The organism is Klebsiella sp. K4, assembly GCF_014596785.2.
GTDB classification, from domain to species: Bacteria; Pseudomonadota; Gammaproteobacteria; order Enterobacterales; family Enterobacteriaceae; genus Klebsiella; species Klebsiella pneumoniae.
Map to the genome: position 1 here is coordinate 1,140,068 of NZ_CP115021.1, position 112,538 is coordinate 1,252,605.

General features: G+C 53.4%; 119 protein-coding genes, 1 tRNA gene, 3 rRNA genes, 1 other RNA gene, 3 pseudogenes and 1 other annotated feature (2 of these 128 running past the window's edge). Of the genes and pseudogenes, 85 read left to right on the forward strand and 42 right to left on the reverse strand.

The genetic code is table 11. The features are described from left to right. Together IB144_RS05655 and speB are read right to left on the reverse strand one after the other, a co-directional pair. Positions 1-193 carry the 5' end (the start) of a TIM barrel protein gene (locus IB144_RS05655; protein ID WP_021440583.1) on the reverse strand. It extends 671 nt beyond the left edge of the window, so the window shows 193 of its 864 coding nt (coding positions 1-193); its start codon is at positions 191-193; the stop codon falls past the left edge of the window. Between the two features lie 10 nt (positions 194-203). After that, complete coding sequence (gene speB, locus IB144_RS05660; protein WP_004145693.1) at positions 204-1,154, reverse strand: agmatinase; 951 nt, start codon at positions 1,152-1,154, stop codon at positions 204-206. Positions 1,155-1,269: 115 nt separating this feature from the next. Here speB and IB144_RS05665 point away from each other — a divergent pair, with 115 nt between their 5' ends. Next, positions 1,270-2,181, forward strand: a complete 912-nt coding sequence (locus tag IB144_RS05665; RefSeq protein WP_002914199.1) for a LysR family transcriptional regulator — start codon at positions 1,270-1,272, stop codon at positions 2,179-2,181. 413 nt (positions 2,182-2,594) lie between these two features. Then, positions 2,595-3,074 carry an Rrf2 family transcriptional regulator gene (locus IB144_RS05670; protein WP_000888203.1) on the forward strand — a complete coding sequence of 160 codons (480 nt, stop codon included), beginning with the start codon at positions 2,595-2,597 and terminating at the stop codon, positions 3,072-3,074. Positions 3,075-3,143: 69 nt separating this feature from the next. On the opposite strand, the gene IB144_RS05675 is transcribed toward IB144_RS05670, so the two are convergent. After that, on the reverse strand, positions 3,144-6,296 hold the full coding sequence (locus IB144_RS05675) for a multidrug efflux RND transporter permease subunit OqxB19 (protein WP_004149399.1): 3,153 nt from the start codon (positions 6,294-6,296) through the stop codon (positions 3,144-3,146). Positions 6,297-6,319: 23 nt separating this feature from the next. Continuing rightward, the gene (oqxA, locus tag IB144_RS05680; protein WP_002914189.1) at positions 6,320-7,495 is read right to left on the reverse strand and encodes a multidrug efflux RND transporter periplasmic adaptor subunit OqxA; all 1,176 of its coding nucleotides are present in this window, start codon (positions 7,493-7,495) and stop codon (positions 6,320-6,322) included. 333 nt (positions 7,496-7,828) lie between these two features. On the opposite strand from oqxA, the gene IB144_RS05685 reads away from it, so the two are divergent. Continuing rightward, positions 7,829-8,191, forward strand: coding sequence for a helix-turn-helix domain-containing protein (locus IB144_RS05685; RefSeq protein ID WP_002914181.1), 363 nt, complete (start codon positions 7,829-7,831; stop codon positions 8,189-8,191). 10 nt (positions 8,192-8,201) lie between these two features. Here IB144_RS05685 and IB144_RS05690 read toward each other — a convergent pair whose 3' ends face one another. Next, entirely contained in the window at positions 8,202-8,774 is a 573-nt protein-coding gene (locus IB144_RS05690; RefSeq protein WP_004174789.1) for a flavin reductase, read from the reverse strand. 211 nt (positions 8,775-8,985) lie between these two features. Here IB144_RS05690 and IB144_RS05695 point away from each other — a divergent pair, with 211 nt between their 5' ends. Beyond that, positions 8,986-9,870 carry a LysR family transcriptional regulator gene (locus IB144_RS05695; RefSeq protein WP_002914178.1) on the forward strand — a complete coding sequence of 295 codons (885 nt, stop codon included), beginning with the start codon at positions 8,986-8,988 and terminating at the stop codon, positions 9,868-9,870. A 124-nt stretch (positions 9,871-9,994) separates the two neighbouring features. Then, on the forward strand, positions 9,995-10,795 hold the full coding sequence (locus tag IB144_RS05700) for a hypothetical protein (RefSeq protein WP_065888488.1): 801 nt from the start codon (positions 9,995-9,997) through the stop codon (positions 10,793-10,795). A gap of 314 nt (positions 10,796-11,109) precedes the next feature. Here the strand turns inward: IB144_RS05700 and IB144_RS05705 are convergent, their stop codons facing one another. From IB144_RS05705 to IB144_RS05740, 8 genes and pseudogenes are all read right to left on the reverse strand, one after another. After that, on the reverse strand, positions 11,110-11,943 hold the full coding sequence (locus tag IB144_RS05705; protein WP_065888489.1) for a hypothetical protein: 834 nt from the start codon (positions 11,941-11,943) through the stop codon (positions 11,110-11,112). A 39-nt stretch (positions 11,944-11,982) separates the two neighbouring features. Then, a pseudogene (locus IB144_RS05710) lies at positions 11,983-12,147 on the reverse strand (integrase); the annotation flags it as partial. Between the two features lie 74 nt (positions 12,148-12,221). Further along, positions 12,222-13,357 (reverse strand): IS3 family transposase gene (locus tag IB144_RS05715; protein ID WP_202151172.1). Its coding sequence is split into 2 segments (ribosomal slippage): positions 12,222-13,111 and positions 13,111-13,357, totalling 1,137 coding nucleotides; the frame shifts between segments, so codons are not numbered across the junction. A 153-nt stretch (positions 13,358-13,510) separates the two neighbouring features. Continuing rightward, a complete protein-coding gene (locus tag IB144_RS05720) occupies positions 13,511-16,018 on the reverse strand; it encodes an SIR2 family protein (protein WP_063719795.1) in 2,508 nt (835 codons plus the stop codon). 28 nt (positions 16,019-16,046) lie between these two features. Then, positions 16,047-17,240, reverse strand: a complete 1,194-nt coding sequence (locus IB144_RS05725; RefSeq protein ID WP_065888491.1) for an integrase domain-containing protein — start codon at positions 17,238-17,240, stop codon at positions 16,047-16,049. A 372-nt stretch (positions 17,241-17,612) separates the two neighbouring features. Further along, positions 17,613-19,133 carry a hypothetical protein gene (locus IB144_RS05730; RefSeq protein ID WP_000615103.1) on the reverse strand — a complete coding sequence of 507 codons (1,521 nt, stop codon included), beginning with the start codon at positions 19,131-19,133 and terminating at the stop codon, positions 17,613-17,615. A 12-nt stretch (positions 19,134-19,145) separates the two neighbouring features. Beyond that, complete coding sequence (locus IB144_RS05735) at positions 19,146-20,159, reverse strand: site-specific integrase (RefSeq protein ID WP_006666820.1); 1,014 nt, start codon at positions 20,157-20,159, stop codon at positions 19,146-19,148. 1 nt (position 20,160) lies between these two features. After that, positions 20,161-20,793 carry a phage repressor protein CI gene (locus tag IB144_RS05740; RefSeq protein WP_000616876.1) on the reverse strand — a complete coding sequence of 211 codons (633 nt, stop codon included), beginning with the start codon at positions 20,791-20,793 and terminating at the stop codon, positions 20,161-20,163. A gap of 119 nt (positions 20,794-20,912) precedes the next feature. On the opposite strand from IB144_RS05740, the gene IB144_RS05745 reads away from it, so the two are divergent. The 13 genes from IB144_RS05745 to IB144_RS05805 all read left to right on the forward strand — a co-directional run bounded on the left by IB144_RS05745 (position 20,913) and on the right by IB144_RS05805 (position 28,397). Next, positions 20,913-21,161, forward strand: coding sequence for a hypothetical protein (locus tag IB144_RS05745; RefSeq protein WP_000063849.1), 249 nt, complete (start codon positions 20,913-20,915; stop codon positions 21,159-21,161). Between the two features lie 32 nt (positions 21,162-21,193). Then, the gene (locus tag IB144_RS05750) at positions 21,194-21,703 is read left to right on the forward strand and encodes a phage regulatory CII family protein (RefSeq protein WP_006799357.1); all 510 of its coding nucleotides are present in this window, start codon (positions 21,194-21,196) and stop codon (positions 21,701-21,703) included. Between the two features lie 7 nt (positions 21,704-21,710). Next, the gene (locus tag IB144_RS05755) at positions 21,711-21,911 is read left to right on the forward strand and encodes a phage filamentation protein Fil family protein (RefSeq protein ID WP_000956182.1); all 201 of its coding nucleotides are present in this window, start codon (positions 21,711-21,713) and stop codon (positions 21,909-21,911) included. Further along, on the forward strand, positions 21,875-22,216 hold the full coding sequence (locus IB144_RS05760; RefSeq protein WP_000963473.1) for a DUF5347 domain-containing protein: 342 nt from the start codon (positions 21,875-21,877) through the stop codon (positions 22,214-22,216). Before IB144_RS05755 ends, IB144_RS05760 begins: the two co-directional genes overlap by 37 nt. A 67-nt stretch (positions 22,217-22,283) precedes the next feature. After that, positions 22,284-22,517, forward strand: a complete 234-nt coding sequence (locus IB144_RS05765; RefSeq protein WP_040149624.1) for a DUF2732 family protein — start codon at positions 22,284-22,286, stop codon at positions 22,515-22,517. Next, entirely contained in the window at positions 22,517-22,744 is a 228-nt protein-coding gene (locus IB144_RS05770) for a TraR/DksA family transcriptional regulator (RefSeq protein ID WP_000752613.1), read from the forward strand. The genes IB144_RS05765 and IB144_RS05770 overlap by 1 nt, the downstream gene beginning before the upstream one ends. After that, positions 22,741-23,598, forward strand: a complete 858-nt coding sequence (locus tag IB144_RS05775; RefSeq protein ID WP_000104156.1) for a DNA adenine methylase — start codon at positions 22,741-22,743, stop codon at positions 23,596-23,598. Before IB144_RS05770 ends, IB144_RS05775 begins: the two co-directional genes overlap by 4 nt. After that, positions 23,595-26,009, forward strand: a complete 2,415-nt coding sequence (locus IB144_RS05780) for a replication endonuclease (protein ID WP_040149620.1) — start codon at positions 23,595-23,597, stop codon at positions 26,007-26,009. The genes IB144_RS05775 and IB144_RS05780 overlap by 4 nt, the downstream gene beginning before the upstream one ends. A 153-nt stretch (positions 26,010-26,162) precedes the next feature. After that, positions 26,163-26,351, forward strand: a complete 189-nt coding sequence (locus tag IB144_RS05785) for a hypothetical protein (RefSeq protein ID WP_001154434.1) — start codon at positions 26,163-26,165, stop codon at positions 26,349-26,351. A gap of 10 nt (positions 26,352-26,361) precedes the next feature. After that, positions 26,362-26,595 carry a DinI family protein gene (locus tag IB144_RS05790; RefSeq protein WP_032357588.1) on the forward strand — a complete coding sequence of 78 codons (234 nt, stop codon included), beginning with the start codon at positions 26,362-26,364 and terminating at the stop codon, positions 26,593-26,595. 397 nt (positions 26,596-26,992) lie between these two features. Continuing rightward, positions 26,993-27,463, forward strand: coding sequence for a hypothetical protein (locus tag IB144_RS05795; RefSeq protein WP_000020981.1), 471 nt, complete (start codon positions 26,993-26,995; stop codon positions 27,461-27,463). 3 nt (positions 27,464-27,466) lie between these two features. Then, positions 27,467-28,048 carry a hypothetical protein gene (locus IB144_RS05800; protein WP_001369944.1) on the forward strand — a complete coding sequence of 194 codons (582 nt, stop codon included), beginning with the start codon at positions 27,467-27,469 and terminating at the stop codon, positions 28,046-28,048. Further along, positions 28,026-28,397: an ASCH domain-containing protein gene (locus IB144_RS05805; RefSeq protein ID WP_001555843.1), complete on the forward strand. Its 372-nt coding sequence runs from the start codon at positions 28,026-28,028 to the stop codon at positions 28,395-28,397. Before IB144_RS05800 ends, IB144_RS05805 begins: the two co-directional genes overlap by 23 nt. On the opposite strand, the gene IB144_RS05810 is transcribed toward IB144_RS05805, so the two are convergent. Further along, positions 28,392-28,937 carry an ATP-binding protein gene (locus tag IB144_RS05810; protein WP_000904469.1) on the reverse strand — a complete coding sequence of 182 codons (546 nt, stop codon included), beginning with the start codon at positions 28,935-28,937 and terminating at the stop codon, positions 28,392-28,394. The genes IB144_RS05805 and IB144_RS05810 overlap by 6 nt on opposite strands. A gap of 65 nt (positions 28,938-29,002) precedes the next feature. Between IB144_RS05810 and IB144_RS05815 the strand changes: the two genes are divergently transcribed. Further along, positions 29,003-29,380 (forward strand): ASCH domain-containing protein, encoded by a 378-nt coding sequence (locus tag IB144_RS05815; protein WP_072042792.1) that lies wholly within the window; start codon positions 29,003-29,005, stop codon positions 29,378-29,380. 11 nt (positions 29,381-29,391) lie between these two features. Continuing rightward, positions 29,392-30,183: a putative phage abortive infection protein gene (locus IB144_RS05820; protein WP_040149917.1), complete on the forward strand. Its 792-nt coding sequence runs from the start codon at positions 29,392-29,394 to the stop codon at positions 30,181-30,183. Here IB144_RS05820 and IB144_RS05825 read toward each other — a convergent pair. Both IB144_RS05825 and IB144_RS05830 read right to left on the reverse strand, forming a co-directional pair. Next, on the reverse strand, positions 30,180-31,223 hold the full coding sequence (locus IB144_RS05825) for a phage portal protein (protein ID WP_040149918.1): 1,044 nt from the start codon (positions 31,221-31,223) through the stop codon (positions 30,180-30,182). The genes IB144_RS05820 and IB144_RS05825 overlap by 4 nt on opposite strands. Then, positions 31,223-32,989 carry a terminase ATPase subunit family protein gene (locus IB144_RS05830; RefSeq protein ID WP_031591583.1) on the reverse strand — a complete coding sequence of 589 codons (1,767 nt, stop codon included), beginning with the start codon at positions 32,987-32,989 and terminating at the stop codon, positions 31,223-31,225. Before IB144_RS05830 ends, IB144_RS05825 begins: the two co-directional genes overlap by 1 nt. A gap of 142 nt (positions 32,990-33,131) precedes the next feature. Here IB144_RS05830 and IB144_RS05835 point away from each other — a divergent pair, with 142 nt between their 5' ends. The 18 genes and pseudogenes from IB144_RS05835 (at position 33,132) to IB144_RS05920 (ending at position 44,634) form a co-directional block, all read left to right on the forward strand. Then, positions 33,132-33,965 carry a GPO family capsid scaffolding protein gene (locus IB144_RS05835; RefSeq protein ID WP_002895967.1) on the forward strand — a complete coding sequence of 278 codons (834 nt, stop codon included), beginning with the start codon at positions 33,132-33,134 and terminating at the stop codon, positions 33,963-33,965. 16 nt (positions 33,966-33,981) lie between these two features. Then, a pseudogene (locus tag IB144_RS05840) lies at positions 33,982-35,040 on the forward strand (phage major capsid protein, P2 family). Positions 35,041-35,043: 3 nt separating this feature from the next. Next, on the forward strand, positions 35,044-35,694 hold the full coding sequence (locus tag IB144_RS05845; RefSeq protein ID WP_000059191.1) for a terminase endonuclease subunit: 651 nt from the start codon (positions 35,044-35,046) through the stop codon (positions 35,692-35,694). 95 nt (positions 35,695-35,789) lie between these two features. Beyond that, positions 35,790-36,254, forward strand: a complete 465-nt coding sequence (locus IB144_RS05850; RefSeq protein ID WP_002896151.1) for a head completion/stabilization protein — start codon at positions 35,790-35,792, stop codon at positions 36,252-36,254. Next, the gene (locus tag IB144_RS05855) at positions 36,254-36,457 is read left to right on the forward strand and encodes a tail protein X (RefSeq protein ID WP_031591593.1); all 204 of its coding nucleotides are present in this window, start codon (positions 36,254-36,256) and stop codon (positions 36,455-36,457) included. Before IB144_RS05850 ends, IB144_RS05855 begins: the two co-directional genes overlap by 1 nt. Before the next feature lie 3 nt (positions 36,458-36,460). Continuing rightward, complete coding sequence (locus tag IB144_RS05860; RefSeq protein WP_000171568.1) at positions 36,461-36,676, forward strand: HP1 family phage holin; 216 nt, start codon at positions 36,461-36,463, stop codon at positions 36,674-36,676. Next, a complete protein-coding gene (locus IB144_RS05865) occupies positions 36,657-37,172 on the forward strand; it encodes a lysozyme (RefSeq protein WP_031591597.1) in 516 nt (171 codons plus the stop codon). Before IB144_RS05860 ends, IB144_RS05865 begins: the two co-directional genes overlap by 20 nt. Continuing rightward, positions 37,169-37,597: an Rz-like lysis system protein LysB gene (gene lysB / locus IB144_RS05870; RefSeq protein ID WP_031591599.1), complete on the forward strand. Its 429-nt coding sequence runs from the start codon at positions 37,169-37,171 to the stop codon at positions 37,595-37,597. Before IB144_RS05865 ends, lysB begins: the two co-directional genes overlap by 4 nt. After that, on the forward strand, positions 37,482-37,730 hold the full coding sequence (gene lysC, locus IB144_RS05875) for an Rz1-like lysis system protein LysC (RefSeq protein ID WP_223168837.1): 249 nt from the start codon (positions 37,482-37,484) through the stop codon (positions 37,728-37,730). Before lysB ends, lysC begins: the two co-directional genes overlap by 116 nt. Then, positions 37,693-38,124 carry a phage tail protein gene (locus tag IB144_RS05880; RefSeq protein ID WP_001039947.1) on the forward strand — a complete coding sequence of 144 codons (432 nt, stop codon included), beginning with the start codon at positions 37,693-37,695 and terminating at the stop codon, positions 38,122-38,124. Before lysC ends, IB144_RS05880 begins: the two co-directional genes overlap by 38 nt. After that, positions 38,117-38,581, forward strand: a complete 465-nt coding sequence (locus IB144_RS05885) for a phage virion morphogenesis protein (RefSeq protein WP_031591600.1) — start codon at positions 38,117-38,119, stop codon at positions 38,579-38,581. Before IB144_RS05880 ends, IB144_RS05885 begins: the two co-directional genes overlap by 8 nt. Before the next feature lie 87 nt (positions 38,582-38,668). Further along, the gene (locus tag IB144_RS05890) at positions 38,669-40,180 is read left to right on the forward strand and encodes a hypothetical protein (protein ID WP_031591601.1); all 1,512 of its coding nucleotides are present in this window, start codon (positions 38,669-38,671) and stop codon (positions 40,178-40,180) included. 126 nt (positions 40,181-40,306) lie between these two features. Further along, positions 40,307-40,885 (forward strand): phage baseplate assembly protein V, encoded by a 579-nt coding sequence (locus tag IB144_RS05895; RefSeq protein ID WP_031591602.1) that lies wholly within the window; start codon positions 40,307-40,309, stop codon positions 40,883-40,885. After that, the gene (locus IB144_RS05900; protein ID WP_031591604.1) at positions 40,882-41,241 is read left to right on the forward strand and encodes a GPW/gp25 family protein; all 360 of its coding nucleotides are present in this window, start codon (positions 40,882-40,884) and stop codon (positions 41,239-41,241) included. The genes IB144_RS05895 and IB144_RS05900 overlap by 4 nt, the downstream gene beginning before the upstream one ends. Then, positions 41,228-42,136, forward strand: a complete 909-nt coding sequence (locus tag IB144_RS05905; protein ID WP_031591606.1) for a baseplate assembly protein — start codon at positions 41,228-41,230, stop codon at positions 42,134-42,136. The genes IB144_RS05900 and IB144_RS05905 overlap by 14 nt, the downstream gene beginning before the upstream one ends. Further along, a complete protein-coding gene (locus IB144_RS05910; protein WP_001086836.1) occupies positions 42,129-42,734 on the forward strand; it encodes a phage tail protein I in 606 nt (201 codons plus the stop codon). Before IB144_RS05905 ends, IB144_RS05910 begins: the two co-directional genes overlap by 8 nt. Then, the gene (locus IB144_RS05915; protein ID WP_064114837.1) at positions 42,731-44,452 is read left to right on the forward strand and encodes a phage tail protein; all 1,722 of its coding nucleotides are present in this window, start codon (positions 42,731-42,733) and stop codon (positions 44,450-44,452) included. Before IB144_RS05910 ends, IB144_RS05915 begins: the two co-directional genes overlap by 4 nt. Beyond that, positions 44,452-44,634 carry a hypothetical protein gene (locus tag IB144_RS05920; RefSeq protein WP_052454900.1) on the forward strand — a complete coding sequence of 61 codons (183 nt, stop codon included), beginning with the start codon at positions 44,452-44,454 and terminating at the stop codon, positions 44,632-44,634. Before IB144_RS05915 ends, IB144_RS05920 begins: the two co-directional genes overlap by 1 nt. Here IB144_RS05920 and IB144_RS05925 read toward each other — a convergent pair. Together IB144_RS05925 and IB144_RS05930 are read right to left on the reverse strand one after the other, a co-directional pair. Continuing rightward, a pseudogene (locus tag IB144_RS05925) lies at positions 44,615-44,800 on the reverse strand (tail fiber assembly protein); the annotation flags it as partial. The gene IB144_RS05920 and the pseudogene IB144_RS05925 sit on opposite strands and share 20 nt — an antisense overlap. A 60-nt stretch (positions 44,801-44,860) precedes the next feature. After that, the gene (locus IB144_RS05930; RefSeq protein WP_348294586.1) at positions 44,861-45,175 is read right to left on the reverse strand and encodes an IS1 family transposase; all 315 of its coding nucleotides are present in this window, start codon (positions 45,173-45,175) and stop codon (positions 44,861-44,863) included. A 255-nt stretch (positions 45,176-45,430) separates the two neighbouring features. Here IB144_RS05930 and IB144_RS05935 point away from each other — a divergent pair, with 255 nt between their 5' ends. The 11 genes from IB144_RS05935 (at position 45,431) to IB144_RS05985 (ending at position 54,463) form a co-directional block, all read left to right on the forward strand. After that, positions 45,431-45,997, forward strand: a complete 567-nt coding sequence (locus IB144_RS05935; protein WP_016529756.1) for a recombinase family protein — start codon at positions 45,431-45,433, stop codon at positions 45,995-45,997. A 142-nt stretch (positions 45,998-46,139) separates the two neighbouring features. Next, positions 46,140-47,312 carry a phage tail sheath protein gene (locus tag IB144_RS05940; protein WP_031591343.1) on the forward strand — a complete coding sequence of 391 codons (1,173 nt, stop codon included), beginning with the start codon at positions 46,140-46,142 and terminating at the stop codon, positions 47,310-47,312. Positions 47,313-47,321: 9 nt separating this feature from the next. Beyond that, the gene (locus tag IB144_RS05945) at positions 47,322-47,837 is read left to right on the forward strand and encodes a phage major tail tube protein (RefSeq protein ID WP_001504081.1); all 516 of its coding nucleotides are present in this window, start codon (positions 47,322-47,324) and stop codon (positions 47,835-47,837) included. 54 nt (positions 47,838-47,891) lie between these two features. Then, the gene (locus tag IB144_RS05950) at positions 47,892-48,194 is read left to right on the forward strand and encodes a phage tail assembly protein (protein WP_001281009.1); all 303 of its coding nucleotides are present in this window, start codon (positions 47,892-47,894) and stop codon (positions 48,192-48,194) included. Between the two features lie 14 nt (positions 48,195-48,208). Then, on the forward strand, positions 48,209-48,328 hold the full coding sequence (locus IB144_RS05955; RefSeq protein WP_000763311.1) for a GpE family phage tail protein: 120 nt from the start codon (positions 48,209-48,211) through the stop codon (positions 48,326-48,328). After that, complete coding sequence (locus IB144_RS05960; protein ID WP_031591348.1) at positions 48,321-51,398, forward strand: phage tail tape measure protein; 3,078 nt, start codon at positions 48,321-48,323, stop codon at positions 51,396-51,398. The genes IB144_RS05955 and IB144_RS05960 overlap by 8 nt, the downstream gene beginning before the upstream one ends. Continuing rightward, positions 51,395-51,880, forward strand: a complete 486-nt coding sequence (locus IB144_RS05965; RefSeq protein ID WP_016529761.1) for a phage tail protein — start codon at positions 51,395-51,397, stop codon at positions 51,878-51,880. Before IB144_RS05960 ends, IB144_RS05965 begins: the two co-directional genes overlap by 4 nt. Next, complete coding sequence (locus tag IB144_RS05970) at positions 51,877-52,977, forward strand: phage late control D family protein (RefSeq protein ID WP_040149006.1); 1,101 nt, start codon at positions 51,877-51,879, stop codon at positions 52,975-52,977. Before IB144_RS05965 ends, IB144_RS05970 begins: the two co-directional genes overlap by 4 nt. A 90-nt stretch (positions 52,978-53,067) precedes the next feature. Continuing rightward, entirely contained in the window at positions 53,068-53,286 is a 219-nt protein-coding gene (locus tag IB144_RS05975) for an ogr/Delta-like zinc finger family protein (RefSeq protein ID WP_000972389.1), read from the forward strand. 261 nt (positions 53,287-53,547) lie between these two features. After that, positions 53,548-53,721: a hypothetical protein gene (locus IB144_RS05980; RefSeq protein ID WP_000380485.1), complete on the forward strand. Its 174-nt coding sequence runs from the start codon at positions 53,548-53,550 to the stop codon at positions 53,719-53,721. Continuing rightward, positions 53,690-54,463 carry a reverse transcriptase family protein gene (locus tag IB144_RS05985; protein WP_040149007.1) on the forward strand — a complete coding sequence of 258 codons (774 nt, stop codon included), beginning with the start codon at positions 53,690-53,692 and terminating at the stop codon, positions 54,461-54,463. The genes IB144_RS05980 and IB144_RS05985 overlap by 32 nt, the downstream gene beginning before the upstream one ends. A gap of 108 nt (positions 54,464-54,571) precedes the next feature. Here IB144_RS05985 and ssrA read toward each other — a convergent pair. Further along, positions 54,572-54,934: a transfer-messenger RNA gene (gene ssrA, locus IB144_RS05990) on the reverse strand. 144 nt (positions 54,935-55,078) lie between these two features. Beyond that, positions 55,079-55,561 (reverse strand): SsrA-binding protein SmpB, encoded by a 483-nt coding sequence (smpB, locus tag IB144_RS05995; RefSeq protein ID WP_002914164.1) that lies wholly within the window; start codon positions 55,559-55,561, stop codon positions 55,079-55,081. 149 nt (positions 55,562-55,710) lie between these two features. Between smpB and IB144_RS06000 the strand changes: the two genes are divergently transcribed. Then, positions 55,711-56,148 carry a type II toxin-antitoxin system RatA family toxin gene (locus IB144_RS06000; protein ID WP_004174798.1) on the forward strand — a complete coding sequence of 146 codons (438 nt, stop codon included), beginning with the start codon at positions 55,711-55,713 and terminating at the stop codon, positions 56,146-56,148. After that, positions 56,138-56,428, forward strand: coding sequence for an RnfH family protein (locus tag IB144_RS06005; RefSeq protein WP_004145682.1), 291 nt, complete (start codon positions 56,138-56,140; stop codon positions 56,426-56,428). Before IB144_RS06000 ends, IB144_RS06005 begins: the two co-directional genes overlap by 11 nt. Positions 56,429-56,494: 66 nt before the next feature. Here the strand turns inward: IB144_RS06005 and bamE are convergent, their stop codons facing one another. The 3 genes from bamE to nadK form a co-directional block, all read right to left on the reverse strand. Next, positions 56,495-56,836 (reverse strand): outer membrane protein assembly factor BamE, encoded by a 342-nt coding sequence (gene bamE, locus IB144_RS06010; protein ID WP_002914160.1) that lies wholly within the window; start codon positions 56,834-56,836, stop codon positions 56,495-56,497. A gap of 147 nt (positions 56,837-56,983) precedes the next feature. After that, the gene (gene recN / locus IB144_RS06015) at positions 56,984-58,645 is read right to left on the reverse strand and encodes a DNA repair protein RecN (protein ID WP_014907093.1); all 1,662 of its coding nucleotides are present in this window, start codon (positions 58,643-58,645) and stop codon (positions 56,984-56,986) included. An 86-nt stretch (positions 58,646-58,731) separates the two neighbouring features. Then, a complete protein-coding gene (gene nadK, locus IB144_RS06020; protein ID WP_002914158.1) occupies positions 58,732-59,610 on the reverse strand; it encodes an NAD(+) kinase in 879 nt (292 codons plus the stop codon). Between the two features lie 124 nt (positions 59,611-59,734). On the opposite strand from nadK, the gene grpE reads away from it, so the two are divergent. After that, positions 59,735-60,325, forward strand: a complete 591-nt coding sequence (gene grpE / locus IB144_RS06025; protein WP_004174800.1) for a nucleotide exchange factor GrpE — start codon at positions 59,735-59,737, stop codon at positions 60,323-60,325. 120 nt (positions 60,326-60,445) lie between these two features. Here the strand turns inward: grpE and IB144_RS06030 are convergent, their stop codons facing one another. Both IB144_RS06030 and IB144_RS06035 read right to left on the reverse strand, forming a co-directional pair. Then, positions 60,446-61,732, reverse strand: a complete 1,287-nt coding sequence (locus IB144_RS06030; RefSeq protein ID WP_004149392.1) for an HlyC/CorC family transporter — start codon at positions 61,730-61,732, stop codon at positions 60,446-60,448. A gap of 19 nt (positions 61,733-61,751) precedes the next feature. After that, on the reverse strand, positions 61,752-62,543 hold the full coding sequence (locus IB144_RS06035; protein WP_002914153.1) for an inner membrane protein YpjD: 792 nt from the start codon (positions 62,541-62,543) through the stop codon (positions 61,752-61,754). Positions 62,544-62,706: 163 nt separating this feature from the next. On the opposite strand from IB144_RS06035, the gene ffh reads away from it, so the two are divergent. The 7 genes from ffh (at position 62,707) to IB144_RS06070 (ending at position 68,337) form a co-directional block, all read left to right on the forward strand. Next, entirely contained in the window at positions 62,707-64,071 is a 1,365-nt protein-coding gene (gene ffh / locus IB144_RS06040) for a signal recognition particle protein (RefSeq protein ID WP_002914152.1), read from the forward strand. Between the two features lie 259 nt (positions 64,072-64,330). Further along, positions 64,331-64,579: a 30S ribosomal protein S16 gene (rpsP, locus tag IB144_RS06045; RefSeq protein ID WP_002914149.1), complete on the forward strand. Its 249-nt coding sequence runs from the start codon at positions 64,331-64,333 to the stop codon at positions 64,577-64,579. Between the two features lie 18 nt (positions 64,580-64,597). Further along, complete coding sequence (rimM, locus tag IB144_RS06050; protein WP_004150977.1) at positions 64,598-65,146, forward strand: ribosome maturation factor RimM; 549 nt, start codon at positions 64,598-64,600, stop codon at positions 65,144-65,146. 31 nt (positions 65,147-65,177) lie between these two features. Next, on the forward strand, positions 65,178-65,945 hold the full coding sequence (gene trmD, locus IB144_RS06055) for a tRNA (guanosine(37)-N1)-methyltransferase TrmD (protein WP_002914147.1): 768 nt from the start codon (positions 65,178-65,180) through the stop codon (positions 65,943-65,945). Positions 65,946-65,984: 39 nt separating this feature from the next. Continuing rightward, positions 65,985-66,332, forward strand: a complete 348-nt coding sequence (gene rplS, locus IB144_RS06060; RefSeq protein WP_002914145.1) for a 50S ribosomal protein L19 — start codon at positions 65,985-65,987, stop codon at positions 66,330-66,332. 119 nt (positions 66,333-66,451) lie between these two features. Beyond that, entirely contained in the window at positions 66,452-66,910 is a 459-nt protein-coding gene (locus tag IB144_RS06065; RefSeq protein WP_032418474.1) for a DUF2946 domain-containing protein, read from the forward strand. 56 nt (positions 66,911-66,966) lie between these two features. Next, the gene (locus IB144_RS06070; protein ID WP_032418476.1) at positions 66,967-68,337 is read left to right on the forward strand and encodes a PepSY-associated TM helix domain-containing protein; all 1,371 of its coding nucleotides are present in this window, start codon (positions 66,967-66,969) and stop codon (positions 68,335-68,337) included. A gap of 8 nt (positions 68,338-68,345) precedes the next feature. Here the strand turns inward: IB144_RS06070 and IB144_RS06075 are convergent, their stop codons facing one another. Genes IB144_RS06075 through IB144_RS06085 form a run of 3 tightly spaced genes read right to left on the reverse strand, consistent with a single transcriptional unit; the run spans position 68,346 to position 70,567 of the window. After that, complete coding sequence (locus IB144_RS06075; protein WP_004145671.1) at positions 68,346-68,828, reverse strand: OmpA family protein; 483 nt, start codon at positions 68,826-68,828, stop codon at positions 68,346-68,348. A gap of 13 nt (positions 68,829-68,841) precedes the next feature. Further along, positions 68,842-70,065, reverse strand: a complete 1,224-nt coding sequence (gene dgcN, locus IB144_RS06080; protein WP_065888758.1) for a diguanylate cyclase DgcN — start codon at positions 70,063-70,065, stop codon at positions 68,842-68,844. Beyond that, the gene (locus tag IB144_RS06085) at positions 70,058-70,567 is read right to left on the reverse strand and encodes a YfiR family protein (protein ID WP_004174804.1); all 510 of its coding nucleotides are present in this window, start codon (positions 70,565-70,567) and stop codon (positions 70,058-70,060) included. Before IB144_RS06085 ends, dgcN begins: the two co-directional genes overlap by 8 nt. Before the next feature lie 342 nt (positions 70,568-70,909). Between IB144_RS06085 and aroF the strand changes: the two genes are divergently transcribed. From aroF to IB144_RS06100, 3 genes are all read left to right on the forward strand, one after another. Further along, positions 70,910-71,980 (forward strand): 3-deoxy-7-phosphoheptulonate synthase AroF, encoded by a 1,071-nt coding sequence (aroF, locus tag IB144_RS06090; RefSeq protein ID WP_002914114.1) that lies wholly within the window; start codon positions 70,910-70,912, stop codon positions 71,978-71,980. 9 nt (positions 71,981-71,989) lie between these two features. Further along, the gene (gene tyrA, locus IB144_RS06095; protein WP_004212948.1) at positions 71,990-73,111 is read left to right on the forward strand and encodes a bifunctional chorismate mutase/prephenate dehydrogenase; all 1,122 of its coding nucleotides are present in this window, start codon (positions 71,990-71,992) and stop codon (positions 73,109-73,111) included. Between the two features lie 62 nt (positions 73,112-73,173). Further along, the gene (locus IB144_RS06100; protein ID WP_032418478.1) at positions 73,174-74,046 is read left to right on the forward strand and encodes an SMP-30/gluconolactonase/LRE family protein; all 873 of its coding nucleotides are present in this window, start codon (positions 73,174-73,176) and stop codon (positions 74,044-74,046) included. Here the strand turns inward: IB144_RS06100 and pheA are convergent. The 4 genes from pheA to bamD all read right to left on the reverse strand — a co-directional run bounded on the left by pheA (position 74,043) and on the right by bamD (position 76,801). Then, positions 74,043-75,203, reverse strand: a complete 1,161-nt coding sequence (gene pheA, locus IB144_RS06105) for a bifunctional chorismate mutase/prephenate dehydratase (RefSeq protein ID WP_004150975.1) — start codon at positions 75,201-75,203, stop codon at positions 74,043-74,045. The genes IB144_RS06100 and pheA overlap by 4 nt on opposite strands. Before the next feature lie 24 nt (positions 75,204-75,227). Then, positions 75,228-75,352, reverse strand: a sequence feature (Phe leader region). Next, positions 75,304-75,351, reverse strand: coding sequence for a pheA operon leader peptide PheL (gene pheL, locus IB144_RS06110; protein WP_100250063.1), 48 nt, complete (start codon positions 75,349-75,351; stop codon positions 75,304-75,306). Its footprint overlaps the feature before it by 48 nt. A gap of 105 nt (positions 75,353-75,457) precedes the next feature. Beyond that, a complete protein-coding gene (gene raiA, locus IB144_RS06115) occupies positions 75,458-75,793 on the reverse strand; it encodes a ribosome-associated translation inhibitor RaiA (protein WP_002914111.1) in 336 nt (111 codons plus the stop codon). A 270-nt stretch (positions 75,794-76,063) separates the two neighbouring features. Beyond that, complete coding sequence (gene bamD, locus IB144_RS06120; protein ID WP_004145664.1) at positions 76,064-76,801, reverse strand: outer membrane protein assembly factor BamD; 738 nt, start codon at positions 76,799-76,801, stop codon at positions 76,064-76,066. A gap of 131 nt (positions 76,802-76,932) precedes the next feature. On the opposite strand from bamD, the gene rluD reads away from it, so the two are divergent. The 8 genes from rluD (at position 76,933) to IB144_RS06160 (ending at position 88,647) form a co-directional block, all read left to right on the forward strand. Next, positions 76,933-77,913, forward strand: a complete 981-nt coding sequence (gene rluD / locus IB144_RS06125) for a 23S rRNA pseudouridine(1911/1915/1917) synthase RluD (RefSeq protein WP_002914110.1) — start codon at positions 76,933-76,935, stop codon at positions 77,911-77,913. Then, complete coding sequence (yfiH, locus tag IB144_RS06130; protein ID WP_004174806.1) at positions 77,910-78,641, forward strand: purine nucleoside phosphorylase YfiH; 732 nt, start codon at positions 77,910-77,912, stop codon at positions 78,639-78,641. The genes rluD and yfiH overlap by 4 nt, the downstream gene beginning before the upstream one ends. A gap of 129 nt (positions 78,642-78,770) precedes the next feature. Next, positions 78,771-81,344 (forward strand): ATP-dependent chaperone ClpB, encoded by a 2,574-nt coding sequence (gene clpB, locus IB144_RS06135; protein WP_040215337.1) that lies wholly within the window; start codon positions 78,771-78,773, stop codon positions 81,342-81,344. Positions 81,345-81,809: 465 nt separating this feature from the next. After that, a 16S ribosomal RNA gene (locus tag IB144_RS06140) occupies positions 81,810-83,349 on the forward strand. An 85-nt stretch (positions 83,350-83,434) separates the two neighbouring features. Beyond that, positions 83,435-83,510, forward strand: a tRNA-Glu gene (locus tag IB144_RS06145). 182 nt (positions 83,511-83,692) lie between these two features. Next, positions 83,693-86,594 (forward strand): 23S ribosomal RNA (locus tag IB144_RS06150). Between the two features lie 195 nt (positions 86,595-86,789). Beyond that, positions 86,790-86,905: ribosomal RNA gene (gene rrf / locus IB144_RS06155) — 5S ribosomal RNA — on the forward strand. The 16S, 23S and 5S rRNA genes sit together here with 1 tRNA gene alongside, the layout of an rRNA operon. Before the next feature lie 443 nt (positions 86,906-87,348). Continuing rightward, positions 87,349-88,647, forward strand: coding sequence for an MFS transporter (locus tag IB144_RS06160; protein ID WP_023317163.1), 1,299 nt, complete (start codon positions 87,349-87,351; stop codon positions 88,645-88,647). A gap of 3 nt (positions 88,648-88,650) precedes the next feature. Here the strand turns inward: IB144_RS06160 and IB144_RS06165 are convergent, their stop codons facing one another. The 5 genes from IB144_RS06165 to trxC all read right to left on the reverse strand — a co-directional run bounded on the left by IB144_RS06165 (position 88,651) and on the right by trxC (position 94,371). Further along, a complete protein-coding gene (locus IB144_RS06165) occupies positions 88,651-88,974 on the reverse strand; it encodes a YfiM family lipoprotein (RefSeq protein WP_004888435.1) in 324 nt (107 codons plus the stop codon). Positions 88,975-89,015: 41 nt separating this feature from the next. Beyond that, a complete protein-coding gene (pssA, locus tag IB144_RS06170) occupies positions 89,016-90,371 on the reverse strand; it encodes a CDP-diacylglycerol--serine O-phosphatidyltransferase (protein ID WP_004180947.1) in 1,356 nt (451 codons plus the stop codon). A gap of 120 nt (positions 90,372-90,491) precedes the next feature. Beyond that, the gene (pat, locus tag IB144_RS06175) at positions 90,492-93,143 is read right to left on the reverse strand and encodes a protein lysine acetyltransferase (RefSeq protein WP_040215483.1); all 2,652 of its coding nucleotides are present in this window, start codon (positions 93,141-93,143) and stop codon (positions 90,492-90,494) included. Positions 93,144-93,177: 34 nt separating this feature from the next. Continuing rightward, a complete protein-coding gene (gene tapT / locus IB144_RS06180; RefSeq protein WP_004174808.1) occupies positions 93,178-93,876 on the reverse strand; it encodes a tRNA-uridine aminocarboxypropyltransferase in 699 nt (232 codons plus the stop codon). Positions 93,877-93,945: 69 nt separating this feature from the next. Then, entirely contained in the window at positions 93,946-94,371 is a 426-nt protein-coding gene (trxC, locus tag IB144_RS06185; RefSeq protein ID WP_002914091.1) for a thioredoxin TrxC, read from the reverse strand. 203 nt (positions 94,372-94,574) lie between these two features. On the opposite strand from trxC, the gene IB144_RS06190 reads away from it, so the two are divergent. After that, the gene (locus IB144_RS06190) at positions 94,575-95,660 is read left to right on the forward strand and encodes a tRNA/rRNA methyltransferase (RefSeq protein WP_002914089.1); all 1,086 of its coding nucleotides are present in this window, start codon (positions 94,575-94,577) and stop codon (positions 95,658-95,660) included. Positions 95,661-95,718: 58 nt separating this feature from the next. On the opposite strand, the gene ung is transcribed toward IB144_RS06190, so the two are convergent. Further along, the gene (gene ung, locus IB144_RS06195; RefSeq protein ID WP_002914088.1) at positions 95,719-96,408 is read right to left on the reverse strand and encodes a uracil-DNA glycosylase; all 690 of its coding nucleotides are present in this window, start codon (positions 96,406-96,408) and stop codon (positions 95,719-95,721) included. Positions 96,409-96,720: 312 nt separating this feature from the next. Between ung and grcA the strand changes: the two genes are divergently transcribed. Continuing rightward, a complete protein-coding gene (grcA, locus tag IB144_RS06200) occupies positions 96,721-97,104 on the forward strand; it encodes an autonomous glycyl radical cofactor GrcA (RefSeq protein ID WP_002914084.1) in 384 nt (127 codons plus the stop codon). Positions 97,105-97,149: 45 nt separating this feature from the next. Here grcA and srmB read toward each other — a convergent pair whose 3' ends face one another. Continuing rightward, entirely contained in the window at positions 97,150-98,481 is a 1,332-nt protein-coding gene (srmB, locus tag IB144_RS06205; protein WP_002914082.1) for an ATP-dependent RNA helicase SrmB, read from the reverse strand. Between the two features lie 131 nt (positions 98,482-98,612). On the opposite strand from srmB, the gene IB144_RS06210 reads away from it, so the two are divergent. After that, positions 98,613-99,350: a tRNA1(Val) (adenine(37)-N6)-methyltransferase gene (locus tag IB144_RS06210; protein ID WP_002914079.1), complete on the forward strand. Its 738-nt coding sequence runs from the start codon at positions 98,613-98,615 to the stop codon at positions 99,348-99,350. Here the strand turns inward: IB144_RS06210 and nadB are convergent. Continuing rightward, positions 99,335-100,954 (reverse strand): L-aspartate oxidase, encoded by a 1,620-nt coding sequence (gene nadB, locus IB144_RS06215; RefSeq protein ID WP_004144357.1) that lies wholly within the window; start codon positions 100,952-100,954, stop codon positions 99,335-99,337. The two genes, IB144_RS06210 and nadB, sit on opposite strands and share 16 nt — an antisense overlap. 420 nt (positions 100,955-101,374) lie before the next feature. On the opposite strand from nadB, the gene rpoE reads away from it, so the two are divergent. The 11 genes from rpoE (at position 101,375) to acpS (ending at position 110,744) form a co-directional block, all read left to right on the forward strand. Then, on the forward strand, positions 101,375-101,950 hold the full coding sequence (gene rpoE, locus IB144_RS06220; RefSeq protein WP_002914074.1) for an RNA polymerase sigma factor RpoE: 576 nt from the start codon (positions 101,375-101,377) through the stop codon (positions 101,948-101,950). Positions 101,951-101,982: 32 nt separating this feature from the next. Next, entirely contained in the window at positions 101,983-102,633 is a 651-nt protein-coding gene (rseA, locus tag IB144_RS06225; RefSeq protein ID WP_002914072.1) for an anti-sigma-E factor RseA, read from the forward strand. After that, positions 102,633-103,589 (forward strand): sigma-E factor regulatory protein RseB, encoded by a 957-nt coding sequence (gene rseB, locus IB144_RS06230; protein WP_002914070.1) that lies wholly within the window; start codon positions 102,633-102,635, stop codon positions 103,587-103,589. Before rseA ends, rseB begins: the two co-directional genes overlap by 1 nt. Continuing rightward, the gene (gene rseC, locus IB144_RS06235; RefSeq protein WP_004144354.1) at positions 103,586-104,065 is read left to right on the forward strand and encodes a SoxR-reducing system protein RseC; all 480 of its coding nucleotides are present in this window, start codon (positions 103,586-103,588) and stop codon (positions 104,063-104,065) included. The genes rseB and rseC overlap by 4 nt, the downstream gene beginning before the upstream one ends. A 185-nt stretch (positions 104,066-104,250) precedes the next feature. Beyond that, a complete protein-coding gene (gene lepA, locus IB144_RS06240) occupies positions 104,251-106,050 on the forward strand; it encodes a translation elongation factor 4 (RefSeq protein ID WP_002914069.1) in 1,800 nt (599 codons plus the stop codon). Positions 106,051-106,065: 15 nt separating this feature from the next. After that, a complete protein-coding gene (gene lepB, locus IB144_RS06245; RefSeq protein ID WP_002914067.1) occupies positions 106,066-107,040 on the forward strand; it encodes a signal peptidase I in 975 nt (324 codons plus the stop codon). A 249-nt stretch (positions 107,041-107,289) separates the two neighbouring features. Further along, positions 107,290-107,970 (forward strand): ribonuclease III, encoded by a 681-nt coding sequence (gene rnc, locus IB144_RS06250; RefSeq protein WP_002914065.1) that lies wholly within the window; start codon positions 107,290-107,292, stop codon positions 107,968-107,970. Continuing rightward, the gene (gene era, locus IB144_RS06255) at positions 107,967-108,872 is read left to right on the forward strand and encodes a GTPase Era (protein ID WP_002914063.1); all 906 of its coding nucleotides are present in this window, start codon (positions 107,967-107,969) and stop codon (positions 108,870-108,872) included. Before rnc ends, era begins: the two co-directional genes overlap by 4 nt. Positions 108,873-108,883: 11 nt before the next feature. Further along, positions 108,884-109,621, forward strand: coding sequence for a DNA repair protein RecO (gene recO, locus IB144_RS06260; protein WP_002914062.1), 738 nt, complete (start codon positions 108,884-108,886; stop codon positions 109,619-109,621). An 11-nt stretch (positions 109,622-109,632) separates the two neighbouring features. After that, on the forward strand, positions 109,633-110,364 hold the full coding sequence (gene pdxJ / locus IB144_RS06265; RefSeq protein ID WP_004180923.1) for a pyridoxine 5'-phosphate synthase: 732 nt from the start codon (positions 109,633-109,635) through the stop codon (positions 110,362-110,364). Next, complete coding sequence (acpS, locus tag IB144_RS06270; protein ID WP_004144351.1) at positions 110,364-110,744, forward strand: holo-ACP synthase; 381 nt, start codon at positions 110,364-110,366, stop codon at positions 110,742-110,744. Before pdxJ ends, acpS begins: the two co-directional genes overlap by 1 nt. 12 nt (positions 110,745-110,756) lie before the next feature. Here acpS and IB144_RS06275 read toward each other — a convergent pair whose 3' ends face one another. Further along, positions 110,757-111,017 carry a YfhL family 4Fe-4S dicluster ferredoxin gene (locus IB144_RS06275; RefSeq protein WP_004144350.1) on the reverse strand — a complete coding sequence of 87 codons (261 nt, stop codon included), beginning with the start codon at positions 111,015-111,017 and terminating at the stop codon, positions 110,757-110,759. Between the two features lie 56 nt (positions 111,018-111,073). Beyond that, positions 111,074-111,922: a MurR/RpiR family transcriptional regulator gene (locus IB144_RS06280; protein WP_004144349.1), complete on the reverse strand. Its 849-nt coding sequence runs from the start codon at positions 111,920-111,922 to the stop codon at positions 111,074-111,076. 237 nt (positions 111,923-112,159) lie between these two features. Here IB144_RS06280 and yfhb point away from each other — a divergent pair, with 237 nt between their 5' ends. Beyond that, a protein-coding gene (gene yfhb, locus IB144_RS06285) for a phosphatidylglycerophosphatase C (protein WP_004144348.1) crosses the window boundary here: on the forward strand, positions 112,160-112,538 show its 5' portion. Its footprint extends 233 nt past the window's final position; 379 of the gene's 612 nt are visible here — the first part of the coding sequence; the start codon lies at positions 112,160-112,162; the stop codon falls past the right edge of the window.

Below are 112,538 nucleotides of genomic sequence, written 5' to 3' on the forward strand. Positions count from 1 at the left end.
CGCCGCCGCTGAAAAGAATGGCGATATACTCCAGCCCCGACGCCTGCAGGCGGTCGGCGAGCTGCCGCCGCTCGGCCACCGTTAACGGCACGCGGGCTTCGATACCGCAGCAGCCGACACGCTGCAGTTCATCCAGCGTTTGCGGCCAGGGGGTCGTCACTCCCCAGAGGGTGCGAAAGCATTTCAGCTCCATGGCGGCGTCCTCAGGCGTACTTCACGCCGGGCAGGACGCAGAGCATCTCGTACAGCAGGTTGGCCGCCAGCTGGGAGGTATTACCGCTCACGTCGTAGGGGGGCGAGACCTCGACCAGATCGGCGCCAATCAGATTCAGGCCGCGGCAGCCGCGGACGATCTCCAGCGCCTGAATGGAGGTCAGACCGCCAACTTCCGGCGTCCCGGTTCCTGGAGCCCAGATGGGATCGAGGCTATCGATATCAAAGCTGAGATACACCGGCCCGTCGCCCATCTGCTGGCGGACTTCGGCCATCAGCGGCGCCAGCGAGGTATGCCAGCACTGCTCCGCCTGCACCAGGCGAAAGCCCTGGTCAACGCCCCACTGGAAGTCGCCGGCGGCATAGCCCTGGGCGCGCTGGCCAATCTGCACCACCCGTTTGAGGTCGAGCAGTCCCTCCTCTACGGCGCGGCGGAAGGTGGTGCCGTGGGCGATTTTCTCTCCGAACATCTCATCATTGGTGTCGGTATGGGCGTCGACGTGGATGAGGCCCACCGGACCATGTTTTTTGGTCAGCGCCCGCAGGATCGGCAGGGTAATGGTGTGGTCCCCGCCGAGGGTCAGCGGGATCAGCGGATAACTATTCAAACCGGTGTAGTAATCTTCGATAATTTGCACCGATTTGAGCAGGCTGTAGGTATTGATCGGCACATCGCCGATGTCGGCCACCGACAGCGAGTCGAACGGCGCGGCGCCGGTCGCCATATTGTACGGACGGATCATCACCGATTCGGCGCGAATATAGCGTGGTCCGTAGCGCGTGCCCGAGCGCTGCGAGGTGCCGATATCCAGCGGAATGCCGACAAACGCCGCGTCAAGTCCCTGTAAATCTTCAATAAACGGCAGGCGCATCATTGTGGCGCGGCCGGCGAAGCGTGGCATCTCATTGCCACCCTGCGGTTGGTGAAAGAGGTTATCCATGTCTGCTCCTGAATCTGACGGATGAAACGTAACAGGAGAGATAGTGCGCAACCCGCGCTGGACTTTACATCGTCTGGCGTAAATACTCAGTTCATTTATTGGTGAACTAAATACGATGCATCACGACGCCAGCCTCAATATTCGCCAGCTGCAGGTTTTCGAGGCGGTGGCCCGCCTGGAGAGCTACAGCCGGGCCCAGCAGGAACTGGGTATTTCGGTCTCCGCCATCAGCAATGCGATGTCGCAGCTGGAGGGACAGCTCGGCTTCACCCTCTGCCAGCGAGGGCGCGGCGGCTTTTCTCTGACCGAGAAAGGCCAGCAGTTTTTACAGCAGGCGATCCGCGTGCTGAGTGAACTCAATGAGCTGGAGCGGCAGTCGGCGCTGCTCAAAGGGGAGCACAGCGGCACCCTGTGCATCTCGACGCTCGACTCCATCGAGACCGAAACGGCGCTCTCGCTGCCGGTGGTTCTGCGCAGCTTCAGCGACAAATTTCCCCATGTGCATATCAAACTGATTATCCGCACCCCGGCGGAGCAACTGAACGGCGTGCTGAACAACCATATCGACCTGGCCATCGGCAGCTACAACTCGCAGGTGCATAACATCATCAGCGAGCCGCTGTACCGTGAACAGCACTGGCTCTACTGCAGCGATCTGCACCCGATGTTCTTCAGCCGCCAGCTCGATAAAGAGCAGATCAGCCAGTGCCCGCTGGTGACCCGCAGCTACTGGAACACCAGCGATCTCCGCCGTCGGGGCTTCAGCAAAGGGAGCGCCACCGTCGAGACCGTCGACGCCCAGCTGCTGCTGATCCTCTCGGGGAAATATATTGGCTATCTGCCGGAGCATTACGCCTGGCCGTGGATCAAAGAGAACCGCCTGCGGGTGCTGCTGCCCAACGAGTTTGGCTTTCAGTCGCCGTTCTCGGCCATCTGTAAGCGCGGGCGCAGCAATGAACCCTATCTGAAAGCGTTCCGCGATCTGCTGAAGAAAAACACGGTGGCGCGGCCGAAGTGGAATTATTAAGCGGGGTAGGGGCTTCCCTGCGCCGGGGTGGTGATTTTCGCGCTTAGCGCGCTGCCCGGCGGGGGAGTTTTCCCTGTTCAAAAAACGAACGGCAGCCGGTAGCCCGCCCGGGCTGCGGCTGCCAGGCAACTGCCTCCAGGTTATCCACAGGGTTAGGCGCCGCTGGTGTGGACAGGTCGCGGGGCGACAGGGCGCGGCTAGCGGAACAAAGGATGGCGTTTGCGTTAAATAAAACGGTACGAAGGGGAATCTGTGTTTGCCCCGCCTTTGCCCGTGAAATCAGAAAATTTACTTCGCAGGCTAACCGCAGATTGCTTCAAAAAAATTCCCGTATTTGTTATATTGTTGTTCATTGATTATTCACCTCTGCGGTGCCAAAAAGAACAAGATTCACCGCAACCCAGGACACTGCCATGTTAGATTACCGCTTCCCGACAGCTTTGCAGATGGTTCTCAGCGTAGCAATGGCGGAGCAGATGGGTGAACGTTCGACGAGTGCGATTCTGGCCTACGGCCTGGAAGCGAACCCGAGCTTTATCCGTAAACTAATGGTTCCGCTAACTCGTGACGGCATTATCGTCTCCACGCTTGGCCGCAACGGCTCAATTCATCTTGGCCGTCCGGCGGACAAGATCACCCTGCGTGATATCTATCTTTCGGTTATCGAAGATAAAAAACTGTGGGCGTCGCGTCCTGACGTCCCGGCCCGCTGCGTGGTCAGCGCCAACGCCTGCTGGTACTTCAAATCGGTTGCCGATGAAGCAGAGCAGGCTTCGTTAAACGTCCTCGCTCGCCATACCGTGGCCAGCGCGCTGGAGGCGGTCAAAAACGCCGATACCAGCGGCTGCGACCCGGTGCCAGAAATGATCGCCCGCTTTAAAAAAGCGCATTAATCATTTTCTGGTGACGAAAAAAAACCGCCTTCAACTTGTGAAGGCGGTTTTTTTGTTATCTGCTGCAGGCTAGGCGGGCAGATCCTCCTGGACCGGCTTCCTGCGGGTCACCAGTTTCCGCAGCGTCACGTAAAACACCGGCGTCAGGAACAGACCGAAGAGCGTCACGCCCAGCATCCCGGAGAATACCGTGATCCCGGTGACGCCGCGGACTTCCGCCCCCGCGCCGTGGCCGAGGATCAGCGGAATGGTCCCGGCGATAAAGGCGATGGAGGTCATCACGATCGGGCGCAGACGCAGGCGGCACGCCTCCAGCGCGGCTTCCATGATGCCTTTCCCCTGGATCTCCAGCTCGCGGGCAAACTCGACGATCAGAATGGCGTTTTTACAGGCCAGGCCCATCAGGACCACCAGACCCACCTGCACGAAGACGTTGTTATCGCCCCCGGTCAGCCAGACGCCAAACAGCGCGGAGAGCATCGTCATCGGTACGATAAGGATCACCGCCAGCGGCAGGGTCCAGCTTTCATACAGCGCGGCCAGCACGAGGAACGCCAGCAGCACCGCTACCGGGAAGACGATCAGCGCCGTGTTGCCCTGGGTGGCCTGCTGGAAGCTGAGATCCGTCCACTCAATATTCATCCCATTCGGCAGGATCTGCTTCGACAGCTCCTCCAGATGCGTCATCGCCTGCGAAGAAGAGAGGACCCGCGGATCGGCATCGCCAATCAGGTCCGCCGCCGGATAACCGTTGTAGCGGATCACCGGATCCGGCCCGTAGGTGGTACTGATATTCACCATACTGCCGATCGGCACCATTTCGCCCTGATTATTACGGGTGCGCAGATTGGCGATATCTTCCACGCTCTCGCGGTATGGCCCATCGGCCTGGGCCATCACGCGCCAGGTACGCCCGAACTGGTTAAAGTCATTGACATAAGACGAGCCGAGATAGGTCTGCAGCGTACCGAATAGCTCGGTTAGCGATACCCCCTGCGCTTTCGCCTTATCGCGATCGACCTGCACGTCCAGCTGCGGCACGTTAGCCTGGTAAGTCGAGATCGGGAAGTGCATCCCCGGCGTTTGCATAATCGCCCCGGACATCGCATTCACCGCGCTTTGCAGCGCGCCATAGCCCAGCCCTCCGCGATCCTGGATGTACAGGGAGTAGCCGGAACCCTGACCCAGTCCTAAAATCGGCGGCGGCAGGATGGAAAAGCCAAAGCCCTGCTGGATTTGCGCGATTTTAGCGTTGATCTCCGCGTTAATTTCCGCCGCCGTGTGTTTGCGCTGGTCGAACGGTTTCAGGCCAAAAAAGACCGTCCCGGTATTCGGCGTGTTGGTGAACTGCAGCGCGTTAAGCCCCGGGAAAGCGACCGCATAGTCGACCCCTTCGGTATTCATCCCGATCTCGCTCATTTTGCGGATCACCGCGTCGGTGCGCGCCAGCGACGACCCTTCCGGCATCTTCACGCCGCCAATGAGATACAGCTTATCCTGGGTGGGAATAAACCCGCCGGGGACGACTTTAAACATCACCCCAGCGGCGCAGAGCAGCAGCAGATACACCGCAAACACCGCGCCACGGCGTCCGAGGGTTTTGCTCACCAGCCCCTGATAGCCGTTCGAGCTGCGCAGGAAAAAGCGGTTAAACGGACGGAAAATCCAGCCAAACAGACGATCGATCAGCCGGGTAGGGAGGTCTTTCTTCGCGCCGTGAGGCTTTAACAGCAGGGCCGCCAGCGCCGGGGAGAGCGTCAGCGAGTTGATGGCCGAGATCACCGTCGAGATGGCGATGGTCACCGCGAACTGTTTGTAGAACTGGCCGGTGACCCCGGAGAGAAACGCCATCGGCACGAACACCGCACACAGCACCAGCGCAATGGCGATAATCGGCCCGGAGACCTCACGCATCGCCTGATGCGCCGCGGCAAGCGGCGCAAGCCCCTCTTCGATATTACGCTCGACGTTCTCCACCACCACGATGGCGTCGTCCACCACGATACCGATAGCCAGTACCAGCCCGAACAGGCTCAGGGTATTCAGCGAGAAGCCCAGCAGATAGAGAATGCTGAAGGTACCCACCACCGATACCGGCACAGCGATCAACGGGATAATCGACGCGCGCCAGGTCTGCAGGAACAGGATCACTACCAGCACCACCAGCACTACCGCCTCCAGCAGCGTCTGCACCACCGCGCGGATGGAGTCGCGGACGAAAACCGTCGGGTCGTACGGCGCCGCCCATTGCATATCTTCCGGGAAGCGGGTGGCCAGCTCGGCCATTTTGGCGCGTACCGCGTTCGACAGATCGATGGCGTTAGCGCCGGGTGACTGGAAGATACCGATCCCAACCGCATCCTTATTGTTGAGCTGGGAGCGCAGCGCATAGCTGCCGGAACCCATCTCGATGCGCGCCACGTCGCGCAGGCGGACCAGCGAGCCATCCTGCGCCGTTTTCAGAATGATATTGCCAAACTCTTCTTCGGTATGCAGACGGCCCTGGGCGTTAATGGAGATCAGGAAATCGCTCTCCTGCGGCAGCGGCTCGGCGCCAAGCTGTCCGGCAGACACCTGGACGTTTTGCTCCTGCATCGCCGTCACCACATCCGAGGCCGTCAGACCGCGGGCCGCGACCTTATTGGGATCCAGCCAGACGCGCATCGCATATTCACCGGAGCCAAAAATCTGGATCTGGCCGACGCCGGGCAGGCGCGCCAGCTCATCCTTCACTTTCAGCGTGGCGTAGTTGCGCATATACAGCGAGTCGTACTTACCGTTTGGCGAAAACAGATGCACCACCAGGGTCAGCGTCGGAGACTGTTTCTGGGTGGTGATGCCCAGACGGCGTACATCCTCCGGCAGACGCGCTTCGGCCTGCGCGACCCGGTTCTGCACCTGAACCTGCGCCTGATCCGGGTCGGTACCTGGGCGGAAGGTGACGGTGGTGACCAGCACGCCGTCGGAGCCGGCGACCGATTTCATGTACATCATGTTTTCAACGCCGTTGATCGCTTCCTCCAGCGGCGTCGCCACGGTCTCGGCAATCACTTTCGGGTTGGCGCCGGGATACTCCGCGCGCACCTGGACGCTCGGCGGGACGACATCCGGATATTCGCTCACCGGCAGCAGCGGGATAGCGATTAACCCGGTGATAAAAATTAAAATCGACAGCACCGCGGCGAAAATCGGCCTGTCGATAAAAAAGCGGGAAAAGTCCATGTCTTGGATTCTCTGATTAGGGATCAGTTAAGGGTGGCGCTGGAGGTCATGGCAACGGTTTTGGCGTTAACCGGCATACCCGGCATAAACACTTTTTGTAAGCCGTCGACGATGACGCTATCCCCAGGATTCAACCCCTTCTGAACGATGCGTAAACCGTCTGCCAGCCGCCCTGGGGTAATGTCGCGGCGCTGTGCTTTACCATCTTTATCAACGATATAGACGTATTTACGATCCTGATCGGTCAGTACCGCTTTGTCGTCGATCAGCGTGGCTTTGAACTCTGCGCTGCCCGGCAGACGCACGCGGGCAAACAGCCCCGGCGTGAACAGACGCTGCGAGTTATCCAGCAGCGCACGCATGCGGATGGTGCCGGTACTCGGCGTTAACTGATTATCGAGAAAATCCACTTTGCCCTGGTGGGGGTAACCCTCCTCGCCAACCAGGCCAATCTCCACCGGAAGCGCCTGATTATCGCTGGACGCGCCTTGCCCGCGGCGGGCGAGGTTTTGATAGTGGAGGTAGGTTGACTCGTCGACGTCAAAGTAGACGTACACCGTCTTCTGCGAGACCAGGGTGGTGAGCACGCTGGCGGTGTCGCCCGCGGTGACCAGGTTACCGCTGGTGATCAGCGCCCGGCTGGCACGGCCGTCAATAGGGGCGGTCACTTTGGTGAAGTCGAGGTTAAGCTGCGCGGCATCCACCGCCGCCTGCGCGGCGCGAATGTCGGCCTGTGCCTGAACCGCGGCTGACCGGCGCTGCTCCCACTCTTCACGGGAGACGAGGTTGGTATGGACTAATTTATCGGTGCGGTTCGCCTCGCTTTGCGCCAGGCTGGCCTGCGTTTTGGCTCTTGCCAACGCCGCCTGCGCCTGCTCCAGCGCGGCGCGATAGGTTCTGTCATCTATCGTGAACAGCACCTGGCCCTTTTTCACCTCCTGGCCGTCAGTGTAATTCACTTTATCAATGTATCCCGAGACGCGAGGGCGAAGCTGAACGCTCTCCACCGCTTCAATGCGACCGTTAAAACTATCCCACTGACTGATCGACTTCACCAGCACCTTAGCGGCGCTGACCGTCGGGGCGGGAGGCGCAGCATTCTGCGCGACGCTGTCGTCGCAGCCGACGAGCAGAAAGGAGAGCATCATCGCGCCGAGCGCGGTCAGGTGAATGTTTCCCCAGGTTTTTTGCAGGCTCATTATTTTTATTCCGGTAAATGTAGCCGCCGGGCAAGACGCAGCGTGAGAAGCCGCGCCACTTCCTTTGTCCGGGCTGGCTTAAGGCCATTTGTGTCGATCATCGCCACAAAACTGTAACAATTTCGAATACACTATCGCGGCGATTGTAGGAAGGCGCTTAACTAAGTGCAAGAATAATTGTTGCACTTTATGTGCGGTCCAGGGGGGGATAAAAAACCGCGATCCCGGCGTGGTTTTAAATGTAACAATAAAACTTGCATTTTGTGTAAAAACAGGCCACCTTTAAATGCAACTGACAAAGATGCTTTTAACCGGCCGCGAGGGGGTAACATGATGAACACTGGCGCCATCATTCAGGATCTGATCGACTGGATCGACAACCATCTTGATAGCCGTCTGGATATTGACACCGTTGCCCGACGAGCCGGCTATTCGAAGTGGCACCTGCAGCGGATCTTCAAAGAACATACCGGGCAGCCCCTCGGAGAATATATTCGGGCGAAAAAGCTGCAAAAGTCGATCGAACGCTTGGCCCACAGCAACGAGCCGATCCTGAACGTGGCGATTGCCCTCGGCTTTGACTCCCAGCAGTCCTTCAACCGCAGCTTCAAGCGCCAGTACGGCCAGGCGCCCGGCGTCTGGCGCCGGAGTATCAGCCGCTCTGTTGCGCAGACATCTCGTCAGCGATCCGCATGACCGGGGAGGGTCAGTCCTGACCCGGCCCATGATCGAATTTGCTGCCTTTGCCGATGGCATAGAACTGCCCGCCTGCGACATAGTGAACGGTCCGTAGCTCGTCCGGCGCATCATCAAAGATCCAGTGTCCGTTGCGGAATACCCGGTCATCGCTCCAGGCGGCGACGATATCGCCCATAAACAGATTGTGTTGCTGCTGAATGTCCGGGTAGGGCATCACTTTGCACACCAGCCAGCCCGCACAGCCTGCCACAAGAGGAAGATCAAATTCCGGCTGATAAAAGAAGGGGATGGTGTCATTTTTATCCGGCGCGTCGGCATAGCTGCGCCCGCCAGCGTAGAGGACGGTTGCCATCTGGCTGACTACGGGGATCTGCACCACGAAATAGCCGCTCTTTTCCACCAGCTGACGAGTGAAAGCCTGGGTGCCAATATAGGCCACCACTTTTCGCTCGCCTGCCAGCCCAACCCAGGCGGCTGACATGACATTTTCGACGCCATCATATTTTGCGGAAATCATGGTGGTGGACCCGACCTGCAATAAACGATAGGCCTTACTTATTTCGACAGGCTGAACGGACATGGTTTTTCCTTTGCGCATGCTATTTAACGTAATGATTATCTGGATATTTATTGAGGGCATGTTCATTTTCGGGCCCCCTTTCGTAATCCACCGTGCAACGATACGCCAGGCGATTAAGCGTAAAAAGGTGCGTAAATTGTTTTCATTATTCATAATCCACGAATAATCATGCCGTCTGTCGGTAAGCTGCTCGCTACAGGAGAGAAAGAAGGTGGATCGTATTCAGGCTATGCAGATGTTTATGCGCGTCGCGGAGGCAGGAAGCTTCGTGCGTGCCGCGGAAACCCTTTCCCTGCCGGCCTCCACTGTCACCAGTACCATTAAAAACCTTGAAAAATACCTGAAGGTACGGCTGCTGAACCGGACCACAAGGCGGGTGAGCCTTACCCCGGAAGGGATGCAGTATCTGGCGCAGTGCCGGGAAATTCTCGCCCTCATCGAACATAGTGAATCCACCCTGAGCGAGTCTGTCGCGCGGCCTCAGGGGCGCCTGCGGGTTGATATGCCCGCGGGCATCGCGCATTTCATCGTCATGCCCCATCTGCCGGACTTTTACCGGCGCTATCCCGATATCTACCTGATGATCGGCGTCAGCGATCGCCAGGTCGATCTCATTCAGGAAGGCGTCGACTGCGTGATACGAACGGGAGAGCTGAACAACTCCAGCCTGGTGGCCCGCCCTCTGGGCCGCTTTCGCTGGGTCACCTGCGCGTCACCGGACTATCTCAGGGAATATGGTGTGCCGCCGTCACCGGAGGCGCTCTCTCAGCACCGGGCTGTGCATTATTTCTCCGGTCAGGCGAGGCGGGCCGATGAGTTCCGCTTCGTTCGCCATGGCGAGACCTTTTCTGTACCCGTCAGCGGCAACGCCGCGGTGAATGAAACGGGGCTCTATATAAAAATGTGCCTGGCAGGATTTGGGCTGGCGCAGCTGGCGGAGAATATCGTTGCTGACCACCTGCAGGAGGGGAGACTGGTGGAAGTGCTGACGGACTGGCAGCCGCCCCCGGTACCCGTCACATTGCTCTATCCGCACCAGCGCTTTCTCTCTCCCGCCGTGCGGGCGTTTGCTGAGTGGATGAGCGAGGTGGTTTGAGGGGAGGATTGCTTGCATTTAGCGCTTCGCGATGGAGGGTAGGGTTCCAGCAGAAATATCTGGTCTGCTGATGAATCGCTCGATATCCTGTAATGCTTTGTCTTTTTTGTGAACAGGAAAAAGTATGCTTAATACGCTACCCGATTTACACAGAAGTTTTGCAGAGCAACTGAAGCTTAAATTACAGTCTGATTCGCGGATCCACTCCCTTCTCGCCGGCGGCTCGTTTATCCATGGCGGGTTTGATCAATACTCCGATCTGGATTTCGTGGTGGTGATCGACCCTCTCTATTATGACGAAATCATGGCTCAGCGTATGGCGTTCGCCGGAACGCTCGGCCATCTGCTACATGCTTTCACCGGGGAACACGTCGGTGAGCCTCGCCTGCTGATCTGCCTGTTTGGCCCGCAACTTCTGCATGTCGATCTGAAATTTATCACCCTGGACATGCTCACTCAGCGCGTTGAGGAGCCTACCGTGCTATTTACCCGTGATAACGATGCTCTCAAGCGACAGCTGGCAAAATTTAGCGCGCACTGGCCGAACATGACGCCGGAGTGGTTTGAGTCCCGGGCCTGGATCTGGCTGCATTATGCCGTGGTTAAACTGGGCAGGGGGGAACTCTTCGAAGCGCTGGGGATGCTGTCTTTCTTCCGGGAACAAGTGCTGGGACCGATGCTGTTTCGTCGCGCCAATCTACCGCAACGCGGCGTTCGTCGAATAGAAGCCCTCGGCATTGATCCCGATGGCCTGCTGACTTCCACTCTGGCAACACACGATCGTCACTCCGTCGGGATTGCCATTCGAAGGGCTGCTGACGCTTATGTCAACCTGCGGGCTGATGCGCTGCCTGACAATATCGCAGACGATGCGGCGCGTCGGGCGGTCCTTGCCATGCTGGACGCGTATTCTCACAAGGGGTAAATCTATCCCTCCGGCCGCGGACGCGGCCGGAGGGTGAAAGGTGTCGTTGGTGGTCTAATTCTGAGAGGGATGGGTTGCCGGGTAATTGGTAACGCGAAAACAACAGAGCTTTTCGTTGGGCCTATCAATGGGCCTAAAAGGTTCGGATTTCCTGAGTTCTCTTCAGACGTCGTGGGGCAAATTGCAGGCACAAAAAAGCCCGCAGGGCTTGCGCCGTGCGGGCTCTTAGGACTTCATCGGATGACTCTGGTAATCACCGATGGAGAATTTTGGTGGAGCTGGCGGGAGTTGAACCCGCGTCCGAAGTTATTTAACTATTTGTTTTTATTGAAATCATTTTCTTTAATGAATTCCACGTAGCTTTTACGTATCCGTTGAATTACTTGTGCAGTCCTACTGAGCTTTGGCGAAAAAGTTAAGCTGAAACCGGCTTCATAGGTATCGCCTTTAATGCTGGTTCTTGTACATACGAAGCTAGAGGTGAATACTTCCTTTATTTTAACTCCAGTAATATCTTCATAACATAAAATTAGTGTTGGACCAGTTATAGGTAAGAACATACCAATAGATGATTTTGAATATTCTGCAAGATAATGTGCTAGAAGCATAGGTATTAGGTTCGGTAATTTTAAATGTACCTCACTCTTGCTAACTGACCATGGGAGGATATAGTCTATTTCATTGTTTTTCTTAGGGTGATGGAACCATGCCGTTTTACCATTTCCTAGTATGTGTATAAACTCTGCATTGGTTTCATTTGAATATTCAAAAGAGTATTTATTAGAGTTGATGTGTTTTAAGTATTGTTTTGAATGAATATCATTTTCGTTACCAATACCTATTATCTCATTAATTTCAAGGTGTTTTAAATAATCAAAATCCCAAGAGTATACGAAATTTAGAGCTGGCCCTAAACCAATGTTAATAATAAATGGTTTCATCGTAAACTCATCAGAATTACTGGTTAGGTCGATGGAATTTATTATTTTCCTTCTCGCTAGGTTAATTTCAACTCCTTTTACGGTGATTTGGACTTTGTTTGATATCCTCCTTTGGATAATATTCTGCCGTATAGCTAAATAAGCAGCTAAAGCAGACAAAGTACTAGCAACAAGGCCACCTAGTCCTAACCATGTTGGATCAGCCATCTTGATATCCCTTCCTTAACTATAAGAAGGGATTATTTGTCATATTAGATTTTTTTTCAACGAGGTATTGGAGGTGCTATTATCATACTCCTTAAGATAACGACCATAATGCCTGAAAAGCAATTCAGGACCTTTGTGACCCATATGCGATGCTAACCAGAAGAGGTTTGCGCCTCGGCTAATGTGACGAGTAGCAAAGGTGTGAATCGCCGCGGATAATCTAGACACTTCAGAGCCGTTGTGTGGAGTGACCACGCTCCGGTAGAAAGTTTCTGTCCTCACGACGAGGCCTGTTCGAAGGCCTCCGGACTGACGCCACCGAGGTGGCTGTGGCGTCGGTTACGGTTGTAGAACACTTCAATGTAATCGAAAATATCCGCCCGGGCCATGTCCCGGGTTTTATATATCCGCTTCCTGATGCGTTCTTTTTTCAGTGAACTGAAGAACGATTCGGCCACCGCATTATTCCAGCAGTTGCCACGCCGGCTCATGCTCGGTGCCAGGTTATTGGCCCGGCAGAAGCGCTGCCAGTCGTCACTGCCGTAATGACTACCTTGATCGCTATGTACGATGACCTCGCCGTCCGGTTTTCGGCGCCAGACCGCCATCATCAGCGCGTCGAGCGCCAGTTCGCGCGAGAGAGTGGGTTTCATCGACCAGCCGACCACATTACGGGCAAAGAGATCGATAACCACCGCCAGATACAGCCAGCCCTGCCAGGTGCGGATATAAGTAATATCGGTGACCCAGACCTGGTTGGCCCGGACAACGGTGAACTGTCGCTGCACACGATTAGGAGCAACGACTGAAGGCCTGCCAGCGATACGACGTGGCGCTTTATAGCCGCGCACGGCTTTAATCCGGTTCAGTTGCATGATCCGACCCACCCGGTTTTTACCGCAGGTTTCCCCGATTTCGTTCAGATCGCCATGAACCCGCCGGTAACCGTATACGCCTCCGCTCAGGGAATATGAGTCGCGGATAAGCATCAGCAGGCGCTGGTTATCTTTATCACGCGCCGAGACAGGGTTATGCAGCCACGCATAGAACCCGGCCCGGGCGACATTCAGTACCCGACACATCGTCATCACACCCCATACAGTGCGGTGCTCATTGATAAAGCGGTACTTCAGTCGGGCTCCCTTGCAAAGTACCGCGCGGCCTTTTTCAGGATATCCCGTTCTTCTTCGGTGCGTTTTAGCTGCGCCCGGAGTTTCAGGATCTCGCTTTTAGCTTCCAGTAAATCCCGGGCATGCTGCTCGTTGTTATTAGGTTTGATAGCCCGTAGCCACTTGTAGAGGCTGTGTGCTGAAACGCCCAGACGGTCAGATACTTCGGCAACGGAATAACCGCGTTCCGTTATCTGACGGACGGCTTCTTTCTTAAATTCAGGTGTAAATTGTGGTGTGCCCATACGCTCCTCCTATGCTCAAACTATAGGGCAGGATCGTCTACCGGGGCGGGGTCAGTCCATGAAGCTGGCAGGTGTGACGGGGAGGGCGTTGAGTACCAAAAAAGGCTCGATTTCAATAAACTCCCCTTCCCCTAATGGGGAAGGGTATGGGGCTTATTTAAATACTCTTTCGGCTATTTGTACTTCTAAACCTTTGGTTAAGATACCTGTTGTAGCATATTTGAATAACATTTCACTTGTTTCTTCTATGCGAGTATCACCTGAATAGTCATTGTTATACATTTTTTTGATTTTATCATGATAATAAGCCGCGAGCTTTTTAGCTTCAACTTCGCTTAAAAACTTCCTGGCAATGGCTATATGCCCTTCTGAAAGAGCAACTAAAGGATATCCATCGATAACCTTAACTTTACCTCCGTCTAGTCGAGATAAAATTTCCTCAGCCTCTCCAAATAGTCTAAATGCCTCAGTGCTACTCTCGCTCTGTAATGCGATGATTATTTTTAGTTGCGCAAAAGCATGCTCAATTTGAGGTGAGTTAGGATAGGCTTCATTTGCTGTTTTTAATTTCTCATAGGCTTCAGGATACATCCCGAAATCTCGAAGTGCGATGCCATATTGCATCAAGTATAACCCTTCGTTTTCGAGATCCTTTTCAAACTTATTATATAAAGATAACGTTTTTTCCTTATCTCCTTTTAATAATTTTCTTAAGTTCTTGGAGTTTACTAATGATTTGTAAATGGCGGCTTCAGATTTTATAACGTGTTTAACTATTGGGTATTCATAAACTGTAAATGACGTTATGTATGCTTCAAGGATGTTATATATATATTGTGTGTCGAGAAATTGATCGAATATTTTTTCAACATATGCATAATGCCTGGTTTCTACATTTCCATTTTTATAAAATAAGATGCCATCCATTTGTTTAACGAGTTCGCTTACATTTGCATTTAGGTTTAGATGCTGCAGCGCTCTAGTTAGCGTTGTCTCGTGTGCGTTGGTTCTTTGGTAACTTGCAATACCGCTTAATGCAAGCAAGGCTTTATGTGATTCTGTAGGGATGTTCTGAAAATCTCTTCTAATGATCTGATAAAAGCCTTCACCCAATGTTGTCTCCATTAGACCTATAAGCAACTGCTTCCTTGAGTTGGTAACTAATTCCTTAATTCTCTCACTAGGAGTCATTCTCTCTAATCGAGTCCAGTTACCATACTGTCTTATTTTTGTTAGTATTTTCCTTGCATCACTTCTGTTTATTAAAGATATGTCTTTTGTTTTGTATCGTGTGGATTCAAAATATTCCTTAGCTCTATACGACCAAATTTGCTTGCTCTCTGTGCCAACAAAAATACCTTTCATTAGTTTTTGTTCACTAAGTATTTCACCAATAATTTGAGCTGAGTCTGCTATTCTTTCAATAAATACTAGGTATTTTTGGGGGCTTTTCTTCTCTAATTCATTAATTAAATCTTTTAAGTTGGCATTGATATTTTCCACATAATAAACAGGGGTGTTATGCTCAGAAATTTTTAGGGCAATTTGTTTTGCTAAAGTGGTTTTTCCTGAGCCGGCGGAACCAAAAATACAGTAAAGATTGATGTTTGAATACTCTTGATTTTTGAGTAATGAATAAATTTCTTCATAAATAATTCTCGTATTTTCCAGTTCGGCTGGTACTTTGTCAATAATGTCTTTCCATGTTGGCTTAAAGCCTTTAAAGAAGTTTCTTATTGGGTTTCCACTATCTCTTTCATTCATGATTTGAAGGCAAGCGCGATTTATAGGTACGACTTCCTTAAAAATACGCATGTATTTTTCTTCATCATCATCTGCGGAAACATTATATTCAGGCCTGCTTCGTTTTAAGGTTTGTACCGGCGTTAAAGGGGTAGGAAACTCACTTTCAAGCCAGGATACAAAATCTGATAAAGTGGCTGAAATATGTTCTATATTGGATGATTTTAAACTTGCAATATCTATCGGGGAAGCAGAAGGTGTGATTACGTAACTTCTTTGTTCTTCGCTCTGTGTAGCGCCTCTATATCGTTCGATTTGATGGTAGAAAAGAGGTTCGTCTAATTTAGAGCCGATAAATAAAAATTTATAGTTGAAGAAGTCACTGCCTAGCTCTTTATACCATAATGGTGGTTTTGCTGATGCAGCCCCGTACTCTTGTGGTGAAAAAATATACCCTTCGTTAGGTTTTTTTACATCACCATTTAATTTTATATAGTCTAGTTTATGAAATAGCTGATCGGGTGGAGATACTTTTTCGTTACGAGATCTTATGTACAAATGCTGCTTTGAATTTCGATCTAGGGCTTTTTCAAAAGCATCGTCAATATTAAGGGTGTAAATTCTGGCAAAAACAAATTTTGATAGCGTATTATATTCTTTAGATGGGGTGCAATTTCGAAAATAGCTATCTAAAATGGTATGTATTCTCTCTCCTAAAATAGGTCTGCAAGCAGAGTATACTCGAGATAATGTTTCTCCAGAATATGGGAGTTGTGCTTGCTCTGCTAGTATTTTTGCTAGCTCTTCGCCGAGAGGAACTTGTTTACGCGTTTGTGTTAACGAGCCGAACGAGGAACCTGCTCCTAACAGAAGCATAATTCTTCCTTCTGACAAAGCTTGCTTAATATCATTATTCATATATATTCCTTGGGAGATTATTATTCAATTACTTATGTGCTTGTACAAAACTACCCCACCAATCCATAAGTTCTATACGCTTTTTCAAGTAGGTTGAACGATTATATGCTCTTCGGACTTCATTTTTTTCGATATGTGCTAGGGCTGCTTCAATCACATCTGAATATAACCCTGCTTCATTCATTGCGGTACTAGCAATTGAATGTAATCCATGGGCAACTAACTGATTACCAAACCCAATTCTTTTCAGAGCAGCATTTACAGTTTGGCTATTCATAGGTTGCTTTGGTTTATTCCTGCTTGGGAAAACATGTTCCCGATGCGCGCTAATAGGTGTCATCACATCCAGAATTTCTATTGCCTGCGGTGGCAAAGGTACAATGTGCTCACGCTTAGCCTTCATCCGTTCGGCTGGAATAGTCCAGAGCTTTGCATCGAGATCGATCTCTGCCCAACGAGCTCCGGAGGCCTCAGAAGGGCGCACGAGCGTCAGGAGTTGCCATTCAATGAGACAGCGAATCGGAACAGATAAATTTGTCATGACTAAAGAACGCATCAACTTCGGCAGTTCTTCTGGCCGGAGCGTAGGCATGTTTTGTTTTTTAGGCTTCTCAAAGGCCATTCCAATACCTGATGCTGGGTTAGCATCAATCAGACCAGTGTTTATGGCATAAACCATTATCTCGTTAATGCGCTGCACCAGTCGATGTACAGTCTCAAGCGCCCCACGAGCTTTAATTGGCTCTAGCGCTTCAACCAAAGTTCGGGCTTTGATTTGCTGAACGGGGATATTGCCGATGGCAGGGAATACATCTTTCTCCAATGAACGCCAAATGTCTTTTGCGTAATCAGGGGTAACGCTTTTGCTTTTGAGCTGGAACCAGTTAGCGGCGACCGTTGAAAAAATACTATCCAGAGCGATTTGCTGCTGTTCCTCTGCAACTTCGGCCTGAATTTGTGGGTCAATTCCGTTGGCTAACAAGGTAAGGTAATCCGCTCTTAACCCTCGGGCGTCAGCAAGTGAGAGGGCGGGGAAAGCTCCTAGCCCCATCATTGTCCGCTGTTTTGTCGCCGGACGTTGGTAACGGAAACGCCAGAGCTTTTTCCTGCTGGTTTTCACTATCAGGAAAAGGCCATCGCCATCATGCAATGTTAGATCCTTCTCTAACGCTTTAACGCGCAAAACTTGGGTGTTGCTCAGGAGGCGTGTTGTCCGTGCCACTTTGGCCGCTCCTTCATGAATTGGTATACGCTTTTGGGTATACATCCTACCGTATACCTAAACGTATACCAATAATCACCGGATTTTGATGGATGTTCTCGGACAACAACAGACACAAAAAAGCCCGCAGGGCTTGCGCCGTGCGGGCTTTCAGGACTTCATCGGATGACTCTGGTAATCACCGATGGAGAATTTTGGTGGAGCTGGCGGGAGTTGAACCCGCGTCCGAAATTCCTACATACCATTTTTACTATAACAAAAACATGAACTTATGTTTAAAATCAGTGTGTTAGTATTATTTTGTGTTTGTCTGTTTTACGCATTTTTAATGCTCTGCCGCCAAAATGCCGCCACTGGTTTTGCTTGGGAGACTTATTCAGGCTTTAATTTATTGATAATAGAATCTACCATTTTAATGCCTGCCTCATTGACTATGACTGAATTGACTACTCTATCAAAATAGTCTTCTATATGGTGGGAAAATAGGAAAGCAGCACTTGATGGTTTTTTGTTCTTTTCAACTGCAGATTGCAAGACTTCATGAGGCGGAATTTTAAACCTTTTGCATGATGCAATGAGATATTCAAACTCTTCAAATGATAGACAAAAAATATTCTCTGTAGGGATATGATAGTTATGTTTAAACTTGTCATATATCTTATTCATCTCATCTTTAGCATAAGTATTAGCTAGGATACTACCATTGCCTAAGAAAAGGTTTTTATATGTAATGCAAATGATATATGAGTTAGCCCTGAATGGAGCTATTATTCGCTCATTAGAGTATATTTCTCGATTAACTTCGTGAGATTGTTCGATTGCTTTTAATACCGATTTCTTTATTTTTCCTGCAATATCCTCAGGGCGTAATGTTACCATGCCTTTTTGGTGTATCTCAACGCCTTTAGCATCAATGAAAATATTTGCCTCAGTATGTGGAATGAAATAATCAACTACTTTATTATCTTTAGGTAGTCGTTCTTTAAGGTATTTTTCGTTATGAAAATCAATTTCGCTTTCTTTTAGTATTAATTCCAGTGCATTTTCAAATACATTTCCAAAGCTATCCATGAACTTCTCGGCATCAGTTCTTCTTAAAAGATCATATATGAACGTCTGTATGCTTGTTGAAGTCAGTTGTGTGTGTATCTGAAAATACTCTGAACCTTTTTTTATTAATGGTTTTTCAAGAAAAGGTGATGATGAGTAGTATTCAAGCAAAGGTTTATCATAGGTTTTTGATTTGCAAAATGTAGATAGTTCATTGTAATTTATTGATATTGCATCAAGAAATTTCTCAATGGTATTTCTAGGAATGATGTCAAATAATATAGTAAATGTATCTACATTCATTTTTCTCACGGGATGCTCTTCTGTTATGTGAGTTATTAATATGTAAGATAGCTTAAGAAAGTCTTCGATAGATACATTCGTGATAGTAAAAAAACTTGTCTTTATTTTATGGTTTTTTTCAAGTTCTGAAAATAGAAAGACTTGTCTGCTAATTGTGTTTAGAGCGTCAATTTTCTGGTAGATTCCTTGTTGGTATAGATTATTTCTAATGAAGAAATGCATGCCATTCTTCCTCTCAAGACCGATAGGAATAATGTTCAAGGTTTCATAAGTTTTTTGGAAGAGTTTTATTGCTTGATTTTTATCGAGGATTTTGAATTTTTTATTCTTGCCAGTTACTGACGCAGACCACTTTAGACATAAATTAACAATCCAAGGCATGTGTCGTAACATGTGGATATTATCTTCAAATTTTTGTAAGTTATATTGCATACAGAATTCGATAAATAAATCAGGGGAATAACCTTGGATTTCTGAACGAATAGCATCCATTCTTAACTTTGCAACCGCATCAGATTGAATATCTAATTTTTGAATCACAATAGGTCTCCACTACAAATTATAAAGAGGATTTTTAGTCACCGCGTCTTCAAGGTGATCGGGCGAAAAGTGGGCGTAAATCATGGTCATTTTTATATCGGCATGACCCAAAATATCACGCAGTACCAGTATGTTTCCGCCGTTCATCATAAAGTGACTGGCGAATGTATGGCGAAGCACGTGGGTGCATTGGCCCTCCGGTAGGTCAATACCGGCCCGCTTTACTGCCCGCTCAAAGGCTTTTCTGCATGGCGTGAATAACTTTCCTCTGTTTTTGGGGAGTTCATCATACAGATCCTGAGATATCGGCACAGTACGGTTTTTCTTGCCTTTTGTTTTTGTATAAGTAATTCGGTATTTCGATATTTGATGGCCCTGCAGATTTTCGGCTTCACTCCACCGTGCGCCAGTAGCCAGGCATATTTTTGCAATCATTAGTAAGCTAGGGCTTTGAGATTCAGCACATGCCGCCAACAGGCGCTTGATTTCGTCCGTGGAAAGAAAAGCCAGCTCACCTTCGGCAATTTTGAAGGTCGGAAGTCCTGCCAGCGGGTTTGGTGCTGACCAGTGTCCTAGTTTTTTTAATGTACCGAACACAGATGATAGATTGCGCTGTTCAAGGTTTACCGTGCGGGGCTTAACGGGCGACATCAGCGTGCCATCTTCATTTCGCACTTCACCTTTTAGCCGTGCTTCGCGGTATTTCGTAAAGTCACCGGCAGTCAGCTCTGAAGCGATGGGATCGCCCAGACCATTACAGATAATTCCAAGTTTCGCCATGAGTCGCTTGGGGTCTGCGAGTGTTTGACCATACAGGGAATACCACAGCTCAATTAATTCTGATAGGTGTCGCCGATCTTCCTTTTCTCCCAGCCAAGGTTTCTTGTTTACCTCGTCCATGGTGAAATTCTCAAACGCAATGGCTTCGCCTTTCGTCGCAAATTGTTTGCGTACGCGTTTGCCATCTCGCCCGTTTGGGTAGCATTCACATAACCACTTTCCGTTCGGCTGTTTTCTGATGGTCATATCAAAGGCTCTTAATGATTTTCAGTGCGCGGCCTATTACCTCAATGTCATCCAGTTCGCACTCAAACGATGAATCATCCTGATGCACTACTAATCTGTTTCCCGGGAGTCGTGTCAATTTTACAATGCTTTTTATCCCATCGATGTCCACTAACCACGTACCATTTACTGGTGGTGTTTGGTTGCGATCTATTAAATAAGAATCACCAGAAGTAGTCACCAGCAGCAGGTTGCTTGAGTCTGAGGGGAGTATGCTGCTATCAATGATTGCTTTTCCAGCATCGATCAGCAAACCTCCGTTGAGAGTTGCCTTGTCAATTTCAGGAGATACAAGCTCCGAAAGAGGTTTAACTTTGCTAGAGTTCACGGAATTGATATTTTTTTTAGGGTCAATGTTTGAACCTGGATCGCCCTGTCCGGTAGTTAGCCACAGTAAAGAAACTCCTGTTTCCAAAGCGCACTGAATCACCCATTCTGCAGGAAAACTATCTCTTAAGTATCTGTTTGCCATAGTGCTTTTTGATGCGCCCAAGTGATCGCAAAGTTGCTGTCTGGACTTGAAATCATAGGCTGCCATTAGCCTATGGATAGCCTCTCTTCCCCCTGTATTCTCGCCAGCTTTTACTTGTATCATTTTTTAATCCTGTTGACGTATCAAATATTGGATCGTAGTATCTTGGTGTATCAAATATTGAATCAAACAAAACAAGATAAAACGACGTAAACCAAACCTTAATCGAGAGATACTGCACTATGAGCAACGACATTTCAATTCGTGTACCAAAAGTGATGGCGACACCAGCTGAGTTCGCGGAATGGGAAGGCCGCTCTCGCGGTTCGGTATATCAAATGATTCATAATGGTAAACTCGCTAAATTCTTGGAAAGAAAAGAAAAACCGAAAGACAGAGTATGTATACGTTACCTTGAGTACAAAAAGGAACAAGTCAGGAAAAACATGGGCCAATCCAATTTCAACTTTAATGTCATCGTTGGTGACTAAGTTCAATTATGAGAACTTTCTAAGGGGGCAGCATGTTTGATTACAAGATTTCCAAACATCCGCATTTTGATGAAGCCTGTAGAGCTTTTGCACTACGTCACAATATGGCAAAGCTGGCAGAACGTGCAGGAATGAATGTTCAGACACTGCGAAACAAACTCAATCCAGATCAACCGCATCAGCTCACCGCACCAGAAATCTGGTTGCTTACCGATCTGACTGAAGATTCAACGTTGGTAGACGGTTTTCTGGCACAGATTCATTGTCTGCCATGTGTTCCGATTAATGAGGTGGCAAAAGAGAAACTGCCGCATTACGTCATGAGTGCAACTGCAGAGATCGGGCGTGTTGCTGCAGGTGCGGTATCTGGCGATGTAAAAACCAGTGCAGGTCGTCGTGATGCTATCAGCAGCATTAACTCTGTAACACGACTGATGGCGCTGGCGGCTGTTTCATTGCAGGCCCGTTTACAGGCTAATCCTGCGATGGCAAGTGCAGTTGATACTGTAACTGGCCTCGGTGCGTCATTCGGTTTGCTGTGAGGTGCTTATGCTGACGAAAGAACCATCATTTGCATCGCTGCTGGTAAAACAAAGCCCGGCAATGCACTACGGTCACGGCTGGATCATGGGGGAGGATGGTAAACGCTGGCATCCGTGCCGTTCACAAGATGAATTGCTGGCAGAACTATCTACGAAAAAACGGGGGAACAAATGGCTATTGAAGGCGCTGCGGCGACTGTTCCATTAAGCCCCGGTGAACGCCTGAATGGACTTAACCATATTGCGGAGTTAAGGGCGAAAGTATTTGGCCTGAATATTGAGTCAGAGCTTGAGCGGTTTATTAAAGATATGCGTGATCCACGGGATATCAATAACGAACAAAATAAACGGGCACTGGCTGCTATATTCTTTATGGCAAAAATTCCAGCTGAACGTCATAGCATCAGCATTAATGAGCTGACCACTGACGAAAAGCGGGAGTTGATTAAAGCAATGAATCATTTTCGTGCAGTGGTGAGCTTATTTCCCAGACGGCTAACCATGCCGAATTAACCAACTAATGAAATTAATGGCGTAAACCCGCCGGGTATCCCTTTATCTAAATTCAGGAGAATTGATTATGCGTAATATTGAAACCCTCACGACTAAAACCGGACCGGATGGTGCAGGGCTTAATATTTTACTGACAGAGGCTCGTCTGGAAGAACGCCGGGCAAGGGCTGAAGCAATGGCAGCTCGCCTTGATAGCCTGGCGTGTCATATCACATCCCGCCAGCTAAACCACGTCGAAGCAGCAGAACTACTGCGTGTAACTGCTGAAGCAATCCAGAACGAAGCGCAGGAGATCCACTAATGGCTGATGCAATGGATCTTGTACAGCAGCGCGTTGAAGAAGAACGCCAGCGCCATATTCGTGCTGCCCGTGCCAAAACGCCGGGCGTGTCCCGCGTGCTTTGCATTGAGTGTGAAGCGCCAATTCCGCCAGCACGCCGCCGCGCCATTCCAGGTGTGCAGCTTTGCATTACCTGTCAGGAAATCGCAGAGCTGAAAGGCAAACATTACAACGGAGGTGCTGTATGAGCACCATCCTGAAATGGGCGGGAAATAAAACCGCCATTATGTCCGAACTGAAAAAACACCTTCCTGCTGGCCCGCGACTGGTTGAACCTTTCGCGGGTTCCTGTGCTGTGATGATGGAGACGGATTACCCCAGCTATCTGGTTGCGGATATTAATCCTGATTTAATCAACCTCTATAAAAAGGTTGCCGCTGATTGTGAATCGTTTATATCTCGCGCCAGAGTTTTATTTGAGATCGCAAACAGGGAGGTGGCTTATTACAACATAAGGCAGGAGTTTAATTACTCCACTGAAATTACTGATTTCATGAAAGCGGTATATTTCCTGTATCTCAATCGTCACGGTTACCGTGGTTTATGTCGCTATAACAAGAGCGGGCATTTCAACATTCCCTACGGTAATTATAAAAATCCGTATTTCCCTGAAAAAGAAATTCGCGCATTTGCAGAAAAAGCCCAGCGGGCAACGTTTATCTGCGCCAGCTTTGATGAAACGCTGGCGATGTTGAAGGCGGGGGATGTGGTGTATTGCGATCCGCCGTATGACGGCACGTTTTCCGGTTATCACACTGACGGCTTCACTGAAGATGACCAGTATCACCTGGCATCCGTTCTTGAACATCGGTCATCAGAAGGACATCCGGTCATTGTTTCTAACAGTGACACATCCCTGATCCGTTCGCTGTATCGCAATTTTACTCACCACTACATCAAGGCAAAACGCAACATCGGTGTGGCAGCTGGAGAGGGTAAATCAGCAACAGAAATCATTGCTGTTTCCGGGCCGCGCTGCTGGGTGGGATTTGATTATTCGCGTGGCGTGGACAGTTCTGCCGTGTACGGAGTACGTGCATGAGTCATGCCGATATGAACAACTGCTGCGGCTTTAACGAGGCTGCCGCAGCATTCTCATGGAACAGCCCGAAAAAGGCCATTAACCCTTATCTGGACCCGGCGGAAGTTGCGCCGGTTTCTGCGCTTTCAAACCTGATCACTCTGTACGCTGCCGATAACGAGCAGGAACAACTGCGCCGCGAGGCACTGAGTGATCAGGTCTGGGAGCGTTATTTCTTTAATGAATCCCGTGATCCTGTCCAGCGCGAAATGGAGCAGGATAAGCTAATTAGCCGGGCAAAGCTGGCGCATGAGCAGCAGCGTTTTAATCCAGACATGGTCATTCTGGCGGATGTCAACGCCCAGCCTTCCCATATCAGCAAGCCGCTGATGCAACGTATTAAATACTTCAGCAACCTGGGCAGGCCAAAGGCTTATTCCCGCTATTTGCGTGAGACGATTAAGCCATGCCTGGAACGACTGGAGCATGTACGCGACAGCCAGCTATCTGCATCTTTTCGTTTTATGGCAAGCCATGAAGGGCTGGACGGTCTGCTGATCCTGCCTGAAATGAGTCAGGATCAGGTGAAACGCCTGTCCACCCTTGTCGCTGCGCATATGAGCATGTGTCTTGATGCCGCTTGTGGTGATTTGTACGCCTCCGATGATGTTAAGCCGGAAGAAATCCGCAAGACATGGGAAAAGGTGGCAGCAGAAACCCTGCGACTGGATGTCATACCGCCTGCGTTTGAGCAACTCCGCCGGAAAAGAAACCGCCGCAAACCTGTGCCCTATGAACTCATTCCGGGTTCGCTGGCGCGTATGCTGTGCGCCGACTGGTGGTATCGGAAATTATGGAAGATGCGTTGCGAATGGCGGGAAGAGCAGTTGCGTGCTGTCTGTCTGGTCAGCAAAAAAGCATCTCCCTATGTCAGCTATGAAGCCGTGATGCATAAACGTGAGCAGCGCCGTAAGTCGCTGGAGTTTTTCCGTTCTCATGAACTGGTGAACGAAGACGGCGACACGCTGGACATGGAGGATGTGGTAAACGCCAGCAGCAGCAACCCTGCGCATCGCCGCAATGAGATGATGGCCTGTGTTAAAGGCCTGGAGCTTATCGCGGAAATGCGCGGTGACTGCGCCGTTTTCTACACCATCACCTGTCCGTCACGTTTCCATTCCACGCTAAATAACGGCAGGCCCAACCCGACCTGGACAAATGCGACGGTAAGACAAAGCAGTGATTATCTGGTTGGCATGTTTGCTGCATTTCGTAAGGCGATGCACAAAGCCGGATTGCGCTGGTATGGCGTGCGGGTGGCTGAGCCGCATCATGACGGTACAGTTCACTGGCACCTGTTGTGTTTTATGCGCAAAAAAGATCGCCGCGCCATTACTGCTTTGTTGCGTAAGTTTGCCATTCGTGAAGACCGCGAGGAGCTGGGGAATAACACGGGACCACGCTTTAAGTCTGAGTTGATTAACCCGCGCAAAGGAACGCCGACAAGCTACATCGCGAAATATATCAGTAAGAACATTGACGGGCGTGGTCTGGCTGGCGAGATCAGCAAGGAAACGGGTAAATCCCTGCGTGATAACGCTGAATACGTGAATGCCTGGGCGTCTCTGCATCGTGTTCAGCAATTCCGCTTCTTTGGCATTCCGGGGCGTCAGGCTTACCGTGAACTGCGATTGCTGGCTGGTCAGGCGGCAAGGCAACAGGGTGACAAAAAAGCAGGTGCGCCGGTACTGGATAACCCGCGCCTTGATGCAATCCTGGCTGCTGCTGATGCTGGTTGTTTTGCCACCTACATCATGAAGCAGGGCGGCGTACTAGTTCCCCGTAAATATCACCTCATCAGAACTGCTTATGAAATCAACGAAGAGCCGACCGCCTATGGCGATCACGGCATTCGTATTTATGGCATCTGGTCACCTATTGCAGAGGGCAAGATCTGCACTCATGCCGTGAAGTGGAAAATGGTTCGTAAGGCCGTTGACGTTCAGGAGGCGGCAGCCGACCAGGGCGCTTGCGCCCCTTGGACTCGTGGCAATAACTGTCCCCTTGCTGAAAATTTGAACCAACAAGGGAAAGACAAATCAGCTGATGGGGATACCAGGACGGACATTACCCGCATGGATGACAAGGAGTTGCACGATTACCTGCACAGTATGAGCAAAAAAGAGCGCCGGGAACTGGCTGCAAGGTTACGCCTGGTGAAACCGAAACGGCGTAAAGACTACAAACAGCGAATTACAGACCATCAGCGACAGCAGCTCGTCTATGAACTGAAGTCAAGAGGATTTGATGGCAGCGAGAAAGAGGTCGATCTGCTCCTTCGCGGTGGCAGTATTCCGTCAGGAGCAGGCCTGCGTATCTTCTATCGGAACCAGCGTTTGCAGGAAGATGATAAGTGGCGAAACCTGTATTAATTACGCGGGTTAACAATTCGTGCTCTTAATAATACCAGGCATATCAGGCTGATGAACGTAAAAAAACGTTTTACATCAGTAAGATTATTATATACTGTAAATATAAACAGTGGCTATGCATACAGTGTTGCTTGTAGTGTCATAGGAGGAAAGATGCAGGACTATTTTTTGGAGTCTTTGAAGCTCCAGCGCATTGATTTTTTTCTTAAGCTTGTAGCGGCTAGTGAGTGTAGTGATGAAGAGAAGGGGCTGGCTTTGCAGTGGGTTTCTGAACTGACAGATGAACTCATGGCAAAAATCAGAACTCACGAATACAACCGCTCAATGGATGTCATCAGCTGAGGTGACTTTTATGCGCATTGAAATAATGATCGATAAAGAGCAGAAGATTAGCCAGTCTACCCTGGACGCCCTTGAATCCGAGCTTTACCGCAATCTGCGCCCCCTGTATCCCAAGACGGCGATCCGCATTCGCAAAGGCAGTGCCAACGGTATCGAGTTGACCGGCTTAAAACTTGATGAGGATAAGCAGCGGGTAATGGAAATTATGCAGAAGGTGTGGGAAGACGACAGCTGGCTGCATTAAGAAACGTTGCTGGCGTCTGAACTTGTTTCTGGCGTCAGCAAGGTTGAACAACGAGCCCTTGCGAGGCGTTAGCTCTGTAGTGCATGTCTATGCCGCATGAGATCGCATGATCGTTTGAGGATCGTTTTTGCTAAGGCCCGCCAGAACTGGTGGGCTTTTGCGTAGATCATGCAGGTGCATGAAAACCACTACATAAAGCGGGCAGGCGTGGCGGGGATACGAGCGCGCGCTGATAGGGTAATCGTCAAAACAGGCATCAGCTAGGTTGAGTTGTAGCGGTGCTTAAGTTTGCTCGTTGTTTGATAGAGCTTAATGTATGTAATTGCCTACAGCTGTGGTTATCTATTAACATGTAAGGATAAGGTCACTTGCTCGCTGCCATTAGAAGAGGAACTGGATGTCTATCGAGGAAAAATTTTTTAGTGATATCGATTTAAAAGATCCGTTTTTTAACAGCCTAAGAGCTGATTATGAAGGATTTGATGTTTGGTTTCTCTCAAAAGGTAAAAATAAGGCGTTTGTATCACGTAATGAATTAGGTGAAATCGATGGTTTTCTCTATTTGAAAATAGAAGATGAAGAGTTGAGTGATATGACTCCAACGTTTCCAAAGATGAAGCGAGTAAAGCTTGGCACATTTAAAATCGATGCTCATGGAACCAAACTTGGAGAGCGTTTTATTAGAATTATGTTTCAATTTGCTATGAGAAACAAACTAAAAGAAGTATATGTTACTATATTTGATAAGCATTCAGGATTAATTCGCTTATTAACTAAATATGGTTTTGTTTTAAAGGCGAGGAAAAATCTTTCTACGATTAATGGGCAAGAAGGTGTATACTTTAAGAACTTGGTATGGAAGGAGTAAAAAATGAGCTATGCTAATTATCCCTTAGTCAAATTGCAGGGGAGAAATTATTTATTAAGTATTTATCCTGCATGGCATACACGTCTTTTCCCTGAGTCAAAACTCCACAATGAGAGTGCTGGTATCATCGCTGATATATCACATACCAACAGTATTGAAAAAGTATACTTAACAAAAATGCATGGGGTAGCCAGCCTAAAGCCTGGAGATAATTTGCTTATTTATCGTACTTCAGATGGACAAGGTCCAGCTCGGTTTAGATCTGTTGCAACTTCAGTGTGTGTGGTTCAGGAAATTAAAGATATTCACGATTTCTTAACTTATGAGGAATTTAAGAATTACTGTGAACCTTATAGCGTTTTTGATGAGGATGAGTTACAGCTTCTATATATGAAAAAAAATTATCCGATAATTATACGGTTTACTTATAATTTCCCTTTGGAAAAAAGAGTTATTCGTGATGAAATCATGAATATTACAGGTTATACCAATAGTGATTATTGGGGTTTTTTACCACTAACTGATTCAGCATTTAAGCAGATTGTCTTACAGGGAGGTGTTGATGAAAGTTTTATTATCGATTAAGCCAGAGTATGCAGAGAGTATACTTTCTGGTAAAAAAAAATATGAGTTTCGGAAAAATATTTTTAGAAATAAAAATGTTGATACGATAGTTATTTACGCAACGATGCCGGTTGGCAAAGTAATAGGTGAATTTAAAGTAGGAGATATTCTTGCTCTATCCCCTTCAGAATTGTGGGATAAAACGAAAGCTCATGCAGGAATTACACATTCTTTTTTTAAAGATTATTTCCACCAAAGAGAAAAGGCTTTTGCTATTTCCATCAAAAGCCCTAAAAGATATAAATTCCCTGTCGACTTAAATGAGTTGATTCCCGGCGGCGTCGCCCCACAGTCTTATCGTTATTTATAATGTTGTCTGGGCATGTTTCTTAACCATGCCCAGTTTTTCTAGGGCAATAGATAAATCGTTTGTTGTTGGGGATTCTAAGATAATTAATGGTACATTGATTTTATTTGTAACATATTTTGCGTTTTCTCTTTCAGCTTCCATCAGCTTATTTAAATCATAAGTAATATCACTCCCATCTCGTTTCATTATTCGTTCTCTAATTGTATCGGGAGACTCCTCAACTAAAATTACTCCATCTAGCCCCATTTCCTCAAATACTTCTTGCTTGAGAACTTCAATATCTCCATTTTTATTTATTAAGGTAAAATGACCATCCAATAAAATATTGGATACCTTTGACTTTAATGCATTAAGTGCCGTAAGTAATATTGATTGGTTTTTATCAGGTGTGGCCGTTAACTTACTGTTATCAAATTTAATATTAGAATTATTTTTTATAAGTTCGCTTGCGCTTACATGAGTTACCCCGAAATCATCTTTTGCAAATGAACACAAGTAACCTTTGCCTACACCATGAACACCTGCTATGAAAATTAACATAGTATTACCTCCGTTTATTTATTTATGTTAGAATGTTATAGACTTAGCATAGTAGAGGATAGAGCATGAAGTTTCAAGCTATATCGATTTTGACTCCAGCGGTAGAAAATATTATAAATGGTTCTAAATCTATCGAAATACGGTCGTGGTATCCTGAAACGATACCATTAAAAAACGTCATTCTTGTTCAGAATGATAAATATCTTAAAAATCAAAGCGATATAGATCATGGGGTGGCTATGGCTATTGTCGATTTTGTTTCAGTTAGAAATTGGTCATATGAGGATTACTTAAAACAAAACCAAGAAACAACTCTTAATAAGTCTTGGTCTCCAGGTTATTATGTGTGGGAAATTGAAAATGTTAGAACTTTAAAAAAATCTATTCCTTGTGTGGCGAGGAAAGGTATTTATACAATAGATTTAAATATGGATTATATATAAGGTATTGTGAGATGTGTGGTGCCATTCTTCGAAATATTAAGCGTTATGCCATTATTTATTCACTATTGTTTTTGGCTTTCATTTTAATGCTGATAGTGTTTGTTAGCTATGTTTGTAAATTTGGCATGTATTCATGGAGTGATTCCGTAGAGAAATGGGGACAGTTTGGCGATTATATTGGTGGTGTACTGAATCCTGCTCTGGCCTTTATCTCTATCATGCTTGTTTGTTTCACACTATATTCTACATCTAGGCAGTCATCTATTCAGTCATTCGAGTCTGTGTTATTTGAGTTACTAAGATTTCATAAAGATAACTTATCAGAAATTAAAACAACGTATTCAGATGGAAAAATGTATGTAGGACGGGAGGCTCTTTCATTATACATTACCGAAGTGAAGTTTAACCTACTTAATATTGTGGATGATTCACTTCCTTTGGATGAAAGGTTAGAGCTTTCAGTTAATATGGTTTATCTGGAAGGTGACAATTTTGCGAATGTGGGACATTATTTCAGGAATATTTACCATATTTTTAAACATATCAACGACTCTAACTATTTGACTGAGAAAGAAAAAACCAAGTATGCGAAATTAGTTAGAGCACAAATATCTTCTATAGAATCTGGAGCGATGCTATTAAATGGTTTTTCATCGGTAGGAAAGCCTGCCAAAAAATTTATTGAAAAATATTCTCTCCTTCAGGGGTTTAGTTTAAGTAAGGAATTCAAGCAGCAATTACATGATTTAGGTGCCTTAAAATTATACGATGACGTTGCTTATGAGGATAAAAAAGGGCATTAAATGCCCTTATCTTGGTCAAGGATGTAGTCATTAAATGACACAATATTTTGATTTATCCAAGTGTTTAGCTCAATTAGTCTTTTCTGCAAAGGAACCAACTCATTTCTGACAAAAACCTTCGCGGCTTTTTCCACATCCCCAAACCCTCCAACATTATTAGGCATAATCCCCATCATTTGCGGCGGCACGCGGTGCGCAGCCATCATGTCATCACGGCTCACGTTCTTGATATTCAGAAACTCATCCTTCGCCGCAACTTCTGACAAAGGGATGATCTGAAGGCCGTCCTTTTTGCCGTTAGGCGAGTACATAAACAGGTTGCGGAAGTTGCCTGGACCTTTGGCGCTTTTCATTGCGTTGCGGAGGTTGTTCACATCTTCCTGGTTCTGCGCGGCATCGGTCATGTACATGATGAAGCCTGCATGGCTGCCATTGATGTAATACTTACGGCGGAACAGCGTGGCGGACTCGTTGAGCAGGGCTGACGGAATGGCAGAAAGATAACCTGGCAGGCCGTAGATCTCCTGGTTGATGTCCGGTTCCATCAGATGAAAAATGCTGCCTTTCGTGAACTGATACGGCTGGGTTGTCATACCGTATTGCACAAACCAGTAGGTATCCAGGTCTAACCCGCGTCGGGTGTATTTTGCCAGAGCAGGCTCAAGGGCGATAACATCACCGAAGCGGTTAGTGCGTTTCTCCAGGTAGGCGTTACCAAAAACCAGATAGTCCTGCACAAAACGTGAAAAAGCCTGCTGGCTGAGCAGCGGGTGAGGGATATAGGTGCTGGTCAGAATATTGCACTTTACTGCAATCGGTGAGCTGTGATGCACGGCGGCGCGGAAGGTTCGCGCCAGTCCGTCAAAACTCACTGGCGGCTCATACCAGTGATCTGTCTGTACGCATTCCACATAGTCCAGTAGTTCGCGGCGATCCAGTACTGGAATGGGATCGCCGAAGCTGAATGCTTCGGCTGAAGTCTGGCTTTTATGCTGGGTCTGGTTCTGCGACGCAGCGCGGTTCTTCTTACTCTTTCCCATCAAAAAATCTCCACAATATTACTGGTATTGGCGGACTCGCCCTGCAGTGGTTCGTTAAACAGTGCGTGCATTGTTGCCCACGCCAGATCGGCGTGGCTGGTTTCTTCGCTGCGGCTGGCTTCATACGTCGGGCGGTTGCCACTGGCGGTGGTGGCGCGACGGATTGCCATGAATGACTGCGCAATGTCGGTGTGCCCGGCGTCAAACTCCAGACGGCGGTGGCTGATAATGTCGTAGGCCTTGAGTACCAGAGCGTTTTTAACGTTGGGGTTGTAGACAAACTCCCGGACGGCAGGAAAAAACGCTTTCACGTTCTCGTAAACCCCGTGACCGACGCCGGTTGAGTCGATACCGATGTATGTCACGTTGTACTGTTCAGTCAGTTTTTTGATGGCGTCAGCCTGGGCGCGGAAGTCCATCCCGCGCCACTGGTGACGCTCAAGAATGCGAAACTTACCGCCCGGCACGGCTGGCGGTGCCACCACCACGCACCCGGCGCTGTCGCCGTTTTGCGTACCTTTTGCCGGGTCATAACCGATCCACACTTCGCGCCAGCCAAACGGGCGCAGGGCCAGTGCATGAAAGTCGGTCCAGACTTCCCAGCTGTCCACCATGCACGCCTGCAGCTCGCTGAGCGGAAACACGGACGCGAGATCGTCCACAAACTCGCACATCAGCAGGTTCTGGTATTCGTCCGGGCTGTACTCCATGCGCAACTGGTCGAGATCGAACAGGTTACATCCGCCGCGCACAGCATCTTCCACGGTGACTATCTGGCGGTATTGCCCGTCTGCGCACAGCAGGCCGGGGGCCAGATTGCTGTGGGACAGGTCGATGTCCACCTTATCGGCTTTGTTGCGCCCACGGTTGAACAGCGCACCGGACCAGAACGGATAAGCACTGTGTGTCAGGCTGGATGGTGTGGAAAAATAGGTTTGTCGCCATTTTTTGTGAATAGCCATACCGGAAGCCACTTTGCGCAGCTCCTGGAATTTCGGTATCCAGAAATATTCATCCAGATACAGGTTGCCGTGGTAACTCTGGGCCGTGCGGGCATTGGTGCCGAGGAAGTAAAGCGTAGCCCCGTTGGGAAGCACCATCGGATCGCCTTTCAGCTCCACTTCCACTTCTTTGGCGAAGTCGATGATGTACTGTTTAAAGACGTGGGCCTGTGCCTTACTGGCGGAAAGGAAAATCTGGTTACGTCCGGTAAGCAGGGCGTCAATCAGGGCTTCACGGGCAAAGTAAAAGGTCGCGCCGATCTGGCGTGACTTCAGCAGGTTGCGGATGCGGTTGGTTTTTCCGGCTTCCCACCAGTGGCGCTGGTAGTTGAACATGGAGGAATGGAAGATTTCTTCCAGCTTCGCAATCTGTTCATCGGTGAAAACGTTCTTTTCCGGCTGACGACGCGGGCCTTTGTTGCGGTTGGCGACGTTAGGGTTTAAGTCGGCTTCGTTGCCGCCATTGTTAAACTTGCCGATCCGCGCGTGGCGCTCCGACTGGCGCGCCAGCAGGTCAATCTCTTTGAAATCTTTCCCTTCTTTGTGCTCCTTCATGATGAGCTGGCAGTAGCGTGCGGCGGTGGTGAGCTGCATCTGATCCAGCGGCCCATAGTCACCCCACTTGTCGCGTTTCTTCCAGCTGTGAACGGTTGCAACTTTCTCGCCCAGCATTTCAGCAATGCGGGCTACGCGATATCCCTGAAAGTACAGCAGCATGGCCTGCCGACGGGGATCGAGATCTGCGGATGTCAGTGTGGTGTTCATGGCACAAACCTACAGCCTTGAATGAAGGCTTTCTCCGCCTGCGGTTTGTGTGGTTGTCGGTACAAATACCGCGCATTGTTTCACTGCCCTCATCACCGCAACCATAAGGCTCCAGTAAGTTTTTTCTAACGGAGCACGGCTCATGACAGTGAAAGCAAAGCGTTTTCGCATCGGGGTGGAAGGTGCCACCACCGACGGACGCGAAATCCAGCGTGAATGGCTGGAACAGATGGCAGCCAGCTACAACCCGGCAGTGTATACCGCGCTGATTAATCTTGAGCACATCAAGTCTTATCTGCCGGACAGCACCTTTAACCGCTACGGCAAGGTAACGGCGCTGTTTGCTGAAGAAATCACGGAAGGTCCGCTGGCAGGCAAGATGGCGCTGTATGCCGACGTTGAGCCAACGGAGTCCCTGGTGGAACTGGTGAAAAAAGGCCAGAAATTATTCACTTCTATGGAAGTCAGCCCGAAGTTCGCTGATACGGGCAAAGCCTACCTGGTTGGCCTGGCTGCCACTGATGATCCAGCCAGTCTGGGTACGGAAATGCTGACATTCAGCGCCAGTGCAGCCCATAACCCGCTGGCAAACCGCAAGCAGAATCCCGCCAATCTCTTTACCGCCGCAGAGGAAACGGTGATCGAACTGGAAGAAATCCAGGAGGACAAGCCGTCCCTGTTTGCCCGCGTCACGGCGCTGTTCACCAAAAAAGAGCAGTCCGACGATGCCCGGTTCTCTGATGTGCATAAGGCCGTGGAGCTGGTCGCCACTGAGCAGCAAAACCTGAGCGCACGCACCGAAAAATCCCTGTCTGAGCAGGAAGAACGCCTGTCTGAGCTGGAGACAGCCCTGCAGGCACAACAGGCCGCCTTTAACGAACTGGTGGACAAGCTGAGCCATGAGGACTGCCGCCAGGACTACCGCCAGCGTGCAACAGGCGGTAACGCCCCCGCTGACACTCTGACCAATTGCTGATGGAGCATAAAACCCGATGAAGAAGAATACCCGCTTTGCTTTTAACGCTTACCTGCAGCAGCTGGCGCGTCTGAACGGTGTGGCAGTTGAAGAACTGTCCAGCAAGTTCACCGTGGAGCCGTCTGTACAGCAGACGCTGGAAGACCAGATCCAGCAGTCCGCCGCTTTCCTGACGCTGATTAACGTCACGCCAGTGACTGAGCAGTCCGGTCAGCTGCTGGGGCTGGGTGTTGGCAGCACCATTGCCTGAACCACTGACACCACCGCGAAAGAGCGTGAACCTGTCGATCCGACGCTGATGGTCGATGTGGAATACAAATGCGAACAGACCAACTTTGACACGGTGCTGACCTACGCGAAGCTGGACCTGTGGGCGAAGTTTCAGGATTTCCAGGTGCGTATCCGTAACGCCATCGTGAAACGTCAGGCACTGGACCGCATCATGATCGGCTTTAACGGCGTGAAGCGTGCGAAAACCTCCAACCGTAGCGAAAACCCGCTGCTGCAGGATGTGAACAAAGGCTGGCTGCAGAAAATCCGTGAGGATGCACCGGATCACGTCATGGGCAGCACCACCACGGGCGGTGAAACCACACCGGGTGCGGTGAAAGTCGGTAAAGGTGGCGAATATGCCAACCTGGACGCCGTGGTGATGGATGCCGTTAATGAGCTTATCGACGTGGTCTACCAGGACGATGACGATCTGGTGGTGATTTGCGGTCGTGAACTGCTGTCTGACAAGTATTTCCCGCTGGTCAACAAAGAGCAGGAAAACAGTGAAAAACTGGCAGCCGAGATGATTATCAGTCAGAAACGCATGGGCGGTCTGCAGGCCGTGCGTGCGCCGTTCTTCCCGCCGAATGCGCTGCTGATCACCCGTCTGGATAACCTGTCCATCTACTGGCAGGAAGACACCCGCCGCCGTTCAGTTATCGACAACCCGAAACGTGACCGGATTGAAAACTTTGAATCTGTTAACGAAGCCTATGTGGTTGAGGACTACCGCTGCGCCGCACTGGTGGAAAACATCCAGATTGGCGATTTCAGCGCCGCCGCAGCAGAAGCCGGAGCGTAACCTATGAGCCTGAGTCCCGCACGGCAGCATCGCCTGCGCGTTCAGGCTGAACAGGCCGCCCGTGAAGGCGGCAGTGTTCGCCACGCGTCGGGCTATGACCTGATGCTGCTGCAACTGGCGGAAGACCGCCGCCGTCTCAAGGGCGTTCAGTCCACGGTGAAAAAAGCGGAAATAAAGGTGGAGCTGCTGCCGAAATATGCCGCCTGGGCGGAGGGCGTCCTGGCTGCCGGAGGCGCTCAACAGGATGACGTGCTGATGTACGTGATGCTGTGGCGCATTGATGCCGGAGATTATGCCGGGGCGCTGGAGATCGGGCGTCATGCCCTGCGTCATGGCTGGGTGATGCCGCTGGGTAACCGCAACGTGCAGACCGTGCTGGCAGAGGAAATGGCAGATGCAGCCCAGAGCGCAATGCTTGCCGCCACCGGCTTTGATGCCGATCTGTTGCTGCAGACGCTTGAGCTGACAGACGGTCTGGATATGCCGGACCAGTCACGGGCGCGTCTGCATAAAGCGATTGGCGCTGTCCTGAGTGAAAGCAATCCGGCTTCCGCCCTTAATCATCTCAACCATGCGTTACAGCTCGATCCCCGCTGTGGCGTGAAAAAAGACAAACAGCAGCTGGAGCGCAGACTGCGCAATGACAGCCGCTGACAGAACGTGCACCCGCGCACGGGCGGCACGGGGTGGCGAAAGGCACCGCCACATCAAAACCCCGTCCACCGCCCTCTATTTCAGGAGAAAGCAGCATGAAGTTTGTTGCGCCAGAACAGGCACCGGAACAGGCGGAAATCATCAGAAATACGCCGTTCTGGCCTGATGTGGACCTGTCGGAGTTTCGCAGCGTGATGCGCACTGACGGCACGGTGACGCAGCCGCGTTTAAAGCAGGTTGCGCTGTCGGCAATTTCGGAGGTCAACGCAGAGCTGTACGAGTTTCGCAGACGCCAGCAGATGCTGGGGTATGCCTCGCTGGCAGAGGTTCCGGCAGAACAGCTGGACGGGAAAAGTGAGCGCATTCAGCACTATTTCAACGCGGTTTACTGCTGGGCACGCGCCATGCTCAACGAACGATACCAGGACTATGACGCCACGGCATCCGGTGTGAAGCGCGGCGAAGAACTGGCAGAAGCCAGCGGTGATTTGTGGCGTGACGCCCGCTGGGCCGTCAGCCGGGTGCAGGATGCGCCGCACTGCACAGTGGAGCTTATCTGATGAAAGTACGTGCGCATCAGTATGACACGGTGGACGCGCTTTGCTGGCGTCATTACGGGCGTACACAGGGTGTCACGGAGCAGGTACTGAAGGCAAATCCGGGGCTTGCCGAACACGGCCCCTTTTTACCTCACGGGCTGCAGGTGGAGCTGCCGGACATTCCGACCACCACCACCGTGCAGACCGTCCAGCTATGGGACTGAATTATGACGCTTGAGCGAATCAGCGCCTTTATCACGTATTGCATCGCCGTCGTGCTGGCCTGGCTGGGCGATTTGTCCATCAAGGATGCCTCAACGCTGGGGGGCCTGATGATTGGTGTGCTGATGCTGGCTATCAACTGGTACTACAAACACAAAGCCTACCAGCTTCTGCGCGACGGGCAGATCTCGCGGGAGGATTATGAATCCATTAATCGTTAAACGCTGCCTTGTCGGGGCCGTGCTGGCTATTGCTGCCACGCTGCCGGGTTTTCAGCAGCTTCACACCTCCGTGGAGGGGCTGAAACTGATTGCCGATTACGAAGGCTGTCGTCTGCAGCCGTATCAGTGCAGCGCGGGTGTCTGGACCGACGGCATTGGTAATACGTCGGGCGTCATTCCCGGCAAAACCATTACGGAACGACAGGCAGCAGAAGGGCTGATCTCCAACGTGCTACGTGTGGAGCGGGTGCTGGAAAGGTGTGTGAAGCAACAGCCGCCGCAGAAGGTGTATGACGCGGTGGTGTCGTTTGCCTTCAACGTGGGAACGGACAATGCCTGCAGTTCCACGCTGGTGAAATTGCTCAACCAGCGGCGCTGGGCGGATGCGTGCCGACAGTTGCCGCGCTGGGTTTATGTTAAAGGTGTGTTTAATCAGGGGCTGGATAACCGCCGTGCGCGGGAGATGGCCTGGTGCCTTAAAGGCGCTGGACTATGACGCGTGCGCTGGCAGTAGTGGTGGCACTGGCACTCGTTGCGCTGGGCTGGCAGTCGTGGCGGCTTAACAGCGCCAGCCACACCATCGAAACGCAGCGCGCGGCGCTGAAAAGTAAAGCGCAGGAACTGACGAAGAAAAACAGCCAGCTGATCGGTCTATCCATTCTGGCTGAAACCAACAACCGGGAGCAGGCGCGGCTCTACGCCGAAGCAGAACAGACCAGTGCACTGCTGAGACAACGACAACGCCGGATCGAGGAACTGAAACGTGAGAACGAGGATTTACACCGCTGGGCTGATACTCCTTTGCCTGCTGACATTATCCGGCTGCGGGAACGTCCGGCACTTACCGGAGGTGCAGCTTACCGTCAGTGGTTGTCCGCGAGTGACGCCGTGTCGGCTGGAGCAGGCAGCGCCGCGCACTAACGGTGATCTGAACGCATTGCTGGATGAAACGGAGGCCGCCTGGGCGGTCTGTGCAGACAAAGTGGACATGATTATTGCGTGTCAGGAGCGAAACAGTGAACAAACCACAGTCCCTGCGCCACGCCCTCAATAAAGCAGTGCCTTATGTCCGCAATAACCCGGACAAACTGCATCTGTTTGTGGATAACGGTTCGCTGGTTGCCACGGGGGCCAGCTCCATGTCATGGGAGTACCGCTATACCCTGAACGTGGTGATAGAGGATTTCAGCGGCGACCAAAATTTGCTGATGGCCCCGGTTTTACTGTGGCTGCGGGATAACCAGCCCGATGCCATCAATAACCCGGCGTTACGGGAAAAGCTATTCACCTTTGAGGTGGATATTCTGCGCAACGATGTCTGTGATATCAGCCTTAACCTGCAACTGACGGAACGTGTGCTGGTCAGCACTAACGGCAGTGTGTCGAGCGTTGAAGCTATAGCGGAACCTGATGAACCTGAAGAAATGTGGACGGTGAAACGTGGCTGAACTGCAGAAAGTGGACGACTGGCTGAGTGCCTTGCTGGCGAATCTGGAACCAGCCGCCAGAAGCCGCATGATGCGCCAGCTGGCGCAGGAACTGCGCCGGACACAGCAGCAGAATATCAGGATGCAACGCAATCCTGATGGCAGCAGCTATGAACCGAGGCGAGTAACAGCACGCAGTAAAAAAGGCCGCATCAAACGGCAGATGTTTACAAAACTTCGCACCACAAAATACCTGAAAACCGCCGCCAGCGCGGATTCTGCCAGCGTACAGTTTGAAGGTAAGGTGCAGCGCATTGCCCGCGTTCACCATTACGGCCTGCGTGATCGCGTCAGTCGAAAAGGACCGGAGGTCCGTTATGCAGAGCGTCGTTTGTTAGGCATTGCTGAAAAAGAACAAAGTTTTATATTTTACACATTAATCAGTTGGTTACAGGAAAAGGGAGGGTTGCATAAGTGAGTTTATTTTACTTCAATGAAAATATAAAATCTGCTATATATAAAAGCATTTGTTATAATGATATGATTTTCTTAAGGATAGGATGTTATGCGCCCCAAAATTGGTGATTTTGAATTTGGTGAGGTTTATGGAGAGAATGAGGTATTATTTCTCGATAATTACTCGAAATATTTTTATGATATAAATAATTCATTAAGTAAACTTGATAGAAAAAATAAAATGCTCGTAATTGGCAGGAAGGGGACGGGTAAGACATTGCTTGTTAATGTCTACTGTAACGCCAAGCGAAAAAATAATTATATTGCAGTTGTGGAATCATTAAAAGATTTTGTTTTTCATGAACTTACTCACTTTCAGGGGCAGGATGTGTCTTCCACAAAATATGTACCAATTTTCAAGTGGATGATATTGGTCAATCTTGCTAAGAATATTGTAAGTAATAAAAAAGGATTTAGTGAGGATAAAATAGTTCATTTGGAAAGTTTTTTACGTTCTTTTGGCCATGTCGCGGGCGAGTTAAGGCCTGAGCAAACAGTTGAAATAACTAGGGAGTACCAAACGTCGGGTGAGGTTGGTATCGGATTTAGATTCCCAGTATTACGTGGTGAAGCCAAAGCAAAAGGTGGTGAGGTCGAGAAAACAAAAGAAACAAAAAAGAATTATTTGGAATGTATGGAATCTTTGCAGTGTTTTATTGTTGACATGCTAAAAGAGAGTAATAAAAAAATATATGTATTTTATGATGAGTTAGATGATAAGTTTGATGCAACAGTTGAATATAAAAATGCAATGATAAGTTTTTTAAATGCTGTTGTGTCAATTAATAAAACTCTAATGCAAAATAAAATAGATGCTAAAATTGGTGCAGTTATTCGTCATGATATAATAAATACTTTTTCATCGCCGAATATTAATAAAATCATTGAAGATAACTCTGTTACACTTGATTGGTGTTCTGCTGGAGAGCGAGCAAGTGATTCTGAGATTTTTGATATGATTGCTTTTAAGATCAAAAACTCCACTGATTATTATAATGATTTAAATGGTTCTAATTTGTTCGGGAAAATTTTCACTGAGAGAGTTGCAGGTGAGCATAGCTCTATTTATATTTTACATAGAACTCTAGGTCGCCCAAGAGATGCCGTTAGGATGCTAACTTATATTCAAGATGAATATGGAGAAAATACTGAAAGATTTGAAAGTTCCATGTTTACAAAGATTTCTAAAAAATACTCATCTTATCTTTTACGTGAAATTAGATCTGAGCTTGCGGGACATTTAAGTGATTCAGAAATAGATGACAGTTTTTCTCTTTTACGTTCAGTAAAAAAAAGAGGTTTCACTCCACATTTAATCAAGGAAAAATTTGAAGAATTGAAGTTAGGAGATGGTACATTAACGCTTAATAAAATACTGAGTTGTTTATTTAAAGTCGGTGCTATCGGGAATGTACTCAGGAGATCTAAAACAGATGGCGGAGATGTTTATTTGTGGTCATTTAATGATGAAGATTTAGAAATGGACCCAACGTTGAATTTTGAAATACACTGTGGTTTGTGGGATGCACTAGGAATTATCAAGCCTAAACTTAGGCAATAATAAAAACGCCCTTTAATAGGGCGTTTTTATTTAAAGTTGTCATTCTTTCTTTAAATTATCATTGTGCCAAATCTCTTACAATTCTAAATAGATGAATTAGTCTTTGTTCTGTTTGATAATTTGGAAATGAATACACAACTGACCGAAATCATGCGCCTTATCACCAATCTGATCCGCACTGGTGTAGTCACCGAAGTGGACCGGGAAAACTGGCTTTGCCGGGTGAAAACGGGCGACCTTGAAACCAACTGGATTAACTGGCTGACGCTGCGTGCCGGGAATGCCCGCACATGGTGGAAACCATCGGAAGGTGAGCAGGTGGTGCTGCTGAGTCTGGGCGGAAATCTTGAAACCGCGTTTGCGCTGCCCGCCATCTATTCGAATCAGTTCGCACCACCGTCGAAGTCGGCGGACGCCTGCGTGACAGAACATCCTGACGGTGGCTGGTTTGAATACGAACCCGCCACCGGGCGCTGGTATGTCAGGGGCATCAAATCCATGGTCATTGAGGCTGTCGACAACATCACCATGAAAACCAGTGAGTTTGTACTGGAGGCTGACCGCACGCGCATTAACAGCGAAGTGGTGATCAATGGTGGCGTTACCCAGGGCGGCGGAGCGATGAGTTCTAACGGGATTGTGGTTGATGCGCATCAGCATACAGGCGTCCTGAAAGGCGGCGACACAACCGGAGGTCCGGTATGACGCTTTATAGCGGGATGAACAATACCAGCGGCAAAGCCATTACTGATATTGACCATCTGCGCCAGTCGGTGCGGGACATTCTGCTGACACCGCAGGGTAGCCGTATTGCCCGTCGTGAATATGGTTCCCTGCTGTCGACACTGATAGACCAGCCACAAAATCCGGCATTACGCCTGCAGGTCATGTCGGCAGTGTATGTGGCGCTGAGTCGCTGGGAGCCACGGCTGACGCTGGATTCCATCACCATCAACAGCAATTTTGACGGTTCAATGGTGGTGGAGCTGACCGGGCGGCGTAATAACGGTGTGCCTGTTTCCCTTTCCGTATCAACAGGAGCAGAGAATGGCAGTGATTGACCTTTCGCAGTTGCCTGCGCCGCAGATTGTGGATGTGCCGGACTTTGAGACGCTGCTTGCCGAACGCAAGGCCGAATTTGTTGCGCTTCATCCGAAAGATGAGCAGGAAGCAGTGATCCGCACGCTGGAACTGGAATCTGAACCCGTCACCAAATTGCTGCAGGAGAACGCTTATCGTGAGTTGCTTCTGCGCCAGCGCATTAACGAAGCCGCGCAGGCGGTGATGGCGGCTTATGCCATAGGGAGTGATCTGGACCAGCTCGCTGCCAATTACAATGTGAAACGCCTGACGGTGACGCCTGCTGATAATGACGCTGTGCCGCCCGTTGCAGCTGTGATGGAAAGCGATGAAGCGTTACGCCTGCGTGTGCCTGCAGCCTTTGAAGGGCTTTCAGTTGCGGGGCCAACTGCAGCTTATGAATTTCATGCCCGAAGCGCCGACGGTCGGGTGGCGGATGCCAGTGCAACCAGTCCGGCACCTGCAGAGGTGGTACTGACTGTCCTGAGCCGTGAAGGCGACGGAACAGCAGAAAAAGACTTGCTGGATGTGGTGGAGAAAGCCCTGAACAGTGAGAACGTCCGCCCGGTGGCTGACCGTCTGACGGTTCGCAGCGCAGAAATCATCCCGTACCGTGTGGAAGCCACCATTTTTCTTTATCCGGGACCGGAAGCAGAGCCGGTAATGGCAGCGGCAAAAGTCAGCCTGCAGAGGTACATCGCCAGTCAGACGCGGCTCGGTCGGGATATTCGCCGTAGTGCTATTTTTGCCGCGCTGCATGTTGAGGGTGTTCAACGTGTGGAACTGGCTTCTCCGCTGGCGGATGTGGTTCTGAACAAAACGCAGGCGGCATCATGTACGCAGTGGAGCGTGACCAACGGAGGAACGGATGAATAGTCTGCTGCCACCGGGTTCAACTTCACTGGAGCGACGACTGGCGCAAACCTGCAGTGGGATTTCTGATCTGCAGGTGCCGCTGCGTGACTTGTGGAATCCGGCAACCTGTCCGGTCAGTTTCCTGCCTTATCTCGCCTGGGCGTTCTCTGTGGATCGCTGGGATGAGGGCTGGACAGAAAGCGTCAAGCGCCAGGTGGTGAAGGATGCTTTTTATATTCATCAGCATAAAGGGACCACCAGTGCCGTGCGGCGGGTGGTGGAGCCGTTCGGCTTTCTGATCCGTATTATTGAGTGGTGGCAGACCGGAGAAACACCAGGCACGTTTCGCCTGGATATCGGCGTGCAGGACCAGGGCATCACTGAAGATACCTATCTGGAACTTGAGCGGCTGATAAGCGATGCCAAACCATGTAGCCGTCACATGATCGGCATGTCCATCAATCTGCAGACCAGCGGTCCGCATTGGGTGGGGGCCGCCAGCTATCTTGGCGAAGAAATCACGATCTATCCGTATATCAACGAAACAATTATTTCTGGCGGCACCGCGCATGAAGGCGGGGCGGTCCATGTTATTGACACAATGAGAGTGAATCCATGAGCACAAAATTTTATACCCTGCTGACGGATATTGGCGCGGCGAAACTTGCCAGCGCCGCCGCGCTCGGTGTGCCGCTAAAAATTACCCATATGGCGGTCGGCGATGGCGGCGGAGTATTGCCAACGCCAGACTCAAAGCAGACTGCACTGGTAAATGAGAAACGCCGGGCTGCGCTGAATATGCTCTATATCGACCCGCAGAACAGCAGTCAGATTATTGCCGAACAGGTGATCCCTGAAAACGAGGGCGGTTGGTGGATACGTGAAGTGGGCTTGTTTGATGAGTCCGGGGCATTGATTGCCGTGGGCAACTGCCCGGAAAGCTATAAGCCGCAACTGGCTGAAGGTAGCGGGCGCACTCAGACCGTGCGCATGGTGCTGATTACCAGCAGCACGGACAATATCACCCTGATAATCGACCCTGCTGTAGTGCTGGCAACCCGCAAGTATGTGGATGACAAGGCACTTGAGCTGAAGGTATACGCGGATGATCAGATGGCAAAACATCTTGCCGCACCGGACCCGCATTCACAGTATGCACCCAAAGAAAGTCCGACGTTTACCGGGACACCCAAAGCGCCAACGCCAGCAGCAGGGAATAACACCACGCAGATTGCGACCACCGAGTTTGTTCAGGCGGCTCTGACGGCTCTTATTAATGGTGCGCCAGCCACGCTGGACACGCTGAAAGAAATAGCCGCAGCCATTAACAATGATCCGAAATTCAGTACCACCATTAACAATGCGCTGGCACTGAAAGCGCCGCTGTCGAGTCCGACACTCACCGGAACGCCAACCGCACCTACTGCGGCACAGTCGGTCAACAATACACAAATTGCCACAACGGCATTTGTGAAATCGGCGATTGCGGCAATGGTGGGTTCTGCACCTGCGGCACTGGATACACTGAACGAACTGGCGGCGGCGCTGGGGAATGACCCGAACTTTGCCACGACAATGCTTAATGCACTGGCAGGTAAACAACCGCTGGACAATACGCTGACTAATTTGAGTGGAAAGGATGTAACTGGTCTTCTCACATACCTTGGTTTGGGAGATGCGAGCGGATACGTTGGTAGGCTGCTAAAAATACAGGTATTCACTGCCAGCGGGACAGTGACAAAAACGCCAGGCGCAAAAAAATGGCGAATTAAATGTCTCGGGGCGGGGGCCGGTAGTTCAGCTGCACCGGCAACGGGTAGTAACGAGGTTTCCGTGAGTAACGGGGGCGGCGCAGGGGCATATGCTGAGGGCATTTATGACGTATCGTCAATAACAACGGCGTCAGTCGTCATCGGTTCCGGCGGTGCAGGAGGAACGGCGGGTTCAATATACGGCGCTGACGGCGGAGCTAGCTCAGTTGGTTCGTTTATTTCATCGCCCGGCGGGAAAGCTGGATTACCCGCCGGCCCGGCAACCCCACCATTTCAGCCCGTGGCCAATAATAACAGCGATAGCCCGACTGGGTGGAATATTGTCGGCTCATCTGGAGCAGGGGCAGAACCAGCCGTAGCTGTTGCAAATAGCTATGCCGCTGGCTCGCGTGGTTCAAATAGTATATTTGGGGTAGGCGGATCGATTCCTGCAATTAATAGCCCGGCAAATCCCGGTGGGGGCTATGGTTCTGGAGCATCCGGCTGTTCGAATGGCCCATCCCAATCAGCTAAATCAGGCGCAGCGGGACGCCCGGGAATCGTAATCATTGAGGAGCTGGCATAATGAGTAATTATGCGCTAGTTAAAAATGGCGTCGTTGAAAATGTTGTTGTATGGGATGGCACTGGAGGCATTTTCTATGATTATATTACTGTGAATATTGACGGCATATCGGCTGGTATCGACTGGACATATGACGGAGAGGCATTTGCCCCTCCGCCAGAAATTACTCCGCAGGGGGTGTAGGCCACTCAATATCGGGAGCTTTTGATGTATCAATCCGCATCAGCAGCACCCGGTATTTTTTCCATTCAGATAAGGCGGCGGCTTCTTCCGTCGTCGCTATCCCCGCATCAACAGCATCCTGTCTCCACGATATTTCATCATCAGCAGCTGATTTTAAGGTCGATTTCTGGTAATGACTCCAACTTTCTGATAGTGTTTTATGTTCAGATAATGCCCGATGACTTTGTCATGCAGCTCCACCGATTTTGAGAACGACAGTGACTTCCTGCCTCAGATTCAGGTTATGCCGCTCAATGCGCTGCGTATATCGCTTGCTGATAACGTGCAGTTCTCCCTTCAGGCGTGGTTCATAAAGCGGCCAGCCATCCCTCATCCATACCACGACCTCAAAGGCCGACAGCAGGCCCAGATGACGCTCCAGCGTGGCCATCGTGCGTTCACCGAATACGTGCACCACAACTGTCCTCCGTATCCTGTCATACGCGTAAAACAACCAGCGCTGGCGTGATTTAGCGCCGACGTAACCCCACTGTTCGTCCATTTCCGCGCAAACAATGACGTCACTGCCCGGTTGTATGCGTGAGTTTACCGACTGCGGCTTGGAGTTATTTCATCGACAAAACCACCGACAATAGCGAAAACCGCCTGTGGATGATGGGCAACATGGGGAGGGTTCTGAGGAGTTATCTTGCGATGCGCTATAGGTTTGCCCCATCCCTCCCAAACCAACGTTTATGAAAATGCAGAGATAATGGCTAACTGGCATCATCCACGGTTTTTATTCAGGGGATTGATCATGCTTATTGGCTATGTACGCGTGTCAACAAATGACCAGAACACCGATTTGCAACGTAATGCACTGAACTGCGCGGGATGTGAGCGGATTTTTGAGGATAAAATCAGTGGCACAAAGTCCGACAGACCGGGGCTTAAAAAACTGCTCAGGACACTATCGGCAGGAGACACTCTGGTTGTCTGGAAGCTGGACAGGTTGGGGCGCAGTATGCGGCATCTTGTTACGCTGATAGAAGAGTTGCGTCAGCGTGGCGTGAATTTCCGAAGCCTGACTGACAGTATTGATACCAGCACCCCAATGGGCCGTTTCTTTTTTCATGTCATGGGGGTCCTGGCTGAAATGGAACGCGAACTGATAGTTGAACGTACCATGGCAGGGCTGGCTGCAGCTCGTGCCAAAGGCAGAGTAGGTGGACGCCGTCCTAAGTTGACCACCGAACAGTGGGCACAGATTGGGCGTTTACTCGAGGCCGGAGAATCAAGACAGCGTATTGCACTGATTTTTGATGTAGGCGTTTCTACCATTTATAGAAAATTTCCGGCAAATAAGAGCAATGAATCCCCCTGAATCAGCATTATTTTGATTATCCCTGCAAGTAGACAAATACCGTCATTTTGTGTGAATAACGACACAACCGCGCTTAGCTGTTTGTCAGGCACAATCACTTCAACATAGGGCGAAGCCTAATCCAATCAGGAGGTTCGCCACTATGGCTCAGGATTACCACCACGGGGTGCGCGTTGTTGAAGTCAACGAAGGCGCCCGATCCATTACCACGGTGAGCACCGCCATCGTGGGCATGGTCTGCACGGGCGATGATGCCGATGCAAAAATGTTTCCCCTTAATAAACCCGTGCTGATCACTGATGTGCTTACCGCCAGTGGTAAAGCGGGTGAGTCCGGCACACTGGCCCGTTCGCTGGATGCCATCGCTGACCAGGCAAAACCCGTGACCATTGTTGTGCGTGTGCCGCAGGGTGAAACGGAAGAAGAAACCACGACCAATATCATCGGCGCAGTGACTGCTGAAGGTAAAAAAACAGGCATGAAAGCCCTGTTATCTGCCCAGTCACAGCTCGGCGTTAAACCGCGCATTCTCGGCGTGCCAGGCCACGACACCAAGGCGGTAGCGACTGAGTTGCTGAGCGTGGCGCAAAGCCTGCGTGGGTTTGCTTACCTGTCAGCGTATGGCTGCAAGACGGTACAGGAGGCGATCACTTACCGTGAAAACTTCAGACAGCGCGAAGGGATGCTGATCTGGCCTGACTTTACTGGCTGGGACACGGTGCTGAATGCCGAAGCAACGGCATATGCCACCGCCCGTGCGCTTGGTCTGCGCGCCAAAATTGACGAGCAGACCGGATGGCACAAAAGCCTGTCCAACGTGGGCGTTAACGGTGTCACCGGAATTTCTGCTGATGTGTTCTGGGATCTGCAGGACCCGGCAACAGATGCGGGACTGCTTAACCAGAACGACGTCACCACGCTTGTGCGCAAGGACGGTTTCCGCTTCTGGGGTTCCCGCTGTCTGAGTGATGATCCGCTCTTTGCCTTCGAAAACTACACCCGCACAGCGCAGGTACTGATGGACACAATGGCAGAAGCGCACATGTGGGCGGTGGACAAACCGCTGAGCCCGTCGCTGGCCCGCGACATTATCGAAGGTATCCGCGCCAAAATGCGCAGCCTGGTCAGTCAGGGCTATCTCATTGGTGGTGATTGCTGGCTGGATGAGTCGGTGAACGACAAAGATACTCTGAAAGCCGGGAAGCTCACCATCGACTACGACTACACGCCAGTGCCGCCACTTGAAAACCTGATGCTGCGTCAGCGCATCACCGATCAGTACCTGGTGAATTTCTCCAGCCAGGTCAGCGCGTAAGGGGATAACATGGCTTTACCACGCAAATTAAAACACCTGAACCTGTTTAACGACGGGAACAACTGGCAGGGGATAGTTGAGTCGCTGACGCTGCCGAAATTCACCCGCAAATATGAGAAGTATCGCGGCGGCGGAATGCCGGGGGCGGTGGATGTGGATCTGGGGCTTGATGACAGTGCTCTGGACACAGAATTTTCCATTGGTGGTACTGAACTGCTGCTGTTTAAGCAGATGGGCAAATCCACGGTGGATGGCATCCAACTGCGCTTTACCGGCTCTATCCAGCGTGACGATACCGGGGAAGTGCAGGCCGTGGAGCTTGTCGTGCGTGGGCGTCACAAAGAAGTGGATTCCGGCGAGTGGAAGACGGGCGAAAGCAACACCACCAAAGTGACCAGTACCAACAGCTACGCGAAGCTGACCATCAATGGTGAGGTGCTCTATGAAGTGGACCTTATCAACATGGTGGAAATTGTGGACGGTGTGGACCTGATGGAAGCGCACCGCAACGCCCTCGGCCTCTGATGTATCTGAACGGCGCGGAATGCCGCGCCAGGACCCAATTTACAGGACAGCAAAATGAGCGATAAGCAGACTGAAAAGACCATTCAACTGGATACCCCCATCAAGCGTGGTAAAACTGAAATCACCGAAATTGTGCTGCGTAAACCGCAGTCCGGTGCGCTGCGCGGTACACGCCTGCAGGCCATTATGGATATGGATGTGAACGCGATGATGACCGTGATCCCCCGCATCTCCAGCCCGGCACTGACCGCACAGGAAATTGCAGAGATGGACCCGGCAGATCTCACTGCCATGTCGGTTGAGGTTGTCACTTTTTTGTTGAAGAAGTCGGTGCTTGCCGGTTTACCGACAGCCTGACGGTTGACGATCTGGTGGCAGATATCGCCACCATTTTTCACTGGCCGCCATCCGTTACTGACGTTATGCCGCTGACAGAAGTGCTGGAATGGCGGTATAAAGCGATTCAGAGAAGCGGGGCCAACGATGAGTGATAATAACCTGCGCCTGCAGGTCATTCTTAATGCGGTTGACAAACTCACCCGCCCATTCCGTGCTGCACAGGCCAGTTCGAAAGAGCTGGCTGGCGCAATCAGAAACTCCCGTGACGCATTAAAGCAACTCAATCAGGCGGGTAACAGCCTGGAAAAATTTCGCAAGCTGCAGGCCGATAACAAAAGGTTAGGCGACAGGCTGAACTATGCCAGACAGAAGGCAAATTTGCTTAGTTCTGAGGTGGAAGCGATGGAACAACCATCACAACGGCACCTTGTGGCTTTAGGTCGGCAAACGCTGGCAGTCCAACGCCTGGAAGAACAACAAAAATATTTGCAGAAGCAAACGGCGCTTGTGCGTGCAGAACTGTATCGGGCGGGAATTTCTGCGAACGATGATGCGGGAGCAACTGCCCGTTTAGCCCGTGAAACATCACGTTATAACCAGGAATTGTCGAAACAGGAGGCGCGGCTGAAGCGACTGGGGGAAGCTCAGCGCAGGATGAATGCGGCGCGTGCCAGTTATGCCCGTTCGCTGGAGGTGCGTGATCGTATTGCAGGAGCCGGAGCCACCACCACGGCTGCAGGGCTGGCAATGGGGACACCAGTGATGGCGGCAGTAAAAAGCTATACCAGCATGGAAGATGCCATGAAAGGTGTGGCAAAGCAGGTCAATGGTCTGCGTGACGATAATGGCAACCGCACTGCACGTTTTTATGAAATGCAGGATGCCATCAAGGCTGCCAGCGAACAGTTGCCGATGGAAAACGGTGCGGTGGACTTCGCTGCACTGGTTGAAGGTGGTGCGCGTATGAACGTCGCAAACCCTGACGACAGCTGGGAAGACCAGAAACGTGACCTGCTGGCCTTCGCCAGTACGGCGGCAAAGGCGGCAACAGCCTTTGAGCTGCCAGCGGATGAACTGTCAGAAAGTCTGGGGAAAATCGCCCAGCTCTACAAAATACCTACCCGCAATATTGAACAGCTCGGCGATGCGCTGAACTATCTGGATGATAACGCCATGTCGAAAGGGGCGGACATCATTGATGTCATGCAACGTCTGGGCGGTGTGGCTGACCGTCTGGATTATCGTAAAGCGGCGGCACTGGGTTCCACCTTTCTGACACTGGGCGCTGCGCCGGAGGTTGCAGCCAGTGCAGCAAACGCGATGGTGCGTGAATTGTCCATTGCCACCATGCAAAGCAAGAGTTTCTTTGAAGGGATGAATCTGCTGAAACTCAATCCTGAAGTGATTGAAAAGCAGATGACGAAGGATGCGATGGGAACTATCCAGCGTGTGCTGGAGAAGGTGAACGCACTGCCGCAGGACAAGCGTCTGTCTGCCATGACCATGTTGTTTGGTAAAGAGTTTGGTGATGACGCGGCGAAACTGGCAAACAACCTGCCGGAACTGCAGCGCCAGCTAAAACTGACAGCGGGCAATGATGCGCTCGGTTCCATGCAGAAAGAATCCGACATCAACAAGGACTCACTTTCTGCTCAGTGGTTGCTGGTTAAAACCGGAGCGCAGAACACCTTCAGCAGCCTGGGCGAAACGCTGCGCCAGCCGCTGATGGATATTCTGTACACGGTGAAAAGCATTACGGGGGCGTTGCGCCGCTGGGTGGAAGCTAACCCGGAACTGACAGGCACACTGATGAAAGTAGCGGCTGTTGTGGCTGCGGTTACCGTAGGCCTCGGCACCTTAGCGGTGGCGCTGGCTGCAGTGCTGGGGCCGCTGGCAGTGATCCGTCTGGGATTCTCTGTGCTGGGTATCAAAACGTTACCTTCCGTTACGGCAGCAGTAACTCGAACCAGCAGCGCGTTGTCTTGGCTGGCTGGCGCTCCACTGGCACTGCTGCGACGCGGGCTTGCTTCATCGGGCAACGCAGCGGGTTTACTTACTGCGCCGTTGTCGTCTTTGCACCGCACGGCATCACTGACGGGAAATGTCCTGAAAACTGTAGCAGGTGCGCCGGTTGCACTGTTGCGGTCTGGATTATCCGGTTTACGTGCGGTTGCTGTGATGTTTATGAATCCACTGGCAGCACTACGCGGCGGGCTGGCTGCCACAGGCACGGTGCTGCGAGTACTGGCATCTGGTCCACTGGCGATGTTGCGCGTTGCCCTGTATGCCGTATCTGGTCTGTTAGGTGCTCTGCTCAGTCCGATAGGTCTTGTGGTTACTGCACTGGCGGGTGTGGCACTGGTTGTCTGGAAATACTGGCAACCCATCACCGCATTTCTCGGTGGCGTGGTGGAAGGATTCAAAGCGGCGGCAGGTCCCATCAGTGCAGCGTTCGAACCGCTTAAGCCTGTGTTCCAGTGGATTGGCGACAAAGTGCAGGCGCTGTGGGGCTGGTTTACTGATCTGCTGACGCCCGTTAAGTCGACCTCTGCCGAACTGCAGAGTGCAGCGGCAATGGGGCGGAGATTCGGGGAGGCACTGGCGGAAGGGCTGAATATGGTCATGCATCCGCTGGACTCCCTGAAATCTGGCGTTTCATGGTTGCTGGAGAAACTCGGCATTGTCAGTAAAGAGGCTGCAAAGGCGAAACTGCCGGAAAGAGTGACGCGTCAGCAACCTGCGACGGTGAATGCAGACGGTAAAGTGATGATGCCATCGGGTGGTTTTCCGTCATGGGGATATGGCTTTGCGGGGATGTATGACAGCGGCGGCTATATCCCGCGCGGGCAGTTTGGCATCGTCGGTGAAAACGGGCCGGAAATTGTTAACGGCCCGGCAAATGTGACCAGCCGGAGAAATACAGCTGCACTGGCTGCCGTTGTTGCCGGAATGATGGGTGTTGCTGCCGCGCCTGCAGAGCTTCCACCGTTGCATCCGTTGGCACTTCCCGCGAAAGGCGGCGAAGCGATGTTGAGTCGTGCAGCCACTGTGCCGCCCGTTCAACGGATTGAGGCACCGACGCAGATCATCATTCAGACGCAGCCAGGACAAAGTGCGCAGGATATTGCGCGGGAGGTGGCCCGCCAGCTTGATGAACGTGAACGCAGGCTGAAGGCAAAAGCCAGGAGTAACTACAGCGATCAGGGGGGATACGACGCATGATGATGGTGCTGGGATTATACGTGTTTATGCTGCGCACCGTGCCGTATCAGGAGCTGCAGTATCAGCGCAGCTGGCGACATGCGGCTAACAGCCGGGTTAACCGACGCCCGTCAACGCAGTTTCTGGGACCGGATAACGACATGCTGACGCTTTCTGGCGTTCTTATGCCGGAAATAACAGGCGGCAGGCTGTCGTTGTTGGCACTGGAGCAGATGGCAGAACAGGGGAAAGCATGGCCCCTGATTGAAGGCAGCGGCACGATTTACGGCATGTATGTGATTGAGGGACTGAATCAGACTAAAACGGAGTTTTTCCGCGACGGTATGCCGCGCAGGATTGAGTTCACCCTGTCGCTAAAACGCGTGGATGAATCCCTGTCCGATATGTTCGGTGATCTCAGTGCGCAACTGAATAATCTGCAGGGAACGGAAACATCTGCCTTAAGCGATATCAGTAAAACGGTGGGAGGGCTGCTGTCGTGAATTTCAGCTCTGAACTGCTTAACAAAGGCAACAAAACTCCGGCATTCAGCATCAGTATTGAAGGCAGGGATATCACCACTGTGCTGGACAACCGCCTGATGGGGCTGACGCTGACGGATAACCGGGGATTTGAAGCGGACCAGCTTGATCTGGAGCTGGACGACGCCGATGGAAAAATCGTGCTGCCGCGCCGTGGTGCGGTCATTACGCTGGCGCTGGGCTGGAAGGGGCAGCCGCTTTTCCCGAAAGGGGCATTCACGGTGGACGAGATTGAACACACTGGCGCACCGGACCGCCTGACTATCCGGGCGCGAAGTGCTGATTTTCGGGAAACCCTGAATACCCGCCGTGAAAAATCGTGGCATAACACCACCATCGGGGAAGTGGTGAAGGAAATAGCCGCGCGGCACAAGCTGAAGATGGCACTGGGTAAAGAGCTGTCGGATAAGCCCGTGGAGCATATAGACCAGACTAATGAGAGTGACGGCAGTTTTCTGATGCGACTGGCGCGACAGTACGGTGCCATCGCGTCGGTGAAAAATGGCAATCTGTTATTCATCCGGCAGGGGCAGGGCAAAAGCGCCACTGGTAAACCACTGCCAGTGATCACTATCACACGCAAGGACGGCGACAGTCATCGCTTTACCTTGGCAGATCGCGGAGCCTACACGGGCGTAATTGCCAGCTGGTTGCATACCCGTGAACCTGCGAAGAAAGAAAGCACCACGGTGAAGCGTAAGCGCAGAACTAAGAAGCAGAAGAAAGAGCCGGAAGCGAAGCAGGGCGATTACCTGGTGGGTACGGATGAAAACGTGCTGGTACTTAATCGCACTTATGCCAACCGGAGCAACGCCGAACGAGCGGCGAAAATGCAGTGGGAACGCCTGCAACGCGGCGTTGCGTCCTTCTCGCTACAACTGGCGGAAGGGCGGGCAGATCTCTACACGGAAATGCCAGTGAAAGTCAGTGGCTTTAAACAGCCGATAGATGATGCGGAATGGACTATTACCACCCTGACGCATACTGTCAGCCCGGATAACGGTTTTACGACCAGTCTGGAGCTTGACGTGAAGATTGATGATTTAGAAATGGAATGATTCTTCGCAATGGAGAACTTTTAAGTTTTCAAAATGGAATAATTCGGTATCATTATTGTGAATTTAGCAAAAATGGGGAGAACTCGAAAAATGATGATTTGCCCACTGTGTGGAAGTGCCGCCCATACTCGCAGCAGTTTTCAGGTATCTTCATTGACCAAAGAGCGTTACAACCAGTGCCAGAACATTAACTGCAGCCATACTTTTGTTACCCATGAAACTTTTGTTCGTTCGATTGCAACACCAAAAGAGTCAAATCCGGTTCAGCCGCATCCTCATAAATTTAAACAGGTGGGTTTGCCGATTTAAATGGCGACATAACTACATGATTTAAAACTATACTTTTCTATAAGTTGAGGTTAAATTAACAATGCCTGACGTTAGCGGGGATTTATCCCCACTCCGTAGATATGTAGTTTGTCGCTTTGCGACTGCGGACCGATTACCTGATTGCCATGTAATCGGACGCCGACTTGTTAAGCTTTCTGGGCTAACTGGTTGTTATTTTTTATTTAGTTAGGGCCATGCGCTTGCGCTAAGAGACGTCAGGTATCTATGGAGGAACAAGTTATGGATACAAACGAACTTGGCTTAGTTAAGGCGCGTGTTGAACTGATCACCGCTATGCTCAAATGCGCAACCGCGTTTGTTGGCTTAGTTGGTGCGGTTTACGCCGTTCTTAACATGGCCTTCAACTACAACAATTTAACTCATGACAATAGAAGTTCAAAGGTGGGAAGATAAATTTGAGATTAAGCCCGGGGTTTGGGTTTATGTCCCAAGCGTTGAGGCACGTAAAGTCGGAGGGAAGATACTTCAGGCTGTCAGAAACAAGTGGATTCCGCCACTCTATTTTTACCATCTAAGAACTGGTGGGCATCTTAAAGCTGCCAGATTACACTTAAAAAGTGATTTTTTTGCCGTTGTTGATATTAAACAATTTTTTCAGTCAACGAGCCGTAGTCGTATCACCCGTGATCTAAAGAGCTACTTCACCTATTCTCAAGCGCGGGAAATCTCAACATTTTCAACTGTAAGAAACTTGTCCCATAGTCCACATAAGCATGTCCTCCCTTTTGGTTTTGTTCAATCTCCAATACTTGCAACCCTCTGCTTAGATAAAAGTTATTTTGGTAGCTTACTACGCCGATTGAACAAACATCATGATCTCAAGCTAAGTGTGTTTATGGATGATGTGATCATCTCGTCAAACGATTTGGCCCAATTACAAGCGGCTTACGACGAAGCACTAGTGGCAATGCGTAAATCTGGTTATCAAGCCAACATGAGTAAAACTCAGGTACCATCGTCAAAGATTAGCGTGTTTAATTTAACTTTGAGTAAGGGAGTTATGAAAGTCACATCTCAGAAAATGAGTGACTTCCTGATTGATTTCTATTCAAGCAATTATGAGCCGCACAGAATAGGGGTCAAAAACTACGTCGAAGCTGTTAATCCAGGGCAAGCGAAACTCTTTAAGTTGTAATTGCGATCGCATGTAGTAGGAACTGGGCTTGACTGAATGCCTGCCGCCATTTTGCCGCCACTACCAAAGAAAAAGGGGCTACGCTTTCACGTAACCCCTTGATTTATTTGGTGGAGCTGGCGGGAGTTGAACCCGCGTCCGAAATTCCTACATCCTCGGCACTACATGCTTAGTCAGTCTTTACATTCGCTTGCCAGCTGCGGACAGACACGCCACTAACAAACTAGCCTGATTAGATTTAACGCTTCAACCCCAGGCAGGGCATCCACGCGATCTCTTTTGGGTTTGACCTCTCTTTGATCCCCGTCTTAAGAGCGGAAGCTAGGGAGAGAGGGCTCAGAGCAGGTTATTAAGCTGCTAAAGCGTAGTTTTCGTCGTTTGCGACTATTTTTTGCGGCTTTTTACGAGGCCAACCGCCCCTCGGCATGCACCTTGGGTTTCGCAAATCCCGTCGAATCCAGAATCAGCCCCAATGTGTAGGTCAAGTATAACAGATTTGTGAATGTCGTTACCAGCCCCATCACGCAGGATTATTTCAGCAGGGTGGACGAAAAAGCAGCATCAACAAGGATATAGCGTAAGGGCCAGCGAGAGCTGGCCCTCGGGGAGGGGAAATTAACGTCCGGCGTGCTTCATAATACGCGCCTTATCCAGCGCCCATTCACGATCTTTCAGGTCGGTACGCTTGTCGTGCTGTTTCTTACCTTTGGCGACGCCGATTTTCACTTTGCACCAGGCGTTCTTCCAGTACAGCGACAGGGCGACGACGGTGTAACCTTCGCGGTTAATGCGGCCGTACAGCGTGTCGAGTTCGCGCTGGTTGAGCAGCAGCTTACGGGTGCGCGTCGGGTCGCAGACATAGTGGGTGGAAGCCACGGCCATAGGCGTAAAGTTGGCGCCGAACAGGAAGGCCTCGCCATCCTTCAGGATGACATAGCTATCGCCGATGTTGGCTTTGCCTGCACGCAGGGATTTGACCTCCCAGCCCTGCAGGGCGAGACCAGCCTCGTATTCATCTTCGATAAAGTATTCGTGACGGGCGCGTTTATTCAGCGCAATGGTGGCTGATCCAGGTTTGTGGGCTTTTTTCTTAGTCATAATGTCCTGAAGTCATCGTCTTATACACAGTTACCTCGATCGCATCCTGCGAGGTGTACTGCGCATCTTAGCACGAGTTGCGGCACAGCGTTTTTTTTAGCAGCAGATAAATGATATTATTTGCACTGTGTTTAAATGTGGAACCTGCTATGCCTCAGATTAGCCGTACTGCGCTGGTGCCTTTCAGCGCGGAACAGATGTATCAACTGGTAAACGATGTGAAGTCCTATCCTGATTTTCTGCCAGGCTGCACCGGTAGCCGCGTGCTGGAATTGGGGCCGACGCAAATGACGGCGGCGGTTGATGTGTCCAAAGCCGGCATCAGTAAGACCTTCACCACACGCAATACACTGACCAGCAACCAGAGCATTTTGATGAGCCTGGTGGATGGCCCGTTCAAGAAGCTGATTGGCGGCTGGAAGTTTATTCCGCTGAGCCCCGAGGCCTGCAAAATCGAATTCCATCTCGATTTCGAGTTTACTAATAAACTGATTGAGATGGCTTTTGGCCGGATCTTCAAAGAGCTGGCCGCTAACATGGTGCAGGCGTTCACTTCGCGCGCCAAAGAGGTTTACAGTGCCGGCTAATATTCGTGTTGAAGTCGCCTACGCGCTGCCTGAAAAGCAGTATCTGCAGCGGGTCACCCTGGACGAGGGGGCGACGGTCGAGCAGGCGATTATCGCCAGCGGTCTGCTGGCGCTGCGTGATGACATCGATCTGGCGAAAAACAAGCTGGGTATCTACAGTCGTCCGGTAAAGCTGCATGACGAAGTTCACGACGGCGACCGGGTGGAAATCTATCGTCCGCTGATCGCAGACCCGAAAGAGCTGCGTCGCCAGCGGGCAGAGAAAAGCGCCGCAAAGTAACCTGCAGCAGACCGGCTATCAGCCATAAAAAAAGCGCTCACCGAGCGCTTTTTGCTTTTCCGGGCCTTACTGACTGGTCAGCGCAGGCTTGTTATCAATGTTAGTCAACACACCGCCGCTGTTGAAGGTCAGGGTCAGGGTCTGCTGAGTCACTTTCTGGTGGCCCGGCTCCTGACGGAAGACATAGAACCAGGTATTGGTGCCGAACGGATCCGTCATCATTGGCGTCCCCAGAGCATAAGCTACCTGCTGTTGCGTCATACCGACACGAATTTTTGCTACATCGTTTGGTGCCAGATAGTTACCCTGGTTGATGTCAGGACGGTAAACCACTCGTTCCAGAGTGGAACAGCCTGCGGTCAACATAAGAAGAACCGCTGCGGCAGCAGTCAGCGTTTTACAGCGCATAGTGATTTGATTCCTTTTTGGGCCCGAGCAGTACGTGGCTCATCTGTAATATGCCGATAATAATAGACCTTCGCGCCGTTGGAAACCTCCGGCTGCAGGTCAGCAGGCAATTTGCTGTTCACTATGACCCTGTGAAAATCAAAAAGTTTACGCTGCAAGCAACTCTTTCGCGTTCGCCAGGGTGTTGCGCGTGACTTCGCTGCCGCCCAGCAGACGGGCCAGCTCCTGCAAGCGAGCACGTTTATCCAGCGGCTGCATATGGGTTTCGGTCATCTCGCCATCGGTCTCTTTGCAGACAAAGAAATGATGGTGGCCGCAGCCTGCGACCTGCGGCAGGTGGGTCACGCACATCACCTGCGTGGACTCGCCCAGCTGGCGCAGCAGCTTGCCGACCACGGCGGCGGTGGGGCCGCTGATACCGACGTCCACTTCGTCGAAAATCAGCGCCGGGGTTTCCATTTTACGCGCGGTGATCACCTGAATCGCCAGCGCAATGCGCGACAGTTCGCCCCCGGAGGCCACTTTGGCGATTGGCTGCAGCGGCTGACCTGGGTTAGTGGTGACGCGGAACTCAATATGGTCGGCGCCGTCGGCGGTGAGATGGCGTTCATCGAACGCGACCTCAATCGCGAAGACCCCGTGCGGCATCGAAAGTGAGTGCATACTCTCAGTGATAAGCTGGGTCAGCTCGTCGGCGCTGGCCTGGCGCAGGACATGCAGCTGGCGCGCGGTCTCCAGCGCCAGCTGATGATGTTCGACCACCTGCTGGCTGAGGGATTCCAGCGAGCCGGCGCTGTCGTCCAGCAGGCGCTGCTCTTCCAGCATCGCCTGATAAACCGCCGGCAGCTCTTCCGGCATCACCTGATGTTTACGCGCCAGCGCGATTTGTCGGGAAATCCGTTGCTCAAGTTCAAACAGACGGTTCGGATCGAGATCCAGACGGTCATGGTAGTGGCGCAACTCGTCGCTGGCCTCGCTGAGCTGAATGGCCGCCTCTTCCAGCATATCCAGGACGCCGGAAAGCTTGCTGTCCATGCCCACCAGCTCGCTGACCAGCTGCTTCGCGGTATAAAGCTGGCTCTGCAGATTGGCCTCTTCGCCGTCCGCCAGTACCGTAAGGGCGTGCTGGCAGGTGCTGAGCAGCTGGCCGCTGTTGGCCAGGCGCTTGTACTCTTCGTCAATCTGCTCGAATTCTCCCGGCAGCGGGTTAAATTCGTTCAGCTCTTTAAGCTGATACTGCAGCAGATCGGCGCGGGCGGCGCGCTCCTGGCTCTGCTGCTGATGCTGGGCCAACTCGCGGCAGCTCTGGTGCCACTGGCGATAGTGCTCGGCCATACGCTGAGTAAGCGCATACTCACCGGTATAGCCGTCGAGCAGCGTTTTTTGGTGTTCGGGTTTGGTCAGCAGCTGGTGGGCATGCTGGCCGTGGATCTGGATCAGCAGCTGGCCCAGCTCGCGCAGCTGCGAGAGCGGGACGGCGGTGCCGTTGATGAAGCCGCGCGAGCGGCCGTCGGCGCTGATCACCCGGCGAAGCAAACACTCACGCCCGCTCTCCAGCTGATTCTCTTCCAGCCAGCGCTGGGCGGCAGGGGTATCTTTCAGCGCGAAGCGCGCGCACAGGTCGGCACGGGTGGCGCCGCGACGCACCATGTCGGCTTCCGCTCTGCCGCCGAGGCACAGCCCCAGCGCGTCGATGGCAATGGATTTCCCGGCGCCGGTTTCCCCGGTGATGGCGGTCATGCCGCTGTGGAAATCAATTTCCAGTTCACGAACGATAGCAAAATTACTGATGGTGAGTTGCGCCAACATAGCTGCCTTCCTGTATGAAAAACCAATACTGTGTTTTCGTACAGTATAGACTGGTTTTTTATCCAGTAAAGAGGCAGCCGTGAAAATCAGAACAATTTTTTCGACCAGCCGAGCTTGGTGCTTAATGTATTGAAATAGCTGTAATCTTTAGGGTGAATCAGATTGAGGTGATAATCACAGCGGCGAATGAGGACATCTTCGCCATCCTGGATCGGCAGGGCAATCTGGCTGTCGCAGCTGATCTCCAGATCGCTGCAGCGGTGAGAGAAGCGCAGGCGGATGGTGCTGTCGCCGTTGATCACCAGCGGTCGCGCTGAAAGGGTGTGCGGAAACATCGGCACCAGGGTGATGGCGTCCAGCGACGGCGTAAGGATTGGGCCGCCGGCCGACAGCGAATAGGCGGTGGAGCCGGTAGGAGTGGAGATAATCAGGCCATCGGATCGCTGAGAGAACGCAAAGACTTCGTCGATATAGACTTCGAACTCAATCATATGCGCCACTTTGCCGGGGTGCAGCACCACTTCGTTGATGGCGGTGCTGATACGTTTCTGGCAATCCTGCTGACACACCTGGGCCTCCAGCAGAAAGCGTTTCTCGGCGATGTAGTGGCCTTCCAGCACGTCGGCGAGCTGCTGCAGGGCGTTGTCCGGGTCAAGGTCGGTGAGAAAGCCGAGGTTGCCGCGGTTAATGCCGATGACGTTAATGTCGTAACGGGCCAGGGTCCGCGCCGCGCCGAGCATATTGCCGTCGCCGCCCACCACCACCGCGAGATCGGCCTGTTGGCCAATCTCCGCCAGCGTGCCGGTTTTCACGTTGCTGAGCTGAAGTTCATGGGCGATCTGCTGTTCAACCAGCACTTCATACCCTTTGCTGCACAGCCAGCGCCAGAGCATTTCATGTGTGGTCAGGGCGGTGGGGTGACGAGGATGTCCCACAATGCCGATACACTTGAAATGGTTCTTCATGATCTGGATGTCCTTGCGTTAAATGAAATAGTGACAATCTGTCCGCTTCCCTTGAAACCCGGAAACTGATCCCCATAATAAGCGAAGTTAGCGAGATGAATGCGAAAAAAACGCGGAGAAATTCATGAGTAGTAAAGAACAGAAAACGCCTGAGGGGCAAGCCCCGGAAGAAATTATCACGGAGCAGCACGACGACGTTGAGGCGGTAGAGCCTGAAGTTTCGGCTGAGCAGGTGGATCCGCGCGATGAAAAAATTGCGAATCTGGAAGCCCAGCTGGCTGAAGCGCAGAAACGTGAACGTGAAGTGATGCTGCGTGCCAAAGCCGACGAAGATAACCTGCGTCGTCGTACCGAGCAGGATATCGAGAAAGCGCACAAATTCGCGCTGGAAAAATTCGTCAATGAACTGCTGCCGGTGATCGACAGCCTGGACCGCGCGCTGGAAGTGGCTGACAAGGCTAACCCGGAGCTGGCGCCGATGGTGGAGGGGATCGAACTGACCCTGAAATCTATGCTGGACGTAGTGCGTAAGTTCGGCGTGGAAGTGATCGCCGACACCAACGTTCCGCTGGATCCGAACGTCCACCAGGCCATTGCGATGGTCGAGTCTGAAGATGTGGCGGCGGGCAACGTGCTGGCCGTGATGCAGAAAGGTTATACCCTGAACGGCCGTACTATTCGCGCCGCGATGGTGACGGTAGCGAAAGCGAAATAACGCTTGCTGCCTTGGTCAACGGCTGCCTGCGGGCGGCCGTTTTTTGTGTCATCGCTGCTGGCGCGAGATAAAAAAAACGGCGGGCCGCAGCCCACCGTGATATTAATTCCTTCGCTCGCGCTACTCCGCGACGCTCTCGCGTAATGATTTCACCGGCATCACTTTCACCTGTTTGATCATGTTGTCCTGCACGTCGAGGATATCTATATCGTACTGCTCAATGCGCACGCGGGTGCCCGGGACCGGGATCTCTTCCAGCGCTTCGAGGATAATACCGTTGACGGTGCGCGCTTCATCTTCCGGCAGGTGCCAGTTAAACGCTTTGTTGATTTCGCGAACGTTGGCGCTGCCGTCGATAATCACCGTGCCGTCGTTAAGCGGGGTCACTTCCTCCGCCAGGGTGGGTGACATGGAGGTGGTGAAGTCGCCGACAATCTCTTCAAGAATATCTTCGACGGTGACCAGCCCCTGAATATCGCCGTATTCATCGACCACCAGACCGACTTTCTTTTTATTGCGCTGAAATTTCACCAGCTGGGTGCTGAGCGGCGTGCCTTCCGGCACAAAGTAGATCTCATCTGCCGCCCGCAGCATGATCTCTTTTGTGAACTCTTTCTTCTCCGTCATCAGACGGTAGGCTTCGCGAACGCGCAGCATGCTGATGGCATCGTCCAGCGAATCGCGGTAGAGCACGATGCGGCCATGCGGGGAGTGGGTCAGCTGGCGGACGATAGATTTCCAGTCATCATTGATGTCGATGCCGACAATCTCATTGCGCGGCACCATGATGTCGTTAACGCTGACCTTCTCCAGGTCCAGCACCGACAGCAGCATATCCTGATTACGTCGTGAGATTTGTGAACGGGATTCATTCACAATCGTGCGCAGTTCATCTTTGCTCAGGGCGCTGCTGATGACGGTATCGGTGCGGATGCCCATCATGCGCATCAGTATGCGGGTGATGGTATTCAGCAGCCACACCAGCGGCATCATCAGCACCTGCAGGGGCGCCAACAGGAAGCTGCTGGGGTAGGCAACCTTTTCCGGATAGAGGGCGGCGATGGTCTTCGGCAGCACTTCGGCAAATACCAGCACCACAAAGGTAAGTACGCCGGTGGCGATCGCGACGCCGGCGTCGCCGTACAGGCGCATGCCGACGATGGTGCCCAGCGCCGAAGCGAGAATGTTGACAAGGTTATTGCCGATCAGCACAAGGCTAATCAGGCGGTCCGGCTTGCGCAGCAGCTTCTCCACGCGCTTCGCGGGGCGGTTGCCTTGTTTCGCCATGTGGCGCAACCGGTAGCGGTTCAGCGTCATCATGCCGGTTTCGGAACCGGAGAAATAGGCAGAGATAATCACCATGACGATCAGCGTTATGATCAGCGTGGTGGTGGAGATATGTTCCACGTAGGATTCCTTAAAAGACTTAGCTCACGAACTGCTGCAGCACGCGGCTACCAAAATAGGCCAGCGTCAGCAGACCGGCGCCAGCGACGCTGAACCAGACCACACGACGTCCGCGCCACCCTTCATGATAGTGCCCCCACAGCAGGACGATATAGACGAACCACGCAATAATCGACAGCACCGCTTTATCGATATTTTCGCTGCTGAACAGATTGTGCATGTAGAACAGGCCGCTGCACAGCGTCAGGGTCAGCAGCACCACGCCGACCTGGGTGATGTGGAACATTTTGCGCTCAATGCTCATCAGCGGCGGCATTTCGCTGCTGAAGGCCAGCTTTTTATTCTTGAGCTGGTAGTCGATCCACGCCAGCTGCAGCGCATACAGCGCGGCAATGATCAGCGTGGCGTACGAGAAGAGCGACAGGCCGATATGCACCAGCATCCCCGGGGTGGTTTCCAGGTGGGTGATATATTCGTTAGGCACGAAAGTGGCGAAGGCCAGGTTGATCAGCGCGAAGGCATAGACGATAGGCAGCAGCAGCCAGCCGCGATTGCGCGAGGCCACGATAGTCATCACCGTACAGATCATCAGGCTGACCAGCGACCCGACGTTCAGTAAGCTGAGATTTTGCCCGCTCTCGCCGCCGGGGAATATCCGTGCTTCCAGCGCAAAAGCATGGCAGATCAAGGCGATAGTTGCAGATAAAATCGCCATTCGCCGCCAGCTGCTGTTTTTTTGCAGCAAGCCGGGGATAATCAGCGCGAGGCTGACGGAGTAGGCGACAAGGGCGAGTAGAGCAAAAACAGGCATAGGTGTCGGCTGTTGGCTAAATAAGAAAGAGAAGCAGTATAACGTTAGCAGGCCTCTGCTCCAACCGTTGCAGCACATTCAGATTGATGTCGTGTTATACTCCGCCACATTCGTTTTGTGTGTCGCTGCGGCGACCGACCGTTTCCACCTCAGGCGAGAGACAATGTTTGATAATTTAACCGATCGTTTGTCGCGTACGCTGCGCAACATTAGCGGCCGCGGACGCCTTACAGAAGACAATATTAAAGACACCCTGCGCGAAGTGCGCATGGCGCTGCTGGAAGCGGACGTTGCGCTTCCGGTGGTCCGTGATTTCATCAGCCGCGTCAAAGAGAGCGCGGTCGGCCATGAAGTCAATAAAAGCCTGACCCCGGGTCAGGAGTTCGTCAAAATCGTCCGCAACGAGCTGGTGGCGGCGATGGGCGAAGAGAACCAGACGCTCGACCTGGCCGCGCAGCCGCCGGCCGTGGTGCTAATGGCGGGCCTGCAAGGTGCTGGTAAAACCACCAGCGTCGGTAAGCTGGGGAAATTCCTGCGCGAGAAGCACAAGAAGAAAGTGCTGGTCGTTTCCGCGGACGTTTACCGCCCGGCGGCGATCAAGCAGCTGGAAACCCTGGCCGAGCAGGTCGGCGTCGATTTCTTCCCGTCTGATGTCGGGCAGAAGCCGGTTGATATCGTCAACGCGGCGCTGAAAGAAGCGAAACTCAAATTCTACGACGTGCTGCTGGTGGATACCGCCGGTCGTCTGCACGTTGACGAAGCGATGATGGACGAAATCAAGCACGTCCACGCCGCCATTAACCCGGTTGAAACCCTGTTCGTCGTCGATGCGATGACCGGTCAGGATGCGGCGAATACCGCGAAGGCCTTTAACGAAGCGCTGCCGCTGACCGGCGTGGTGCTGACCAAAGTGGACGGCGACGCCCGCGGCGGCGCGGCGCTGTCGATTCGCCATATTACCGGCAAGCCGATTAAATTCCTCGGCGTCGGCGAGAAAACCGAAGCGCTGGAGCCGTTCCATCCGGACCGCGTCGCTTCCCGTATCCTCGGCATGGGCGACGTGCTGTCGCTGATCGAAGATATCGAGAGCAAGGTTGACCGCGCGCAGGCCGAGAAGCTGGCCTCCAAGCTGAAGAAAGGCGACGGTTTCGACCTCACCGACTTCCTTGAGCAGCTGCGCCAGATGAAAAACATGGGCGGCATGGCCAGCCTGATGGGCAAGCTGCCGGGCATGGGGCAGATCCCGGACAACGTGAAAGCGCAGATGGACGACAAAGTGCTGGTGCGTATGGAAGCGATCATCAACTCGATGACCCTGAAAGAGCGCGCTAAGCCGGAAATCATCAAAGGTTCGCGTAAGCGCCGTATCGCCGCCGGCTGCGGCATGCAGGTGCAGGATGTGAACCGTCTGCTCAAGCAGTTCGACGACATGCAGCGCATGATGAAGAAGATGAAGTCGAAAGGCGGCATGATGAAGATGATGCGCGGGATGAAAGGGATGATGCCGCCAGGCTTCCCGGGTCGTTAAAAACAAGGGCATAAGGCTATCTTGTTTGCCATTTTAGCGCCGGGGTGTGCTCGCCATCCTCACGTACTACCTGTACGTTACAGTGGTTGCGCACACGCTGGTACTAAACTGGCTGCACCGCCGACGGCCTTTTACAGCAGACTTATCAACTGCTGATTGCATTTTCCCCAGAAATCAGTAAAATTTTCGGGCTTTTAATATGACACCGGGCTCCGTTCCTCGATGGGGCCCGGTTGTTTTATTCACACAAGAGGATGTTATGGTAACTATTCGTTTAGCACGTCACGGCGCTAAAAAGCGTCCGTTCTACCAGGTTGTTGTCACCGACAGCCGTAATGCACGCAACGGTCGCTTCATCGAGCGCGTTGGTTTCTTCAACCCGATCGCTAACGGTGCGGAAGAAGAAACTCGCCTGGATCTGGATCGTATCGCTCACTGGGTTGGCCAGGGCGCTACTGTTTCCGATCGCGTTGCCGCGCTGATCAAAGCCGCTAACAAAGCAGCTTAATCTGTCACGGTGGTCATGATGAGCAAGCAACACACCGCGCAAGCACCTGTTGATCCGATCGTATTGGGGAAAATGGGTTCTTCCTACGGTATCCGTGGTTGGCTCAGAGTGTTTTCCTCCACCGAAGACGCCGAAAGCATTTTTGACTATCAGCCCTGGTTAATCCAGAAGGCGGGTCAGTGGCAGGTCGTTGAGCTGGAAAGCTGGCGCCACCACAATCAGGACATCATCATCAAGCTGAAAGGCGTTGACGATCGTGATGCCGCGAATCTACTGACTAATTGCGAAATTATCGTGGATTCATCGCAGTTGCCGGAGCTGGAAGAGGGTGACTACTACTGGAAAGACCTGATGGGCTGCCAGGTAGTTACGACGGAAGGCTATAGCCTCGGTAAAGTCATCGATATGATGGAAACCGGGTCGAATGACGTGCTCGTCATCAAGGCAAACCTGAAAGATGCATTTGGTATCAAGGAGCGGTTGGTTCCGTTCCTCGATGGGCAGGTTATCAAGAAAGTCGATCTCACTACGCGTACTATCGAAGTAGATTGGGATCCTGGTTTTTAAATTCTCCGGATAAACGGTAAAAGACGGCGCTATGTGGATTGGCATAATTAGCCTGTTTCCTGAAATGTTCCGCGCAATTACCGATTACGGGGTAACTGGCCGGGCAGTAAAAAATGGCCTGCTGAGCATCGAAAGCTGGAGTCCTCGCGACTTCACGCATGACCGGCACCGTACCGTGGACGATCGTCCTTACGGCGGCGGACCGGGGATGCTAATGATGGTGCAACCCTTACGGGATGCCATTCATGCAGCAAAAGCCGCGGCAGGTGAAGGCGCGAAGGTGATTTATCTGTCACCTCAGGGACGCAAGCTTGATCAAGCGGGCGTCAGCGAACTGGCAACGAATCAGAAACTGATTCTGGTGTGCGGTCGCTACGAAGGGATAGACGAGCGCGTAATCCAAACCGAAATTGACGAAGAATGGTCAATCGGCGATTACGTTCTCAGCGGTGGTGAGTTACCGGCAATGACGCTGATTGACTCCGTTTCCCGGTTCATTCCGGGAGTACTGGGCCATGAAGCATCGGCAACGGAAGATTCCTTTGCTGATGGGTTGCTGGATTGCCCCCACTATACCCGTCCTGAAGTGTTAGAGGAGATGGAAGTACCGCCAGTATTGCTGTCGGGAAACCATGCTGAGATACGTCGCTGGCGTCTGAAGCAGTCGCTGGGCCGCACCTGGCTTAGAAGACCTGAACTTCTGGAAAACCTGGCTCTGACTGAAGAGCAAGCAAAGCTGCTGGCGGAGTTCAAAACTGAACACGCGCAACAGCAGCATAAACATGATGGGCAGGCGTGAGCCCCCAATATCAGTTTACCCAGGATAAGAGATTAAATTATGAGCAACATTATTAAGCAACTTGAACAAGAACAGATGAAGCAGGACGTACCTTCCTTCCGTCCGGGTGATACCGTGGAAGTGAAAGTATGGGTTGTTGAAGGTTCCAAAAAACGTCTGCAGGCATTCGAGGGCGTGGTTATCGCTATTCGTAACCGCGGTCTGCACTCTGCATTCACTGTTCGCAAAATTTCCAACGGCGAAGGCGTTGAGCGTGTCTTCCAGACTCACTCTCCGGTAGTTGACAGCATTGCTGTTAAACGTCGTGGTGCTGTACGTAAAGCTAAACTGTACTACCTGCGTGAGCGCACTGGTAAGTCTGCTCGTATCAAAGAGCGTCTTAACTAAGATTCGCTTTCGCGACATCCTGATAGAAAGGGCTGGCCAGATGGCTGGCCCTTTTTTTATCTTTGTTGTAACCATCGTGATGTAAATCATTTACAATACGCCCTCTATACGGAGGGGCGGTGGTCAGCAACAGTTTTCAGCAAACGACACCTAAACGGCGAGCCGCCTGGCTGGCGCTGTTGGCGATCCTGCTGATCGTGGTGGCCCCCCTGATCTCCGTCTCCCTGCAAAAAGACCCCATGAGCGCCATGCCCGGCATGCACCACGCCATGATGATGGATAGCTCGTCCGCGAGCATGGCGCAGATGCCCGGGCACAAGATGGCAATGATGCACAGCACAGACGGCGCTAAGCATACCGGACACGAAATGCCGCTGGACCATGCCGAAGCGTGTGGCTATTGCGTGCTGTTAGCCCATGTCCCGGGGCTCCTTTTCGCGCTGGCGCTGTTCGTCGCCATGCTCCTGCGGCGCATTCGCCTGCCGGTTTCTCGCCCGGTATTAAAGCACTGGCACTACTTTCCCTGGCTCTACCCCGAAACCCGCGCCCCGCCGCGGTTGTCTGCTTTTTCCCTTTAATAAAAATCAATCTGCGCACCGCGCAACGACCTCTTTTGCTTTAAAAAAGGAAAAGTATGACAACCTGCACCTCGCGCGCGGCATGGCTGAACCTGCTGCGTCGCCTCCATTTCTATATTGGTCTGTTTATCGGACCGTTTATCTGTGTCGCTGCCCTGACCGGCACGCTGTACGTGGCGACGCCGCAGCTGGAAAACTGGCTCTATCACGACGCGCTGCATGGCCTTGCCGAGGGGACTCCGCAGCCGCTCAGCGCCCAGATTGCGGTGGCCGAAGAAGCGACCCAGGGCAATCTGCGGCTGCTGGCGGTGCGTCCGGCGCCTGCGTTGGGCGAGACCACGCGCATTATGTTTGCCGATCCGGGTCTCGGAGAGTCGGAATCCCGGGCTATTTTTGTCGATCCGATCGCGCTGCGGGTGAAGGGCGATATGACGGTCTACGGCACCAGCGGCATCCTGCCGCTGCGCCAGTGGATTGATTATGCGCATCGCTCTCTGCTGCTGGGCGACAGCGGGAGGTTATACAGCGAACTGGCCGCCTCCTGGATGTGGGTGGCCGCGCTCGGAGGCATTGCCCTGTGGGCGATGACGCGTCCAAAACGGCGGCTGAATAACGCCCTGCAGAACCATCGTCGGCTGCACGTGACGCTGGGCTGGGGCCTACTGGTGGGTATGCTGCTCTTCTCCGCCACCGGCCTGACCTGGTCGCAATGGGCCGGCGGCAATGTGGACAAAATGCGGGCAGCGTTCGGCTGGCTGACGCCGCAGGTCAATACCCAGCTGCATGGCGAGATGCCGATGACGCACGATCCCCACGCCGGACATCATATGGATGCGATGGCCATGGCCCAGCATCAGCCGGCGCTGCAGCAGGCCCAGTTTGACCAGGCGCTGGCGGCGGCCCGTCAGGCGGGGCTGAACGCCAGCCGGCTGGAGATCCGTCCGCCAGTGTCAGACGACCGCGCCTGGACGGTGAATGAGATCGACCGTCGCTGGCCGACGCAGGTGGACGCGGTGGCGATCGATGGCGCCACGATGCAGGTGGTGGATCGCACGCGTTTTGCCGACTTTCCGCTGATGGCGAAGCTCACCCGCTGGGGCGTCGATTTCCATATGGGGATCCTCTTTGGTCTGGCGAATCAGCTGCTGCTGGTGGGATTTGGCTGCGCGCTGTGCGTTACCATCGGGGTGGGGTACCGGTTATGGTGGATCCGCCGTCCGCCTCAGGCCGCCTGGGATCCGGCGCATTCGCTGCTGCAGGCGTGGCTGTCGCTCGCCTGGCCTGCCCGAAGCCTGGTGCTTGGGCTGGCGTTTGCCCTTGGATTGGCCATGCCGTTAATGGGAGCCAGCCTGTTGCTGTTCATTGCCGTTGACTACCTGCGCTGGCGCGCGGCAACGGCAATGAGGATGATGAAGTCCAGCGACTAAGTGAAGACTTACGGCGTGCTGATGACCACCGTTACCCGGCGGTTTTCGGCGCGCCCGGCCGCCGTGTCGTTGCTGGCGATCGGGTATTTTTTGCCAAGGCCGCGGGTGACTAAATTACTGCGTGGGACATGAGCGCCTTCCGCCCAGGCATCGGCCACGCTGTTGGCCCGCTTAAGCGACAGGGCTTCATTGTAACTATCTTCACCATAATTATCGGTATGGCCTTCAAGGCGGCTATGGGTGATCCCGGTAGCCGCCAGCCGCGAGGCCATCGTGGTGATCTGCTGGCGGCTGTCGGGACGTAGTCGGTAGTCATTCTTGTCAAACAGGATGCTATCGGATAAGCCCAGGGACCAATCGCCATTGCTTTCAGTGAAGCCGTAAGATTTCATCGCCGCCACCTGCTCCGGGGTAAATTTTCCCTGAGGAGCCTGGCAACCTGTCAAAAGCGCCGCCGCCATCAGGGCGGGGACGAAATATTTTCTGATCATAATGAGTCCTTTATTATTTCAGCGTCTGCTGGATACGTTGGTTTTTCATCCGATACATATTCTGATCGGCAAGTTCTTGCAGTGATTCCGCGGTGGCGTGTTCCCACGCCAGGGCATAACCGACGCTCAGCGAGAGCGTGGCGCTATGACCGTTGTGCAGGTTGAATGGCGGAAGAAATTGTTCCGTTAGCGCCTGGCACAGGGCCTGCACTTCTGCTTCCGAGCGCACCTCGCGCAGCAGAACGGCAAACTCATCGCCGCCAAGACGCCACGCCAGATGGCGTTTACCGGCAAAAGTCATCAGGCGGCTGGCGACCTCCATCAGCACTTTATCGCCCGCCGCATGCCCCCAGTTGTCGTTAATCAGTTTGAAATTATCGCCATCAAGAAACAGCAATGCCGAGGTTTGATGATCGACTTCATTCTGCATCAGCTCGGCGAGCGCGTTACGAAAGGCGGCGCGGTTAGCCAGGCCGGTCAACGGATCGTGTAACGAACTGCGCAACAGCTGCGCGTTTTTGGTCTGCAGCTGGCGCTGCCAGTCCTCCATTTCCCCCAGCAGGCTGTTAAAGTCCTGGGCGAAAAGATGGAACTCCTCGATACGCTCCTCCGGCACCCGCCGGGAGAAGTGGCGGTTTTCACGTATATCATGCACGACCTCAGTGATGCTCTGCAGGGCGGCGACGATCCCCCGGTGTAGGGAGTGGGTCAGCAGCAGGGCGATGAACGAGGCGAGCAGAATGCTGCCGGTCAGCACCAGAATCGAGATACCGAGAAAGTGGCTAATCAGTTCATCAAGCGCGGTCAATCTCAGCTCGCCGATTTGTTTGCCCTGGTGCCAGATGGGCTGCACCGTGGGCTCCGGAAACAGCCATTTACTGATAAGCCCGCTCACTTGCTCTTTATTGGCCAGCGGTTCATGGCGCCACGCGGCGAAGTGCTGCATCTGGCCGTTTAGCACGATTGCCTGGGAGATCTGCCCTTGCTTGCCCAACGACGCGAGGGTCTCCTCTGCCGCCGCGCTGTCGCCAAACACCAGGGCGGCTTCGAGGCTGCGCCCCATGGTCGCGGCAGTGAGCTCAAGATTTTTCTGCGCGTACTGCTTGAGCGTGAAGATTGAGGCTGTACTCAGCAGCAGCCAGACCAGCGTCATGGAGATCACCACGCTTATCACGCTAATGCGACGGAGCGCGCGTTTGAAAGTCGGGCGCGGAGTCTGTGAAAAGTCCTTATTCATGTGGTTTCTTCCGGGCAAGCATCAGGACGTCCGGGTTAACCCGAACCCCGCTGTGCGTCAGAACGTCCAGATTAACGGAGAAGCGGACCCGGTCGTCATTGATGATCAGGCAAAACGCGCTACCAATTGAACAATCCGTATTTTGTTCTGCGATGAGTAACAGCGGCCTCGGGCCATAGCGGCGAGTGAGTTCTGACTGTTCAGTCGGCGATTCGCTGCCAAAATAAAAACCATCGCAGGTCGTTTTTAACGCTTCTTCACGATTACGTACTATCACCGGTTGATAGGGTAATGCATCCGGATCTTCATGAGCCAGGCTATGGGTGAAGCGTGATGAGGCAAAAATGCACAGCTTTGGCGCTCCTGTTAATGACGGCCAACGGGTGTAGGTCACGATCCCGGAAACAATAGCGCGAACATGTTCTGAAGGTCCGGCAGCAAAAACAGGAGATACCGCGATGAGAAAAAATACAGTCAATAAAAGACGGTGTAATACTGTCATTAACGCTTCCGTCAAAGTCGCCATAGCGCGGGAAAAGCCGCTGCCGATGCCCGGCGAAGAATACCACTGTTAATAAAACCCGTCATTAGATGCGCCCTTTGCTTTGGGACAATTCTCACCAGGATTTTTCGTAGTACCGATACCGTGGGTGCGCAAGTTTGGCTTGTTTTTCCTATGTGTAAATATTGTTATACGCATCGCGCCATTGTAAGTGGCAATTAATTCGTTGGTGTAAATTAAAATTTACGGAATATGGATTGAATTCTTTACTTTGTGTGGTATCGTTACGTCATGCCCTCTGAGGCAACCCTTATCGCAAACGAGCTACACAGGATCGCAATCATGCAAAAAGACGCGCTGAACAACGTACATATTACCGACGAACATGTATTAATGACCCCGGAGCAACTGAAGGCGGAATTCCCGCTGAGCGTCGAGCAGGAAGCGCAGATCGCGCACGCCCGTCAGACCATTTCGGATATCATCGCCGGTCGCGATCCGCGCCTGCTGGTGGTATGTGGTCCTTGCTCCATTCACGATCCGGAAGCTGCGATTGAATATGCTCGTCGGTTTAAAGCCCTTGCCGCAGAGGTCAGCGATAGCCTCTACCTGGTGATGCGCGTCTATTTTGAAAAACCCCGTACCACCGTCGGCTGGAAGGGGCTGATTAACGATCCGCACATGGATGGTTCGTTTGATGTTGAAGGCGGCCTGAAGATTGCGCGTCGTCTGCTGGTTGAGCTCGTCAATATGGGACTGCCGCTGGCGACGGAAGCGCTGGATCCCAACAGCCCGCAGTACCTTGGGGACCTGTTCAGCTGGTCCGCTATCGGCGCGCGTACCACGGAATCACAAACGCACCGCGAAATGGCCTCTGGCCTGTCGATGCCGGTCGGCTTTAAAAACGGTACCGATGGTAGCCTGGCCACGGCCATCAACGCCATGCGCGCCGCGGCGATGCCGCACCGTTTCGTCGGCATCAATCAGGCCGGGCAGGTCTGCCTGCTGCAAACGCAGGGTAATCCGAACGGCCATGTGATCCTCCGCGGCGGCAAGGCGCCGAACTACGGTCCGGAAGATGTGGCGAAATGCGAAAAAGAGATGGCGCAGGCGGGACTGAAGCCGTCGCTGATGGTAGATTGCAGTCATGGGAACTCCAATAAAGATTTCCGCCGCCAGCCGGCCGTGGCTGAATCCGTGGTCGCGCAGATCAAAGATGGCAACCGCTCCATTATCGGCCTGATGATCGAAAGTAATATCCACGAAGGCAATCAGTCCTCTGAACAGCCGCGTGAGGCGATGAAATACGGCGTCTCGGTGACGGATGCCTGCATCAGCTGGGAGACTACCGAGGCGCTGCTGCGTGAACTGGATAAGGATCTCCGTGGCCACCTGGCGGCCCGTTTGGTTTAAGAGGAAAGTATGGTTGCTGAACTGACCGCGTTACGCGATCAAATTGATGAAGTGGATAAAGCGTTGCTTAGCCTGCTGGCTAAGCGTCTGGAGCTGGTGGCCGAAGTCGGCGAGGTGAAGAGCCAGTATGGCCTGCCGATTTACGTCCCGGAGCGCGAGTCGGCGATGCTCGCCTCCCGACGTAAAGAGGCGGCTGCGCTCGGCGTACCACCGGATCTGATCGAGGACGTTCTGCGTCGCGTGATGCGGGAATCCTATTCCAGCGAAAACGACAAAGGCTTCAAAACCCTGCAGCCGAATCTGCGGCCGGTGGTGATCGTCGGCGGCGGTGGGCAGATGGGCCGTCTGTTTGAGAAGATGTTAACGCTGTCCGGCTACCAGGTGCGTATTCTGGAAAAAAACGATTGGGCCCGGGCGGCGGATATCGTCGCCGATGCCGGCATGGTTATCGTCAGCGTACCGATTCACACCACCGTGGAGACGATCGGCAGGCTGCCGCCCCTTCCGGCGGATTGCATTCTGGTTGACCTTGCCTCGGTGAAAGCGGAGCCGCTGCAGGCGATGCTGGCGGCGCATCAGGGCCCGGTTCTCGGCCTGCACCCGATGTTCGGTCCGGACAGCGGCAGCCTGGCGAAGCAGGTGGTGGTCTATTGTGATGGTCGCCAGCCGGAGGCCTATCAGTGGTTCCTCGAACAAATTCAGGTTTGGGGCGCGCGGCTGCACCGCATCAGCGCCGTTGAGCACGATCAGAACATGGCCTTTATTCAGGCGCTGCGCCACTTTGCCACCTTCGCCTATGGCCTGCACCTGGCGGAAGAGAATGTACGTCTTGAGCAACTGCTGGCGCTCTCGTCACCCATTTACCGACTGGAGCTGGCGATGGTAGGCCGTCTGTTTGCCCAGGATCCGCAGCTGTACGCCGATATTATTATGTCATCGGAAAACAACCTGGCGCTGATTAAGCGCTACTACCAGCGTTTCGGCGAAGCGATCGGCCTGCTGGAGCAGGGCGATAAGCAGGCGTTTATCGACAGCTTCCGTAAAGTCGAACACTGGTTTGGCGATTACGCTCAGCGTTTCCAGAGCGAGAGCCGCACGCTGCTGCGTCAGGCGAACGATAATCGGCAGTAAAGCGAAAAAGATGTATACAATAAAGCCAGCGACCGCTGGCTTTTTTTATAGGGATGACAACGATGGCTGAACCACAACCGCTGTTTGACTACACCGGATACCTGCCGGAATGCCCGACCTGGAGCGAGGCAGAACAGGCCCTCTACTGGGCTGATATCATGGAATGTGAAATTCACCGCTACGATATCCGCAGCGGAGAACACCAGGTGCTGCAGTTTCCGGAGGAGGTCGGCTGTTTTGCCCTGCGCGAGAAGGGCGGGTTTATCGTGGCATTGCGCAGCGGCATCTGGCTGACCGACACCCACGGCCTGCTGCGGCGGAAAGTCTGCGATAACCCGAGCAACCCGGAGCTGGCGCGGTTTAACGACGGCGGGACCGATCGCGATGGGCGCTTTTATGCCGGTACCTTCTGGGGGCCAGGGGATTACAACGGCGCGCTGCTGATGCGAGTGGATAACGACCTGCAGCCGAAAGTGATCCAGTGTGACATCCATGGCGCCAATGGCCTGGCCTTTAGCGCCGACCGGCGCTGGATGTATACCTCTGATACGCCGAACGCCGTGATCTACCGTACGCCGCTGGATGAGCAGGGTGAGCCTGGCCGACGCGAAGTCTTTCGCCGTTTTCAGCCTGGCGAAGGGATCCCTGACGGGGCGGCGATCGACGTGGAGGGATGTTACTGGAGCGCAATGTTTGACGGCTGGCGGATCGCCCGTTTCTCGCCGCAGGGCGAGGAGCTGGAATCCTACCCGATGCCGGTACGTTGCCCGACGATGGTCTGCTTCGGCGGGGCGGATATGAAAACGCTCTATATCACCACCACCCGGGAAAACATGGAGGACGATGAGCTGGCGCAGTATCCGCTGTCAGGCGCCATCTTCACCCTGCCGGTAGCGGTGGCAGGGATGAAGAAATTCCCGTTCCGCGAATGTTAAACCGGATCCACCGGGACCACGTTTTCGCTAGGGTAGCAGCCGAGGACCTTCATGGAGCGGGTGATATCCGCCAGCTCCTTCAGCGCCTTGCGCATGGGCAGCGAATCCAGGTTGGCCTGAATATCGAGATAAAACATCTCTTCCCAGGGATTGCCGTGGATCGGGCGGGATTCCAGTTTGGTCATGATCAGATTGTGGTTGCGCAACACCAGCAGGGCTTCCACCAGGGCGCCCGCCTGCTGACCGGTCGCCATTAACAGCGTGGTCTTGGCCGGCACCTGATCGGAGACGTTCACCGCTTTGCGCGCCAGGACGAGGAAGCGCGTGATGTTCTGCGTCTGGTTGGCCTGGCAGTGCTCCAGCACCTGCAGACCATACAGAGCGCCGCCCGCTTCGCTACCCAGGGCCGCGACGGCCGGGGAGTTCGCCTGCGCCACTTTTTCCATTGCCGCCGAGGTGCTCTCGGTATACTCAATCTTCCAGTGCGGGTAGCGGCTCAGGTACTGGCTGCACTGCTGGAACGGCTGCGGATGGCTGTAAACGGTCTGAATTTTATCGGCATCCGTCGAGGTGCTCACCAGTACGCAATGATCGATAGGGATCGTCAGCTCGCCAACGATCGACAGGCTGGTGTGCTGCAGCAGATCGTAGACGTCGTTGATCCCGCCGGAGCTGGTGTTTTCAATCGGCACCACCGCGTAATCGGCCTGGCCGGTTTCTACCTGATTAAAAATATCGGCGAACTTCGCGCAGCCGCTCTCAATAAACTGCTCAAAGTGGCGAGCGGCGTACTGACGCGCCGCCAGATGCGAGTAAGAGCCCTTGGGACCGAGGAACGCCACGCGGGCCGAATGCGGGTTAATTTTATTCAGATGCTGCTGCAGCAGGGTTTGCTGGGTAAGAACAGAGTCTTCGATAATCAGCTGGAACAGGCGGGTGATATAGTGCGCATCCAGATTATGGCGCTTGCCGATAGTCATCAGGCGCTCCAGCAGATCGCGTTCGCGGTCAATATCACGCACCGGACGATGGGAGGCCAGTTTGGCTTTTCCAACCTCAACAGCCAGTCCGCGGCGCTCCGCCAGCAGAGCAAGCAGCTTCTCGTCCAGGGCGCTTATCTTATCGCGCAGCGCCAGTAATGGGTTTTCCTCGGTCATAGATGTTGCCTTTGTTGTTATCAAATAAAAAAGGCCTCCCGGGTGGGAGGCCTTATTGTTCGTCTTCGCATTCTTTCTTATACGACGAATTGCCTCCCGGTCAGGGGAAGGTAAAAAAGAATGCGAAGAAGAACGGGACAAGTTTCATGGTAAATTCCTTTAGGTAGTGGGGATTACAGTACCTGTACTGTTTTCACTCTGTCAATAAAAAACGCGCCCGAAGGCGCGTGGCATGACACAACTTAAGTTAAGGATTACTCTTCTTCTTCCACAAAGCCTGCCTCTTTCACCGACGTCGCGGCGCGGCGGGCTTCCCCTTTGTGTTGCACTTTATTGAGCTGCCGTTCCAGCTTGTTGATCAATTCGTTAATGGCGGCGTACATATCTTCATGACGCGCACTGGCAACCAGATGGCCGTTTGGCGTGTTGATGGTTGCATCAGCGATAAAACCCTGCGGCTCCTTAGACAGAATGATGTGCGGGTTGATTAAATGAGTTTGCCACTTATCCAGTTTGGCGAGACGGTCTGCGACATGCTGGCGGATTGCCGGAGTAATTTCCATTTGTTTACTGGTAATGTTCATTGTCATAAATTTTACCTCTTGTCTTTCCCGTCTTGGTGAATCCAGCATACCTTTCCCAATGTCAAAATGTGTGATCTAAATCACATTTTATTGTCACTTTTTGTCAACAAATTCATTTTGTGAGACAGGGCAGGAAGAAGTGAGATTTTACTTGTCGAACCCGATAAAGCAGGCCATATTTGATGAGTTAACCCGGCGCTAAACCGCTTCAGCTCGTCGGGAAACGTATAAAAAAACGGCAGCCAGTGGCTGCCGTTTGCGATCGATGAGTCAGGCTCAGGTGTTCTTGCTGTTCGCGGCGATAATCTTCGCGACTTTGTCCGCCTGAGCGTTCATTTGCATCTGACGATAGGCGTTTTCCATCTTCGGCAGGGCATCGCGGGTGGCCTGGGTATCCGGATAATTACGCATCATCCCTTCCACACGGTTAACCACGGCAACCCATGCGCCACGATCGGTGTAGTAATCCACGACCGACAGCTCATATTTGGCCAGACGATCTTTCAGGAACACCATGCGTTTATAGGCGTCAGTGGCGTACTGGCTGTTCGGATAACCACGCACCAGTTTGGAGAAGTCATTGAAGGCATCGCGCGCGTGCTGCGGATCGCGGTCGGAGCGATCAACGCCGAAGAAGCCCTGCAGGGCGCTGTCATCCAGGGCCATGTTGGTCAGGCCGCGCATATAGATGACATAGTCGATGTTCGGATGGGTGGGGTTCAAACGCATGAAGCGATCGATAGCCGCCTGAGCCAGAGGAAGATCGGCGTTTTTATAATACGCATAAATCAGATCCAGCTGTACCTGTTGGGAATAAGGGCCGAATGGATAACGATTATCCAACGCTTCCAGTTGCGTTATCGCCTGTTTCCAGTTACCGTCCTGCAGTTTTTGCTGGGCGGTCGCGTAGATTTCATTCGGCGGATTATCAGGCACCTCTTCCTTAGAGCCGGAGCAACCCACCAAAGCCAGGCTCAGTGTGGCGGCTGCCACCAGGTATTTCATGCGCGTCATGACGTTTTGACTTCCTCAAAATGTTTATGCGGGAGAATCTCTGTTCCTGCTCCCGATTAAGACCAGCTACAATAGCACACTATATTAAACGGCAAAGCCGTAAAACCCAACGTTAAACGAAGAAGCTGTATATGGCACAACGAGTACAACTCACCGCAACGGTGACCGAAAATCAACTCGGTCAACGCTTAGATCAGGCTTTGGCCGAATTGTTCCCTGATTATTCGCGATCGCGGATAAAAGAATGGATCCTCGACCAACGCGTATTAGTCAATGGCACCATTGGCGATAAACCGAAAGAAAAAGTGCTGGGGGGAGAACGCATCGCTATCGATGTGGAAATCGAAGAAGAGGCGCGCTTCCAGCCGCAGGATATTCCGCTCAATATCGTTTACGAAGATGATGACATCATCGTGATCAATAAACCGCGCGATCTGGTTGTACATCCTGGCGCGGGCAACCCTGACGGTACTGTGCTGAATGCGCTGCTGCACTACTATCCGCCTATTGCCGATGTGCCGCGCGCGGGTATTGTTCATCGTCTGGATAAAGACACCACCGGTCTGATGGTGGTGGCGAAAACCATTCCGGCGCAAACCCGGCTGGTGGAGTCGCTGCAGCTGCGCGAGATCACCCGTGAATACGAAGCGGTGGCGATCGGTCATATGACCGCCGGTGGCACAGTGGAAGAGCCGATCAGCCGTCACCCGACCAAGCGTACCCATATGGCGGTGCATCCGATGGGCAAACCGGCGGTGACCCACTACCGCATTATGGAACATTTCCGCATCCATACCCGCCTGCGTCTGCGTCTGGAAACCGGTCGTACACATCAGATCCGCGTGCATATGTCGCATATCACCCATCCGCTGGTGGGTGACCAGGTCTATGGCGGTCGGCCGCGTCCGCCGAAGGGCGCGTCGGAGGAATTCATTACCGCGCTGCGTAAATTCGACCGCCAGGCGCTGCATGCCACCATGCTGCGCCTGTATCACCCGATCTCCGGCATTGAAATGGAGTGGCACGCGCCCATCCCGCAGGATATGGTCGAGCTCATCGAGGCGATGCGCGCCGATTTTGAAGCCCATAAGGACGATATTGACTGGTTATGACGAAACTGATTGTACCGCAGTGGCCAATGCCCGGCAGCGTGGCGGCCTGTAGTTCTACCCGCATCGGCGGCGTGAGTCTGCCGCCCTATGACTCGCTCAACCTGGGCGCCCATTGCGGCGACAATCTGCAGGATGTCGAAGAAAACCGGCGGCGGATGTTTGCCGCCGGCGGCTTGCCGTCTTACCCGGTTTGGCTGGAGCAGGTCCATGGCACCGAGGTTCTGACGCTGGACGGCGGACCCTATCCGTCGAAACGCGCGGATGCCTCTTATAGTCGTACGCCAGGGACCGTCTGCGCGGTGATGACCGCTGACTGCCTGCCGGTGCTGTTCTGTAACCGCGACGGCACCGAAGTCGCCGCGGCGCACGCGGGATGGCGCGGCTTATGCGAAGGGGTTCTGGAAGCGACGGTTGCTCGTTTCGCCGATAAAGCCGAAAATATTATGGCGTGGCTGGGGCCCGCCATCGGTCCGCAGGCGTTTGAGGTGGGACCGGAAGTCCGGGATGCCTTTATGGCGAAGGACGAGGATGCGCACCGGGCTTTTCGTCCGGCAGGCGAAAAATATTTTGCTGATATCTACCAACTGGCGCGGCAGCGTCTGGCAAACGTCGGCGTTGAGCAGATTTTCGGCGGCGATCGCTGCACGCTAAGCGAAAAGGATGATTTTTTCTCTTACCGGCGCGACAAGACCACCGGTCGTATGGCAAGTTTCATTTGGCTGATATAACCTAGAGAATCAAGACGATCCAGAAGGCAAACTTATTTTTCACATAGTTCGGGTCTTTAACCTTGAATAATTGAGGGATGACCTCATTTAATCTCCAGTAGCAAATTTGACCTGTTTATGGGAGGAGTTATGCGTCTGGATCGTCTTACCAATAAATTCCAGCTTGCTCTTGCCGATGCCCAGTCGCTCGCACTCGGGCACGACAACCAATTCATCGAACCTCTTCATTTAATGAGCGCCTTGCTGAATCAGGAAGGGGGATCGGTACGTCCTTTATTAACCTCGGCGGGCGTGAATGCCGGGAAACTGCGCACTGACATCGAACAGGCCTTGAGCCGTTTACCGCAGGTGGAAGGCACCGGCGGCGATGTGCAACCTTCTCAGGATTTAGTGCGGATCCTCAACCTTTGCGACAAGCTGGCGCAAAAGAAAAAGGACAACTTTATTTCGTCGGAACTGTTCGTTCTGGCGGCGCTTGAATCACGCGGTACGCTGACCGACCTTTTAAAATCCGCCGGAGCAACAACCGCCAACATGACTCAGGCGATTGAACAAATGCGCGGAGGGGAAAGCGTGAACGATCAGGGTGCCGAAGACCAACGTCAGGCATTGAAGAAATTTACCGTCGATCTCACCGAGCGTGCCGAGCAGGGCAAGCTGGATCCGGTGATCGGCCGTGATGAAGAGATTCGCCGTACCATTCAGGTACTGCAGCGTCGTACCAAAAACAACCCGGTGCTGATCGGTGAACCCGGGGTGGGTAAAACGGCAATCGTCGAAGGCCTGGCGCAGCGTATCGTCAACGGCGAAGTACCAGAAGGGCTGAAAGGCCGTCGGGTATTGGCGCTGGATATGGGGGCGCTGGTGGCCGGGGCGAAATACCGCGGTGAGTTTGAAGAGCGTCTGAAAGGCGTGCTGACCGACCTGTCCAAACAGGAAGGCAACGTCATTCTATTTATCGACGAACTGCATACCATGGTTGGCGCTGGTAAAGCCGACGGCGCGATGGATGCGGGTAACATGCTGAAGCCGGCGCTGGCGCGTGGTGAACTGCACTGCGTCGGGGCGACGACGCTTGATGAATACCGTCAGTACATCGAAAAAGACGCCGCGCTGGAACGTCGCTTCCAGAAAGTGTTCGTTGCCGAGCCTTCGGTAGAAGATACCATCGCGATTCTGCGCGGTCTGAAAGAACGTTATGAGCTGCACCACCACGTGCAGATCACTGACCCGGCTATCGTGGCGGCGGCGACCTTATCGCATCGCTATATTGCCGACCGTCAGCTGCCGGATAAAGCCATCGACCTCATCGATGAGGCGGCATCCAGCATCCGTATGCAGATTGACTCCAAACCGGAAGAGCTGGACCGTCTCGATCGGCGTATTATCCAGCTGAAACTGGAACAGCAGGCGCTGAAGAAAGAGTCTGATGAGGCGAGCCTGAAGCGTCTCGATATGCTCAACGAGGAGCTGGCGGATAAAGAACGGCAGTACTCGGTGCTGGAAGAAGAGTGGAAAGCGGAAAAAGCGTCGCTCTCCGGCACCCAGACCATCAAAGCTGAGCTGGAGCAGGCGAAAATCGCCATCGAACAGGCGCGCCGCGTCGGCGATCTGGCGCGGATGTCCGAGCTGCAGTACGGCAAAATTCCGGAACTGGAGAAACAGCTGGCGGCGGCCACTCAGTCCGAAGGGAAAACCATGCGTCTGCTGCGTAATAAAGTGACGGATGCTGAAATCGCCGAAGTGCTGGCTCGCTGGACCGGTATCCCGGTCTCCCGCATGATGGAAAGCGAGCGTGACAAACTGCTGCGTATGGAACAGGAGCTGCATCATCGGGTGATTGGCCAGGATGAGGCGGTTGAAGCGGTATCCAACGCCATTCGCCGCAGCCGCGCCGGGCTGTCCGATCCGAACCGGCCGATTGGTTCGTTCCTGTTCCTCGGTCCAACCGGGGTCGGTAAAACCGAGCTGTGTAAAACGCTGGCTAACTTTATGTTCGATAGCGACGACGCGATGGTGCGTATCGATATGTCCGAGTTTATGGAGAAACATTCCGTCTCGCGTCTGGTCGGTGCGCCTCCGGGATACGTCGGCTATGAAGAGGGCGGTTACCTGACCGAGGCGGTGCGCCGTCGTCCTTATTCCGTCATCCTGCTGGATGAAGTGGAAAAAGCGCACCCGGATGTGTTCAACATTCTGCTGCAGGTACTCGACGACGGGCGTCTCACCGACGGGCAGGGGAGAACGGTCGACTTCCGTAATACGGTAGTCATCATGACCTCGAACCTCGGTTCCGATCTGATTCAGGAACGGTTCGGCGAGCTGGACTACGGACATATGAAGGACCTGGTGCTGGGGGTAGTCAGCCAGAACTTCCGTCCGGAGTTCATCAACCGTATCGACGAAGTGGTGGTCTTCCATCCGCTGGGCGAGAAACATATTGCCTCTATTGCCCAGATCCAGCTGCAGCGTCTGTATAAACGTCTGGAAGAGCGCGGATATGAAGTGCATATGTCCGATGAGGCGCTGAAGCTGCTGAGCGCCAATGGTTACGATCCGGTATACGGCGCGCGGCCATTGAAACGTGCTATTCAGCAGCAGATTGAGAACCCGTTAGCCCAGCAGATCCTTTCCGGTGAGCTGGTTCCGGGTAAAACCATCGAGCTGGTAGTAAAAGACGACCGCATTGTGGCAGTGCAGTAAATCACAAAACGACAAAAACGGGCCCAGCGGGCTCGTTTTTGTTTAAAAACCAGGCAAGAATTAAAGCTCAACACCTGATTTGGTTGAAAAGTGAGCGGTTAAATTCTTTTTTTGAATTTATCCTTGTCACTTCAGAATTACCCCCTATAATGCGCCTCCACTGACACGGAACAACGGCAAACAAGCCGCCGAGCCAGGAGGATTCAACGACGGAAATCGACGTTGAAAGCCGACAGAGAAAAGCAAAATAAGCGCTTGACTCTGAATGAGGAAAACGTATTATACGGGACCTCGCGACAGAGCGCTAAAGCGCGTCGCAACTGCTCTTTAACAATTTATCAGACAATCTGTGTGGGCACTCAAAGTGACATGGATTCTTAACGTCCTCGGACGAAAAATGAATACCAAGTCTCAAGAGTGAACACGTAATTCATTACGAAGTTTAATTCTTTGAGCATCAAACTTAAATTGAAGAGTTTGATCATGGCTCAGATTGAACGCTGGCGGCAGGCCTAACACATGCAAGTCGAGCGGTAGCACAGAGAGCTTGCTCTCGGGTGACGAGCGGCGGACGGGTGAGTAATGTCTGGGAAACTGCCTGATGGAGGGGGATAACTACTGGAAACGGTAGCTAATACCGCATAACGTCGCAAGACCAAAGTGGGGGACCTTCGGGCCTCATGCCATCAGATGTGCCCAGATGGGATTAGCTAGTAGGTGGGGTAACGGCTCACCTAGGCGACGATCCCTAGCTGGTCTGAGAGGATGACCAGCCACACTGGAACTGAGACACGGTCCAGACTCCTACGGGAGGCAGCAGTGGGGAATATTGCACAATGGGCGCAAGCCTGATGCAGCCATGCCGCGTGTGTGAAGAAGGCCTTCGGGTTGTAAAGCACTTTCAGCGGGGAGGAAGGCGATAAGGTTAATAACCTTGTCGATTGACGTTACCCGCAGAAGAAGCACCGGCTAACTCCGTGCCAGCAGCCGCGGTAATACGGAGGGTGCAAGCGTTAATCGGAATTACTGGGCGTAAAGCGCACGCAGGCGGTCTGTCAAGTCGGATGTGAAATCCCCGGGCTCAACCTGGGAACTGCATTCGAAACTGGCAGGCTAGAGTCTTGTAGAGGGGGGTAGAATTCCAGGTGTAGCGGTGAAATGCGTAGAGATCTGGAGGAATACCGGTGGCGAAGGCGGCCCCCTGGACAAAGACTGACGCTCAGGTGCGAAAGCGTGGGGAGCAAACAGGATTAGATACCCTGGTAGTCCACGCCGTAAACGATGTCGATTTGGAGGTTGTGCCCTTGAGGCGTGGCTTCCGGAGCTAACGCGTTAAATCGACCGCCTGGGGAGTACGGCCGCAAGGTTAAAACTCAAATGAATTGACGGGGGCCCGCACAAGCGGTGGAGCATGTGGTTTAATTCGATGCAACGCGAAGAACCTTACCTGGTCTTGACATCCACAGAACTTTCCAGAGATGGATTGGTGCCTTCGGGAACTGTGAGACAGGTGCTGCATGGCTGTCGTCAGCTCGTGTTGTGAAATGTTGGGTTAAGTCCCGCAACGAGCGCAACCCTTATCCTTTGTTGCCAGCGGTTCGGCCGGGAACTCAAAGGAGACTGCCAGTGATAAACTGGAGGAAGGTGGGGATGACGTCAAGTCATCATGGCCCTTACGACCAGGGCTACACACGTGCTACAATGGCATATACAAAGAGAAGCGACCTCGCGAGAGCAAGCGGACCTCATAAAGTATGTCGTAGTCCGGATTGGAGTCTGCAACTCGACTCCATGAAGTCGGAATCGCTAGTAATCGTAGATCAGAATGCTACGGTGAATACGTTCCCGGGCCTTGTACACACCGCCCGTCACACCATGGGAGTGGGTTGCAAAAGAAGTAGGTAGCTTAACCTTCGGGAGGGCGCTTACCACTTTGTGATTCATGACTGGGGTGAAGTCGTAACAAGGTAACCGTAGGGGAACCTGCGGTTGGATCACCTCCTTACCTTAAAGAACCTGCCTTTGTAGTGCTCACACAGATTGTCTGATGAACGTAAAGAAGCAAGGCGTCTTGCGATTGAGACTTCAGTGTCCCCTTCGTCTAGAGGCCCAGGACACCGCCCTTTCACGGCGGTAACAGGGGTTCGAATCCCCTAGGGGACGCCACTTGCTGGTTCGTGAGTGAAAGACGCGTGCCGATGTATCTCAAAACTCATCTTCGGGTGACGTTTGAGATATTTGCTCTTTAAAAATCTGGATCAAGCTGAAAATTGAAACGACACACAGTTAATGTGTGTTCGAGTCTCTCAAATTTTCGCAATCAGAAGTGAAACATCTTCGGGTTGTGAGGTTAAGCGACTAAGCGTACACGGTGGATGCCCTGGCAGTCAGAGGCGATGAAGGACGTGCTAATCTGCGAAAAGCGTCGGTAAGGTGATATGAACCGTTATAGCCGGCGATGTCCGAATGGGGAAACCCAGTGCAATTCGTTGCACTATCGTTAACTGAATACATAGGTTAACGAGGCGAACCGGGGGAACTGAAACATCTAAGTACCCCGAGGAAAAGAAATCAACCGAGATTCCCCCAGTAGCGGCGAGCGAACGGGGAGCAGCCCAGAGTCTGAATCAGCTTGTGTGTTAGTGGAACGGTCTGGAAAGTCCGACGGTACAGGGTGATAGTCCCGTACACCAAAATGCACAGGTTGTGAACTCGAAGAGTAGGGCGGGACACGTGGTATCCTGTCTGAATATGGGGGGACCATCCTCCAAGGCTAAATACTCCTGACTGACCGATAGTGAACCAGTACCGTGAGGGAAAGGCGAAAAGAACCCCGGCGAGGGGAGTGAAAAAGAACCTGAAACCGTGTACGTACAAGCAGTGGGAGCACCTTCGGGTGTGACTGCGTACCTTTTGTATAATGGGTCAGCGACTTATATTCTGTAGCAAGGTTAACCGTATAGGGGAGCCGCAGGGAAACCGAGTCTTAACTGGGCGTTAAGTTGCAGGGTATAGACCCGAAACCCGGTGATCTAGCCATGGGCAGGTTGAAGGTTGGGTAACACTAACTGGAGGACCGAACCGACTAATGTTGAAAAATTAGCGGATGACTTGTGGCTGGGGGTGAAAGGCCAATCAAACCGGGAGATAGCTGGTTCTCCCCGAAAGCTATTTAGGTAGCGCCTCGTGAATTCATCTTCGGGGGTAGAGCACTGTTTCGGCTAGGGGGTCATCCCGACTTACCAACCCGATGCAAACTACGAATACCGAAGAATGTTATCACGGGAGACACACGGCGGGTGCTAACGTCCGTCGTGAAGAGGGAAACAACCCAGACCGCCAGCTAAGGTCCCAAAGTCATGGTTAAGTGGGAAACGATGTGGGAAGGCACAGACAGCCAGGATGTTGGCTTAGAAGCAGCCATCATTTAAAGAAAGCGTAATAGCTCACTGGTCGAGTCGGCCTGCGCGGAAGATGTAACGGGGCTAAACCATGCACCGAAGCTGCGGCAGCGACACGATGTGTTGTTGGGTAGGGGAGCGTTCTGTAAGCCTGCGAAGGTGTGCTGTGAGGCATGCTGGAGGTATCAGAAGTGCGAATGCTGACATAAGTAACGATAAAGCGGGTGAAAAGCCCGCTCGCCGGAAGACCAAGGGTTCCTGTCCAACGTTAATCGGGGCAGGGTGAGTCGACCCCTAAGGCGAGGCCGAAAGGCGTAGTCGATGGGAAACAGGTTAATATTCCTGTACTTGGTGTTACTGCGAAGGGGGGACGGAGAAGGCTATGTTAGCCGGGCGACGGTTGTCCCGGTTTAAGCATGTAGGCTGGTTATCCAGGCAAATCCGGATAATCAAGGCTGAGGTGTGATGACGAGGCACTACGGTGCTGAAGTAACAAATGCCCTGCTTCCAGGAAAAGCCTCTAAGCATCAGGTAACATCAAATCGTACCCCAAACCGACACAGGTGGTCAGGTAGAGAATACCAAGGCGCTTGAGAGAACTCGGGTGAAGGAACTAGGCAAAATGGTGCCGTAACTTCGGGAGAAGGCACGCTGGTGTGTAGGTGAAGTCCCTGCGGATGGAGCTGAGACCAGTCGAAGATACCAGCTGGCTGCAACTGTTTATTAAAAACACAGCACTGTGCAAACACGAAAGTGGACGTATACGGTGTGACGCCTGCCCGGTGCCGGAAGGTTAATTGATGGGGTTATCCGTAAGGAGAAGCTCTTGATCGAAGCCCCGGTAAACGGCGGCCGTAACTATAACGGTCCTAAGGTAGCGAAATTCCTTGTCGGGTAAGTTCCGACCTGCACGAATGGCGTAATGATGGCCAGGCTGTCTCCACCCGAGACTCAGTGAAATTGAACTCGCTGTGAAGATGCAGTGTACCCGCGGCAAGACGGAAAGACCCCGTGAACCTTTACTATAGCTTGACACTGAACATTGAGCCTTGATGTGTAGGATAGGTGGGAGGCTTTGAAGCGTGGACGCCAGTCTGCGTGGAGCCAACCTTGAAATACCACCCTTTAATGTTTGATGTTCTAACGTTGGCCCCTGACCGGGGTTGCGGACAGTGTCTGGTGGGTAGTTTGACTGGGGCGGTCTCCTCCCAAAGCGTAACGGAGGAGCACGAAGGTTAGCTAATCCTGGTCGGACATCAGGAGGTTAGTGCAATGGCATAAGCTAGCTTGACTGCGAGCGTGACGGCGCGAGCAGGTGCGAAAGCAGGTCATAGTGATCCGGTGGTTCTGAATGGAAGGGCCATCGCTCAACGGATAAAAGGTACTCCGGGGATAACAGGCTGATACCGCCCAAGAGTTCATATCGACGGCGGTGTTTGGCACCTCGATGTCGGCTCATCACATCCTGGGGCTGAAGTAGGTCCCAAGGGTATGGCTGTTCGCCATTTAAAGTGGTACGCGAGCTGGGTTTAGAACGTCGTGAGACAGTTCGGTCCCTATCTGCCGTGGGCGCTGGAGAATTGAGGGGGGCTGCTCCTAGTACGAGAGGACCGGAGTGGACGCATCACTGGTGTTCGGGTTGTCATGCCAATGGCACTGCCCGGTAGCTAAATGCGGAAGAGATAAGTGCTGAAAGCATCTAAGCACGAAACTTGCCCCGAGATGAGTTCTCCCTGAGACTTTAAGTCTCCTGAAGGAACGTTGAAGACGACGACGTTGATAGGCCGGGTGTGTAAGCGCAGCGATGCGTTGAGCTAACCGGTACTAATGAACCGTGAGGCTTAACCTTACAACGCCGAAGATGTTTTGGCGATTTGAGAGAATTTTCAGCTTAGATTCAGAGTTGAGTACGCAATAATTTGCGCAGCAGCAAGGCGACAAGCGACGGAAAGGAAGGAGCATACTGAAGTATGTGACTGACTTTACGAGCGCAGGCAACGCAGCTGATGCGATAAAGAATTGCGTACTGAGCACAAAGAATTTGCCTGGCGGCACTAGCGCGGTGGTCCCACCTGACCCCATGCCGAACTCAGAAGTGAAACGCCGTAGCGCCGATGGTAGTGTGGGGTCTCCCCATGTGAGAGTAGGGAACTGCCAGGCATCAAATAAAGCAGAAAGCCCGGTCGAAAGACCGGGCTTTTTGTTTTTGCGTTTAAAAAGAACCCCGTCCCGAAAGGTGCGGGGTTTTTTGCTGTGTGGGGTATATCTCCCCCCGGTGGCGCTGCGCTTACCGGGGCTACAAAAGCGTACCCCGGACAAAGTGCGCAGCACCGCCTCCGGCGAAAATTACGCCATGTTCGCTCCATTATCTCCTTTCAACGCAAAATAAAACCCCGTCATGGCAATCCCTTCGCCATAATCCACTTTTTCCCTGCCCCTGCGCTGGCGATGATCGCGAAAACCGTGCTTGCGAAAAAAAATGTGAATCCAATCACATATAAAAATATAACAATTATATAACATTTAGTTTACTAATTAATTTGTCTGCGTGACGTGGTACGCCCGACAAGACAGATTGCAGTCTTTGCTGGAGCAATATAACAATGACAGAAAGTAGCATTACCGAACGGGGCGCGCCGGAACTGGCCGATACCCGTCGTCGTATTTGGGCAATTGTTGGCGCTTCCTCGGGGAATCTGGTTGAATGGTTTGATTTTTACGTTTACTCATTCTGCTCGCTCTATTTCGCGCACATCTTCTTTCCAGCCGGAAATACCACCACCCAACTGCTGCAAACGGCAGGCGTATTTGCCGCCGGATTTCTGATGCGTCCTATCGGTGGATGGCTGTTTGGTCGGATCGCTGACCGCCGGGGACGTAAAACGTCCATGCTTATCTCGGTCTGCATGATGTGCTTTGGCTCACTGGTGATTGCTTGTCTGCCGGGTTATGCGGTGATCGGCACCTGGGCCCCGGCGCTGCTGCTGCTGGCGCGTCTGTTCCAGGGGCTGTCTGTTGGCGGAGAATACGGCACCAGTGCGACCTATATGAGTGAAGTCGCGGTGGAGGGTAAGAAAGGCTTCTATGCCTCCTTCCAGTACGTTACGCTGATTGGTGGTCAACTGCTGGCTGTATTAGTGGTTGTGGCGCTCCAGCAGGTGCTTAGCGATGAAGATCTCCATGCCTGGGGATGGCGTATTCCTTTTGCCCTCGGGGCGGTACTGGCTATCGTCGCGCTGTGGCTGCGTCGCCAGCTGGACGAAACCTCGAAGCAGGAGACCCGGGCGCTGAAAGAGGCTGGCTCATTTAAAGGGTTGTGGCGCAATCGCCGGGCCTTTGCGATGGTGTTAGGCTTTACCGCCGCCGGATCGCTGACCTTCTACACCTTCACCACCTATATGCAAAAGTATCTGGTCAACACGGCGGGCATGACGGCCAGCACCGCCAGCGTGATCATGACCGCGGCGCTGTTCGTTTATATGCTGGTTCAGCCGCTATTCGGCGCCTTCTCGGATAAAGTTGGCCGCCGGACCTCCATGCTGTGCTTTGGCGTGCTGGCGACGTTATTTACCGTGCCTATTCTCAGCGCCTTGCAAAAAGTGAGCTCACCCTATGCCGCCTTCGGCCTGGTGATCTGCGCCTTACTGATTGTTAGTTTCTATACCTCGATCAGCGGCATCCTGAAAGCAGAGATGTTCCCGGCTCAGGTTCGCGCGCTTGGGGTCGGGTTGTCCTATGCCGTCGCGAACGCATTGTTCGGCGGCTCTGCGGAGTACGTCGCGCTGTCGCTTAAGTCGGCAGGGATAGAGCACGCGTTCTACTGGTATGTGACGGTGATGGCCGCCATTGCCTTCCTTGTCTCCCTGATGTTGCATCGCAAAGGGAAGGGGTTGCGTCTGTAACGCTTACTGATGAGCCAACTGCCATACAGCGTAGCCGGTGGTCGCGCCGGCGACATCCCAGGCAAAATCCTTCCAGCTCCAGCCGCTCCCAGCCGGGCGGCTGTCCCAAAGCTCTTTTGAGGCGCCAAGGCTGACGGAAAACATCAGGCCGATAGCGGCGCTGCGGTCCCGGCTGTAACCCTGATGTTGCGCATATTCATTGCCAGCGGCAGAGAGCATCGCTGAGGCCAGAAAATGCTGGGCTTTGTCCTGACCGGACCATGCATCATTTGCCATGTGGCTGCAGCCGGTTAACAGCAGCGAAGCAATCACTAATATCGTACGCATAGCACTTCCAGAAAAAAGCCCCGTCGAGGCGGGGCTGATAGTCAGAGAATACGGCTGATCAGCCGGTCAATGCGGATCCGCCGCAGGCGGCGGATCAGTTTTCGCACTTTCACCGGATAGTCGGCGATACTTTGCAGATCCCGATAATGTTTCACTACCGTGGTGTGGGTGCGGATGAGCTTCAGCTCTTTCTCCCGCATGGCCCCCAGCTGCCGCTTTGGATCGTGGATCAGAATGGCGTTTTCCAGATCGAGCCGCCAGGCGCGCGGGTTCAGGTTGTTGCCAGTGAGCAGCATCCACTCATCGTCAACCCACATGCCTTTCAGGTGGTAGCTGTTATCGTCATCCTTCCACAGGCGGACGATCAGCTGATCGGTATTGACATAATACTGCAGCCGGCTGAGGAAACGCCGCAGGTTGATCTCATACAGATAGGGAAGGGCACCGATGATTTTAAACGGCTGATCTTCAGGAATGTAGAAATCGTTAGCCGTTTTATCGCCGACAATAATCTCCACCTGTTTTCCGTCGCGCAGCAGCTGGATGATATTTCTTACCAGTACGGCAGGGAGGTTGAAGTAGGGGGTGCAGATCGTCAGCTTGTGTTCGGCACAGGGCATCAGGTGAAAGATGGTTTTATTCAGCAGGCTCGATTTACCCAGGCCTACCAGCGGGGTGACGGAGAGTTCTTCGTCACCAGCGGTGCCGACAAAATGGTAGCTGCGGTCGCGGAGCTCCTGACGGTACTGGCGAATGTCGTTTTTGATTTCCGGGCTTTTTGGCCGATCCGGTCTGTCGAGACGGTTAACGCCGCGCCCCTGAACCAGATTGTTGTCGACCCAGTCGAACATGATGTCCGCCATTTTGCCGTTACGGATGCACTGATAGCGATCATAGCGATACTTATCATGCTGATGCAGATAAACATCATTCAGGCTGGCGCCGCTGTAGAGGACGCAGTCATCAATAATAAAGCCTTTGAAATGGAGAACGCCGAGCGCCTCCCGAGTGTTAATCGGCACGCCGTAAACGGGGATATCTACCCCTGGATTTTCATTGGCCATCCGACAATACCAGTCGGCATTGGTATTAGAGGCGGCGGCGCCGATACGGCCACGCTGAGCGCGGTGCCAGTCCACCAGAACGCGGACATCCAGTTCCGGACGCTGGCGTTTGGCGTCATAAAGGGCCTGCAAAATTCCTTTTCCGCCATCATCTTGCTCCAGATAGAGCGCAATAATGCATATACGCTGAGTGGCGTGGGCAATCCGGGTCAGTAACGCTTCCCTGAATTCCGCAGGGGCGTAAAAGAACTCTACATCATCAACTGACTGAGAAAGCTTAGGGAGTTGGGCAAGGTGTTGTTGATGTTTATTACGCTTAAATTTTGACAACATCACAGTGCGTTTCTTCTCTGTTTATTGAAGGGTCTTCTGTACCATGCAGACGACGTAAGCGGGCAATAATACCATTACTACCCGCTAATGTGGTCAACAATTGCGGTCAGCGTCGCGCGATTATCCCTGATTCAGGGGCAGCGACAGGCTGACAATCCCATCTTCCAGCTGAATATCGACGGTGAATCCCAGCTTTCTGGCGAGGCCTATCATGCCTCGGTTATTTGGCATCGTAATACCATTAAGGCGCCGCAGGCCATGGCTTTGCGTATAGGCGATCAGCTTTTCCAGCAACCTTCGCCCCAGGCCTAACCCTTTTAAATCTGAACGGACCAGAACGGCAAACTCGGCGTCAATATTATCGGGATCGGAGATCGCCCGCGTCACGCCGAGGATCTCGCTCTTCTCTGCGCTGGTCCTGACGGCAACGAACGCCATTTCTCGATCGTAGTCGATCTGGGTCATATTGGCTAAGTCGTCATGGGTAAATTCGTTGATCTCACTAAAATAGCGATAATAGAGATCTTCTTTGGTGACCTGGGCGATAAATGCGAGCAACTGTGGCTCATCTTCCGGGAGGATCGGCCGGAACAGACAGCGATCGCCATTTTTCATCACCACCCACTCCTCCAGTTGGTGCGGATAGGGACGAATAGCGAGACGGCTTTCACTGTCGCCGCTGAAGGGAGCAAGCCCCAGGGTAACGTCCAGCGCCGTAAACTCGTTGCCGGAGGCGAGCAGGGGATGAATATCCAGGCGCTGGATCTCCGGGCAGTCGACGATCAGGTTCGAGACCTGAACCAGCAGCTGGCTTAAGCCAGCGATATCCAGCGGGCGCAAGGCGCTGCGGCCGCGGATCTTCTTATTTTTGATCGCCTGGATCACCAGATAACGCGCCAGGTTCATATTCAGCGGCGGCAGCGCCACGGCGGCCTGGTCCTCGGCCCGCCACTCCACGCCGCCCTCGCCCAGCATAATCAACGGGCCGAAGACGGGATCGTGCTCAACCACTACTCTTAGCTCCTGGGCGCCAGCGCGATTGGCCATGCTTTGCACCAGCAATCCATGGATGCGCGCCTGGGGCCAGGCCAGTTTGACGCGATCGATCATCGCATCTGCAGCCTGCTGCACCTCGGCGGCGGTACGCAAATAGAGCATGACCCCCTGTACTTCCGATTTGTGCGGGATATCCGGAGAACGCAGCTTCAGCGCAACCGGATAGCCTATCTGCTCAGCGATATGCACCGCTTCCGCGCTGTCAGCGGCAATCCAGGTTGGCAGCGTGTGGATGCCATAGGCCCGAAGCACCGGGCTGACCTCGTGAGTATCCAGCGTGGTGGCGCCGTCACCTATCGCTTGCTGCAGCAGAGCATGCGCCTCGCTGGTATTGGCGGTTAAGGAGTCTGGTAGCACCGGCGTCTCGCGCAGTTGTTTCTGGTTGCGACGGTATTCCACCATATGCATAAAAGCGGTGATCGTGCCCTCTGGCGTACGGTAGGTAGGGAGGCCGGCATCGCTGAATAAACGTCGCGCTTCCTGCGAGGAAAATTCGCCGCACCAGTTGGTCAGCACGGTGACATATTTACCGCGTGGGTGATGCTTCAGAGCGTCAATCAGGGCCAGGGCACTCTCGGTGCCCGGCGCGGCGGCGCTGGGAGAGTGGATCACCAGCAGCGCGTCATAGTCCTGACTGTTGAGCAAAACATTCACCGCCCGCTGATAGTGTTCGCTACTGGCGTCATCGCGTAGATCCAGCGGGTTGGCGATCTCCACGCCAACCGGCAACGCCTGGCGCAGGGCGTCGCGCGTCTCCTCGCTGAGAGCCGCCAGCTTACCGTTTCGCAACCAAAGCTCATCCAGCGCCAGCGCCGCCGGCGCCGCACCGTTGCTGACGATCATCAGTTTTTCACCGCGCAGCGGGCGCATGTGGCTGAGGGTTTCCACCGCAGAGAACAGCTCATGGGTATCCTGCACCCGCAGCAGACCAGCGCGCTGAATGGCCGCATCCCATGCCGGGTCCATCCCGGAATTGGCGTGCAATAGCTTTTGCGCCGCCGGACTACGGCCGCTTTTAATCACCAGGATAGGTTTGTTTCGCGAAGCGCTGCGCGCGGCGGAGACAAAGCGGCGCGCGTCGCTGAGATGCTCGAGGTACAGCAAAATGGCGCTGGTCTTGCTGTCGCGGGCCAGAAAGTCCAGCAGGTCATCGACATCAATATCCAGGCTATCGCCCAGGGCGATGAAGTAGGAAAAACCCATCTCGCGCTGTTGCGCCCAGTCAAGGATAGTATTGGAGACGGCGGCCGACTGCGAGATAAAGGCCAGTTTACCGCGATGGATCGGCACCGGTGAAAAGCTGGCGTTCAGCCCTTGCCATGGGGCCAGCAGTCCGAGACTGTTGGGGCCGAGCAGACGCATCTGATAGCGCGCGGCGCATTCGAGCAGCGCCGGGTACTGTTCCGGCTGCGAAGAGAGGATGATGCAGGTCTTGCAGCCTTTTTGCCCTAAGGCTTCGAGCAATTCGCGATTACGCCTGGCGTTAGTACAGAGCACCGCCAGATCCGGGGTAAACGGCAGGCTCTCGATGGTAGGCCATGCCAGTACCCCAAGAACCGCCTTCCAGGCGGGGGTGACCGGCATCACCGGGCCATTGAAGCCGCCGGCTAACAGGTTGCGCATCATGAGATAGCCAGCGCGCTGCGGCTTCATTGATGCGCCAATAACGGCGATGGACTTTGGTCGCAGCAGCGCTTCCAGACCTCGTTGGCTCATACCGGTCTCCTTTCATCCCAGTGACCGAATGATTTTAAACGTTTTCCACCTGGCCCGCTGTGATACTGCCCTTATGCTGGGTTTTTCCCGCCAGATAGCGGGTCCGGAAGCGGGTGAAGTGCTCGCCAAGCGCAGCGGCGGCCGGGGCATCGCCCGCCAGATCCAGCAGGGCGATGGCCACTTCCGCGGTACAATATTGTCCGTCGGCGTGCGCCTCGCGCAGATGGTAGGCAGAGATGCGCGACAGATCGACGGAGATAATCGGCAGCGCGTCGAGATAAGGACTCTTACGGAACATTTTGCGCGCTTCGGTCCAGGTGCCGTCGAGCATGATAAACAGCGGCGGTTTACCGGACGGCGGCGCGCTCAGGACCTGGCGCTCCGGCCCGGCATAGGAGGCCGGAAATACGACCATGGGCTGATAATCAGGATGGGCGACCAGATCGAGCAGCGCCTGCGGCGGTTCGGTACGCGACCACTGAAACGCTTCGGTATCTGGCAGAATATCGGCGATGAGCCGGCCAGTGTTGCTGGGCTTCATCGGTTCCGTATCAAACATCACCAGGCAGAAGCGGCTGGCGGCCTGCGCCGAGGTTAACGTGGCGCACAGGCACTGCTTGAGCGGCAGCAGACAGCGCTGGCAGCGGCGGATGCGATTGCCGCGCGCAAGGAAAGGGCGGGTAGCTCGCGCGAGACGTTCGGCGCGCAGGCGAAGGACAGCGTTATCAGTCATGGGAGTCGCTAGTGAAAAACGCTATTGTCGCAGAGGTGAAAACGGGGCACAAGCGGTGCCCCGGAAGGGTTATTGTTGGCCGGCTTCGTTAAGCCAGCTATCGAATGGCGCTTTTGGCACTGCGCCATTGAGCATGTCGATCACTTCGCCATTTTTGAACATCATAATGGTCGGGATGCTGCGGATACGAAACCGGGCGCTAAGCTCACGTTCCGCTTCGGTGTTGACTTTCACAAAACGCATCTTCCCGCTACGCTCTTCCGCGACGTCTTCAAAGATCGGCGCGAAGCTACGGCAGGGGCCGCACCATGGCGCCCAGAAATCGACAACGACCGGCAGATCGTCCTTCAAGAGTTTATCCAGCGTTGCCCCGGTCGCGTTGATGACGTCGCCGTCAAAAAGATCGTGACCGCAGCGTCCGCACTTTGCGCCATCCGCGCTACGATCGTCCGGGAGGCGGTTCAGAGCCTGACAACTGGCACAAACGGTATTCATAACTAACCTCTGGTTATGGGTTGCAACGTGGCACGTGGCCGATATGTTTCTGTGATGTTACATATTATCGATGAAGTGTTATTTGAGGACAATGCGTTTTGTTCGATGAGTGCAATAGAGGCCGGCTTTTAAACGAAATCATGGCGAAGCGATGGCACATCGGGTAATCTGCGCGCTTCGCGCAGCGCAGGTGGAGAAAATTGATGAGCGACGAACTGAAAAATAAAAGCGGCAAGGTCAAAGTGATGTATGTCCGCAGTGATGATGATTCTGACAAACGCACCCATAACCCACGTACCGGGAAAGGGGGAGGTCGTCCAGGAAAATCTCGTGTTGACGGCCGCAGCCGCCCTGCGCGTGACGAACGAAACAGCCGCGGCGACGATCGCAAACGTGACGACCGTAAGCGTGACGATCGCAAACGCGATGATTTTCATCGCGACGATGCGTCTCCGTGGCGTACCGTTTCCCGCGCTCCTGGCGATGAGACGCCGGTAAAAGAAGATCACGGCGGGATCAGCGGGAAGAGCTTTATCGATCCGGAAGTGCTGCGTCGTCAGCGTGCGGAAGAGACCCGCGTATATGGCGAAAACGCCTGCCAGGCGCTGTTCCAGAGCCGTCCGGAAGCTATCGTTCGCGCCTGGTTTATTCAGAGCGTGACGCCGCGCTTTAAAGAGGCGCTGCGCTGGATGGCGGCCAACCGTAAGGCCTATCACGTGGTGGACGAAGCCGAGCTGGCGAAAGCCTCCGGCACCGAGCACCACGGCGGCGTCTGCTTCCTGATCAAAAAACGCCACGGCACTTCTGTTGCTCAATGGGTCGCGAAGGCCGGGGAAGAAGATTGCGTTCTGGCGCTGGAAGATGTGGGTAACCCACATAATCTCGGGGCGATCATGCGTAGCTGCGCGCACTTTGGCGTGAAGGGCGTGGTGGTTCAGGATGCTGGCGTGCTGGAGTCCGGGGCGGCGATCCGTACGGCGGAGGGCGGCGCGGAGCATGTTGAACCGATCACTGGCGACAGCTTTATCGATACCCTCGATCAGTTCCGCAAAGCGGGCTACGCGATTGTCTCAACGTCCAGCCATAATGGTACCCCGCTGTTTAAAGCCGAGCTGCCGAAGAAAATGGTGCTGGCGTTAGGCCAGGAACGTGATGGTCTGTCCGATGCGGCGATTTCCAGCGCCGATCTCAGCGTTGCCATCGACGGTACCGGCAACGTCGAAAGCCTGAACGTCTCTGTGGCGACCGGCGTCCTGCTGGCGGAATGGTGGCGTCAGAACAAGGCGTGATTCGCCTGCCTGAATGCAAAAAAGCCAGCTGATGCTGGCTTTTTTTTATGGCTGTCAATCACTCGCTTTCAGCGGGAAGGACCGGCATCCAGTCGATCGGCGTTTCGCCGCGGTCAACCAGCCACTGGTTGGTCTGTACGAAATGGTTGCAGCCAAAGAAGCCGCGATGCGCAGAGAGCGGTGATGGATGCGGCGCCTTCAGCACGCAGTGGCGCTGACGATCGATAATCGCGCCTTTCTTCTGCGCATGGGAGCCCCACAGCAGAAAAACTACTCCCTCGCAATGCTCATTGATTAAAGCGATAACCTTATCGGTAAAGGTCTCCCAGCCCAGACTGGCGTGCGAGTGCGCCTGTCCGGCGCGGACGGTCAGGACCGTATTCAGCAGCAGCACGCCCTGTCGTGCCCAGCTTTCGAGATAACCGTGGGTGGGGCGGGTAAAGCCGGGGATCGTGGCCTCCAGCTCTTTATACATATTCAGCAACGAAGGCGGGATCGCGACGCCCGGACGAACTGAGAACGCCAGACCGTGGGCCTGACCCGGGCCGTGATAGGGGTCCTGGCCGAGAATGACGACTTTGACATCGCCCAGTTCAGTAAAGCGAAACGCATTGAAGACGTCTTTTTGCGGTGGATAGATGGTGATCCCGGACTGGCGCTCTTCGGCGACGGTCTTCAGAGTATTGAGAAAATAGGGTTGTTGCTTTTCATCCGCCAGCACGTCATGCCAGGTTAAAGGGGTGGTCATCTTGCTCTCCTGCAAAAGGGTCATCGCTATAGCTTAACGGCTTCTTTCTATAGAACAAAATCGGCACGGCCTGATGCCGGCTTTTATGCAAAAAAAATTGAAAATTTACAAAATTATTTATAGCTCACAATGGCGTAACTTGATGTAAAACAATAAAAACCTCCTATACCCACGTTGGGTGAGTGGTTTTTATTGATTTATATCAAGGAATGCCGAGGGTGCGGCTGATATATATACACTCATACAACAATGGTTTTACCAATTGGCCGCGAAGAGGCCAAAATCGAATAAACACTGCCTGGGAGGCATCAAATGATTACTGGTATCCAAATTACTAAAGCGGCAAACGACGACCTGCTCAACTCTTTCTGGCTGCTGGATAGCGAAAAAGGCGAAGCGCGCTGCCTGTGCGCCAAAGGTGGTTTTGCGGAAGATGATGTGGTTGCGGTAAGCAAACTGGGTGAAATCGAATACCGTGAAATCCCGGTGGACGTGAAACCGGAAGTGCGCGTCGAAGGCGGTCAGCACCTGAACGTTAACGTGCTGCGTCGCGAAACCCTGCTGGACGCGGTTGAGCATCCGGAAAAATATCCGCAGCTGACCATTCGTGTTTCCGGCTACGCGGTACGCTTCAACTCTCTGACGCCGGAACAGCAGCGCGACGTTATCGCCCGTACCTTCACCGAAAGCCTGTAAGGCTAACGCCAGATGTGAAAACGCCGGGATATCCCGGCGTTTTTTTTACTCATCGCTGGACGCTGATGGCGTCCCGGCCGCGCTTGGCTTCCGGCGCTTACCGATATTTTTCGTATCGCGGTGGCGCTTCTTCACCCGCGGTTTCTCTTTTTCATCTTTTTTCTTCTGCGCACGCTTCGCCAGCACTTTCTTCGATGGCTTACCCGTCAGCTTCTCGCTCGGCGCACGGGTCGTCGGGCGCAGTTCATCGATAACTCTGGCTTTCAACGGCTCTTCAATATAGCGACCAATCTTACCCAGCAGCAGGTGGTCATGAGCCTCGACCAGAGAAATGGCGGTCCCTTTTTTACCGGCGCGGCCGGTACGACCGATACGGTGCAGGTAGGTATCCGCGGTACGCGGCATATCGAAGTTAAAGACGTGGCTGACGTCCGGAATATCGATACCGCGGGCAGCGACGTCGGTGGCGATCAGCACGTTGACGCGGCCGTCGGTCAGGCGCTTGATAGCTTCGTTTCGCTTGGCCTGCACCATCTCGCCTTCCAGCCAGCAGGTGTTAATCCCGGCCTCACGCAGCCAGTTAGCCAGCTCATGCACGCGCTCACGCTTACGCACAAACACGATAGCGCGGGTGGCTTCCGGCTGTTGCAACAGATTCACCAGCAGTTTGGTTTTATGTTCGATATCGTCGGCGCGGTAGTACCACTGATGGATTTTCTTACGCTCGCGGGTTGACGGATTGGCGGAAACTTCAACCGGCTCCTCCAGCAGACGCTCAGCAAAGTCTTTGATCGCATCGCCTTCCAGCGTCGCTGAGAACAGCATAGTCTGCTTGCGCCAGCGAGTTTCACCGGCGATGGTTTCGATATCCTGGGCAAAACCCATATCCAGCATGCGGTCGGCTTCATCGAGGATTAGGGTCTCGACGGCGCGGCAGTCGAAATTCTCTTCTTTAATATATTGCAGCAGGCGACCGGTGGTGGCGACTACGATGTCCTGGTTTTCGCTGAACACTTCCGCGTGGTTCATGTACGCCACGCCGCCGGTAATGGTAGCAATGTCCAGATGGGTATGCTTCGCCAGCTCGCGGGCGTGGTCGGCCACCTGCATCGCCAGCTCACGGGTCGGCGTCAGGATAAGAATGCGCGGCGGGCCGGATTTCTTACGCGGGAAATCGAGCAGGTGCTGCAACGCTGGCAGCAGATACGCCGCCGTTTTACCGGTGCCGGTCGGCGCTGAACCGAGAATGTCACGGCCATCGAGCGCAGGCGGAATAGCGGCGGCCTGAATGGCTGTCGGGCGAGTGAAACCTTTATCCTGGAGGGCCTCCAGCAGGTTTTCGTCGAGTTCAAGTTCGGAAAAAGTCGTTACAGTCATGTTCTACCTCTGAGTGGGCCGCCGATTATAGACGTTACTGACGTAATGTTCATCTGTTTGTAAGGCTATCTGTTCTCCGGTATTGTGCATAGCCTTAGGTTCAGGAGTTTTTGTCGGCAAGGTTATTGAGGATGTCTCAGTCGAAGTTTGCGCTGCCGCGCAATGGTTTTACCTTCAAACGGTTCTTTGTCGCTCACGATCGCTGCGCCATGAAGGTGGGTACCGACGGCATTTTGCTGGGCGCCTGGGCGCCGATTGCCGGAGTGAAGCATGTGCTGGATATTGGCGCGGGCAGCGGCCTGCTGGCGCTGATGCTCGCGCAGCGTACCGGAGATGATGTGCATGTCGAGGCGGTCGAACTGGACGAAGAGGCCGCCGCTCAGGCGCGGGAAAACGCCCTCGCGTCGCCGTGGGCTTCGCGGATTGAGGTCTGGCAGGCCGATATTCATCAGTGGCAGCCGTCGCAAACTCGACGCTATGAACTGATAATAAGTAATCCGCCCTTTTTTGCCGAAGGCGTGCCATGCGCGACCTCGCAGCGAGAGCAGGCGCGGTACACCACTACGCTCGATCACGCCTCCCTGCTGACCTGTGCCGCAGAGCATATTACCGAAGAAGGTTTTTTTTGCGTGGTGTTGCCAGTGGATATTGGTAATGCGTTCATCGAACGGGCAAGGGCGATGGGCTGGCATCTGCGACTGCGTACTGACGTGGCGGAGACCGAGCTGCGACCGCCGCATCGGGTGCTGCTGGCTTTCTCCCCGACGGCAGGGGAGTGTTTCAGCGACAGGCTGGCGATCCGCGGGCCAGAGCAGCAATATTCGGAAGGCTTTACCGCTCTGACCGAGGACTTTTATCTCTTTATGTGAGCCAGGGGCGAGAGTATCGACGGGCCGCTGTCAGGCAGCGGCTGCGGATAGTCGAGGGTATAATGCAGACCGCGGCTCTCCTTACGCAACATCGCGCAGCGTACGATAAGCTCCGCCACCTGCACCAGATTGCGCAGTTCCAGCAAATTATTCGAGACGCGGAAGCGGGCGTAATACTCATCCAGCTCCTGCTGGAGCATGGTAATGCGCCGCAGGGCGCGCTCCAGCCTGCGGGTGGTGCGCACAATCCCCACGTAATCCCACATCAGCAGGCGCAGTTCGTGCCAGTTGTGCTGGATAACCACCAGTTCATCCGGGATCTCCACCTGACTTTCATCCCATGCTGGCAGCGTGGCGACCTTCTGGGCGAGCGGCAGGCGCCGGGTAATATCCTCCGCGGCGGACCAGCCATAGACCAGGCACTCCAGCAACGAGTTCGACGCCATACGATTCGCGCCGTGCAGCCCGGTGTAGCTGACTTCGCCGATGGCGTATAAACCATCGACGTCGGTGCGGCCATTATCATCCACCATCACGCCGCCGCAGGTGTAATGCGCGGCGGGGACGACCGGCACCGGATCTTTGGTTAAATCAATTCCCAGGCCGAGCAGCTTTTCATAAATCATCGGGAAATGCTGGCGAACAAACGCCTCGGGTTTATGGCTGATATCAAGGAACATGCAGTCCACGCCCAGGCGCTTCATTTCATGGTCGATGGCGCGGGCGACGATATCGCGCGGGGCCAGCTCGCCGCGCTCGTCAAAGTCCGGCATAAAGCGGGTGCCATCCGGGCGTTTAAGGTGGGCGCCTTCGCCGCGCAGCGCTTCAGTAAGCAGGAAATTACGCGCCTGGGGGTGATATAGCGCGGTGGGGTGGAACTGGTTAAACTCCAGATTCGCCACCCGACATCCCGCCCGCCAGGCCATCGCAATCCCGTCTCCGGAAGAGACGTCGGGGTTAGTGGTATATTGATAAACCTTCGCGGCCCCGCCGGTAGCGAGTACTACGGCTTTCGCGCTGCAGGTTTCCACCCGCTCTTTATTACGATTCCAGATCCATGCCCCGACCACCCGGCGGGTGCCCGGCAGGCCAATCTTATCCGATACGATCAAATCGACGGCATTGCTGCGCTCAAGGATGCGGATATTAGGATGGGCAAGCGCTTTATCGACCAGCGTCGTCTCTACCGCTTTGCCGGTGGCGTCGGCGGCGTGAAGAATGCGCCGATGGCTGTGCCCCCCTTCGCGCGTGAGATGATAGCTCTCTTCGCCATTGGCCTGGACCTGGGTGTCAAACAGCACTCCCTGATCGATAAGCCACTGGACGCATGATCGGGCGTTGCTGGCGACGAAGGTGACCGCATGACGATCGCAGAGTCCCGCGCCGGCGATGAGGGTATCTTCGACATGGGATTCAATACTGTCCGTCTCATCGAAGACGGCGGCAATCCCACCCTGGGCGTAGAACGTCGAACCTTCGCTGATCGGCCCTTTACTCAGCACTGTCACCGAACTGTGCTCAGCCAGGCGCAGGGCAAGGGAAAGACCGGCAGCGCCGCTGCCGATAATCAACACATCACAAGAGAAGTCAGGAGTGGTATTCATTGTCTTTGTTTAATTTACTAAACACATTTAGCTCACAATAGCACCGGTCCGTGAGGAATCGTACAATTTTTTTGTCTGCTGTTGTGACGGCTAAACAAAAGGCGAACGGAAACGGCGTCTTGCGCGCTGAAAATGAGACGCGGGGAAGGTTGATGGCATTGGATTTTATAGTGAAATAAACGGCGTGTTACGATACCCTTCAGACGGGCCTGCGCTTTTTCTTATTGACTTACCTATCGTTTAGCAACCTGGGCATATAATGATTGATAACGATCTGCCGCCGTTGCCAGACAAAAAACAAAAAGCGTAACGGAACTTTATTGTTTTCATGCACTCCAACAGTCAGCTTGCTCATAATGCAGATTTTGGGTGGTGTTTTGAAGACGCATGGGAATTGGGTTTGGGGAGACATTACCTCGGATGAGCGAGCAGTTAACGGATCAGGTCCTTGTTGAACGGGTCCAGAAAGGAGATCAGAAAGCGTTTAATTTGCTGGTAGTGCGCTATCAGCATAAGGTCGCGAGCCTGGTTTCCCGCTATGTACCGCCGGGCGATATCGCTGACGTTGTTCAGGAATCGTTCGTTAAGGCATGGCGTGCGCTGGACTCTTTCCGGGGAGATAGCGCTTTTTACACCTGGTTATACCGTATCGCTGTCAACACGGCGAAGAATTATCTGGTTGCTCAGGGGCGCCGTCCGCCGTCCAGCGACGTTGACGCCAACGAGGCGGAAAACTTCGAAAGCGGCGGGGCGTTGAAAGAAATTTCGAACCCTGAGAACTTAATGTTGTCAGAAGAACTGAGACAAATAGTTTTTCGTACCATTGAATCGCTCCCGGAAGATTTACGCATGGCAATTACGTTACGGGAGCTGGATGGCCTGAGCTATGAAGAGATAGCCGCTATCATGGATTGTCCGGTTGGGACGGTGCGTTCGCGTATCTTCCGGGCGCGAGAAGCTATTGATAATAAAGTTCAACCGCTTATCAGGCGTTGACGATAGCGGAATACTGGAAAAGGGTATCAGGCATGCAGAAAGAAAAACTTTCGGCTTTAATGGATGGTGAAACGCTGGATAACGAACTGCTCAACGAGCTGAGTCGTTCTTCTGAGATGCAAAAAACCTGGGAGAGTTATCACCTTATCCGCGATACGCTGCGTGGCGATACCGCTGAGGTGCTGCAATTTGATATCTCCGCCCGGGTGATGGCCGCCATTGAAAATGAGCCCGTTCGTCAGACGGCGCCGCTTATTCCTGAATCTCAGCCCGCACCGCATCAGTGGCGGCAGATGCCGTTCTGGAACAAGGTGCGTCCGTGGGCCAGCTCCCTGACTCAAATGGGCGTTGCCGCCTGTGTATCGCTTGCGGTTATCGTCGGCGTCCAGCACTATAATGGTCAGTCTGATTCCGCTCAGCAGCCAGAAGCGCCGGTGTTCAATACGCTGCCCATGATGGGTAAAGCAAGCCCGGTAAGTCTTGGCGTGCCGGCTGACGCGTCAGCGGGAAGCGGCCAGCAGGCGCAGGTCCAGGAACAGCGCCGCCGAATTAACGCCATGCTGCAGGACTACGAACTGCAGCGCCGCCTGCACGCTGAGCAGCTTCAGTTTGGCCAGGCCCAGACTCAGCAGGCCGCAGTCCAGGTACCGGGCTATCAAACTTTAGGAACACAATCGCAGTAATGAAGCAACTTTGGTGTGCCATGTCGCTCATGGCAGGCAGCCTGTTGTTCTCTGTCAACGCCTCGGCTGATACATCGTCCGGGGCGTTGTTGCAGCAGATGAACCTGGCCAGCCAGTCTCTCAATTATGAGCTGTCTTTTGTTAGCATCAGCAAACAAGGCGTTGAGTCGCTGCGCTATCGTCACGCGCGACTGAACAACCAACCGCTGGCGCAGTTGCTGCAGCTGGACGGTCCGCGCCGGGAAGTGGTCCTGCGCGGCACGGAAATCAGCTATTTTGAACCCGGTCTCGATCCGTTCACCCTGAACGGGGACTATATCGTCGATTCGCTGCCATCGCTGGTATATAGCGATTTCAAACGCCTCTCCGCGGCGTATGATTTTATCTCCGTGGGCCGTACCCGTATCGCTGACCGCCTCTGCGACGTGATCCGCGTCGTGGCTCGCGACGGCACGCGCTACAGCTTTATCGCCTGGCTGGATGCTGAAACCAAGCTGCCGCTGCGCGTCGATTTGCTCGACCGCGACGGGGAAACGCTGGAGCAGTTCCGGGTCGTCTCCTTCAACGTTGGCGATAACGTCAGCGCCAGCATGGAGACGCTGGCAAAAGCGAATTTGCCGCCGCAGCTGTCGGTGCCTGAAGGAGGCGACAAAGCTAACTTCAACTGGGCGCCGACGTGGCTCCCGCAGGGCGTGACTGAGGTTTCCAGCAGCCAGCGCCGTCTTCCCACCTTTGACGGTCCGGTAGAATCACGTCTCTATTCCGACGGCTTGTTCAGCTTCTCGATCAATATCAACCGCGCCACGGCGGCCAGCAGCGACCAGCTGTTGCGCACCGGCCGACGCACCGTCAGCACGACGGTGCGCGATAACGCGGAGATAACCGTAGTGGGCGAGCTGCCGCCGCAGACGGCGAAGCGTATCTCTGACAGTATTAAATTCAAGGCAGTACAATGATTAAAGAGTGGGCTACCGTGGTTTCCTGGCATAACGGCGTGGCGCAGGTGCACTGCGACGTTAAAGCCTCCTGCAGCAGCTGCGCCTCCCGTGCCGGCTGTGGTAGCCGGGTGCTAAACAAGCTGGGGCCGCAGACCAGCCATACCATTAGCGTGCCCTGCGAGCAGCCGTTGGCCGCGGGGCAAAAAGTGGAGCTGGGGATCGCTGAAAGCAGCCTGCTGGGCTCAGCGATGCTGGTGTATATGGCGCCGCTGGCGGGGCTGTTTGTAATGGCGTCTATTTTTCAGGTGCTGTTTGCCAGCGATATTGCGTCACTTTGCGGCGCGCTGCTGGGCGGCGTCGGCGGCTTCCTGGTGGCGCGCGGTCTGTCGCCGCGACTGGCGGCACGTCAGTCCTGGCAGCCGGTGATTTTGAACGTCGCACTGCCGCCGGATCTGCTGCGTGTTGATACGCCTTCCTCCGACATGGGCCAGTGATTTCACTGGCCCTTATCTTTATTTACCTTTCCTGTTACAACGCCACAATTTCTGCGGGTATGCTGGATCTAACAGCATTTCCTGGTTTCGCGGATGTAGTGTAGAATGCGGCGTTTTCGGATTAAAAAACGTCAGGCACAGTACAGCGGCCTCATGATACTCGTAAGGCATAATTAACTCTAAATATGAAGAATATACGTAACTTTTCGATCATCGCTCACATCGACCACGGTAAGTCGACGCTGTCTGACCGTATCATCCAGATTTGCGGTGGCCTTTCTGATCGTGAAATGGAAGCCCAGGTTCTGGACTCCATGGATCTTGAGCGCGAACGCGGGATCACCATCAAGGCGCAGAGCGTCACCCTGGACTATAAGGCCAGCGACGGTGAGACCTACCAGCTGAACTTTATCGACACCCCGGGCCACGTAGACTTCTCTTATGAAGTTTCCCGTTCTCTTGCCGCGTGCGAAGGCGCGCTGCTGGTGGTAGACGCCGGGCAGGGGGTAGAAGCCCAGACCCTGGCCAACTGCTACACCGCCATGGAGATGGATCTCGAAGTGGTTCCGGTACTCAACAAGATCGACCTGCCTGCGGCCGACCCTGAGCGCGTAGCGGACGAGATTGAAGATATCGTCGGGATCGACGCCCACGACGCGGTGCGCTGCTCAGCGAAAACCGGCGTCGGCGTGACCGACGTGCTGGAGCGTCTGGTGCGCGATATCCCGCCGCCGGAAGGCGATCCGGACGCGCCGCTGCAGGCGCTGATTATCGACTCCTGGTTCGATAACTACCTCGGCGTGGTGTCGCTGGTGCGGATTAAAAACGGCACCATGCGCAAGGGCGACAAGATCAAGGTCATGAGCACCGGCCAGGTGTATAACGCTGATCGTCTGGGCATCTTCACCCCGAAACAGGTTGACCGTACCGAGCTGAAATGCGGCGAGGTAGGCTGGCTGGTCTGCGCGATCAAAGACATCCTCGGCGCGCCGGTGGGCGATACCCTGACCGCCGCCCGCAACCCGGCAGACAAAGCGCTGCCTGGCTTTAAGAAGGTGAAACCGCAGGTGTATGCCGGCCTGTTCCCGGTGAGCTCCGATGATTATGAAGCTTTCCGCGACGCGCTGGGCAAACTGAGCCTTAACGATGCCTCTCTGTTCTACGAGCCGGAAAGCTCTACCGCGCTGGGCTTCGGCTTCCGCTGCGGCTTCCTCGGCCTGCTGCACATGGAGATCATTCAGGAGCGTCTGGAGCGTGAATACGATCTCGACCTGATCACCACCGCGCCGACGGTAGTCTACGAAGTAGAGACCACCTCCAAAGAAGTTATCTACGTCGACAGCCCGTCCAAGCTGCCGCCGCTGAATAATATTCAGGAGCTGCGCGAGCCGATCGCCGAGTGTCACATGCTGCTGCCGCAGGAATTCCTCGGCAACGTGATTACCTTGTGTGTCGAGAAGCGTGGGGTGCAGACCAACATGGTTTACCACGGTAAACAGGTGGCGCTGACCTATGAAATTCCGATGGCGGAAGTGGTTCTCGACTTCTTTGACCGCCTGAAGTCCACCTCCCGCGGCTATGCGTCGCTGGACTACAACTTCAAACGCTTCCAGGCGTCGAACATGGTACGCGTCGATGTGCTGATCAACGGTGAGCGCGTCGATGCGCTGGCGCTGATCACCCACAACGATAACGCGCCGTATCGCGGCCGCGAGCTGGTGGAAAAGATGAAAGATCTGATTCCGCGTCAGCAGTTCGATATCGCGATTCAGGCGGCCATCGGTAACCACATTATCGCGCGCTCTACGGTGAAACAGCTGCGTAAAAACGTCCTGGCGAAATGCTACGGCGGCGACGTCAGCCGTAAGAAAAAGCTGCTGCAGAAGCAGAAAGAAGGTAAGAAGCGTATGAAGCAGGTCGGTAACGTTGAGCTGCCGCAGGAAGCGTTCCTCGCCATTCTGCACGTTGGTAAAGACGGCAAATAACCCTAAGGAGTTGGCATGGCGAACATGTTTGCCCTGATCCTGGTGATTGCAACCCTGGTGACGGGCGTTTTATGGTGCCTGGACAAGTTCATTTTTGCACCGAAACGTCGTGAACGTCAGGCCGCTGCTCAGGCAGCGACCGGCGAGCAACTGGACAAGAAGACGCTGAAGAAAGTCGGCCCGAAACCGGGCTGGCTGGAAACCGGCGCATCGGTTTTCCCGGTGCTGGCGATCGTTCTGGTGGTACGTTCATTTATTTATGAGCCTTTCCAGATCCCTTCAGGTTCGATGATGCCAACGCTGCTCATCGGCGATTTTATTCTGGTGGAGAAATTTGCCTACGGCATTAAAGATCCTATCTACCAGAAAACGCTGATCGAGACCGGCCATCCGAAGCGCGGCGACATCGTGGTGTTTAAATATCCGGAAGACCCGCGTCTGGACTACATTAAGCGCGCGGTGGGGTTACCGGGTGATAAGGTCACCTACGATCCGGTTGCCAAACAGGTCACTATTCAGCCGGGCTGCAGTTCCGGACAGGCCTGCGGCAACGCGCTGCCGGTGACCTATTCCAACGTGGAGCCGAGCGATTTTGTTCAGACCTTCTCCCGCAGCAACGGCGGCGAAGCGAGCAGCGGTTTCTGGCAGTTGCCGAAGGGCGAAACCAAAGCCGACGGCATTCGTCTTACCGAGCGTCAGGAGACGTTGGGCGACGTGACGCACCGAATTCTTATGGTGCCGATTGCCCAGGATCAGGTTGGGATGTACTACCATCAGTCCGGTCTGCCGCTGGCCACCTGGATTGTGCCGCCCGGTCAGTACTTCATGATGGGCGACAACCGGGATAACAGCGCCGACAGCCGGTACTGGGGCTTTGTGCCGGAAGCCAACCTGGTCGGAAAAGCAACCGCTATCTGGATGAGTTTTGAAAAGCAGGAAGGTGAATGGCCGACCGGCGTGCGGTTATCGCGCATTGGTGGAATTCATTAATTTCCTCTGCTGAATTCACGTCGCTGCTGTTATCGCAGCGGCGTGAATTATTTAGTATTTAAATCCATTCAAACTAACGACATCCCGTGTCGTTGCGTATAGAATATCCCCCCGAAGTTTTTGGTTGTCGCTCTGCCGGGTGACACTGCACACGAAAGCGTATTGGTCTGTTTCAAATTACTGTTTGAAGCGAATGCTCAGGTCGGTTTCGTGTGCTGCATCTTTGACGCATTCATTTATTGGTAACGCATGAACCCCATCGTAATTAATCGGCTTCAACGAAAGCTGGGCTACACTTTTCATCATCAGGAGCTGTTGCAACAGGCATTAACTCACCGCAGTGCCAGCAGCAAACATAATGAGCGCCTGGAATTTTTAGGTGACTCCATTTTAAGTTTCGTGATCGCGAATGCGCTGTATCATCGCTTTCCTCGTGTCGATGAAGGCGATATGAGCCGTATGCGCGCGACGCTGGTGCGCGGCAACACGCTGGCGGAGATCGCCCGCGAGTTTGAGCTGGGCGAGTGTCTGCGCCTCGGGCCGGGAGAGCTGAAAAGCGGCGGTTTCCGTCGCGAATCGATTCTCGCGGATACCGTTGAAGCGTTAATTGGCGGGGTTTTCCTCGACAGTGATATTCAGAACGTTGAACGCTTAATCCTCTCCTGGTACCAGACCCGTCTGGACGAAATCAGTCCGGGCGATAAGCAAAAGGATCCGAAGACGCGTCTGCAGGAGTATCTGCAGGGACGTCATCTGCCGCTGCCGTCTTACCTGGTGGTCCAGGTTCGCGGCGAAGCGCACGATCAGGAATTTACTATCCACTGCCAGGTCAGTGGCCTGAGTGAACCGGTGGTTGGCACAGGTTCCAGCCGTCGTAAGGCGGAGCAGGCTGCCGCCGAACAGGCGCTGAAAAAGCTGGAGCTGGAATGAGCGAAGAAAAAAGTTATTGTGGGTTTGTCGCCATCGTGGGTCGTCCAAACGTTGGCAAATCCACGCTGTTGAATAAGCTGCTTGGGCAGAAGATCTCGATCACCTCCCGTAAAGCGCAGACCACCCGTCACCGCATCGTCGGTATCCATACCGAAGGGCCGTATCAGGCGATTTACGTTGATACTCCGGGCCTGCATATGGAAGAGAAGCGTGCCATTAACCGCTTAATGAACAAAGCGGCCAGCAGTTCGATTGGCGACGTGGAACTGGTCATCTTCGTGGTGGAAGGCACTCGCTGGACGCAGGACGACGAGATGGTGCTCAACAAGCTGCGCGACGCGAAAGCGCCGGTGATCCTCGCGGTCAACAAGGTGGATAACGTGCAGGAAAAAGCGGATCTGTTACCGCACCTGCAGTTCCTCGCCAGCCAGATGAATTTCCTCGATATCGTACCGATCTCAGCGGAAACCGGCACCAACGTTGATACCATCGCGGCGATCGTGCGTAAGCATCTGCCGGAAGCGATCCATCACTTCCCGGAAGATTATATTACCGATCGCTCACAACGCTTTATGGCCTCCGAAATCATCCGTGAAAAACTGATGCGTTTCCTCGGCGCTGAGCTGCCGTACTCCGTCACCGTGGAAATCGAACGTTTCGTCAGCAACGAGCGCGGCGGTTACGATATCAACGGCCTGATCCTCGTCGAGCGCGAAGGGCAGAAAAAGATGGTGATTGGCAACAAAGGCGCCAAAATTAAAACCATCGGTATCGAAGCGCGTAAGGACATGCAGGAGATGTTTGAAGCGCCGGTGCACCTCGAGCTGTGGGTGAAAGTGAAATCCGGCTGGGCCGATGACGAGCGCGCCCTGCGCAGTCTCGGTTACGTTGACGACCTCTGAGTTAACGCAACGTGGATGGATGGCAGCGCGCCTTTGTCCTGCATAGCCGTCCGTGGAGCGAAACCAGCCTGATGCTGGACGTCTTCACGGAAGAATCCGGTCGTGTGCGCCTGGTTGCCAAGGGCGCACGCTCCAAACGCTCTAATCTCAAAGGCGCTTTACAGCCCTTTACCCCCTTGCTGGTTCGCTTCGGCGGTCGCGGCGAAGTCAAAACCCTGCGCAGCGCGGAAGCCGTTTCGCTGGCGCTGCCGCTCAGCGGCATCACCCTCTACAGCGGTCTCTACGTTAACGAGCTTATCTCCCGCGTGCTGGAGCACGAAACACGCTTCTCCGAACTCTTTTTCGACTACCTGCACTGCATACAGGCGCTCGCCGGGGCCAGCGGCTCGCCGGAGCCCGCGCTGCGGCGTTTTGAGCTGGCGCTGCTCGGGCACCTGGGCTATGGCGTGGATTTTCTCCACTGCGCCGGGAGCGGCGAGCCGGTAGACGACACCATGACCTACCGCTATCGTGAAGAAAAAGGCTTTATTGCCAGCCTGGTGATTGATAACAACACGTTTACCGGGCACCATTTGAAAGCATTGGCGAGTCGCGAGTTTCCTGATGTTGATACGCTGCGCGCCGCGAAGCGCTTTACCCGTATCGCCCTGAAGCCCTATCTCGGCGGCAAACCGCTCAAGAGCCGGGAGTTGTTTCGCCAGTTTATGCCCGCGCGAAAGGCGCGAGCCGATAATACGAATAATGATTAACGAGGATTGTCATGGCTGAATTATTGTTAGGGGTCAATATTGACCATATCGCGACCTTGCGTAACGCCCGCGGCACCGCTTACCCGGATCCGGTTCAGGCGGCTTTCATTGCCGAACAGGCCGGCGCCGACGGCATTACCGTGCATCTGCGCGAAGACCGTCGCCATATCACCGATCGCGATGTGCGTATCCTGCGCCAGACGCTGCACACCCGCATGAATCTTGAAATGGCGGTCACCGAAGAGATGCTGACGATCGCCTGCGAAACCAAACCGCACTTCTGCTGCCTGGTGCCGGAGAAGCGTCAGGAAGTGACCACCGAAGGCGGGCTGGACGTCGCCGGCCAGCGCGACAAGATGCGCGATGCCTGTCAACGCCTGGCGGATGCCGGCATCCTGGTCTCCCTGTTTATCGATGCGGATGAAGCGCAGATCAAAGCGGCGGCAGACGTTGGCGCGCCCTATATCGAAATCCACACCGGCTGCTATGCCGATGCCAAAACCGACGCCGAGCAGGCCAGGGAGCTGGAACGTATTGCCAAAGCGGCCACCTACGCCGCCAGCCTCGGCCTGAAGGTGAATGCCGGCCACGGTCTGACCTACCACAACGTGAAAGCGATTGCTGCGCTGCCGGAAATGCATGAGCTGAATATCGGTCACGCGATTATTGGCCGTGCGGTGATGAGCGGCCTGAAAGAGGCGGTGGCGGAAATGAAGCGTCTGATGCTGGAAGCGCGCGGCTAATGGCCATTCTCGGGTTGGGTACCGACATCGTCGAGATCGCCCGCATCGAAGCGGTGATCGCCCGCAGCGGCGATCGCCTTGCCCGCCGGGTGCTGAGCGACCATGAATGGAGCATCTGGGAGCAGCACCAGCAGCCGGTGCGTTTCCTGGCGAAACGCTTTGCGGTCAAGGAAGCGGCGGCGAAAGCGCTGGGAACCGGGATCCGTAACGGGCTGGCGTTTAACCAGTTCGAGGTTTACAACGACGAGCTGGGCAAGCCGAAGCTGCGGCTATGGGGTGAAGCAAACCTTTTAGCTGAACGCATGGGAGTAAGCGCTATTCACGTTACTCTCGCTGATGAACGCCACTACGCCTGCGCCACGGTGATTGTCGAAAGCTAGCCAGGAGGGCGGTTAAATTTTATCCGCGTGGTGCATCAGCACGAATTTATCCCACAGCTGTTCTTCACTCTCGACGTGTGCCGGATCTTTCAGGATCGTATTCGGGATCGGGCACACTTTCTGGCAGGTTGGCGTGTCGTAATGACCCACGCACTCGGTGCAGCGGTCGCTGTTAATCTCATAAATGCTGTCACCCATCGAAATGGCCTCATTCGGGCACTCCGGCTCGCACATATCGCAGTTGATGCATTTTTTGGTAATTAACAGCGCCATCAGGAAAGTCTCAGAAACAACACAAACAGGGCGGGCATTATACGCCCATTTTCTGCTCAGACCAGCTTTTTCACCAGCGCTTCGCTATGGCGAATGCGCTCCGGCGCCCGCTCCAGATCCTGCTGCACCAGCCCCATAAACAGCAGATCGGTGAGCATCATTTGCGCGCTGGTGGAGGAGATGGCCGCACTGCGCGTCGCCTGCTCTTCGGCGATAGTATACAGGCAGTGGGTCGCCTGCTGTTGCAGGGCGTTCGGGCTAAACCCGGTGATCGCCAGGATCTTACAGCCGACGCGCAGCGCTTCACCGGCCGCCATATTGATCTCCCGGCGCTCGCCGGAGTAAGAGATCGCCAGCAGAAGATCGTCGCTGGACATGGCCTGCACCGTCGCCAGCAGGGCATGCATATCCTGCTCAGAAACAGCGTTGATGCCGATCTTCATCAGCTTCCAGCTAAAGTTACGCGCCACCAGGCCGGAGGCGCCAATCCCGGTGACGATCACTCGCCGGGCGTTGCGCAGCAGCGTGACGGCTTCCCGTAGCGTCTCTTCAGTGTTGACGTCCAGCGAGGCATGCATGGCGGCGACATTGTCTTTAATGAGTTTCTCGCCGACCAGACGCAGCGGATCGTCACCGCGAATGTGGTTATGCACCGGGACGGAGTGCGGATCCGGGCTACTCGCCAGCGCTTCACTAAGGGCCAGCTTCAGCGCCGGAAAGCCTTTGAATCCCAGCTTCTGGGCAAACTTAACCACGCTGGACTGACTCACACCGGCTTCCGCTGCCAGCTGCTGCGAGCTGAGGTGCCGGGTCTCATCGGGCTGGCTTAGAATATAATCGGCCAACTTTTTGTCGCTCGCCGCCAGGGTGGGATAGCGCTGACGAATACGCGTTAAACAGTTCATTGGAGCTCCGCTGGAGCCGTCCGGCTCGTGACTGACAGAATTTTTATTCGATTATAAGGGGTATACCATGAATTAAAAATTCTTAAGCCACAATTTTTCCTTCGCCTGCTACTTTAATTCTTTCTTAACGGCAGGGGATGTTTTCCCTCGACATGGCGTCAGGCTGTTAAGCTTACCCTAACGAGAAGCGAGTTCTGAGATAAAGGAGGCAGTTTGCAGCACACTGAACGGAGAGTGGTGTTTTTCGATCTGGACGGAACCTTACACCAACAGGATATGTTCGGCAGTTTTCTGCGCTATCTGCTGCGCCATTTGCCGCTGAACCTGTTGCTGGTGGTGCCGATGGGGCCGGTGATCCTTGCCGGACTGGCAGTGAGCGGACGGGCGGCGCGCTGGCCGATGAGCCTCCTGCTGTGGGCGACAACCTTTGGCCGCCGCGAGGCGGTGCTGAAGCGGCTGGAAGCGGAGTTTGTCGGCTGGTTTCGCCATCATGTGACGGCGTTTCCGGTAGTTCATGCGCGGCTTACCGCCTACCTGACCAGCACCGATGCCGACGTCTGGTTGATCACCGGCTCGCCGCAGTCGCTGGTGGAGCAGGTCTATCGCGATACCCTCT

Coding starts and splice junctions, on each gene's coding strand:
- speB (WP_004145693.1), bottom strand. CDS start 1,154: ATGGATAACCTCTTTCACCAACCGCAGGGTGGCAATGAGATGCCACGC.
- IB144_RS05665 (WP_002914199.1), top strand. CDS start 1,270: ATGCATCACGACGCCAGCCTCAATATTCGCCAGCTGCAGGTTTTCGAG.
- IB144_RS05670 (WP_000888203.1), top strand. CDS start 2,595: ATGTTAGATTACCGCTTCCCGACAGCTTTGCAGATGGTTCTCAGCGTA.
- IB144_RS05675 (WP_004149399.1), bottom strand. CDS start 6,296: ATGGACTTTTCCCGCTTTTTTATCGACAGGCCGATTTTCGCCGCGGTG.
- oqxA (WP_002914189.1), bottom strand. CDS start 7,495: ATGAGCCTGCAAAAAACCTGGGGAAACATTCACCTGACCGCGCTCGGC.
- IB144_RS05685 (WP_002914181.1), top strand. CDS start 7,829: ATGAACACTGGCGCCATCATTCAGGATCTGATCGACTGGATCGACAAC.
- IB144_RS05690 (WP_004174789.1), bottom strand. CDS start 8,774: ATGTCCGTTCAGCCTGTCGAAATAAGTAAGGCCTATCGTTTATTGCAG.
- IB144_RS05700 (WP_065888488.1), top strand. CDS start 9,995: ATGCTTAATACGCTACCCGATTTACACAGAAGTTTTGCAGAGCAACTG.
- IB144_RS05705 (WP_065888489.1), bottom strand. CDS start 11,943: ATGGCTGATCCAACATGGTTAGGACTAGGTGGCCTTGTTGCTAGTACT.
- IB144_RS05720 (WP_063719795.1), bottom strand. CDS start 16,018: ATGAATAATGATATTAAGCAAGCTTTGTCAGAAGGAAGAATTATGCTT.
- IB144_RS05735 (WP_006666820.1), bottom strand. CDS start 20,159: ATGACCATCAGAAAACAGCCGAACGGAAAGTGGTTATGTGAATGCTAC.
- IB144_RS05740 (WP_000616876.1), bottom strand. CDS start 20,793: ATGATACAAGTAAAAGCTGGCGAGAATACAGGGGGAAGAGAGGCTATC.
- IB144_RS05745 (WP_000063849.1), top strand. CDS start 20,913: ATGAGCAACGACATTTCAATTCGTGTACCAAAAGTGATGGCGACACCA.
- IB144_RS05750 (WP_006799357.1), top strand. CDS start 21,194: ATGTTTGATTACAAGATTTCCAAACATCCGCATTTTGATGAAGCCTGT.
- IB144_RS05755 (WP_000956182.1), top strand. CDS start 21,711: ATGCTGACGAAAGAACCATCATTTGCATCGCTGCTGGTAAAACAAAGC.
- IB144_RS05760 (WP_000963473.1), top strand. CDS start 21,875: ATGGCTATTGAAGGCGCTGCGGCGACTGTTCCATTAAGCCCCGGTGAA.
- IB144_RS05765 (WP_040149624.1), top strand. CDS start 22,284: ATGCGTAATATTGAAACCCTCACGACTAAAACCGGACCGGATGGTGCA.
- IB144_RS05770 (WP_000752613.1), top strand. CDS start 22,517: ATGGCTGATGCAATGGATCTTGTACAGCAGCGCGTTGAAGAAGAACGC.
- IB144_RS05775 (WP_000104156.1), top strand. CDS start 22,741: ATGAGCACCATCCTGAAATGGGCGGGAAATAAAACCGCCATTATGTCC.
- IB144_RS05780 (WP_040149620.1), top strand. CDS start 23,595: ATGAGTCATGCCGATATGAACAACTGCTGCGGCTTTAACGAGGCTGCC.
- IB144_RS05785 (WP_001154434.1), top strand. CDS start 26,163: ATGCAGGACTATTTTTTGGAGTCTTTGAAGCTCCAGCGCATTGATTTT.
- IB144_RS05790 (WP_032357588.1), top strand. CDS start 26,362: ATGCGCATTGAAATAATGATCGATAAAGAGCAGAAGATTAGCCAGTCT.
- IB144_RS05795 (WP_000020981.1), top strand. CDS start 26,993: ATGTCTATCGAGGAAAAATTTTTTAGTGATATCGATTTAAAAGATCCG.
- IB144_RS05800 (WP_001369944.1), top strand. CDS start 27,467: ATGAGCTATGCTAATTATCCCTTAGTCAAATTGCAGGGGAGAAATTAT.
- IB144_RS05805 (WP_001555843.1), top strand. CDS start 28,026: ATGAAAGTTTTATTATCGATTAAGCCAGAGTATGCAGAGAGTATACTT.
- IB144_RS05810 (WP_000904469.1), bottom strand. CDS start 28,937: ATGTTAATTTTCATAGCAGGTGTTCATGGTGTAGGCAAAGGTTACTTG.
- IB144_RS05815 (WP_072042792.1), top strand. CDS start 29,003: ATGAAGTTTCAAGCTATATCGATTTTGACTCCAGCGGTAGAAAATATT.
- IB144_RS05820 (WP_040149917.1), top strand. CDS start 29,392: ATGTGTGGTGCCATTCTTCGAAATATTAAGCGTTATGCCATTATTTAT.
- IB144_RS05825 (WP_040149918.1), bottom strand. CDS start 31,223: ATGGGAAAGAGTAAGAAGAACCGCGCTGCGTCGCAGAACCAGACCCAG.
- IB144_RS05830 (WP_031591583.1), bottom strand. CDS start 32,989: ATGAACACCACACTGACATCCGCAGATCTCGATCCCCGTCGGCAGGCC.
- IB144_RS05835 (WP_002895967.1), top strand. CDS start 33,132: ATGACAGTGAAAGCAAAGCGTTTTCGCATCGGGGTGGAAGGTGCCACC.
- IB144_RS05845 (WP_000059191.1), top strand. CDS start 35,044: ATGAGCCTGAGTCCCGCACGGCAGCATCGCCTGCGCGTTCAGGCTGAA.
- IB144_RS05850 (WP_002896151.1), top strand. CDS start 35,790: ATGAAGTTTGTTGCGCCAGAACAGGCACCGGAACAGGCGGAAATCATC.
- IB144_RS05855 (WP_031591593.1), top strand. CDS start 36,254: ATGAAAGTACGTGCGCATCAGTATGACACGGTGGACGCGCTTTGCTGG.
- IB144_RS05860 (WP_000171568.1), top strand. CDS start 36,461: ATGACGCTTGAGCGAATCAGCGCCTTTATCACGTATTGCATCGCCGTC.
- IB144_RS05865 (WP_031591597.1), top strand. CDS start 36,657: ATGAATCCATTAATCGTTAAACGCTGCCTTGTCGGGGCCGTGCTGGCT.
- lysB (WP_031591599.1), top strand. CDS start 37,169: ATGACGCGTGCGCTGGCAGTAGTGGTGGCACTGGCACTCGTTGCGCTG.
- IB144_RS05890 (WP_031591601.1), top strand. CDS start 38,669: ATGCGCCCCAAAATTGGTGATTTTGAATTTGGTGAGGTTTATGGAGAG.
- IB144_RS05895 (WP_031591602.1), top strand. CDS start 40,307: ATGAATACACAACTGACCGAAATCATGCGCCTTATCACCAATCTGATC.
- IB144_RS05900 (WP_031591604.1), top strand. CDS start 40,882: ATGACGCTTTATAGCGGGATGAACAATACCAGCGGCAAAGCCATTACT.
- IB144_RS05905 (WP_031591606.1), top strand. CDS start 41,228: ATGGCAGTGATTGACCTTTCGCAGTTGCCTGCGCCGCAGATTGTGGAT.
- IB144_RS05910 (WP_001086836.1), top strand. CDS start 42,129: ATGAATAGTCTGCTGCCACCGGGTTCAACTTCACTGGAGCGACGACTG.
- IB144_RS05915 (WP_064114837.1), top strand. CDS start 42,731: ATGAGCACAAAATTTTATACCCTGCTGACGGATATTGGCGCGGCGAAA.
- IB144_RS05920 (WP_052454900.1), top strand. CDS start 44,452: ATGAGTAATTATGCGCTAGTTAAAAATGGCGTCGTTGAAAATGTTGTT.
- IB144_RS05930 (WP_348294586.1), bottom strand. CDS start 45,175: ATGGACGAACAGTGGGGTTACGTCGGCGCTAAATCACGCCAGCGCTGG.
- IB144_RS05935 (WP_016529756.1), top strand. CDS start 45,431: ATGCTTATTGGCTATGTACGCGTGTCAACAAATGACCAGAACACCGAT.
- IB144_RS05940 (WP_031591343.1), top strand. CDS start 46,140: ATGGCTCAGGATTACCACCACGGGGTGCGCGTTGTTGAAGTCAACGAA.
- IB144_RS05945 (WP_001504081.1), top strand. CDS start 47,322: ATGGCTTTACCACGCAAATTAAAACACCTGAACCTGTTTAACGACGGG.
- IB144_RS05950 (WP_001281009.1), top strand. CDS start 47,892: ATGAGCGATAAGCAGACTGAAAAGACCATTCAACTGGATACCCCCATC.
- IB144_RS05960 (WP_031591348.1), top strand. CDS start 48,321: ATGAGTGATAATAACCTGCGCCTGCAGGTCATTCTTAATGCGGTTGAC.
- IB144_RS05965 (WP_016529761.1), top strand. CDS start 51,395: ATGATGATGGTGCTGGGATTATACGTGTTTATGCTGCGCACCGTGCCG.
- IB144_RS05975 (WP_000972389.1), top strand. CDS start 53,068: ATGATGATTTGCCCACTGTGTGGAAGTGCCGCCCATACTCGCAGCAGT.
- IB144_RS05980 (WP_000380485.1), top strand. CDS start 53,548: ATGGATACAAACGAACTTGGCTTAGTTAAGGCGCGTGTTGAACTGATC.
- IB144_RS05985 (WP_040149007.1), top strand. CDS start 53,690: ATGACAATAGAAGTTCAAAGGTGGGAAGATAAATTTGAGATTAAGCCC.
- smpB (WP_002914164.1), bottom strand. CDS start 55,561: ATGACTAAGAAAAAAGCCCACAAACCTGGATCAGCCACCATTGCGCTG.
- IB144_RS06000 (WP_004174798.1), top strand. CDS start 55,711: ATGCCTCAGATTAGCCGTACTGCGCTGGTGCCTTTCAGCGCGGAACAG.
- bamE (WP_002914160.1), bottom strand. CDS start 56,836: ATGCGCTGTAAAACGCTGACTGCTGCCGCAGCGGTTCTTCTTATGTTG.
- recN (WP_014907093.1), bottom strand. CDS start 58,645: ATGTTGGCGCAACTCACCATCAGTAATTTTGCTATCGTTCGTGAACTG.
- nadK (WP_002914158.1), bottom strand. CDS start 59,610: ATGAAGAACCATTTCAAGTGTATCGGCATTGTGGGACATCCTCGTCAC.
- grpE (WP_004174800.1), top strand. CDS start 59,735: ATGAGTAGTAAAGAACAGAAAACGCCTGAGGGGCAAGCCCCGGAAGAA.
- IB144_RS06035 (WP_002914153.1), bottom strand. CDS start 62,543: ATGCCTGTTTTTGCTCTACTCGCCCTTGTCGCCTACTCCGTCAGCCTC.
- ffh (WP_002914152.1), top strand. CDS start 62,707: ATGTTTGATAATTTAACCGATCGTTTGTCGCGTACGCTGCGCAACATT.
- rpsP (WP_002914149.1), top strand. CDS start 64,331: ATGGTAACTATTCGTTTAGCACGTCACGGCGCTAAAAAGCGTCCGTTC.
- rimM (WP_004150977.1), top strand. CDS start 64,598: ATGAGCAAGCAACACACCGCGCAAGCACCTGTTGATCCGATCGTATTG.
- trmD (WP_002914147.1), top strand. CDS start 65,178: ATGTGGATTGGCATAATTAGCCTGTTTCCTGAAATGTTCCGCGCAATT.
- rplS (WP_002914145.1), top strand. CDS start 65,985: ATGAGCAACATTATTAAGCAACTTGAACAAGAACAGATGAAGCAGGAC.
- IB144_RS06070 (WP_032418476.1), top strand. CDS start 66,967: ATGACAACCTGCACCTCGCGCGCGGCATGGCTGAACCTGCTGCGTCGC.
- IB144_RS06075 (WP_004145671.1), bottom strand. CDS start 68,828: ATGATCAGAAAATATTTCGTCCCCGCCCTGATGGCGGCGGCGCTTTTG.
- dgcN (WP_065888758.1), bottom strand. CDS start 70,065: ATGAATAAGGACTTTTCACAGACTCCGCGCCCGACTTTCAAACGCGCG.
- IB144_RS06085 (WP_004174804.1), bottom strand. CDS start 70,567: ATGACAGTATTACACCGTCTTTTATTGACTGTATTTTTTCTCATCGCG.
- aroF (WP_002914114.1), top strand. CDS start 70,910: ATGCAAAAAGACGCGCTGAACAACGTACATATTACCGACGAACATGTA.
- tyrA (WP_004212948.1), top strand. CDS start 71,990: ATGGTTGCTGAACTGACCGCGTTACGCGATCAAATTGATGAAGTGGAT.
- IB144_RS06100 (WP_032418478.1), top strand. CDS start 73,174: ATGGCTGAACCACAACCGCTGTTTGACTACACCGGATACCTGCCGGAA.
- pheA (WP_004150975.1), bottom strand. CDS start 75,203: ATGACCGAGGAAAACCCATTACTGGCGCTGCGCGATAAGATAAGCGCC.
- raiA (WP_002914111.1), bottom strand. CDS start 75,793: ATGACAATGAACATTACCAGTAAACAAATGGAAATTACTCCGGCAATC.
- bamD (WP_004145664.1), bottom strand. CDS start 76,801: ATGACGCGCATGAAATACCTGGTGGCAGCCGCCACACTGAGCCTGGCT.
- rluD (WP_002914110.1), top strand. CDS start 76,933: ATGGCACAACGAGTACAACTCACCGCAACGGTGACCGAAAATCAACTC.
- yfiH (WP_004174806.1), top strand. CDS start 77,910: ATGACGAAACTGATTGTACCGCAGTGGCCAATGCCCGGCAGCGTGGCG.
- clpB (WP_040215337.1), top strand. CDS start 78,771: ATGCGTCTGGATCGTCTTACCAATAAATTCCAGCTTGCTCTTGCCGAT.
- IB144_RS06160 (WP_023317163.1), top strand. CDS start 87,349: ATGACAGAAAGTAGCATTACCGAACGGGGCGCGCCGGAACTGGCCGAT.
- IB144_RS06165 (WP_004888435.1), bottom strand. CDS start 88,974: ATGCGTACGATATTAGTGATTGCTTCGCTGCTGTTAACCGGCTGCAGC.
- pssA (WP_004180947.1), bottom strand. CDS start 90,371: ATGTTGTCAAAATTTAAGCGTAATAAACATCAACAACACCTTGCCCAA.
- pat (WP_040215483.1), bottom strand. CDS start 93,143: ATGAGCCAACGAGGTCTGGAAGCGCTGCTGCGACCAAAGTCCATCGCC.
- tapT (WP_004174808.1), bottom strand. CDS start 93,876: ATGACTGATAACGCTGTCCTTCGCCTGCGCGCCGAACGTCTCGCGCGA.
- trxC (WP_002914091.1), bottom strand. CDS start 94,371: ATGAATACCGTTTGTGCCAGTTGTCAGGCTCTGAACCGCCTCCCGGAC.
- IB144_RS06190 (WP_002914089.1), top strand. CDS start 94,575: ATGAGCGACGAACTGAAAAATAAAAGCGGCAAGGTCAAAGTGATGTAT.
- ung (WP_002914088.1), bottom strand. CDS start 96,408: ATGACCACCCCTTTAACCTGGCATGACGTGCTGGCGGATGAAAAGCAA.
- grcA (WP_002914084.1), top strand. CDS start 96,721: ATGATTACTGGTATCCAAATTACTAAAGCGGCAAACGACGACCTGCTC.
- srmB (WP_002914082.1), bottom strand. CDS start 98,481: ATGACTGTAACGACTTTTTCCGAACTTGAACTCGACGAAAACCTGCTG.
- IB144_RS06210 (WP_002914079.1), top strand. CDS start 98,613: ATGTCTCAGTCGAAGTTTGCGCTGCCGCGCAATGGTTTTACCTTCAAA.
- nadB (WP_004144357.1), bottom strand. CDS start 100,954: ATGAATACCACTCCTGACTTCTCTTGTGATGTGTTGATTATCGGCAGC.
- rpoE (WP_002914074.1), top strand. CDS start 101,375: ATGAGCGAGCAGTTAACGGATCAGGTCCTTGTTGAACGGGTCCAGAAA.
- rseA (WP_002914072.1), top strand. CDS start 101,983: ATGCAGAAAGAAAAACTTTCGGCTTTAATGGATGGTGAAACGCTGGAT.
- rseB (WP_002914070.1), top strand. CDS start 102,633: ATGAAGCAACTTTGGTGTGCCATGTCGCTCATGGCAGGCAGCCTGTTG.
- rseC (WP_004144354.1), top strand. CDS start 103,586: ATGATTAAAGAGTGGGCTACCGTGGTTTCCTGGCATAACGGCGTGGCG.
- lepA (WP_002914069.1), top strand. CDS start 104,251: ATGAAGAATATACGTAACTTTTCGATCATCGCTCACATCGACCACGGT.
- lepB (WP_002914067.1), top strand. CDS start 106,066: ATGGCGAACATGTTTGCCCTGATCCTGGTGATTGCAACCCTGGTGACG.
- rnc (WP_002914065.1), top strand. CDS start 107,290: ATGAACCCCATCGTAATTAATCGGCTTCAACGAAAGCTGGGCTACACT.
- era (WP_002914063.1), top strand. CDS start 107,967: ATGAGCGAAGAAAAAAGTTATTGTGGGTTTGTCGCCATCGTGGGTCGT.
- pdxJ (WP_004180923.1), top strand. CDS start 109,633: ATGGCTGAATTATTGTTAGGGGTCAATATTGACCATATCGCGACCTTG.
- acpS (WP_004144351.1), top strand. CDS start 110,364: ATGGCCATTCTCGGGTTGGGTACCGACATCGTCGAGATCGCCCGCATC.
- IB144_RS06275 (WP_004144350.1), bottom strand. CDS start 111,017: ATGGCGCTGTTAATTACCAAAAAATGCATCAACTGCGATATGTGCGAG.
- IB144_RS06280 (WP_004144349.1), bottom strand. CDS start 111,922: ATGAACTGTTTAACGCGTATTCGTCAGCGCTATCCCACCCTGGCGGCG.